The 115,343-nt window shown below is 44.0% G+C and carries 95 protein-coding genes, 1 pseudogene and 1 riboswitch (2 of these 97 only partly in view); of the genes and pseudogenes, 75 read left to right on the top strand and 21 right to left on the bottom strand.

Annotated elements, in window-relative coordinates; genetic code table 11:
* Both KIK04_RS23270 and KIK04_RS23265 read right to left on the bottom strand, forming a co-directional pair.
* Positions 1–989 carry the 5' portion of an MORN repeat-containing protein gene (locus KIK04_RS23270; RefSeq protein WP_232276158.1) on the bottom strand. 853 nt of this gene lie to the left of the window's left edge, so only the first 989 of its 1,842 coding nucleotides appear in the window; it begins with the start codon at positions 987–989; its stop codon lies beyond the left edge, outside the window.
* A gap of 23 nt (positions 990–1,012) precedes the next feature.
* Positions 1,013–1,399: a DUF4280 domain-containing protein gene (locus KIK04_RS23265; protein WP_232276157.1), complete on the bottom strand. Its 387-nt coding sequence runs from the start codon at positions 1,397–1,399 to the stop codon at positions 1,013–1,015.
* A gap of 203 nt (positions 1,400–1,602) precedes the next feature.
* Here KIK04_RS23265 and KIK04_RS23260 point away from each other — a divergent pair, with 203 nt between their 5' ends.
* The 7 genes from KIK04_RS23260 (at position 1,603) to KIK04_RS23230 (ending at position 17,586) form a co-directional block, all read left to right on the top strand.
* Positions 1,603–4,332, top strand: coding sequence for an eCIS core domain-containing protein (locus KIK04_RS23260; RefSeq protein ID WP_232276156.1), 2,730 nt, complete (start codon positions 1,603–1,605; stop codon positions 4,330–4,332).
* Positions 4,333–4,488: 156 nt separating this feature from the next.
* Entirely contained in the window at positions 4,489–6,045 is a 1,557-nt protein-coding gene (locus tag KIK04_RS23255; protein ID WP_232276155.1) for an ABC-F family ATP-binding cassette domain-containing protein, read from the top strand.
* 196 nt (positions 6,046–6,241) lie between these two features.
* Positions 6,242–8,476: an ATP-binding protein gene (locus KIK04_RS23250; RefSeq protein WP_232276154.1), complete on the top strand. Its 2,235-nt coding sequence runs from the start codon at positions 6,242–6,244 to the stop codon at positions 8,474–8,476.
* A gap of 82 nt (positions 8,477–8,558) precedes the next feature.
* Positions 8,559–14,840, top strand: a complete 6,282-nt coding sequence (locus KIK04_RS23245; protein WP_232276153.1) for a hypothetical protein — start codon at positions 8,559–8,561, stop codon at positions 14,838–14,840.
* Between the two features lie 165 nt (positions 14,841–15,005).
* Positions 15,006–16,790 carry an eCIS core domain-containing protein gene (locus KIK04_RS23240; RefSeq protein ID WP_232276152.1) on the top strand — a complete coding sequence of 595 codons (1,785 nt, stop codon included), beginning with the start codon at positions 15,006–15,008 and terminating at the stop codon, positions 16,788–16,790.
* Positions 16,791–16,855: 65 nt separating this feature from the next.
* Complete coding sequence (locus KIK04_RS23235) at positions 16,856–17,044, top strand: hypothetical protein (protein WP_232276151.1); 189 nt, start codon at positions 16,856–16,858, stop codon at positions 17,042–17,044.
* A gap of 185 nt (positions 17,045–17,229) precedes the next feature.
* Positions 17,230–17,586, top strand: coding sequence for a glyoxalase superfamily protein (locus KIK04_RS23230; RefSeq protein WP_232276150.1), 357 nt, complete (start codon positions 17,230–17,232; stop codon positions 17,584–17,586).
* 293 nt (positions 17,587–17,879) lie between these two features.
* Here the strand turns inward: KIK04_RS23230 and KIK04_RS23225 are convergent, their stop codons facing one another.
* Positions 17,880–19,853 (bottom strand): S9 family peptidase, encoded by a 1,974-nt coding sequence (locus tag KIK04_RS23225; RefSeq protein ID WP_232276149.1) that lies wholly within the window; start codon positions 19,851–19,853, stop codon positions 17,880–17,882.
* A 466-nt stretch (positions 19,854–20,319) separates the two neighbouring features.
* Between KIK04_RS23225 and KIK04_RS23220 the strand changes: the two genes are divergently transcribed.
* The 4 genes from KIK04_RS23220 to KIK04_RS23205 all read left to right on the top strand — a co-directional run bounded on the left by KIK04_RS23220 (position 20,320) and on the right by KIK04_RS23205 (position 26,124).
* Positions 20,320–22,191 carry an assimilatory sulfite reductase (NADPH) flavoprotein subunit gene (locus tag KIK04_RS23220; RefSeq protein ID WP_232278872.1) on the top strand — a complete coding sequence of 624 codons (1,872 nt, stop codon included), beginning with the start codon at positions 20,320–20,322 and terminating at the stop codon, positions 22,189–22,191.
* 79 nt (positions 22,192–22,270) lie between these two features.
* On the top strand, positions 22,271–24,004 hold the full coding sequence (cysI, locus tag KIK04_RS23215; RefSeq protein ID WP_232276148.1) for an assimilatory sulfite reductase (NADPH) hemoprotein subunit: 1,734 nt from the start codon (positions 22,271–22,273) through the stop codon (positions 24,002–24,004).
* A 403-nt stretch (positions 24,005–24,407) separates the two neighbouring features.
* Positions 24,408–25,625 (top strand): RES domain-containing protein, encoded by a 1,218-nt coding sequence (locus tag KIK04_RS23210; RefSeq protein WP_232276147.1) that lies wholly within the window; start codon positions 24,408–24,410, stop codon positions 25,623–25,625.
* A 133-nt stretch (positions 25,626–25,758) separates the two neighbouring features.
* Positions 25,759–26,124, top strand: a complete 366-nt coding sequence (locus tag KIK04_RS23205; RefSeq protein ID WP_232276146.1) for a MerR family transcriptional regulator — start codon at positions 25,759–25,761, stop codon at positions 26,122–26,124.
* An 88-nt stretch (positions 26,125–26,212) separates the two neighbouring features.
* On the opposite strand, the gene KIK04_RS23200 is transcribed toward KIK04_RS23205, so the two are convergent.
* On the bottom strand, positions 26,213–26,971 hold the full coding sequence (locus KIK04_RS23200) for an SDR family oxidoreductase (protein ID WP_232276145.1): 759 nt from the start codon (positions 26,969–26,971) through the stop codon (positions 26,213–26,215).
* A 128-nt stretch (positions 26,972–27,099) separates the two neighbouring features.
* Entirely contained in the window at positions 27,100–27,756 is a 657-nt protein-coding gene (locus KIK04_RS23195; protein WP_232276144.1) for a DJ-1/PfpI family protein, read from the bottom strand.
* A gap of 340 nt (positions 27,757–28,096) precedes the next feature.
* On the opposite strand from KIK04_RS23195, the gene KIK04_RS23190 reads away from it, so the two are divergent.
* The 5 genes from KIK04_RS23190 (at position 28,097) to KIK04_RS23170 (ending at position 31,864) form a co-directional block, all read left to right on the top strand.
* The gene (locus KIK04_RS23190) at positions 28,097–28,471 is read left to right on the top strand and encodes a DUF4871 domain-containing protein (protein ID WP_232276143.1); all 375 of its coding nucleotides are present in this window, start codon (positions 28,097–28,099) and stop codon (positions 28,469–28,471) included.
* Between the two features lie 87 nt (positions 28,472–28,558).
* A complete protein-coding gene (locus KIK04_RS23185) occupies positions 28,559–29,155 on the top strand; it encodes a TetR/AcrR family transcriptional regulator (RefSeq protein ID WP_232276142.1) in 597 nt (198 codons plus the stop codon).
* Positions 29,156–29,230: 75 nt separating this feature from the next.
* On the top strand, positions 29,231–30,367 hold the full coding sequence (locus KIK04_RS23180) for an MFS transporter (protein ID WP_232276141.1): 1,137 nt from the start codon (positions 29,231–29,233) through the stop codon (positions 30,365–30,367).
* A 54-nt stretch (positions 30,368–30,421) separates the two neighbouring features.
* Positions 30,422–31,135, top strand: a complete 714-nt coding sequence (locus tag KIK04_RS23175) for a YjjG family noncanonical pyrimidine nucleotidase (protein ID WP_232278871.1) — start codon at positions 30,422–30,424, stop codon at positions 31,133–31,135.
* A gap of 105 nt (positions 31,136–31,240) precedes the next feature.
* Positions 31,241–31,864, top strand: a complete 624-nt coding sequence (locus KIK04_RS23170; RefSeq protein ID WP_232276140.1) for a hypothetical protein — start codon at positions 31,241–31,243, stop codon at positions 31,862–31,864.
* 119 nt (positions 31,865–31,983) lie between these two features.
* On the opposite strand, the gene KIK04_RS23165 is transcribed toward KIK04_RS23170, so the two are convergent.
* The gene (locus KIK04_RS23165; RefSeq protein ID WP_232276139.1) at positions 31,984–32,556 is read right to left on the bottom strand and encodes a cupin domain-containing protein; all 573 of its coding nucleotides are present in this window, start codon (positions 32,554–32,556) and stop codon (positions 31,984–31,986) included.
* A gap of 272 nt (positions 32,557–32,828) precedes the next feature.
* On the opposite strand from KIK04_RS23165, the gene KIK04_RS23160 reads away from it, so the two are divergent.
* From KIK04_RS23160 to KIK04_RS23135, 6 genes are all read left to right on the top strand, one after another.
* Positions 32,829–34,496: a DUF6138 family protein gene (locus KIK04_RS23160; protein WP_232276138.1), complete on the top strand. Its 1,668-nt coding sequence runs from the start codon at positions 32,829–32,831 to the stop codon at positions 34,494–34,496.
* Between the two features lie 143 nt (positions 34,497–34,639).
* A complete protein-coding gene (locus KIK04_RS23155; protein WP_232276137.1) occupies positions 34,640–35,056 on the top strand; it encodes a ubiquitin family protein in 417 nt (138 codons plus the stop codon).
* Positions 35,057–35,076: 20 nt separating this feature from the next.
* Complete coding sequence (locus KIK04_RS23150) at positions 35,077–40,068, top strand: DUF4132 domain-containing protein (protein ID WP_232276136.1); 4,992 nt, start codon at positions 35,077–35,079, stop codon at positions 40,066–40,068.
* Between the two features lie 100 nt (positions 40,069–40,168).
* Positions 40,169–40,639 carry an SMI1/KNR4 family protein gene (locus KIK04_RS23145; RefSeq protein ID WP_232276135.1) on the top strand — a complete coding sequence of 157 codons (471 nt, stop codon included), beginning with the start codon at positions 40,169–40,171 and terminating at the stop codon, positions 40,637–40,639.
* 303 nt (positions 40,640–40,942) lie between these two features.
* Positions 40,943–41,605 carry a GNAT family N-acetyltransferase gene (locus KIK04_RS23140; protein WP_232276134.1) on the top strand — a complete coding sequence of 221 codons (663 nt, stop codon included), beginning with the start codon at positions 40,943–40,945 and terminating at the stop codon, positions 41,603–41,605.
* 145 nt (positions 41,606–41,750) lie between these two features.
* Positions 41,751–42,536, top strand: a complete 786-nt coding sequence (locus KIK04_RS23135) for a hypothetical protein (protein ID WP_232276133.1) — start codon at positions 41,751–41,753, stop codon at positions 42,534–42,536.
* Positions 42,537–42,645: 109 nt separating this feature from the next.
* On the opposite strand, the gene KIK04_RS23130 is transcribed toward KIK04_RS23135, so the two are convergent.
* A complete protein-coding gene (locus KIK04_RS23130) occupies positions 42,646–43,698 on the bottom strand; it encodes a bifunctional transcriptional activator/DNA repair enzyme AdaA (protein ID WP_232276132.1) in 1,053 nt (350 codons plus the stop codon).
* Between the two features lie 369 nt (positions 43,699–44,067).
* Here KIK04_RS23130 and KIK04_RS23125 point away from each other — a divergent pair, with 369 nt between their 5' ends.
* From KIK04_RS23125 to KIK04_RS23100, 6 genes are all read left to right on the top strand, one after another.
* Complete coding sequence (locus tag KIK04_RS23125) at positions 44,068–44,745, top strand: protein kinase family protein (protein ID WP_232276131.1); 678 nt, start codon at positions 44,068–44,070, stop codon at positions 44,743–44,745.
* Positions 44,746–45,197: 452 nt separating this feature from the next.
* Entirely contained in the window at positions 45,198–45,968 is a 771-nt protein-coding gene (locus KIK04_RS23120) for a polysaccharide lyase family 7 protein (RefSeq protein ID WP_232276130.1), read from the top strand.
* A 309-nt stretch (positions 45,969–46,277) separates the two neighbouring features.
* Positions 46,278–47,237, top strand: coding sequence for an AAA family ATPase (locus KIK04_RS23115; RefSeq protein WP_232276129.1), 960 nt, complete (start codon positions 46,278–46,280; stop codon positions 47,235–47,237).
* 13 nt (positions 47,238–47,250) lie between these two features.
* On the top strand, positions 47,251–47,886 hold the full coding sequence (locus tag KIK04_RS23110; protein WP_232276128.1) for an RNA ligase family protein: 636 nt from the start codon (positions 47,251–47,253) through the stop codon (positions 47,884–47,886).
* A 446-nt stretch (positions 47,887–48,332) separates the two neighbouring features.
* Positions 48,333–49,640, top strand: a complete 1,308-nt coding sequence (locus KIK04_RS23105) for an SMI1/KNR4 family protein (protein WP_232276127.1) — start codon at positions 48,333–48,335, stop codon at positions 49,638–49,640.
* A 114-nt stretch (positions 49,641–49,754) separates the two neighbouring features.
* Positions 49,755–50,705, top strand: a complete 951-nt coding sequence (locus KIK04_RS23100) for an aminoglycoside phosphotransferase family protein (protein WP_232276126.1) — start codon at positions 49,755–49,757, stop codon at positions 50,703–50,705.
* Between the two features lie 70 nt (positions 50,706–50,775).
* Here the strand turns inward: KIK04_RS23100 and KIK04_RS23095 are convergent, their stop codons facing one another.
* A complete protein-coding gene (locus KIK04_RS23095; RefSeq protein ID WP_232276125.1) occupies positions 50,776–51,465 on the bottom strand; it encodes a Crp/Fnr family transcriptional regulator in 690 nt (229 codons plus the stop codon).
* Positions 51,466–51,549: 84 nt separating this feature from the next.
* Between KIK04_RS23095 and KIK04_RS23090 the strand changes: the two genes are divergently transcribed.
* Positions 51,550–52,320, top strand: a complete 771-nt coding sequence (locus KIK04_RS23090; RefSeq protein WP_232276124.1) for an HAD-IIB family hydrolase — start codon at positions 51,550–51,552, stop codon at positions 52,318–52,320.
* Between the two features lie 141 nt (positions 52,321–52,461).
* On the opposite strand, the gene pdxR is transcribed toward KIK04_RS23090, so the two are convergent.
* Positions 52,462–53,880, bottom strand: coding sequence for a MocR-like pyridoxine biosynthesis transcription factor PdxR (pdxR, locus tag KIK04_RS23085; protein ID WP_232276123.1), 1,419 nt, complete (start codon positions 53,878–53,880; stop codon positions 52,462–52,464).
* A 219-nt stretch (positions 53,881–54,099) separates the two neighbouring features.
* On the opposite strand from pdxR, the gene KIK04_RS23080 reads away from it, so the two are divergent.
* From KIK04_RS23080 to cntE, 7 genes are all read left to right on the top strand, one after another.
* Complete coding sequence (locus tag KIK04_RS23080) at positions 54,100–55,059, top strand: LLM class oxidoreductase (RefSeq protein WP_232278870.1); 960 nt, start codon at positions 54,100–54,102, stop codon at positions 55,057–55,059.
* Positions 55,060–55,542: 483 nt separating this feature from the next.
* Entirely contained in the window at positions 55,543–57,147 is a 1,605-nt protein-coding gene (gene nikA, locus KIK04_RS23075; RefSeq protein WP_442951196.1) for a nickel ABC transporter substrate-binding protein, read from the top strand.
* A gap of 23 nt (positions 57,148–57,170) precedes the next feature.
* Positions 57,171–58,115 carry a nickel ABC transporter permease subunit NikB gene (gene nikB / locus KIK04_RS23070; RefSeq protein ID WP_232276121.1) on the top strand — a complete coding sequence of 315 codons (945 nt, stop codon included), beginning with the start codon at positions 57,171–57,173 and terminating at the stop codon, positions 58,113–58,115.
* Entirely contained in the window at positions 58,115–58,945 is an 831-nt protein-coding gene (gene nikC, locus KIK04_RS23065) for a nickel ABC transporter permease subunit NikC (RefSeq protein ID WP_442951195.1), read from the top strand. Before nikB ends, nikC begins: the two co-directional genes overlap by 1 nt.
* Positions 58,946–58,960: 15 nt before the next feature.
* A complete protein-coding gene (locus tag KIK04_RS23060) occupies positions 58,961–59,782 on the top strand; it encodes an ABC transporter ATP-binding protein (RefSeq protein ID WP_232276119.1) in 822 nt (273 codons plus the stop codon).
* Between the two features lie 33 nt (positions 59,783–59,815).
* Entirely contained in the window at positions 59,816–60,634 is an 819-nt protein-coding gene (nikE, locus tag KIK04_RS23055; RefSeq protein ID WP_232276118.1) for a nickel import ATP-binding protein NikE, read from the top strand.
* Between the two features lie 92 nt (positions 60,635–60,726).
* Entirely contained in the window at positions 60,727–61,935 is a 1,209-nt protein-coding gene (cntE, locus tag KIK04_RS23050; RefSeq protein ID WP_232276117.1) for a staphylopine family metallophore export MFS transporter CntE, read from the top strand.
* 403 nt (positions 61,936–62,338) lie between these two features.
* Here the strand turns inward: cntE and KIK04_RS23045 are convergent, their stop codons facing one another.
* Complete coding sequence (locus tag KIK04_RS23045; protein WP_232276116.1) at positions 62,339–63,544, bottom strand: hypothetical protein; 1,206 nt, start codon at positions 63,542–63,544, stop codon at positions 62,339–62,341.
* A 287-nt stretch (positions 63,545–63,831) separates the two neighbouring features.
* Positions 63,832–64,416 (bottom strand): ATP-dependent Clp endopeptidase proteolytic subunit ClpP, encoded by a 585-nt coding sequence (gene clpP / locus KIK04_RS23040; protein WP_232276114.1) that lies wholly within the window; start codon positions 64,414–64,416, stop codon positions 63,832–63,834.
* A gap of 171 nt (positions 64,417–64,587) precedes the next feature.
* Between clpP and KIK04_RS23035 the strand changes: the two genes are divergently transcribed.
* On the top strand, positions 64,588–65,316 hold the full coding sequence (locus tag KIK04_RS23035; RefSeq protein WP_232276113.1) for an RNA polymerase sigma factor: 729 nt from the start codon (positions 64,588–64,590) through the stop codon (positions 65,314–65,316).
* Between the two features lie 150 nt (positions 65,317–65,466).
* On the opposite strand, the gene trhO is transcribed toward KIK04_RS23035, so the two are convergent.
* The 3 genes from trhO to KIK04_RS23020 all read right to left on the bottom strand — a co-directional run bounded on the left by trhO (position 65,467) and on the right by KIK04_RS23020 (position 69,629).
* Positions 65,467–66,357, bottom strand: a complete 891-nt coding sequence (gene trhO / locus KIK04_RS23030) for an oxygen-dependent tRNA uridine(34) hydroxylase TrhO (RefSeq protein WP_232276111.1) — start codon at positions 66,355–66,357, stop codon at positions 65,467–65,469.
* Positions 66,358–66,741: 384 nt separating this feature from the next.
* Positions 66,742–67,983, bottom strand: coding sequence for a glycoside hydrolase family 19 protein (locus KIK04_RS23025; protein WP_232276109.1), 1,242 nt, complete (start codon positions 67,981–67,983; stop codon positions 66,742–66,744).
* Between the two features lie 446 nt (positions 67,984–68,429).
* Positions 68,430–69,629 (bottom strand): MFS transporter, encoded by a 1,200-nt coding sequence (locus KIK04_RS23020; RefSeq protein WP_232276108.1) that lies wholly within the window; start codon positions 69,627–69,629, stop codon positions 68,430–68,432.
* A 102-nt stretch (positions 69,630–69,731) separates the two neighbouring features.
* Here KIK04_RS23020 and KIK04_RS23015 point away from each other — a divergent pair, with 102 nt between their 5' ends.
* The 11 genes from KIK04_RS23015 to KIK04_RS22965 all read left to right on the top strand — a co-directional run bounded on the left by KIK04_RS23015 (position 69,732) and on the right by KIK04_RS22965 (position 84,257).
* On the top strand, positions 69,732–71,453 hold the full coding sequence (locus tag KIK04_RS23015) for an ABC transporter substrate-binding protein (RefSeq protein WP_232276106.1): 1,722 nt from the start codon (positions 69,732–69,734) through the stop codon (positions 71,451–71,453).
* A gap of 318 nt (positions 71,454–71,771) precedes the next feature.
* On the top strand, positions 71,772–72,335 hold the full coding sequence (ahpC, locus tag KIK04_RS23010) for an alkyl hydroperoxide reductase subunit C (protein WP_232276104.1): 564 nt from the start codon (positions 71,772–71,774) through the stop codon (positions 72,333–72,335).
* 13 nt (positions 72,336–72,348) lie between these two features.
* On the top strand, positions 72,349–73,878 hold the full coding sequence (gene ahpF / locus KIK04_RS23005) for an alkyl hydroperoxide reductase subunit F (RefSeq protein WP_232276102.1): 1,530 nt from the start codon (positions 72,349–72,351) through the stop codon (positions 73,876–73,878).
* Positions 73,879–74,290: 412 nt separating this feature from the next.
* On the top strand, positions 74,291–75,751 hold the full coding sequence (locus KIK04_RS23000) for an alpha/beta hydrolase family protein (protein ID WP_232276100.1): 1,461 nt from the start codon (positions 74,291–74,293) through the stop codon (positions 75,749–75,751).
* A 304-nt stretch (positions 75,752–76,055) separates the two neighbouring features.
* Positions 76,056–77,522 carry an Msr family ABC-F type ribosomal protection protein gene (locus KIK04_RS22995; RefSeq protein ID WP_232278869.1) on the top strand — a complete coding sequence of 489 codons (1,467 nt, stop codon included), beginning with the start codon at positions 76,056–76,058 and terminating at the stop codon, positions 77,520–77,522.
* 238 nt (positions 77,523–77,760) lie between these two features.
* Complete coding sequence (locus KIK04_RS22990; protein WP_232276099.1) at positions 77,761–79,077, top strand: condensation domain-containing protein; 1,317 nt, start codon at positions 77,761–77,763, stop codon at positions 79,075–79,077.
* A 450-nt stretch (positions 79,078–79,527) separates the two neighbouring features.
* Positions 79,528–79,887 (top strand): winged helix-turn-helix transcriptional regulator, encoded by a 360-nt coding sequence (locus KIK04_RS22985; protein WP_232276097.1) that lies wholly within the window; start codon positions 79,528–79,530, stop codon positions 79,885–79,887.
* Between the two features lie 381 nt (positions 79,888–80,268).
* Complete coding sequence (locus KIK04_RS22980; RefSeq protein WP_232276096.1) at positions 80,269–81,303, top strand: ABC transporter substrate-binding protein; 1,035 nt, start codon at positions 80,269–80,271, stop codon at positions 81,301–81,303.
* 84 nt (positions 81,304–81,387) lie between these two features.
* Positions 81,388–82,401, top strand: coding sequence for a FecCD family ABC transporter permease (locus KIK04_RS22975; RefSeq protein WP_232276094.1), 1,014 nt, complete (start codon positions 81,388–81,390; stop codon positions 82,399–82,401).
* A complete protein-coding gene (locus tag KIK04_RS22970) occupies positions 82,398–83,438 on the top strand; it encodes a FecCD family ABC transporter permease (protein ID WP_232276093.1) in 1,041 nt (346 codons plus the stop codon). The genes KIK04_RS22975 and KIK04_RS22970 overlap by 4 nt, the downstream gene beginning before the upstream one ends.
* A gap of 39 nt (positions 83,439–83,477) precedes the next feature.
* Complete coding sequence (locus KIK04_RS22965) at positions 83,478–84,257, top strand: (2Fe-2S)-binding protein (RefSeq protein WP_232276091.1); 780 nt, start codon at positions 83,478–83,480, stop codon at positions 84,255–84,257.
* A gap of 94 nt (positions 84,258–84,351) precedes the next feature.
* Here the strand turns inward: KIK04_RS22965 and KIK04_RS22960 are convergent, their stop codons facing one another.
* Complete coding sequence (locus KIK04_RS22960) at positions 84,352–84,882, bottom strand: NAD(P)H-dependent oxidoreductase (protein WP_232276089.1); 531 nt, start codon at positions 84,880–84,882, stop codon at positions 84,352–84,354.
* 233 nt (positions 84,883–85,115) lie between these two features.
* Positions 85,116–85,247: riboswitch (cyclic di-AMP (ydaO/yuaA leader) on the top strand.
* 4 nt (positions 85,248–85,251) lie between these two features.
* Between KIK04_RS22960 and KIK04_RS22955 the strand changes: the two genes are divergently transcribed.
* From KIK04_RS22955 to KIK04_RS22920, 8 genes are all read left to right on the top strand, one after another.
* A complete protein-coding gene (locus tag KIK04_RS22955; RefSeq protein WP_232276087.1) occupies positions 85,252–85,728 on the top strand; it encodes a C40 family peptidase in 477 nt (158 codons plus the stop codon).
* A 190-nt stretch (positions 85,729–85,918) separates the two neighbouring features.
* Positions 85,919–86,296, top strand: a complete 378-nt coding sequence (locus KIK04_RS22950) for a VOC family protein (RefSeq protein ID WP_232276085.1) — start codon at positions 85,919–85,921, stop codon at positions 86,294–86,296.
* A gap of 185 nt (positions 86,297–86,481) precedes the next feature.
* Positions 86,482–86,922, top strand: a complete 441-nt coding sequence (locus KIK04_RS22945; RefSeq protein WP_232276084.1) for an Rrf2 family transcriptional regulator — start codon at positions 86,482–86,484, stop codon at positions 86,920–86,922.
* Between the two features lie 78 nt (positions 86,923–87,000).
* Entirely contained in the window at positions 87,001–87,699 is a 699-nt protein-coding gene (locus KIK04_RS22940; RefSeq protein ID WP_232276082.1) for a class I SAM-dependent methyltransferase, read from the top strand.
* Positions 87,700–87,866: 167 nt separating this feature from the next.
* Positions 87,867–88,994 carry an NAD(P)/FAD-dependent oxidoreductase gene (locus KIK04_RS22935; protein ID WP_232276081.1) on the top strand — a complete coding sequence of 376 codons (1,128 nt, stop codon included), beginning with the start codon at positions 87,867–87,869 and terminating at the stop codon, positions 88,992–88,994.
* Between the two features lie 311 nt (positions 88,995–89,305).
* A complete protein-coding gene (locus KIK04_RS22930) occupies positions 89,306–89,923 on the top strand; it encodes a YqaA family protein (RefSeq protein ID WP_232276080.1) in 618 nt (205 codons plus the stop codon).
* Positions 89,924–90,194: 271 nt separating this feature from the next.
* Positions 90,195–91,031 carry a MerR family transcriptional regulator gene (locus tag KIK04_RS22925; RefSeq protein ID WP_232276078.1) on the top strand — a complete coding sequence of 279 codons (837 nt, stop codon included), beginning with the start codon at positions 90,195–90,197 and terminating at the stop codon, positions 91,029–91,031.
* Positions 91,032–91,089: 58 nt separating this feature from the next.
* A complete protein-coding gene (locus KIK04_RS22920; protein WP_232276076.1) occupies positions 91,090–92,127 on the top strand; it encodes a serine hydrolase domain-containing protein in 1,038 nt (345 codons plus the stop codon).
* 293 nt (positions 92,128–92,420) lie between these two features.
* Here KIK04_RS22920 and KIK04_RS24285 read toward each other — a convergent pair whose 3' ends face one another.
* From KIK04_RS24285 to KIK04_RS22910, 3 genes are all read right to left on the bottom strand, one after another.
* The gene (locus KIK04_RS24285; protein ID WP_269670976.1) at positions 92,421–92,543 is read right to left on the bottom strand and encodes a hypothetical protein; all 123 of its coding nucleotides are present in this window, start codon (positions 92,541–92,543) and stop codon (positions 92,421–92,423) included.
* A 56-nt stretch (positions 92,544–92,599) separates the two neighbouring features.
* Positions 92,600–93,940, bottom strand: coding sequence for a lytic polysaccharide monooxygenase (locus KIK04_RS22915; protein ID WP_232278868.1), 1,341 nt, complete (start codon positions 93,938–93,940; stop codon positions 92,600–92,602).
* 593 nt (positions 93,941–94,533) lie between these two features.
* A complete protein-coding gene (locus KIK04_RS22910; protein ID WP_232276074.1) occupies positions 94,534–96,150 on the bottom strand; it encodes an S-layer homology domain-containing protein in 1,617 nt (538 codons plus the stop codon).
* Between the two features lie 362 nt (positions 96,151–96,512).
* Between KIK04_RS22910 and KIK04_RS22905 the strand changes: the two genes are divergently transcribed.
* The 4 genes from KIK04_RS22905 to KIK04_RS22890 all read left to right on the top strand — a co-directional run bounded on the left by KIK04_RS22905 (position 96,513) and on the right by KIK04_RS22890 (position 99,318).
* Positions 96,513–96,887 (top strand): GntR family transcriptional regulator, encoded by a 375-nt coding sequence (locus KIK04_RS22905; protein ID WP_232276072.1) that lies wholly within the window; start codon positions 96,513–96,515, stop codon positions 96,885–96,887.
* 5 nt (positions 96,888–96,892) lie between these two features.
* Positions 96,893–97,759 carry an ABC transporter ATP-binding protein gene (locus KIK04_RS22900; RefSeq protein WP_232276071.1) on the top strand — a complete coding sequence of 289 codons (867 nt, stop codon included), beginning with the start codon at positions 96,893–96,895 and terminating at the stop codon, positions 97,757–97,759.
* Entirely contained in the window at positions 97,752–98,375 is a 624-nt protein-coding gene (locus KIK04_RS22895) for an ABC-2 transporter permease (protein WP_232276069.1), read from the top strand. The genes KIK04_RS22900 and KIK04_RS22895 overlap by 8 nt, the downstream gene beginning before the upstream one ends.
* A gap of 61 nt (positions 98,376–98,436) precedes the next feature.
* Complete coding sequence (locus tag KIK04_RS22890; protein ID WP_232276068.1) at positions 98,437–99,318, top strand: CPBP family intramembrane glutamic endopeptidase; 882 nt, start codon at positions 98,437–98,439, stop codon at positions 99,316–99,318.
* A gap of 169 nt (positions 99,319–99,487) precedes the next feature.
* Here KIK04_RS22890 and KIK04_RS22885 read toward each other — a convergent pair whose 3' ends face one another.
* Positions 99,488–100,048, bottom strand: a complete 561-nt coding sequence (locus KIK04_RS22885; RefSeq protein ID WP_232276067.1) for a hypothetical protein — start codon at positions 100,046–100,048, stop codon at positions 99,488–99,490.
* Between the two features lie 235 nt (positions 100,049–100,283).
* On the opposite strand from KIK04_RS22885, the gene KIK04_RS22880 reads away from it, so the two are divergent.
* Both KIK04_RS22880 and KIK04_RS22875 read left to right on the top strand, forming a co-directional pair.
* The gene (locus KIK04_RS22880) at positions 100,284–101,033 is read left to right on the top strand and encodes an alpha/beta fold hydrolase (protein ID WP_232276066.1); all 750 of its coding nucleotides are present in this window, start codon (positions 100,284–100,286) and stop codon (positions 101,031–101,033) included.
* Between the two features lie 77 nt (positions 101,034–101,110).
* Positions 101,111–101,515: a TetR/AcrR family transcriptional regulator gene (locus tag KIK04_RS22875; protein ID WP_442951120.1), complete on the top strand. Its 405-nt coding sequence runs from the start codon at positions 101,111–101,113 to the stop codon at positions 101,513–101,515.
* A gap of 138 nt (positions 101,516–101,653) precedes the next feature.
* On the opposite strand, the pseudogene KIK04_RS22870 reads toward KIK04_RS22875, so the two are convergent.
* Positions 101,654–102,075, bottom strand: a pseudogene (locus KIK04_RS22870) (transposase); the annotation flags it as partial.
* A gap of 653 nt (positions 102,076–102,728) precedes the next feature.
* On the opposite strand from KIK04_RS22870, the gene KIK04_RS22865 reads away from it, so the two are divergent.
* The 3 genes from KIK04_RS22865 to KIK04_RS22855 all read left to right on the top strand — a co-directional run bounded on the left by KIK04_RS22865 (position 102,729) and on the right by KIK04_RS22855 (position 106,005).
* On the top strand, positions 102,729–103,925 hold the full coding sequence (locus tag KIK04_RS22865) for a serine hydrolase domain-containing protein (protein WP_232276064.1): 1,197 nt from the start codon (positions 102,729–102,731) through the stop codon (positions 103,923–103,925).
* A gap of 237 nt (positions 103,926–104,162) precedes the next feature.
* On the top strand, positions 104,163–104,708 hold the full coding sequence (locus KIK04_RS22860) for a GNAT family N-acetyltransferase (protein WP_232276062.1): 546 nt from the start codon (positions 104,163–104,165) through the stop codon (positions 104,706–104,708).
* 295 nt (positions 104,709–105,003) lie between these two features.
* Entirely contained in the window at positions 105,004–106,005 is a 1,002-nt protein-coding gene (locus KIK04_RS22855; protein ID WP_232276061.1) for a hypothetical protein, read from the top strand.
* On the opposite strand, the gene KIK04_RS24505 is transcribed toward KIK04_RS22855, so the two are convergent.
* On the bottom strand, positions 105,986–106,093 hold the full coding sequence (locus KIK04_RS24505) for a PGF-CTERM sorting domain-containing protein (protein WP_442951119.1): 108 nt from the start codon (positions 106,091–106,093) through the stop codon (positions 105,986–105,988). The genes KIK04_RS22855 and KIK04_RS24505 overlap by 20 nt on opposite strands.
* 320 nt (positions 106,094–106,413) lie before the next feature.
* On the opposite strand from KIK04_RS24505, the gene KIK04_RS22850 reads away from it, so the two are divergent.
* The 10 genes from KIK04_RS22850 to KIK04_RS22805 form a co-directional block, all read left to right on the top strand.
* Positions 106,414–107,301 (top strand): TIGR01777 family oxidoreductase, encoded by an 888-nt coding sequence (locus tag KIK04_RS22850; protein ID WP_232276059.1) that lies wholly within the window; start codon positions 106,414–106,416, stop codon positions 107,299–107,301.
* A 243-nt stretch (positions 107,302–107,544) separates the two neighbouring features.
* Positions 107,545–107,694 carry a hypothetical protein gene (locus tag KIK04_RS22845; RefSeq protein ID WP_232276057.1) on the top strand — a complete coding sequence of 50 codons (150 nt, stop codon included), beginning with the start codon at positions 107,545–107,547 and terminating at the stop codon, positions 107,692–107,694.
* 148 nt (positions 107,695–107,842) lie between these two features.
* Complete coding sequence (locus KIK04_RS22840; RefSeq protein WP_232276056.1) at positions 107,843–108,601, top strand: glycosyltransferase family 2 protein; 759 nt, start codon at positions 107,843–107,845, stop codon at positions 108,599–108,601.
* 282 nt (positions 108,602–108,883) lie between these two features.
* The gene (locus tag KIK04_RS22835) at positions 108,884–109,447 is read left to right on the top strand and encodes a sigma-70 family RNA polymerase sigma factor (RefSeq protein ID WP_232276054.1); all 564 of its coding nucleotides are present in this window, start codon (positions 108,884–108,886) and stop codon (positions 109,445–109,447) included.
* The gene (locus tag KIK04_RS22830) at positions 109,413–110,723 is read left to right on the top strand and encodes a DUF4179 domain-containing protein (protein ID WP_232276053.1); all 1,311 of its coding nucleotides are present in this window, start codon (positions 109,413–109,415) and stop codon (positions 110,721–110,723) included. The genes KIK04_RS22835 and KIK04_RS22830 overlap by 35 nt, the downstream gene beginning before the upstream one ends.
* 97 nt (positions 110,724–110,820) lie before the next feature.
* Complete coding sequence (locus tag KIK04_RS22825; protein ID WP_232276051.1) at positions 110,821–111,135, top strand: CHY zinc finger protein; 315 nt, start codon at positions 110,821–110,823, stop codon at positions 111,133–111,135.
* 419 nt (positions 111,136–111,554) lie between these two features.
* A complete protein-coding gene (locus KIK04_RS22820; protein WP_232276049.1) occupies positions 111,555–113,243 on the top strand; it encodes a glycoside hydrolase family 19 protein in 1,689 nt (562 codons plus the stop codon).
* A 69-nt stretch (positions 113,244–113,312) separates the two neighbouring features.
* The gene (locus tag KIK04_RS22815) at positions 113,313–113,459 is read left to right on the top strand and encodes a hypothetical protein (protein WP_232276048.1); all 147 of its coding nucleotides are present in this window, start codon (positions 113,313–113,315) and stop codon (positions 113,457–113,459) included.
* A 44-nt stretch (positions 113,460–113,503) separates the two neighbouring features.
* Positions 113,504–114,208: an ABC transporter ATP-binding protein gene (locus tag KIK04_RS22810; RefSeq protein ID WP_232276046.1), complete on the top strand. Its 705-nt coding sequence runs from the start codon at positions 113,504–113,506 to the stop codon at positions 114,206–114,208.
* A 2-nt stretch (positions 114,209–114,210) separates the two neighbouring features.
* Positions 114,211–115,343, top strand: partial view of an ABC transporter permease gene (locus KIK04_RS22805; protein WP_232278866.1) — the 5' portion only. Its footprint extends 1,198 nt past the window's final position; the window shows 1,133 of its 2,331 coding nt (coding positions 1–1,133); it begins with the start codon at positions 114,211–114,213; the stop codon falls past the right edge of the window.

Below are 115,343 nucleotides of genomic sequence, written 5' to 3'. Positions count from 1 at the left end.
GCGAACTGTCCTTTATAATTGACAGCGCCATTCGTGTGAAACTCTGCCCCTTCACCTGACAAGACACCAGCTTGAAATGCACCTTCATACTGAGTGGAACCGTCTGGTCGCAGCAGCTTGCCGCTCCCACTATATTTTCCATTTAAAAACGGCCCTTTATATTTGATCGATCCGGTTGCATAATAGGCAGTGCCAGCACCAGAAAAAGAACCGCCACTAAAGCCACCTTCGTACAATTTCACGCCATGCCCGTCGTATAATACACCGGCACCGTCGTAGCTGCCGCTCGCAAACGCACCTTCGTACCGCTTACTGCCATTCTTATCGTTCTCCGTTCCTTGAATGATGGAACCATTCTTGAACTCGCCTTGATATTGAATGGGGCCTGAAGCATGGTATAAGATACCCGAACCAGCGTAAACGCCTTCAGCAAATTGTCCGCGGTAAAGCACACGACCCTGATCATCGTAACGGATGCCGTAACCATTCATTTTTCCTTTGGCAAACCCGCCATCATAAATCACTTTTCCTTCGGAATTATATAGCTTACCGCTACCATCATATACACCTTCGACAAGATCACCACGGTAAATCAATGAGCGCGAGCGGTCATACACTTTAGCAAGCCCAGTAAAGACAAGCGGTTTCTCTATTTTTTCATAGATGGAGGTAGGTAAATGAAGCCACTTATTCAAAAAGACTGGACGCTGAATGAAGCCAAAATAAATAACGAGAATGAGAGCAATTGCAAGTAGGAGCAGAAGTCTTTTAGCAAAGTAATAGCGACCGACGCGTACGTAATCCTTGACGGTTACGTTTTGAGGTAGCAGCCATTGCACAGGCTTTTTAAGGATAGCAGTGACCTTTTTCATAAATCCCTGCCACCATTCGAGCGTTTTTTTGAGCGGAACGACTTGTTGTCCTTGTAAAGGAGCGGGAGCTGGCGGCTTCGTATCTTGCCGTAGTTTCGGAATTGCATTATTATCCATAAGCTGCCTCCTTGGCATCGTTGTTATGGAACTTGAATGGTCATTTGACCGGGCATTGTAATTTGAATGACGCCTGCCCAAGCACACATTAATTTGGAGTTGTTATTGAGAGCGGGCATGTTTCCAATCAGGACGGTAGGTGAACCTGGCACCCATGGAGCAGGGAGCACGGGCATGCAGGGAGCAGGTGTCAATACGCCCAAGGCAGCCGCAGTAGCGGCAGCTACCGCTGGGTTGGCAATCGAATTGCACATGACAAAAGGAGGGACGTTAACGACCGGATTATGGTCCATAATCGTCGCAATTGGAGCAGCAGCTGTCACTCGCTTGGTAGGCAATACGTTTAACGTGCTCGGGGCTGATCCGAAGCTGCATTGCAGCATGGCACCTCCGCATACGAGTTGGCTCATAATCGATCGAATCTCCTTCAATAGGAATGATTTTCTTTTCTATTTTACTACAAATTCCGCCACAAATCGCGTTAAAAAATGGTAGACTTTAAGGAGTAGAAGTTGTTGAGTTAGATGAAGTGCTGACGCTTTCTTCGCTGACCATAATGAACGGATTAGGGATTGGTATAGAGGATGGCGATCTAGCCTAAGGGGGCAGGCGCATGTCACGAGGCAAGATGGAACATTCAAATAAACGCGAACCAAATTCGGCCCAATTTACAACACAACGACAATTTGATACGGAAAAAGCGAATTCAGCCCCAAGCGATGTTGTACGTTCATTTAGCTCTGATTCATTAACTTCGTCGTCGATTTTGCAGCTGCAACGGACGATAGGTAATCAAGCGGTGCAGCGTATGTTAGCGGAAAATCAATCTATAGAGTCGTCCGCAGAAAGAACGGAAGCAGACATGGGAACGGGAGGAATGCCTGCTGCGCTGCAGCTTAAGATGGAGCAAGCCTTTAATACGGATTTTTCGCAGGTCCGCATTCATCCGAGTTCGTCAAAGGCATCCACAATCGGCGCGCTCGCCTACACACAGGGCAACGATGTCCATTTCGCGCCTGGTCAGTTTCAGCCTGACAGTATCGGTGGGCAGGAACTTTTGGGCCATGAGCTGACGCATGTCGTGCAGCAGAGACAGGGAAGGGTTCAGGCGACAACACAGGCTAAAGGCGTTCCGGTAAATGACGACCCCGGGTTGGAGAAAGAGGCTGATGATAATGGGAAATTAGCCGCCAGAGGGGATCGAACCTTACTAGGGACGGGGGGAGCCTCATCCTTGGGAATGATGAGCGTTATTCAAGGTTTATTTCCTGCAGATGAAGTCCAAGAGATTGTATCCGGACAAACGGTCTACGGTGAAGTCGTCACCTTCGATCAATTCGGAAGGATTACATATACGAATAACAATGCTCCTATTAATGGCGTATTTAAGCTCAGAAGTAAACATGTTTTTAGCCACCCCAAATATGGGAACGGGTACATCCTTATGAGCTATGCTGACAAAAATGATTATTTTGTAGACCTGTCACAAATTTCAGATCCAACCCGATGGCAGAACCTATTTTCCGCAGATCATGTGCAGGAAGTCGTTTCGGGTCAAGCGGTCTACGGTGAGGAAATGACGGTTGATTCCAACGGTAACTATATATTTTCCGGTAATGTGATAACGATCAGTGGTGTACATAAATTAACAAATACGAAAATGGTCAGACATCCGCAATATGGGGATGGATACCTTTTTATGAACTATGACGATGGAAAAATGTACTATGTGAACATGCCGCAAATTCTTAATAAATCCCTATGGAAAAACGTTGATAGAAGTCGTGGTTCGGACTATTACGTTCCTACATTAAGTGTGCCGCAGGTGGACGATGGAATATGGAATGCGAAAGGAATTGGTAAAAAAGAGCCTGTAGGCAAGACGACGTCGGCCAAACGAACCAAAGATAAGAAATCGTTAGATCGGCCTGATTTTCATTCTGTCAACAGAGTGGATATTCCGACTAGTCAACATGCATACATGACGCTTGGAACCAAAAGTACGGGAGCAGAACGAATCATACAACAAGAAGAACGTAGAAGATTAGGACATGAAGCTTCACAAAGCTTTATCATTGGCTCTTTGCAGAAAGGAACACCCGACACCGAGCAGGCCATCACGTACTGCACGTATTGCCTACAGTGGTTTACACCGCCGGAACTCGATTCCGACCACGCCATCACTTGGAGTGCAATTGGTAAGTGGCTGCTGCAAATCGTTGCTAAGTTAAATAAGCAGCCTGGCTTCTTAGCCGAGTTAACGGAGCAATTCAAATCGATCGGGCTTCGATTTAATGATTTTTTCAGAAAATTAAACGGACAATGGGATGTGACGGCAAACGGGGCAAAAATTTTGTTTAACAACGTTAAAAATTTAGCTCTTTCTTGCAAAACGTGCAACCAATTGATTCGCAATGATGAGGAATTCCGTGATTTTATGGGAGGGAATTTACATTTTGGAGAGCCATTTTTAAAATGGATGGATGGTCAACAGGCAAGTTTTAAGTCCGGTGAAATTACTTCCGATGACGGGAAATACGCTGGCGAATTCGTGAAAATATGGATTGCAATTACCTCTTACATTCAGCAAGCGATTCGAGAAAACCGTAAAATTAAAGTACAATCCTTGCAGCAGTCGGAACGTGTTAAACGAATGACGCGTGCAATCATTAGCGGAGATACCGCTAAGGCTAAAGGGCTACAGCAAAAGCAGTTAATGCATGCTACGATGTCTGAAATGGTTGAAACGGAGATTGATAGTGAGGGAGAAGAAGAGTTTGAAGTGCTGCAAAAACAGATTCCTATCGTGATCAAACAGTCGAAACAGCTTATCCAGCAAGGGGTTACCTTTAATCTCGAAGCGGACTATCAGCTGCTCCAGCATACAATACAAGAGCGAGACGAAGCTTGGGAAGAAACGGAACAGATGGTTGAGGATTTGGATGAGCTTCAAGATGAACTGTCCGATACGCAACACGATTTGCAGCAATTGAAGGCACAGCTGTATCATAAAACGGTTGAAAACCAAGAACTGAAAGATCAGATTCACAAACAGGGAGAGGATAATCGGGAGTTATTTAACGCGGCAGTGTCTCATGCACGGCGAGCAGACGATGCTGAGCAGGAGGTTGGTAGACTCCAAAGCGAGAATGAAAGCTTGCAGGAGCAGATGCAAAGGATGCAGCAGCAAATGATGCAGATGCAACAAATGCTGGCCATGCAAAATTATCAGCAGACACAGCAGCAGACACAGCAGCAGACACAGCAACAGGCACAGCAACAGCGCGGAATGCAGCCCCCGCCATCGTATGGCCGCTTCGGCTTTCGGCCATTCGGTCAATAGTTAACTTATCTCGCACATTTTCATTGGATTCAACCATGCATATACAATCTGATCGCAATACCGAATTTGTCCGAAAGCTGTTTCAAATATTGAGTTATATACCCAATAACGTTTATAATAGTTCAAGTAAAAAGTATAAAAGAAAAGGTGTCATTGATGAGCATATTAAATGTAGAAAAATTAAGCCACGGCTTTGGTGATCGTGCGATCTTCAAGGACGTTTCCTTCCGCCTGCTTAAAGGCGAGCACATTGGACTGATCGGTGCCAACGGCGAAGGTAAGTCCACGTTTATGAACATTATTACAGGCAAGCTTCAACCGGATGAAGGCAAGGTCGAATGGTCCAAGCGCATGCGTGTTGGATATTTGGATCAGCATGCCGTACTTACGAAGGGATCATCGATCCGCGACGTCTTGCGTGGAGCCTTCCAATATCTATTTGATATGGAACAAGAAATGAATGATATGTACGGCAAGATGGGGGATGTAACCCCAGAAGAGCTGGAAAAGCTACTTGAGGATGTTGGAACGATTCAAGACACGTTAACGAATCAAGATTTCTATTTGATTGATTCTAAGGTTGAAGAGACGGCACGTGGTCTTGGACTTAACGATATCGGCTTGGATAAAGACGTTCATGATCTCAGTGGTGGACAGCGGACGAAGGTGCTATTGGCCAAGCTATTGCTTGAGAAGCCAGACATCCTGCTCTTGGATGAGCCGACGAACTATCTCGATGAGCAGCATATCGAATGGTTGAAACGTTACTTGTTAGCGTACGAGAATGCATTCATTCTTATTTCGCATGATATTCCGTTCCTTAACGGCGTTATTAACTTGATTTACCATATGGAAAATCAAGAATTAAACCGCTATGTAGGCGATTACGACAAATTCCAGCAAGTTTATGAAATGAAGAAGCAACAGCTGGAATCTGCGTATAAGCGTCAACAACAAGAAATTGCTGACTTGAAAGACTTCGTTGCGCGTAACAAAGCGAGTGTAGCAACTCGTAACATGGCGATGTCCCGCCAAAAGAAGCTTGATAAGATGGAAGTCATCGAACTTGCGCAGGAAAAACCGAAGCCGCAGTTCAACTTCAAGGATGCTAGAACGTCTAGCAAGCTGATTTTTGAAACGACGGATCTCGTCATTGGTTACGATGAACCATTATCTCGCCCGCTTAGCCTTCGCATGGAGCGTGGGCAAAAGGTCGCGCTTGTCGGTGCCAACGGGATTGGTAAGACAACGTTGCTTCGCAGCATTTTAGGGGAGATCCAAGCGGTATCTGGCTCTGTTCAGCTCGGAGATAACTTGGAAATCGGCTATTTCCAACAGGAAATGAAGGATGCAAATTACAATACTTGTATCGAAGAGATTTGGAAAGAGTTCCCTTCCTTTACGCAATTCGAAGTGCGTGCAGCACTTGCGAAATGTGGACTCACAACTAAGCATATCGAAAGTAAAATTACTGTGCTTAGCGGTGGTGAGAAGGCTAAGGTACGCCTATGTAAGTTGATTAACAATGAAACGAATCTACTCGTGCTCGATGAGCCGACGAACCACTTGGATGTAGATGCGAAGGATGAGCTTAAGCGTGCCCTCAAAGCATACAAAGGCAGCATTTTGCTCATTTCCCACGAACCTGAATTTTATCGGGATGTCGTTACAGAAACGTGGAACTGTGAGTCTTGGACGACGAAAGTATTTTAATACATGCTCAAAGAGCCGACTCTATCGTAATTTACGCGATAGAGTCGGCTTATTTTTTTGTCATATCGTTTAAAGACAGGTAGGAAAATGTTGGTTTTCGTCGAATTCTCCCATTACATCGATATGGACGATATCAACTCGAGACTAAACTATATTATGTGTTTGGATTGTTATTCGGGTTGTCGGAGTAGTTTCCATGTCAACTTATACGTTGGGAGGTGAAGTGTTGGTGAACCGTACCGTCAATGAGAAATCGCGCACCGCATATTCTAGAGTTTGGGAGCACTTGCATGACGAGCTGCTGCTGTTGGATTTAAAGCTTCACGCCATTTGGCACAAACGCAACGCAGCAGGTGCGGACAATCCATTCGATCATTTGAAAGGACTAGTCATGTCTGAGCAAGAAATCCTGTATTGGCTGAATGAACCAACTGTCGATCATGACGAAGATATTGACTTCCGAATTAGGGCGTTGGAAGAGGAGATAGAAGCGCGTTTGCAGTTGTGTACCAAATTGCAAGCGGTTACGCCTCTGCAATATGTGTCAATCGTATTCGGGTTGTCGGCCTATGAGGCCCGCTGCATAATGATTTGCCTCGCACCTGAAGTCCATCGGAAATATGAAAAGATTTATGCTTATTTGCAAGATGACGTTACGCGTAAAAGTGCCTCTGTGGATCTGATCTTGCAGTTAACTGAAGGGGAATGGGAGGAGAAGTTTCAAGCGAGAAGCTACTTGTCCGCAGGCAGTACGCTGCAACGGTTCTTTTTTACATCGCATACGCAAGTGTCGGGCCATACGCTGTTAAGCAAGTCACTCCAACTCGACGAGAAAATAGTCGCATTTATGCTGGGGGCAAATAAGCTGGATGATCGACTTTCTCCTTTCTGCGAAATGATTTATCCGTCGGGTCAACTGAGTGAGTTGCTCGTTGATAAACAGCTTCAGGATAAGCTAAAGGCATTTGCGGGGCGGATGTACGAGTCGGATTCGCATTCGGATTCCAAAGGGCAGCAGGGATTGCTGATTTGTATATCGGGCGCTGCCGGATCAGGAAAGCTGTTCCACGTCAAGCATTTTTGCCAGCACTTTTTGCATCCTTTGCTTGTGGTAGATGTAAGACGAATGTTGCAGGAAGATAAACCGTTTGACGAGTTAATAACACACTTGATTCGCGAGGCGGTGCTGCAACAAGCGGTAATCTGCTTCCGGCATATCGAGGCGAGCTTGCAACAGGATCCGGCTATAAGCAAGAAGCTAGACCTTATCATATCCTCGATGAAGTATTTCCCGCGGGCCGTGTTTTTTTTATCAGAACGTGCGTGGAAACCGAATATAGCGGTGCAGAGGCGCTGCATGGATGCAGAAATCGACATTCCGGATGAAGGACAGCGGGAAAAGCTGTGGTCGAAGATGTCGCAGCCTTATGTATGTGATCAAGCAGGAATCTCATGGGGAACTTTGGCCGGGGCGTTTCGGTTCACCCCAGGGCGTATCGAACAGGCGTTGGAACAAGCGCATACGATTAGTTTGTGGGACGTAGCTGAAGGCGGTCGGATTCGTTATGAGCATGTAGTGGCGGCTTGTTATCGTGGAGCTCAGCATCAATTGGAGACGAAGTCGACGAGAATAAAGCCGAAATATGGCTGGGCCGATGTCATCTTACCGTTGGAGCAAATGGAACAACTTCGCAATGCATGCAACCAAATTAAGTATCGACATATCGTATTTGGTGAATGGGGCTTTTCGCAAAAGCTTTCGTATGGCAAAGGGGTTAGCATGCTATTTTCGGGGCCTCCTGGAACAGGCAAGACGATGGCGGCAGAAGTCATTGCTGGCGAGCTGGCGTTGCAAATGTATAAAATCGATTTGGCTCAAGTTGTGAGTAAATATATTGGAGAAACGGAAAAGAATTTGCACGATATTTTTAGAGAAGCGCAGTTGAGTCATGCGATATTGTTCTTTGACGAGTGCGACGCGTTGTTCGGCAAGCGGTCAGAGGTTAAAGATTCTCACGATAAATATGCAAACATGGAAACGTCCTTCCTGCTGCAAAAAATGGAGGAGTACGAGGGAATTACCATTATGGCGACCAACTATGCGCAAAATATTGATGAAGCATTTTTGCGGCGTATTAGCTACGTTGTTAAGTTTCCGTTTCCGGATGCTACCTATCGTGAGGGGATTTGGCGTTCTTTGTATCCCAAGGAAGCGCCAGTATCGGATGAAGTTGATTACGCTTATCTTGGACGCAAACTGGAACTATCGGGAGGGCATATCAAAAATATCGTCGTTTCTTCGGCATTTCTGGCAGCCGAAGCTGGTGAATCGATTGGAATGCGGCATATTTTGCAAGCGGCTCGCTACGAGTTGCTCAAAAACGGAAAGATCATGTCAAATCGCGATTGGGACGAATATGCAGAGGATTAATTAAGCTGTATTAATCAAGCTGTATTAGCCCTTGCAATTTAGACTCCAAAATCATTTGTCGTAGGTGGGGGAATGAGTGTCAATGATGACGCATCAAACAGCATCTAAAACCGGTCAAGGCAATGAATCTCACGCGACTCAAACGCCGCTCGGCACGAACGATAGTGCTCTGCACGAGCCAACACTCGGAGCAAGTCAAAACCGTGTATCGTTGACTCATCAGGGACTCCTTCATATGCAGCACGTTTCTGGAAATGATTCTGTTTTACAGATGGTTTCCCTATTGCAAGATGTTCGGCAAGGCCCGGGCTCAACGGCTTCTCCTTCCACCAATCAGGTCATTCAGCGTTGGAAAGCTGGCGATTCAGAGGGGGATATTATTGATGAAATTTTGAGTAAATTGGAAGACCCGTCTACTACCGTCGATCGTACACATAAAAGATTGCTTATCGACTCCATATATAATAGGCATTCAAGGATAGCGGTAGACATTCAGCTGCTTTCTGAGGCAGAACACGGGCAGCCCGTCTTTATTAGTCGCGGTCCGGTAAATGACGGCAAAGGCGTGAAATCATACATCCTATATATTGCGGAAACGATCAATCAAGAGGCGCTTCTTCCCTTGTTGCGTTCGGCGCTGCGGCAAATTCAAGATTGGGCAAGCGAAACCCCCGGTTGGTTCGATCCTTCCGAAGCAGGCAGCAAACGAAAGACAGGCAGCGAATCGGGCATACCCCAAGTAAGATCAGGTGTACGGACGTTGGAAGATCGGGTTGTTCAATCCATACAAACTGATATTCCCGAATCAGCTTTGTGGAGCACACTAGTAGACTGGCTACCTCATTTGGAAGAACATCCAAATGCCCAAGCATTAAGTGTCCAGTTTGCGAGTCTAACAGAATTTACAGCTTCGGAATTGAAGCTGACTCTGGCTTCGTCGACACGTTTCCTTGCTCAATTGAGCGAATTTTATCTTAGATTTCACAAATCAACTTCGGAGCGGGAACATCCGGATATGCCGACAGGGCTGATCAATCACCTCAACATGGTAACCGAGAAAACAAAACAGTCCAGAGAGCGATATATGGCGAGTTTGAAGGAAAAAGCTACGAATACGGATACCGATTTTGAGAAAGCAAAGAAAAAACGAAGAAATGAAACGCCTCCCGTACCCGTACCTTTGCTGGTCAAAAAAGACGATCCGATTGTGGAGACACCGCTCATCGACAAACCAACAACAGCAAGCGATGAATCATCGAGTACTCCAATACATGAGGATACTAACGATGCTTTTTTGGAGATGTTAATGGAATATTCCGATTATAGTGATGAAGTAGTGGTGGAGAAGAAACCAGAAGAGGAATTCCCCTTTTTATTTGAACACATCGACAAGAAGCATCACACGGATTTGGAAAAAGAAATAAAAGAACAAAAGCCTCGTATGGGAAATGTGCTGCGTCAGCTCAATTTATACATCAATGGAGAGTTGCTTCTAGGGACTTTCTTGGCGAACTTCAAAAAATCAGACGACAAAAAATATCTCATCGCTTTTAAAGAAAAGTTTGACGTGAGCATCGATATTCCGGATACATTTTTGGAAAAACCCGTGAAGAAGCTGGAGCTTAGAGATACCCTGCCCACGAAGAAAACGATAGATAACGCGGTCGATGCTTTTTTCATCACGAAGCTAGAAGCCGGATTTCTCGTGCGCACACTAGGTTTCCATACAGCAGCCCGCTTAATCTCCTACTATCGTAAAAATAATGCGATGGCCGCGATTCGCGGCTTGATTGATCAATTGCGCGACACGTTGGCAAACGTGAATACTGCCGCTAATGATGATGAGCAGAACAGCCCGTTGTCTTCAGAATCACTTATTTTGGACACGAACATTGCTAAAGCGCTCCTCCTAGCGGATGCCGATATGAATCCGGAGGAGCTACAAGTCAAACGCAAAACGATGGAACTGCTGAATGGTCGTACGGTGAAGGACATTCGGCTTCCGAACATGGTCATTGGTGAATTGGTGCAATTCGGAACCCGCGTCTTCGAAGCTGGCTCCAAAAAAACACCGAGCATTCCATGGAAGCCAATGCCGATCACTGGCAAGCGAGACGGTTCGAACCACCAAGGACAGTATGCCGCCGATTTGCTTATGTTGGAGCAGCGGCAGGTCGGTGGATCCAAGGGCGCGCCTGATCGGCAACTTGTCGTCGATTCGCTACATGCGTTGACGCAATCGGAAGCAACTGAAGTACGCTTAATTACCGCGGATAAAGGAATAACGAAGCATTTGTATGAAATGTACTTGGAGCAGGAAGTGAAAAAGAAAGAGAAAGAGAAAGAGATAGGGAAGGGGAGTACGGGCCTACCTGATGGCTCTGCACCATCTCTTGGTTCTTCAACGGCAATCGGTGAGGCCGTTCCTGATGTCGAGGTGCCGGATGTGAAGAAGTATGTTTCCGATAAACCTTTCATATTGGAGCTAGGCGGTCGCAAGCTGACGATCATTCCGGTTGACGCGACGGTGAAGGAAGAAGACAAGACCTATGAATTTTACAAGCCGGACGGAGCTAAGGCCGATCCGATCGTACACGGCAGTGACAGCTACAACGAGATAGTCGTGCCGAACAAAGGTCCCGCTGCCACACTATTCGGAAAGCCGATCGGCAAAAAAGATTCAACGGTTACCGTGAAAGATTTAATTGAGCTCGTATCCGCCAATCAATATGATATCGCTTTCGTTGGCGGTTCCGTGCGGGATTCCTTGCGTGGTGAATCACCTAAAGACATCGATGTCACGACGAACATGGATATCGATTCGCTGGTCGCGATGCTGATTGCGGACGAACGTTTTTCCAATATCCCTCGCAATGTCGTCAAAACGGATAAGCTGCATCTGGTCCAACTTGCCATTCAAACCGAATTTTCCATCGATATTACGTGCGTACCCAGAGAAAGGGCAACTGAGGTCCGATCCTTCGCAGACTCCGGATTTTACGAAAAAGATGCCAAAAAACGAGATTTTTCGATGAATTCGCTTTATATCGATAAGACAGGCAAGCTTCATGATCCTACAGGACGCGGAGTAGCCGATACCTTGTCTAAAAACTTGTATTCGCTGGAAAGAAGCTTTGTTGAAGAGCTATTTGAATTGATGTCATTTAATCGACTCGGGCGGTTGCTTAAATTTTCTGCCAGAAACTATCATATTGCTGACGAGCAACTGCAATTGATCCGTAAACGGATAGTTGAGTTAATAAGCAATGCCCACAATGACAAGGATACTCGGGCCGTTAAAATGGCGCAGATTCTGGATCAAGCAAGAGAACGTACCCCTGCGGAGCTTATTCAGGTCATGAGGGATTTAGGTTTTTCGGACAAGCTGATCCGTCAATTGTTTCCGGATAGTCCTTCCGGGTTTTTTGAGGACGGTACACCGAGTTATAGACATAGTATTATTCCTGGGAGATTGGATAATCCACAAACGTCTAAGCTGCCAGATGACGGTTTGCCTGATGTAAAATACGACACGGAGAGCGGGCGACTGTATCAGTACCGCATGTTCGTGAAGGATCAGGACGAGGAAAATTTGATGGTGGATATGGACTTAACCGAGCACGGCATGGCGGGTCATACATCGCCGCATTATCACTTGTACCGATGGATCGATAAAGAGTCAGGAGAAGGGGAGTGGGACAAGCATAGTCAGGGGATGTCGGCTACCGGCGAACCTGGTAGGCCTGCGATTGAGAACAGCAAGTATGTCGGACCACGCCCATGGCGTTGGACAGAGAATCTTAAGGATGAGCAGCCGGTGGAAGTGTGGATTAAGGACATTCAAACCCAGATGCAGAAAGATGGCATTGCGATAGAGATAACGAATGCAGGCGGTGATATGCTCAGCTTCGCTGGCGAAATACGTATCCATGTTAATAAGATCCGCGAATTAAAAGCTAAAAACAAGCTAGATGAGCTGCTGATGTTCGTCTACAAAATCTCGGAGAAAGGAAAGCTGCCTTATACGGAGGACATGTCTAGCATATCGCTCATTAGCTCAGGTGGGGAAAGGCTTAGGTTCCGTAAGCACCAGTTCGAAATTTCCGAAATGTTAACCCATTTTGACATAGAGGAGCGGCCTGTTCAGGATGCCCATTGGATTCGGCTGTTCGATTTGCTGCATTACATGAAATCCGATATCGATGCAGTTATGCTGAAGAGCGCGGCCAAGTGGGCGAGGAGCAAAGCTGGATTTCCTGTTCTTAATTGGACTCATTTTGTAGAGTTTTTTGAGTTTTACTTGGCTTCGTCTGAACAGGCTCCAACTGCTGTGAAAGCTACTGCGGATTCGGCTGTGGACTCTAACGAGGACTCTACTAAGGACTCTATTATAGAGGCTGAAAGGGAAAAGGAAGTGAATGTAGCGTACACGTCTACAACCGTATCCGTATCCGTAGGTGAACAATTAAGCCATCATGCCAACCTCAAGCAATCGCTTAAAGAACATGGGCGGGAGATTAAGGCCCTCGCAGCCAATGGTAAGATCGGCTTTATTTCAGAACCATCAGCAAAATACCATTATATAAAGCACAGTAAAGGAATCCAGCAGAAAACCGGATCAACGGGGTACGGCTTCGAACAGTATTTGAACTCCGCATTGGAAACGATCGAATCTGGGGATATGATCAGCGACAATTATGAGCAGCTAGGAACCCAACAGTTCGTCTTCATCAAAAATGGGAATAAAGCGATCGTTCGTGTCGAACTGGACGACACCGCTCATTTGGCGACCTTCTATGATATATCCAAAAAGGATACAGATATGGAGGATGCCAAGGAATATGCCGAGTTGGTAGAAACTTCTGCAACGGGTCGTATGGAACGTGACGGAGTATCGGGGTCAAAAGAGGCCAGTGAAATAAACCAGCTGTTCGGTTCGCTTGAGTATTTTATCCAATCGGCGCAAGCGCATGTATACGAAGGTTCACAGGAGTTGGCCGACAGACAGGCGAAGGCCGCTGGGCAAATCTTGAGTGATATCATTATCCCGATGTTTTATGCGAAGCTGGACAGGCTGGAGCCTAATTATGTGGTGAATACAATTAAACGAATCATTTCTTTTCGCAATCAAGTTGATTTTCTCGAAAATCTGGGAGGGAAATGGAAAGAACAGCAAGCGATCGAAGCATTGATCGAGAAGATAGAGCGAGAGAGTGATCTGCTGTCCAATGAAATTCTAGAAGTTACTGAAACCTTGAAAAAGGCAGCGCTTCCTGAGTCAACGAAAGAAAGCTTGGACGTTCAGTCCGACCCTCGGGTGAGGGTCACCATTTTGGGCGAAAAGCTGCATAAAATGGAGTCAGAGCTTCTAAACAACCGGGAGGAATTGAAAAAGCTCAAGCTATTCGCCAACACAGTGCCGATGGTCGTCTCCAGCTCGTCTGTGAGCGCCATGCCACAGGGACTGCTCAATGTAGGCAACTCCTGTTATATCGGTTCTATTATGCAAATGATGGCGTCCAATTCCACATTCACCAATCTGTTTATGGAGTCGCCTTCAGTTTCTAGCACGTCTGTGGCTGCCAACACGTCGTCTGATGTCATCCCGCCTTCTGTAGTCATGTCTGCGGCGGTGCGAGAACTGCAACTGTCAGGACGAGCGATCATGCAGAAATTGTTGACGAACGGACTAGTGCTCGAAGCGGAAATCCTAGCATTCCGCAAAGCGTTACTGCGCAATGGTTGGATTAACGGAAACGTTAGCCGAATCGCGTCCCAACAGGATGCGGCTGAATTGCTCCTCTTCTTAACCGATAAGTTGAATTTCAACGATCAAGTGAAAGTGAGAACGACCTATGCTTTAAACGACGGGGAAGAGCAGGTCGATTCTAAGGAAGCAGCGCTCGTATTAAACCAAATAGAAGAAGGGATGGACTTGAATCAATTGGTTGAGCTAAATACGTCCAGTATGATCGAGAGGTTCAGGGACGAGAGCAACGTTCAGTCTAACCGTAAATTTACTAGCCTTCCGAATGTGCTCACAATCCAACTGGCCCGGTTTACATACAGCCGTGAGCTGCAGAGGGTGGTCAAGATCGATACGACGGTACCTGTACCCGATCGGGAGCTGACGATCAACCCCGCATGTATTGAAAATGGAACGGAAGCGGTTAAGTATGAACTGAATAGCTTCATTTTGCATCTCGGTGCCAGTCCGGATTCAGGACATTACGTCGGATACTTCCGTAAAAATAATCAATGGTACGGATTTAATGACTCTTTAATGCGGGTTGTATCACCTGCAGAGGTAGACATAGTGAGCCGACACGCCTATTTATTAAGCTTCACCAAAAGGACAGGTTGATAAAAAGGTACCGGCAGGCGGTCATAGAAAGGCTCAGACACACTGATTTCAAAATAATAGAAACATGTTAAGATATGTGCAAGCGCAGACGCTTTCATGTTGCGAGCAGCATGAACAGGCTAGTCTGCACAGAGGACGGCGATTATAACCGAAGGGGGTAAGCAAATGTCACGAGGTAGGATGGAGCATCCGGATAAACACGATCAGCATGCCGTGCAGCAACAGTCTAGCGAGCGTAAAGCCAGTTCGGCCAAAAACGATGGAGGACAATCGTTTGGTTCCGAATCGTTGTCTTCTGCGTCGATTTTACAGCTTCAACGCACGATAGGTAATCAAGCGGTACAGCGTATGCTGAGTGGAAAAGGAAGCGGCGTGCTATCTAGTGAAACCACAGGAGAGGCCGTAGGAAAGGGCGTAGACAAGGGCGGCATGCCCGCCGCACTGCAGCTTCAGATGGAGCAGACCTTTAATACGGATTTTTCACAGGTGCGGATTCATCCAAATTCGCCAAAGGCTCCCGAAATCGACGCGCTCGCTTATACACAGGGCAACGACATTCATTTTGCTCCAGGTCAGTTTCAGCCCAATAGTACTGGCGGGCAAGCGCTGTTAGGTCACGAGCTGACGCATGTCGTGCAGCAGAGACAGGGGCGGGTTCAGGCGACAACACAGGCCAACGGTGTTCCCGTTAACGATGACCCTGCGTTGGAAAAAGAGGCTGATCATATGGGAAAATTAGCCGCGCAAAGAAAACAAATCTCCCGCACTCAGGAGGCGTCTCCCTTTCTCGGGAGCGGGGTAGAGCAGACGAGCAGCCGGATTGCACAGCGAATGCAAGCCGATGTGCGGCACATGGAGGCAAATGGAAACGTTTCGTTGCCTACGAATGAAGCGCCGGTGCAGATGACGAAGAGCGGAGCCGCGGGAGGCGGGCTGTTCGGAATGGGCCTAGGGCTCGGGCTTGGCTATCTGGCCTCGCTTAGCAATCCGGTCACCGCGCTCGCCATGCTGGCGCTTGGAGCCGGAGGCGCTCTGGTCGGCAACAAGCTGACCGAGCCAGCAGAGACAACAGCCCCTCCGACACCAATAGTCCCCTCGCTCATGCATTTTGTATGGCTGGGCGGACGCCTTCCCGCGGAACGAGAACAAAATATCATCACATGGTCCTATCAGGCTTCTCATGTCACTGTAAATCTATGGCTTGATGAGCATTCGGAGCGGGTAACGAATGTAAGCGAACTTCAGAGGCATGGTATTGAGATTCGGAATACTTCGGAGCTATACGACAGCGCAGAGGAGTTGGAGGCGACGGCAAATAAGCTGCCCACTTACCATGGGGGCAGAGTCAATCCAGCTGCAGCAGGGGCGCTGTCTGATGTCGTGCGCTTGGAGATCCTGTACAAAGAGGGTGGGACGTATATGGATTCCGACAATACTCCTGGCGCGGAGGCGACTTCCTTCGCTGGAATGGATGCACCGCTTGGCGTTCGCCTTGGTTGGGCGCAGTTGGAGCATAGCAAAGCGTTTTCCAACGATGCGATTTCAGCGGTTCCGGGTAACAAGTATATAGACGACTACAGGAAACATGTCTACGGAAAATTGGCTGATGATGATCAAGTGGCCAACATTCTCAGCGGGAATCGAGAGCTGGTGAAAGCAGCCGTGATGAACACGACAGGCCCCGAGGCAATGGCGGAAGTGGCGCTTCCTTTTTCCGATCAGCAGAGAAGTGAAGTGGACAAGGAGCTGTCAGACAACCGCTATTTAAAGGATCTATTGGGGGAAACCTACGGTCCGATCAATATCAGCTCCTTTGGGAAAAATCTAACAGCGAATGAGGATAGTTTCACCCCGGCCATGCAGTTACTGTTCGATCAGTTAGCATACCCTGAAGGAGCCTTCGTCCGTGCTTCCGATAATGCCTGGCTGAATGTAGAAGGTAGGCAGTAGATGGCTCTTGGCGGAGAAATAATGGATTGTGGTCCTACAAAAACCAAAAATAGGTGAGGTGCGTAGTGAAATACTTTACATACGATCTGTTTGTAGCGCAAAATACAGAGACCATAAGTGATGAGCAATTAAATCAAGTGGATCAACAATGGGAACAGAACGGCACTCAGTACAGAGCAATATATCGTGCCTTATCTGAAAGGCTGCCTCAGGATGTGTTTAATCACTTTAATTCATGGGGATTTCACGATTAGCGACTCGTAAAAATGAATATTGAGCATACAAGTCTCCTTCATTCGCATGTACATTTTACTGACCAGAATGTAAGCATTCGACGACTGAAATAAATCTAGCATTGCTTTTAGCAGAAAACTGCTGCGAGACTACATCATAGTGCTGTTCATAGACAAACTAATAAAGAAAGGGGACATAAATGAACATGAGTAACGTCACTCCAATCTTTAGAATATTTGATGAGCATAAAGCGAAACAATTCTATCTTGAATACTTAGGTTTTCATGTAGATTGGGAACACCGATTTGAAATGGACTTGCCCCTCTATATGCAAATCTCCAATAATTATCTTACTTTACATTTGACTGAACATTACGGGGATTGCTCTCCTGGCTCCGCGATTCGAATTAGCATTACAGGAATCGAACATTTTCATCAAGCATTACGGAGTCAAAACCATGCCTATTCGCGACCTGAAATTGAAACAACAGAATGGAATACGAAGGAAGTCCGTTTGATCGATCCTTTTGGGAATAAGCTCACTTTTTTTGAAGAGATGTAACATTCAAAATTAGACAGGAGTGCGTTTGGTTGGCAGCGAGAAGGTCGGGGGCTCATTCGCACGGGTCGAGTAGACGAGTAGATTGAAGGATTCAGTTCATTCGTTTTATGAACTTTTGCTTATTACGAAAGGGGTAAGAGCATAGCAACGTTTGTATCGATACAAAAATCGCCTGCCCTTATTCCATGGGGCAGGCGATTATTTCCCTATTAGTTCACCCAGTCGTCTTCGCCAACACGCAAAAGATGGACTGTTTCAACCTTATGTATCCTGTGACGATACCTATTGATTAATCATAAAACCCTAAAATCTTTCATGCTTTCGCCAAGCAAATAGTGTGAAAACCACATCAAATTCTGCTTCATAAGAGCCACATTAACTGTTGGCTGGTCAGAACTATGTCCCATTCCTTTAAATATAATTAATTCTGTATCAACTTCCATATCCCTTAATCCTTGATATAGCTCATATGCATTTGGAGTTCGAACTCTTGCATCCTGTTCGCCATGTTGGATTAAGGTAGGAGTACAGGCTGATTTAATATATGTCATTGGTGATGTTTTAGCATATATCTCTGGATCATTCCATGGATCATTTCCTAAATACATCCTAATAAAATAAGGTATATCTGTATTTACATAATGGGTAATCCAATTCGTAATTCCACCTCCAACGGAAATAGCTTTAAATCTACTACTAAATGTAGAACAGAAAGCTGATATATATCCACCGTTGCTCCATCCCATAACGCCTACTCTGTCATTATCTGCAATCCCTTCGTCAACTAGTTTATCCACTCCAGAACTAACATCATCGTAGTCGGCAATCCCCATTTTTCTATAGTTTGCTTTTAAAAATTCATTACCATAACCAGAACTTCCTCTGTAGTTTGGCTCTAAAACGATAAAGCCTTTTTCGATAAACTGTTCAATAGGATATTTCTCATTAAAACAGTCCGAAAATATGGGGAAGGATGCCCAAGCGGGGCCACCATGGATGACCACTAATAAGGGATACTTTTTATTTGGATCAAAATCGACTGGGGTTGATAACACGCCCTCTATTTCAAGACCATCGCTGCTTTGCCATGAGATGATTTCCTTGTTACTTTTAAGCTTTCCTTTGAAAAAGCTATTTTCATTCGTTATTTTGTTATCGTCTAAATAAATTTCAAAGATTTCACTGGTTATAGCTTTAGTATAGGATATATGATTTCCATCGCTTGTTATAGAAGCATCCATTATAAAGCTATCTACTTGTTTGCTTAACATTTTCACAGTGCCATCCTCAGACAGCAGCCCAATAACAACATTCGTTTTATTCTGCCATCTCATTAAAATCCCTTTAGCTGTCCACCGTAATGGAATAACCGTACTATCAAAATCTGTTAAAGGTTGAATAAGCTCTCCATTATTAATATCATATATTTCTAATGTACTGTCTTTGATATGGTTCTTATAGTAATCCTTCTCCCTTAAGCTTGCGGAGTAACATATTTTGTTGCCTTCAGGAGAAAAGCAAACGCCCCCTCCCAACAACTTATCTATATTCATCTTTTGTAGCTCTTCAGCTTTAATATCTAGTAGGTATAGATCTTTATTTATATTATCTTCCATATTTGAGCTTGGTGTAGCCATAAATACAAGCTTTTTCCCATCATTTGAAATATCAAATTCATGGATATGAAAATCCTTTCCATCCGTTAGCTGATAAACAACACTATTTTCGTGTTCATATTTATCATTTTGTATCCCTTTTTCTATTTCAATGTAAAATAAACAATTATTCTGATATTCCTTACCTACATGATGGAAATTTCCATATCGATCTTTACTTTTCTTTATCATCTCAGATTGTTTTGACTGTGCAACATAATAAAAACCCTTGCCAGTAGGCTCCCATTTGAAATTACTGACGCCTTCTTTCTCATCAGTAATTTGAACCCCGCTATAACCATCTATTGACTTAACAAAGATCTGATTTTTCTTGTTATCCCCGTCACTAACTGGGCTAAGGTATGCGATATTGTTAGAGTCTGGAGACCATAGTGGGTATGTACTATTTATATCCCTAGTTGTTATGGGGTAACTCTGTCCCTTATCTTTTTCATATATCCACACATGATTATTATATGTATTGTCTTTCCAGTTAGCCGTCTTCTTTACAAATGCTACGTTTTTGCCATCATCACTTATGTTTGTACTTGATAAGATGGGTAATGAAATAATCTCTTCTATACTTAGATATGTATTTTCATTCGTTTTCATAAATAAACCCCCTCGTGATGTCTAGTAATCTATATATGTTCCATAAAATCTCTGCCCTATGCTGAACCATGAATGGTCACCTCATTTAAGGACAGTTTTGAAAACAGTCACGCTATTCTTAAGTAGCAGGGAGATGAATTCTGAATTCATCAGGAGTCATTCCCTGTGTATTCTCGCTAATATGATTAAAGCACAAAAACCCGTGAAATGTCACTTTTTTCAAGATTCCAGCTTACGGGCTACAGTTCATCATCCACCGCTAACTCCAAAATGTACAGCTTCGATTTCCAGCTCTCTTTTTCCAACACAGCTTTATAATCAAAAGTTATAAATATTTCAAAAATCCTTATAGACAAATATCGGTAAATACATTGAACCTTGCATGAGACTGCGTTACTATAAATACAGATTAAAACAAAGTAACTAGGTCGGATTTATAGAGATTGATGTGAGGTGGAGGATGTTGTTGCAACTACAAGTGACGAATAGCCCGTTTACAGCCGAGCAAGCAGAATTAATTAATAAGCTGCTCCCAACTTTGACAGAAGCGCAATTGAATTGGCTCGGAGGATACTTAGCTTTTTATCGTGCGGGGAATGTTAGCGCCGCAGCATCGGAATTGGCGGCAAGCACGGTACTGGAAGCGCATGCGCCTGCGGCTGAAGCAGTAGTCGCGCCACAAGGCCCGCGCGAAGCGACGATTTTGTTCGGTTCACAGACTGGTAACTCGCAAAGATTGGCAGGACGGCTTGCAGACAAGCTAAAAGGTCAAGGCATCGAGGTTACGCTGTCCGCCATGAACAAGTACAAAACGAACAATCTAAAAAAAGCTGGTTATTTATTTGTTCTCGTCAGTACGCACGGTGAGGGCGATCCGCCGGATAATGCGTTAACTTTTTATGAATTATTGAATAGCAAACGTGCGCCGAAGCTAGATGGATTGAAGTTCTCCGTTCTTGCACTGGGCGATACGTCGTACGAATTTTTTTGCAAAACAGGAATCGATTTTGACACTAGGCTCGCTGAACTCGGTGCAGAGCGGATCGTGGATCGTGTAGATTGCGATGTGGATTTTGAGGAGTCCGCCGCTGGCTGGATAGCAGCCGTAAATGCTGTAGTGAACAACGCTGCGACATCGGTATCAGCATCCTTGCATGGAGTAGAGGGCGTTGCGTCTACATCTGCATTGGCATCTGTCGCAAGCGATTCGACATATTCGCGAGCTAATCCGTTTATGGCGGAAGTGCTTGATAATTTGAACTTGAACGGCCAAGGTTCGGACCGTGAAACGCGCCATTTGGAGCTGTCTCTTGAAGGTTCAGGTCTGACGTATGCACCTGGGGATGCGGTTGGCGTTTACCCGCAGAATGACCCATCATTAGTAGATGAACTTATCTCGTTCCTGAAATGGAATCCGGAAGAAGCAGTCGTAACGGGCAAAGCAGGCGAAACTTCTTCGCTTCGTGAAGCCCTGCTTCATCATTTTGAAATCACAGTCTTGACCAAGCCTTTGCTGGAAAAAGCGGTTGCCTTTACTGGAAACGACAAGCTGGCTGAACTGCTAAAGCCAGAACATAAAGAAGACTTGAAAGCCTATATGAACGGACGCGATTTGCTTGATCTGCTGCGTGATTACACGCCATGGACGCTGGCTGTTAGTGACGTTGCAACTTTGCTGCGCAAGCTGCCGCCACGGCTATATTCCATTGCGAGCAGCTTAAACTCTCATCCGGAGGAAGTGCATCTGACGATCCGGAAAGTGGAATACAAAGCTCATGGCCGTGACCGCAAAGGCGTGTGCTCCGTGTACACTTCTGAACGACTGGTGACAGGTGATAAGCTTCCAATTTTCATCCAACAAAATCCAAACTTTAAGTTGCCGGACAATTCCGATACGCCGGTCATCATGGTCGGCCCAGGCACGGGCGTTGCACCGTTCCGAGCGTTCCTTGAGGAGCGTGAGGAGTTGGGCGCAACGGGGAAAACGTGGCTTTTCTACGGGGATAGACATTTCGTGACAGACTTCCTGTATCAGACTGACTGGCAGCGCATGTTGAATGACGGTGTATTGACGAAGCTGGACGTAGCTTTTTCCCGAGATACGGACGAGAAGGTATATGTACAGCAGCGGATGCTGGAAAATGGCGCAGAGCTGTACGAGTGGCTGCAAAAAGGCGCACATGTGTACGTCTGTGGAGACGAGAAGCATATGGCGCACGACGTGCAAGCTGCATTGCTCACTATTATCGGGCAGTACGGCGGCCAATCTCCTGAAGCGGCAGCTGCGTACTTGTCTGAGCTGCAAGCAGAGGGACGTTACCAACGCGACGTATACTAAGCGTGGGAGCTAGAGCGGACTTTTTTATAGATAAATATAAAAGAATGAACCGATCATGGGGGCAAAGGAGCTAACAGCAATGTCAAACAACCTTAAGGTAGAGCCAATCGGCGGGCCGCCGAGTGACGTGGAGGATTTGAAAAAAGAGAGTAACTATTTGCGTGGATCGTTGACGAATTCGCTAGCTAACCGAATTACAGGCGGATTGCCCGAGTTAGATAACCGACTGCTTAAATTCCACGGCAGCTATATGCAGGACGACCGCGATTACCGCAATGAGCGGCAAAAGCAAAAGCTGGAGCCATACTTCCAGTTTATGCTACGTGTCGTTACACCGGGTGGCGTGTCAACGCCGGCGCAATGGCTCGTTATGGATGAGTTGGCTGACAAATACGGCACTGGAAGCTTGCGTTTGACGACACGGCAGGCATTCCAGCTGCATGGCGTCTTGAAGTGGAATTTGAAAAAAACAATTCAAGAAATTAATGAAGCGATGCTGACGACGTTGGCTGCTTGCGGTGATGTTAGCCGCAACGTCATGTGTAATCCGAATCCGTACCAATCGGACATTCATAGCGAGGTGTTCTACTGGTCGCAGCAGTTGACGACACATTTGGCACCTAAAACGCCTGCATATCATGAAATTTGGCTCGATGGCGAGAAGGTTGTAGACAGTCTTGAGCAAGCAGATACGGCTGTAGAGGTAGAGCCCATTTATGGTCCTGTATATTTGCCGCGAAAATTTAAAATCGGCATTGCGGTACCGCCATCGAATGACGTTGACGTGTATTCGCAAGATCTTGGCTATATCGCTATCGTAGAAGACGGCAAGCTCGTCGGCTTTAACGTCTGCGTCGGTGGCGGCATGGGCATGACGCACGGTGATAACGCTACTTATCCGCAGCTTGCGCGCGTCATCGGCTTCATAACGCCAGACCGCGTTCTGGACGTAGCGGAGAAGACAGTTACGATCCAGCGCGATTACGGCAACCGCTCTGTACGGAAATACGCTCGTTTCAAGTATACGATCGACCGCCACGGCTTGGAATGGTTTGTAGACGAGCTGCATGAGCGCTTGGGCTGGACGCTTGAGCCTGCACGCGAGTTCAAGTTCGATCATACCGGCGACCGTTATGGCTGGATTAAAGGTAAAGACGGCAAATGGAATTTGACGCTGTATGTTCAAAGTGGACGCATCGCGGACGTTGAAGGCTATAAGCTGAGAACGGCGCTGCGTGAGATCGCGAAGATTCATACGGGAGATTTCCGTCTTACGGCTAATCAGAACTTAATGATTGCCAACGTGAACAGCCAGAAGAAAGCGAAAATCGTTGCTTTGTTGAAAGACTACGGCATCGCGGAAGGCACGCAGTATTCGGCTCTTCGTCGCAGCGCATTGTCATGTGTAGCATTGCCGACATGTGGGCTTGCGATGGCGGAAGCTGAACGTTACTTGCCGACATTGGTCGATAAGTTGGAGCCGGTTCTCGAGGAAGCGGGTCTGCGCGATGAAGAAATCATTATTCGCATGACAGGCTGCCCGAACGGCTGCGCGCGTCCGGCGTTGGGCGAGATTTCGTTCATCGGCAAATCGCCTGGCAAGTACAACATGTACATGGGCGCCGGTTTCTCCGGCGACCGCCTGAGCAAGTTGTACCGTGAGAACATCGGGGAAGAGGAAATCATCGATACGCTTAAACCTATCATTAACCGCTATGCGACCGAGCGTGTTAGTGGCGAGCATTTTGGCGATTTTGTGATCCGTACGGGCTATGTGCAGCCTGTGACAAACGGTATGAACTTCCACGATTAATAGATTGTTTCTTCAAAAGTGGCGGTGCAGCGAATATTCCTGCATCGCCTTTTTGATTTCCTCCGTGTATGCTATATGTGGATGATGAGGAACATCATTCACATATTGTCTAGGCTGGATTGTGTTCGCGGGAAAATCGAAAAAGATATAGGCTTCTTCATTTTAAATTCATTCCTGATAACATCCTTAGCATATAGAATTTTTTATAGGTTAAACCAAGATTGCTAACCTTACCTAATATTGTATTCCATTCATCTAATCATCCTTGTTTCAATTTGAACGAAATAAGTAGGTAGGTTCGGAGCTGCAGTGGGCAGAAGCGAGGAAGCATACTCAGCTTGATAAGATCTATATTTTACTAAAATATTACGAAAAGGTGAGATATTTGAATAATATAAAATGTATGAACTGTTTTGAACTTTCTTCTACATTTGTTAAGCTCGATATTAACCCATTAGAAAGCATAATTTCTTATGTGGATGAATTACAAAGTTACGTAGAAACATACAATGAGCATTTAATAGATCTAGATTTAAAATGTTCAATATGTTGCGAAGACCTTCAATATGATGATTATTTCGTAGTTGAAGAAAAAGAGGAGCAATTAGTAAAAGCAATTAGTGAAATGCTTGGTAATGAAATATCCACATATATACATTATTGTTCTCGATGCGATATAGTTAATGAATTATTTGAAGCAAATAAAATGAGTGTTATAGAAATAGGGGAGAAAAAATATGATGAAGGTCTATCAATTACAAAGTTTTTAGAAGAACACTTTATACCTTCCCAATATGTTAAACACATTATTCCGTATTTAAGCTGCGGATGTTGTGGGTTTGGATATCACAAAGAATCAAAGACTTATCATAAAGGTAATTTTATCCAATCATTTAGGGTTCTTAGTAATGATCACATTAGTGCTTTTTTAGATATTGATTTGAGTGATTGGATCAATTATGCCGAAAAGTATCATATTTATTTAAGAGATTTCGAAGTCCAAAGTTTTTTATCTTTCTTAAAAAAGAACCCACTCTTGGCGTACAAACATCCTGTAGGAGCACGGTTTTATGAATTGTTCGATGCGATGCTTAAAGAAGGTGATTATTTTACATTAGATATTGGTACTCAATTATTTCGAGGGAGAACAAGACCAATTGGAAGTAAGAAATTTGAACGAACTGAAATATGGGAGCCACCTTTCGGTGTCTCTTCTCATGGTAGATACAATATCGTTGGTACTTCAGTACTCTATCTATCGAATCATAAAGAATACATACCTTATGAGGTGAATTATAACAACGATCAAGAATTAGATGTTGCGTTATTTGAAGTGAAGAAACCTCTGAAAATACTTGATTTAAGTAATTTACTCGGTGATTTTGGTAGATTTTTGTCCCAATCCTCGAAAGACAGAAATATTTTGAAATTTGAATATTTATTAACTAATTATATTTCAGCTTGTTGCTTGGATGTGGGATTCAATGGTGTGAAATACAAAGGGGTCAAGGAAGGGAATTACGAGAACTATGCTCTTCTGAATTATCAACATGGAATTGATTTGGAAATAATATCACTGGATACAGCAAAGATTCAAATTCAATATAAATTTAATAATTAGAGAAATGGTTTGAAACTATAAATTTGAAACTATAAAGAGGCATGAAGATTTTTCCGTTTTTACAAATTAAATTATCATTACTGTCCATACATATCATTTTGTTAGCTTACTCCCACAAGGAGGTCTTTGAAAAATGAAAATAAGCGAATTATCGCAGTTGACCAAAGTCAGCGCACGCTCGATTCGACATTATGAAGAGAAAGGCTTGCTGCAAGCGGAAAGATTGGACAATGATTACCGCAAGTTTAACGAAGCTGATATCGATCGTGTAAAAGCTATACAATTATACTTGAAGCTGGGTTTAACGGCGGATGAAATCGGAAGTCTTTTTAAGTGTGAATTCGCTACGCCTGACGAGTACGAATATTGCGAGGAAATGCTGAACATCTATGAAGACAAACTAAGTAACGTCACTGACCAAATCAAAGCGCTTCATCAATTGAAAAAATTGCTGGAGAGACAAATCTCCCTTACACGTAGTAAACAGATACATAACTAACATACGAGCACGCAGGCAAGGCCCCGAAGCAGTAAATCATCCCGCTTCTGGGGCCTTACGCGATTTGCTTAATTGACCTTAATCGACCTTAATTGACGGAAAGGTGTTGCCCGAGTCCGCCGTCCACAGTTAACTTCGCGCCTGTGGTGAAGGTAGCATCGAAGGCGAGGAATAAGACCGCCTTAGCTACTTCTTCTGATGAGCCATGACGCTTCATCGGTGTAATCTGATTGCCAAGCTCCTCGAAGGAAGCGCGTTCCGCTTCGGATAGATCGGCGGCGCCCATCGTCGGGGTCTTGATAAATCCCGGACTGACGACATTGACGCGAATACTTCTAGGCAGCAGTTCCACCGCAAAGCCAGAGGCTAATGAGCGCAGCGCAGCTTTGGAGGCGCTATATACGCTCATCCCGCTAAAGCCGCCTTCATCTGCAACAGAAGAGGTGAACACGATCGAGCCTCCTTCACGAATAAGCGGTGCTAACCGCTGGACAGTGAAAAATGCGCCCTTCGTATTCACAGCAAACGTTCGATCATAGGAACTTTCCGTCACTTCATGAAAAGGCTCAAGCTTGGAGATTCCTGCGTTCACATGCAAGAAATCGATCTCCCTAAAATGCTTCGCCACGTATTCACCTAATGCCTGGATATCTTCCATGCGTGATACATCGGACAACACAACATGTGCCCGTTCACCCAACTCACGTCGGGCCTCATCTATGTTCTGCGGGTTGCGGCCTGTGACGATAACTTCCGCCCCGCCCGCCAGCAGCGCTTTAGCTGTGGCAAGACCCATTCCGTGCGTTCCTCCGGTAATAACCGCTTTTTTTCCTGTATAATCGTTCATTTGATTTCCCCTTGATTGAAGTGGTTTGGCTTTCTGTTTACAGTCTAAAGCTTCACACTAGTGTCAAAGTCAAGGGCTTTTGCAATGAAAAATATAAGGGTAACATGTTGCGGATGCTTATTGGTAGTTTACGAATTGGGCTCTTGGTTAGAAAAATCTTGTAGGGCTCTCCTTATCCGTTTTACCAATGCTGCTGGCGCTTTCTTCGGTGAGCCCGCATCAAACGGAGGTTGAGGATCGTACTCCAAAATTAACTGGGCGCTTTTGCTTGCATTTTCCCCCAATTCCCATGCGACTAATTGGAGGGCCATATCGATACCGGAGGAGACACCAGCTGCGGTTACGATTTTGCCTTGGCGTACGACGCGCTCATCTGTTGGAATGGCTCCAAGCGAACGCAGGATGTCGAAGGAACACCAATGACTCGTTGCTACGACTCCGTTCAACAAGCCTGCGGCACTTAAAATAAGCGAACCATTACACACCGACGTCGTCCATTTCGTCGTCTTATGTAATTGGCGAATCCAATCCAACGTTGCTTCGTCATTCATCGGAGTTTTATAATGAGGCGGGCTGCAACCAGGAACGACAAGAATATCTGCCGAAGTTACTTCAGAAAAGGTGTAATCAGCATGCAAGTACCCCATTTTTGAATCCAGTTGGATGAGCCCTTTTTTCTTGGCTACAAACTTCACGTTGCATTTCATTGTTGCGGCAAGTACTTCATACGGACCTATTGCATCTAATGCTGTAACTCCATCGTAAAGCAGGATTGCGATTTCCATAGTAATCTCTCCTTTAAGCATGATGATGAATGTACTTCATATGTATTTTACTATACCCCAGTAGGGTATATGGGTGTCTATATTGTGAAATATTTCATTGTTAAATATTGTTATGAAATGATTTCTTTTCGAGAAGAAGATTCATTTTTGTAACATGATACGATATGGTGTTACAAAATAAAGGACACTATTCTTCTAAAAACAGCTGCGATGTAAAAACGCAGTTGTTTTATTCTTTTTACAAAATGTTACTATAAAGTAGGGGTGTGAAAATAAGGTTAACGCTGATTTGAACTAAGCTCGCTCGAAGTACCATACTTATTCCATTTGAGGTGATCAGGTGAACAATGCGAAGCATGTGAAGTCAGGATCAGTCATGATACTTTTTTTATGTAGTGTGTTCATTTTCATGGTTGGTTGTACAACGAACGAAGCCAAACTAATTTTTCCTAAAGGTATACCACAGTTTGTGAAAGAAAGTGACTTTGCTGCGATTGATTGGGAAAAAAGGGCGGTGCCGTTTGGCGATCAAGGCATAATAGGTAATGAACGCAAAGCGGGCGTGATCGGTGCGAATATGCCCAGTCTTAGCGAGCAAAAGTGGATGTGGCATTTGTGGGGCGTTTCCAAACCCGAATCAACGATTGTGGGATACCACAAAGAAACAACAACCGTACATCAAATTCTAGCTCTGGGTGATAACTGGACATCGTAGCATCATTATTTTCCAATTTACTTATTGACTGATCGGTACAGAAATAGTATGATTTCCATAATATCTTAAAAAGAAAGGGAGATACCTTTGAGTAAACGCGGCAGACCCCGTGATTTTGATCACGCCTCCATCGTAGATGTTGCCATGAAGACATTTTGGACGAAAGGATACGAGGGGTGTTCAACGCAAGACTTATGCAAGGATACAGGACTTGGCAAAGGCAGTCTGTATAACACATTTGGCAGTAAACACGAGCTTTATACACAAGTGGTGGAACGCTACCATGAAACAGGGATTGAACAACAAAGAGCCTTATTAGAAAGTTCAGGTTCTGTTCAAGAACGGCTACGAAATTTTTTAACATGGGCAGTGGAAGAAGATTTTGAAGCTACGAGCCCAAAGGGTTGTTTGCTCATAAATGCTGGTTTGGAGCGGGCTAAAGACGATCCGATGATCGAAGAAATTGTATCCCGACATGTTGAACTTCTTAAACAAGCTATGGAGAAAGTGATGGAGGAAGGCTTGCGAACTGGCGAAATCTCAAGCAAACGATCTGCTGTGGACTTGGCGAGCTTATTTTTAAGCAGTTACTACGGATTCCGTGTGCTGAATACATCCACCCAAAATCGGACATTGGCTGAACAAATTATGAATGGAACGATGGAAGCTATTTTTGGCGCTTAAGGCGCTCTTTTTTCGCACTATTTTTGTACCGATCGCTACAAAAATAAATACAAACAGGATTAGGGAGTGAGTGTTATGCCATCTATTATTTATTTGTTAGCTTTAGCGATTTTTGCAATGACCACATCTGAGTTTATGGTTGCAGGTATGATGAATGAGCTCGCCCATGCATTTGACGCTTCGATATCATCGATCGGATATTTAATTACGGCTTATGCAGGTGCAATGGTAATAGGCGGCCCAATGTTAACGGCAGTTCTCCTACACATTCGCCGCAAGCAAGCACTTTTGGCTTTGATTGTTGTCTTTTTTATGGGCCAATCGTTAGGGGCTATGGCTTGGAGCTATGATTCGATGATGATCGCGCGTGTCATAACCGGTATCGCTTCATCCGCAGCTTTTGGCGTTACCGTCGCCATTTCAGCAACCTTAGTTTCCCCGAACTCGAGGGGGAAAGCAGCTTCGATCGTGCTCGCAGGTTTGATGATCGCAACGGTAGTAGGATTACCTTTGACAACAATCATTTCACAACATTTCGGCTGGCGCATCAGCTTTTGGGCCGTTGCAGGCCTTGTCTTCCTCTCAGGAATCATGATTCAATGGTTGCTACCTTCCTCATCAACAAAAGATCAGACAAACTTGAAAGAAGAGCTTACTAGTTTTAAAAATCCCCATCTTTGGGCGGCGTATCTAACGAGTATGTTAATTATTGGCAGTACGTTTGCCGCATTCAGCTATTTCACTCCCATTTTTACACATGTCGCTGGATTTTCGGATGCAAGTATTCCTTATTTGCTTGCCCTATATGGCATATTCACAGTGATTGGAAACATCGTGGTCGGTAAATGGGCTGATCGTTATACGATGCGAATACTCGTCACGGGATTAACCTTATTGCTAGTGGCGTTAGTTCTGTTTGCTACAGGTGGCGAACATAAAGCGATTGCTGTTCTATCTATCATATTGATAGGCGTGACAGGTGTAGCCATGAACCCAGCCATGATCACGCGTGTCATGAAGACGGCGGGGAGCGGGACGATGGTAAATACGGTTCATACTTCCTGCATTACATTTGGCGTTGTCATCGGTTCATCATTTGGCGGAATAGGGATCAGTGCTGGATATGGTTTTGCTTCTCCTTTGTGGGTGGGGGCTTGTTTAGCTGCATTAGGTTTACTATCATTAGTTCCATACTTACGTAAGCGTGACTAATTGTTGGCTGGAGATTTAGCGGTGATTATGATGTCAAGAAAAGGGGAGAACATGTTGAAAAAATACCAGACTTTATTATTCGATGTAGATGATACACTATTGGATTTTGGTGCAGCAGAACAGGCAGCGCTACGCATGCTGTTCGAGGATCATCACATGCCCTTAACGACAGAACTCGAAGCCGATTATAAAAAAATCAATCAAGGTCTTTGGCAGTCGTTTGAAGAAGGAAAATTGGATCGTGATGAGGTTGTGAACACGCGTTTTGCGACATTATTTAAGGCGTATGGTCGAGAGGTTGATGGGGTCTTATTGGAAAAAAGCTATCGCAGCTACTTGGAGGAGGGGCATCAGCTTGTTCATGGGGCTTTCGAATTAATAAAAAGCTTACATCAGAAATATGACTTGTACATTGTAACGAATGGGGTTTCCAAGACTCAGTATAAACGCTTGCACGACTCTGCATTATTACCGTTATTTAAACACGTCTTTGTGTCCGAAGATACGGGCTTCCAAAAGCCGATGAAAGCGTATTTTGATTATGTGTTTGCACGAATTCCTCATTTCAATGTGGAGCAAGCATTAATTATTGGCGATTCATTAAGCGCAGATATAGTAGGCGGACAGCTAGCAGGTCTAGATACGTGTTGGTTCAACCCTGAGCTGAAACCGAATGACCTAGATATTGCTCCTACTTATCATATACAAAGACTTGATGAGCTGTATCGGATTTTACACGTTGAAAAAGAGCCATTAGCCACTGTTTAAGCTCGTGTACTTGCTCTAGCTTGAACCGCTCTCTTTTAGAATGTAAGACGGCCTAGTGGTTTATCCGGATGACTCGTGGTAAGGTGTTCCAATTGGAGGGGTGTTATGCGATTAGTAGCATGCGTGTTGATAGTATGGCTAACTTTAACGGGATGTGCAGTAGAATCAGAGAAGCTCGTCACTGAAAGCAAGGATAAGCCCACTGAAATAACGCTGACGCCCGTTGACCTGTTCAAGGGCGACGGCGCAAAGTTTAAATCTTTTTTAGGCGCCATGTCCGGTGCCATTAAATTACGCTATGAAGGAAAAAAACCACATGTAAACTTGGATATTGATATGTGGCAAAATGGCAAGAAAGTAGCTTCAATCGGCTCCGTCGCCGATTTGTTCTTCAGTTCAGACGATCGGGCGAGTCGCGAAGTCGAAGTCATCCTATCCATTGATACCGTCCCCATAGCGGGTCAGGACGATCTTAACAAGATTAAAGTCGCGATCATACGAGACTCTGGATCGAGCCTCTCTTCCTTTACCACACCATGGAATAACAAGTTGACCACACGAGGATTGATCGTTCACCATGAACCGCGTACTTTCACAGCTAAAAATACGGCTTATGTATGGGGAATGCAAGCAACGAGCACGAATATCATGCACGCCGCGGATTTCTCGCCAGAATCGTTAAGCAAGCTCGAACGGGCGATCATTTTCAGCTTGCGTGATGAAGATTAATCGCGGCGATACTAAAACCTATTGTCTACGGTTTGGTCCATTGTCACACAAAAAAAACCTGTCATTTCGACAGGTTTTTTTTGTGTAAAAATCTGCGGCGCCAAAACACGAAGCCCTTTTTACTCGATACATTTGTAATAATGGTTTTCTCTAGCAGACATGGCAGCTGCTTTTGTTTCTTGAACCGTACCATATGGATGCTCAGGCGGAGCATAGATAACATATATTTTAAGGGGAGTATTACCCGTATTGGTTACATTGTGCCATTTTCCAGCAGGTATCATAATGGCGTAGTCCTCAAAGGCCATTTGTTGAAAATCCAATTTGTCTTTACTGTCACCCATTTGAACAAGTCCCTGACCTTCTTCAATCTGTATGAATTGATCAGTTGTGGGATGAACTTCTAAACCAATGTCATCTCCAGCATTAATACGCATTAGGGTCACTTGAAGGTGTTTCCCTGTCCATAAAGCGGTACGGTAAGTATTGTTGTGCTCAGTAGCTTGGTCCATATTCACTACAAATGGTCTTGGTCCATAGTCAGTTAATCTGGCGTTACCATAATGAGGGGGGGGTTGCGTGTTGTTCCAATTATAAGAGTGAGGATTCCAATTATTGCTCCAATTGCTGTGATTACAGTAGACATGCATAGGATAATGCCATTGATATTGATAGTATGAATGACGGTACATATTCGTTCTCCTCTCATGATTTCCTTGCTTGCCTTTTATCCTATGCAGTTGCCTACTTAAAGGATTGGAAAATGGGCGAAAGCCTGTGACCATACACGACGAAAGTACTAAATTTATAGGTGGATTGGGTAAAGGAACACCAGTTATGGCCTTATTGCGTTATATTAGGAGTAGATATTTTTTACAGAAGAATAGAAGGAGGAAATTAGCAGCATGAACAGAGGTTAATCAACTCATTCGATTGACTGTGATAGGGAATGGAGGACGACATATTGAACCAAGCTGCAGAAGCATTTTTGAACGATATATGGTGTCAAATCACTGCTATTTACGAAAAAGAAAGTCAGCGAATTAATGAGTTACAAGACCGAAGCCGGCTTCAGGCTGGTGTGAAAGATTACTTGAAAGTGGCTTGGAAAAAAGGGAAGTTCAACTGGGCACAGGGAAAAATTCATATCGATGTTTATGAACCGTTCTCTTGGAGTGATAGTTCCTATACATACGAAGCGGGTACTTACATCGTAGAATTGACAGAGGAAATTTTAATGCATGAGTTTTTCCCAGCTCTATGTGACCGGATGAATAAACTATTCCGCTCGGACGATTATGGTTCCCACTTTTTTGATTACCAGTTTGAACTCGTATTTGAGTTTGAATGGGAGCAATCTAAACTCCGTCACGCTCAATCTTTATTAAATGAAGAAAAACTTCAGGGTCTTAAACAGACGTTGGATATCTTTATTGACACAAAAATTTTGTCGGATCTTCCAGTACTACCACATAAAAATGATGAATTTTTTTTCGCACATCATCTTATGAATCCTGAACTTATGGAGCAGAAGCGGGAAGTAATCGAACCACTGATCCAGCGTCTTAGCGACAAGCTGCGCACCAATAAAGAACGAAGTGATACGTGGGCTTACTACTATACTTCAGCTTTCAAAAAGTGGGCAGAGGAGCGTTTTTTAAATCAATATTTTGAACGGACTGGACTGTTCGGCTCGGGCATGGTGCTGAAAAATGAGGCGGAGCGTAATGAACGTTATGTTCAGGAGTTGGACTTTTTTATTTATGCCGCCTTGCAGGTCGGTTCGAAGGAGCCAGATACGCGGGAGAAGTATTTGAAACTCGCTGCTCAGCTTGGATCGGAGCAAGCAACACGCTATTTGAACGAAGGCAGCGGACGATTTGAAAATACATGTAAGAGCAGCCTGATTCAAGCAAGCGCCAATGATATTATGCAAACGATGGAGATTCATATAGTGTCCGAAGAAGAAGCCGCTTACGGTGAAGCGTTAGACTTTATCAACCAGCTGCTGCAACAAGGTTTTCCTAAAGCGTATAAGCTTAAATTTAAGCTGAAAAGTAAAGACAAGCATTACTTACCCTTAAAAAAGCTTGCCAAGTCGAGTCTACATCAGTTTTTTGCGCATGCAATCCGTTATCCCGCGTTATTCCCGCAGCTTGCAGCATATGCGGAGCTTGCGATGGAGGAATTCGCATGGTATCCGGATGTAGAGCCGGGTGAGAAATCCGTCATGCCTGGAACGTATGCGGTATTCGGTCTCGGCATATTTAGCGACGCTTATTTTCCATTAGTTCAACGCTATATGGAACTGGTCGATACGGAGCATCAGTCCGCGCAGGACGGCTATGCACAAGCTTTTATCGAAGCTCACGGTCTAACGGCTGCGCATATGCCTGTATTCGTCTCTATTCTGCTTGGTGGGGGCCAATCGGCCAAACCTATTAAGAACATCGCGATAGATACGCCAGAACTTGCTGATGCACTTCTACGAGAGCTTGCAACAAAGGAAGATTATGAGCGAGAAGCTGTGCTTTATCGCATCTTCGGCAGTAACAAGAAACTGGCGCAGGCTGCAAAAAAGGAGTTACCACCTTTAAAAGAGCGACTTGAGCAATTGTTGAAGCTGTATTGAGTATTTGTTGACGCTGTAAGGATACACAAATTTCAAATGCTTATGGCAAGATTTTTGTATTCACCTCTGTGAGGAATGAAGCTTAACAGATTTCCTTAAATCGCGGATGGTTCCTTACACTTTAATTAAAGAGGTGTATTTTGATGAAGCTGTATATCATGGTGAAAAATCCAGGTAAGCGCAAAGAACTTATGACACAGGAGCTGTGGCTGAACGAAGTGCCCAATACGCTGCGTGAAATGATTACTGGAATCGTGCACCATAGTGTAAACGCCTTTAAAGACAAGCAGGCTGAGCAAAGCCTGATTCCTTATTTGACCGAAGAGGATATTAAGGCAAGTGCCAATAACGGAAAGGTTGGCTTTGGAACGATTCATGATGACCGGCAGCCGGATGAACATCAGGCGGTGGAGTCTGCTCTGTTGGCCTTTTCCGATGGGCTATATCGGGTATTTGTCAATGAAGAGGAAATAGTGCAACTAGATACGCCGCTTGTGCTCACGGATGGTGATAAGGTCGTATTTATGCGCTTTACGATGCTGGCCGGAGGATTGTGGTAAACAAATAGGGGGGTAAGGATATGTCATACATCGATCAGTCAGAACAAGCTTTTTGGGAAAGGGTTGAAATGAAAGTAAAGGAATTGGAGGCAAGCGGGAATCAACAAATTCGCATGATTTACGATCTATGCCGCCAACCACACAATTACCTCGATAGCCGTGTATATCAAGTACTATACGAGGATCTGAAGATGTTGTCTGCCGCGCAACCGGATTCATTTTACAGCCCCCTCGTAGATGTCGTAGCGGCAATTGCGGGAGAAAAGACGGGCAGTATTTTCCGATATATGACAGAGCATATCGCGGAGTATCCCTATGCAATAGGTTATTTCCGCAGACCGTTTCGAACGCAAAACTACCTAATTAATCTCGGCCCTTTGCTATCAAAATTAAGAATGCTATTACTTGCGCAAGCTTCTAACTTCTCATTGCACGATTACTTGAGCAAGGCGGATTACACTGTTCAGCAGCTCCATTGGTTCGAGCAGATAGTACCTGATCTGATGGCGTATGAACTGGATTGTGGTGATAGTTGGGCTGAAACGGCGCTTAAAGAAATCGTTTACGGTGAGAATCAGACGGCGCTGCTCAACCGCAAGATGATTAAGGGAATACTGATGAGTCACCGTCCCGAGCTGTACGAGATGATAGGTGAACTGCTGATTGCTGCTAGACTGCAGGAGGGGCTGCGTCAGTCAATCACCGAGGAGATCGATTCCGGTACCTTACAGGCTAATTTACATCTGCTGAAAATGATTTTGGATCACGATCTAATTCGGTACAGTTCCATTGTCCGAGCCCTCGGTACTTGGACAGGAATGGGTCTTGAAGCGGTCAATCAACGTACAGCCAGTCAGCTTGTGGAACAAGCATATACAGCACTTACGGATGAACAACAGCGTACAGCATGGCTATCTTCTGAGAATGCGAACCAAGTTTACCTGAGCCTGTGGGCTACCGCTGTTTATGAGGAAAATGATTTGCCAGAACGGATTCAGTTCTTAATGGAGAACGGGGAGCGTTATCAGAAGATCGCTGCCCATTATGTACTGTCCAATAGTCAGAATGATACCGTCAGATTTGAAATCGCGCGGCACTGTCTGAATGAAAGTGATCCGGAGCTGCTGTACTGGATTATGAGCAATTATACATACGATTATGAATATGATTGGCAAGTCGGTGGGATACAAAATCGACTCTTAAAAATCAAACGTACACCGACTTTGGAAAATAAAAATGTGCGAAAAGAGGAATTCGAGAAACTCAAAGCTATTCTCACACGAGTCCCAGTTAAAGAAAAGTCAGGCCAGTCCGGAGTGCTTCATTTTTTACAATTCCATTATCGAGCAGATCTTGTGCTGCGCAAAATGATGTATCTGACCGCATATGACATGGATGATATCTGGATCGCTGATCTAATTGGTTTCGCGGGTCAAATGAGTTCAGACGTGAGGGGAGACCTGATTAGCTACTACACGGATAATTCTAAGTCAGAAGTACAGCGTTCTTTCATCTTTGCATCTTTATCTGACAAAAGTATACCGAACCGTGAACGTGCGTTTCGCCAAGTGAAAAGACTGAGCCTAAATGACGATGAACGGAAACAGGTTGAGGACATGCTTAAACTGAAGACGGGCTCTTTGCGTCAAAGTGCAATCGACATTCTTCTGGAACAGCCAGATGAAGAGCTCGCACGAAGTCTTAAACGACTTCTGGAGGCAAAAGGTGAGCTACAGCGCCTTGCTGGACTTGAGCTTATAACCGAGTTGAAACAGGATAAGAACCGGGAGGCGCTTTACGAGGTCCTTCGTCCCTTGGCAAACCATATGACTAGCCCGACACCAAAGGAGAAGCAACTGCTGGATAAGCTGGAACAGCACAGCGGATATACCGCGGAAAACGGGTTTGGTTTGTATAACCCACAGGAGACGGAAGAGTGGCTGATTGCAAGGTCTGACACGTCCAAAGTTAGCTTTGAGCAAATGTTCTCACTAACTGAACAACGGGCCTTGGTGTTTCTAAGTGGCCTAGACGACCTTGTTCATGAATGGCGTGATACCGAGTATGAGGCCGAATATTATAGCGGCGTGAAAGAAACACAACTTGTGGGAGTAACATTAAGAGCCTTGTCGTATCAGAGATCTGAAGATCCAATTGATAACGATAACTTTGAAACGCGGAACGTTCTGAGCAACTATCCGCTGACTGAACAATGGCAGAATTACCTCTTGAACAGCGGCTTGGAATCAAGTGAGTTGATGCAGCTCTATTACTGTACATTGATAGGAGATTTAAGCGGAACGCTATATGAGCACTATCATAGTTTCTCATCTACTATGGATTATAATGTCATGAGACGGACCAAACTGCTTGAAAACGAACGGAAATGTTATGTGGAGCGGATGATTCCACTGGAACGCATTGTGAAGATACAGACATTGTATGCCAATTTGCGCTATACCGAACAGGTTAAGACATTGGTTGGGGCCTTCTTCAAGGACAGCGAGCGAAGTGATACCTTTGAAGTCGCAAATGGAGCCCTCGCCAAGATGATAGTTAGTGATCTTAATGAATTGCCAGACCAAGATAAACCGACTTTATTCGTCGTGGCATCGCCTTGGTATTCTATTTTACGATCCCGTGTATATAACAAGGAATCATACCGTTCTCTCTTCCAAACGGTTTATCAGTATGATGTGTTAATACAAGAAATCAAAAAATCAAATTGTTCAGTCATGCATGGGGATCAGTATTTTAAAGCATACACACTTGGTATTATCGGGGAAAATGAACTTTGTAAAGAACTGTTGGGCAGAGATGTTCGCAGTCACATGCGGGCCTTGACTACTCCCCATGATTCTCAAGTAAATAGAAGCGAGAAGCTGCTAGCTTTACGGGAGCGGATCGTTTCCCGCCTGCTTGATATCGAACTCGTGCGTGGAGATCTGACCACAGCAGCAAGTACTTATACCATGTCATTCGAACGTATTCAGGGGATGGAATCCTTCATCTACATTCTGACCAGTTTAGGCGGCGAAACGTTTGTACGCGGTTATTATTATGGCTATGGCGACCAGATTACGAAGAAAGAATCGCTGAGCCATCTTTTGAAGATTTGCTATCCGCGAGAAGGTGACGATGAACAGAAGCTTGGACAGATGCTCCTTGGTACGGGAATTACGGAAAAACGCTTGCTCGAAGCTGCCATGTATGCGCCGCAATGGATGGAGATTATTGCAAAGCATTTAGGGTGGGAAGGGCTGCGCAGTGCCGCTTGGTATTTCCATGCTCATATTAACGAAACTTTTTCGGCGGAAAAGGAAACGATTGTGGCTCATTATTCGCCGATTGCACCACAGGAGTTCAATGATGGCGCATTTGATGTGAAATGGTTTGAAGAAGCATATCATTCACTCGGCGAGGAGCGCTTTAAGCTGCTCTACGATTGTGCCAAATATATTTCTGCCGGCGCGAACCACCGACGCTCACAGATGTTCGCTGACGCGGTGCTCGGCCAATTGCAGCTCGAAGACATGAAGCAGTCCGTAACGGGGAAGCGAAATAAAGATCATTTGCTAGCTTATAGCCTTATTCCACTTGGATCAGATCCAAAGCAAGATTTGCGTGAGCGCTTTGATTTCATTCAGTTGTTTATCAAGCAAAGTCGTGAATATGGAGCCCAGCGCCGAGCCAGCGAGGGAATCGTTGCAGGGATTGCATTTGGCAATCTGGCAAGAAGTGCAGGGTATGCCGATGTGACTCGGCTGACCTGGGATATGGAAGCTCGAAAGCTGGAAAAGCTGGAAAGTCTGTTCGAGTCCCGTCCTCTGGACGAGGATACACATATTCGTCTTAAGATTGATGAAGAAGGAAATACCGAACTTGAAGTGACAAGTAAAGGAAAGACCTTGAAATCTGTGCCTGCACGGTTCAAAAAAGACGAATATGTTGCTGAATTAAAGGACGTGAAATCCGATCTTACCGAACAGTATCGCCGTGCCAAGCGGGAGTTAGAGCGTTCAATGGAAGAGGAGAACTGCTTTACCGTCAGTGAGTTAGCAGCTCTGCTGAGCAATCCGATTATCCAGCCACTACTGCGCACGCTTGTATTTAAAGCTGGGAATCAGCTCGGTTATTTCATGAAAACAGCAGACGGCTTGTATCAACTGGAGGATACGTCTGGTGCAGCCCACCTCGTTGCGGATAAGGATGAGATTATGATCGCCCACCCGCTGCATCTGTATGAAAGCGGCGATTGGAGCGAATACCAGCGGGATGTGTTTGAACGGGGCATCCGTCAGCCGTTTAAGCAGGTGTTCCGTGAGTTGTATCTTGTGAATGCCGATGAACGAGCAGGAAAAATGAAATCGCGGCGTTATTCCGGTCATCAGGTCCAGCCGAGTAAAACGGTGGCGCTATTGCGCGGTCGCGGTTGGACGGTCAGTTATGAGGAAGGCCTACAGAAGGTGAGCCATCAAAAAAATATAATTGCCACCGTGTATGCTATGGCAGACTGGTTCTCACCTGCCGACATAGAGGCACCGACACTAGAGACGGTGGAATTCTTGGATCGTAAATCTTATAAGTCGATTCCGATGGATCAGATTTCGCCAGTTTTGTTCTCAGAAACGATGCGTGACATTGACCTCGTTGTAAGTGTGGCACATGTGGGTGGTGTCGATCCAGAGGCAAGCCTGACGACAATCGAACTGCGGAGCGCTATCGTGCGCGAATCTCTGCGCCTACTGAAGCTGGATAATGTGAAGCTTGAAGGTAATTATGCTCGTATTGAAGGCAAGCTTGGAGAATATGCTGTGCATCTGGGCAGTGGAGTTGCCTATAAACAAGGAGCAGGTGCGCTGAACATCATTCCGGTGCATTCGCAGCAGCGAGGTCGGTTGTTCCTTCCATTTCTTGATGAAGATCCGAGAACGGCTGAGATTTTGTCTAAAGTTGTACTTCTGGCTGAAGACAACAAGATCAAAGACCCGCAGATTTTGATGCAGCTCTAGAAGAAATGGATGGGCAATAAGAAAACATTTGAATTGACAAATAAAGATAACTCTTTTTCTGGTTTGAGATTTGCAGATGTGTAGTGAAGGAGGGATAACGATGAAAAGTAATTCTATTCAAGAAATCGAACAGCACTATGGAGTCGTTTTTCCGCCGGAGTATTTGAGCTTTCTGGAATTATCATCTGGGAAGAGCTTTAATTTTACAGAAACCGAAGATTTCACAGATTGGGAAGTTCGTTTTTCTGATCTAGATGGGAAATTCATTGCAACAACCCGGAGTTTGGTGGACGATGTAAATCCCGATCCGATGAAACTGATTCCCATCGCCTGGAGTGTTAGCAGCGGCAATAACTACCTGCTTGATTACCGAACGAACCCTACTTCTCCATCTGTAGTACTGATGGACCATGAGGAAGCGATCGTGCGCGAAGACGCGGAGAGTGAAAGTGATACGCCGGAAGAGGCACAGCAGCTTATGGAGGAGAACGTTAGAGAAGTAGCTATCGATTTTGCTGAATTTGCTGCAAGACTGGTTGATGAGGAAGAAGCCGAACAACATTCATTTTGAATAAAGTCAGACTACGATAAGTTGAAGAGGTATGTCCTTTTCAAAGCATCAGCACTCAGATGTTCGTTCGTATGCCGGAGGTAGTTTACCAGCTTATTGGGATAATTCAATCTATAGTAAAGCTTGTATAACTGTTACCTAGGATACAGTCAACTACTGCTGGAGAAGTACGTGCAATTACGAATGAAAATGGAAATGGGTATATGAAGCATGAGTTATCATTGCAGACCTTGCCCGCTGCTGAGATTTTTCTCAAAAGGCTTATACTATCAAAACGGGTAACTTGTTAAGGAGGAATAGAAGATGGCTGAGCAAAGCGAATTGACAATCACGAATGTTCTGACGAGTGAGCAGACGGAGGAAGCAGCAGGCATTTACTACGAGGCTTTCAAGGTTAAGTTGAACAATTTGTGGCTGTTTACCGATAAGCCGCAGCTAGCCATCGCCTTCCTAAGTAGAACTATGACGATTGAGAAAGGTTTTTATGCCATCAAAGAGGGTCGAGTTATCGGAATGGTTGGACTGCAAAAGGATGCAGAGCCCTACATCCGTGTTACGTTAGACTCATTTGTGAAAACATTCGGTTGGTTCGGTGCCGTGTGGCGGTATGCTTCTTACAAAATCTACGACTACTTTAATAGTAGCCCTAAGGAGAACGAACTGCGGATCGATTCCATCTCGGTTGCGAGTGAGGCAAGAGGGTTGGGAGTCGGAAGCAAGCTGTTGAACAAAGTCATGCAAGTCGCGTCGGAAACGGGCAAAAAAAATGTTGTGCTAGAGGTGATCGACACGAATCCACAGGCTCGCAAGTTGTACGAACGAATCGGATTTGTATGTACGGGTACGAAAACATTTGGTGCTACTACAGCGAGGGCAGGCTTTAGGGCCGTTCACTATATGAGCAAGCCAGTTGTGCCGGAGAGCACCAGCAGGGCAGTTACAGTCGACTTGTTTGAGAAAAGTTGACATTTTAGGAGATCGAATATATACTATTGTCAAATCAAACTGAAGTGCGGGCGAAGCACCTCGCAGGATAGGCTAATAGGCCTTTCTTGTGAGGTGCTTTTTTGCGCTTCTTTTGAGATTCACATTGGATAAGGGAGATGATTAGTTGTTAGAACGAAGAGCAGTTTATAACGGCTTTATGCAAGGAGTAACGGTTGTTACGATATGTTTCCTACTACTTGTGGCCACCCCCGCTTACGCGGCAGCTTCAAATACCGAGTGGGATGCAGCGCTAACGACCATTGAACAATTGCATGACAGCTTTAGCGCGTTGGAGTTAGCTAACACACAAGAGAAACAGAAAGTGCAAACATTGCGCGAGCAAAATAGCAAAAAACATAAAGAAATCAGTATGAACATACAGCTCATCGACAAGGCCAAGCTTGACAAGTTGAAGCTGGAGGCAGATCACGTTCAGACAAAATACGCGCCTCTGCTGGCGAAATATACGGAGCTGGGTAAGAAGGCCACAGAGGCCAAGAAACGCAAAGATAATAAGTCTGCTCTCGTATTAGATCTTCAGCGGAATCGGATAAAGGCTTCCGCTCAAACGGCGCGCAAGGAGATCAAGTTGCGCAAAGATGCATTAACAGCTGCGAGAAAGCAGGCTTCCGCGAAAGCCAAAATGGTTAGACATACGTTAGTGCCGATGCAAACGCTAAAGAAACAAATAACAGCCGAGCACAAAAAAATAACAGAGCTGAACAAGCATAAAGTTGCAGCCAACAAACGCTATGCAGCAGCCATTAAACAAGGAGATGCTTTGACGGCTGCTGGACAATTGAAACAGATCGTTGGCAAGCTTCATTTCATTCTTGCGTCGCAGAAGAAGGTGTATGAATGGGAGGGGAATATTCGAGGCATCATTCATGCTGCACAGTCCAAGCTTTGAAATCGGATTAGAGTGAAGAACATTAACGCTTGAACGACGACTTAGCTGTGACTCCGCTTAAAACCTTCGCATGATCGAAGTGGAGTCACAGCATGAATAAGTGAGTCTTTTATTTGTTGCCAATTTGTTTTTCATGGTTAATGAGCCACTGTTTACGTGCTATGCCACCGCCGTAGCCTGCAAGATCTCCATTCGAGTTGATGACACGATGACACGGAACCATGATGGCGAGTTGATTCGCCCCGTTTGCCTGCGCAACGGCACGAAAAGCAGTAGGTCTACCGATCGTAGTTGCTAACTCTAAGTATGATCGGGTTTCACCGATAGGGATTTGTCTCAATTGTTCCCATACTTTCTGTTGAAATGGCGATCCCAGATAACAAACGGGTGTCAGGAAATGTGTTAATTTCCCATCAAAATATTGATTCAATTCATGCTCTATCGAATGAATTGGCTGTGTGTAACCGGGAATAATCGCAGATTTAGTTCTCTGCCTAAGCCGTTCCACCTCTCGCTCCAATCCCCGGCGATCCACAAATTCTAACAAATAGAGGGCTTCGTCATCCGCAATGGCGACCATTGGACCTAGCGGCGTATCCAACCATGATGCTTTCAGAATATTACTACTCCCCATCAGACTCGGAGCTGAGCCCATAATACGCGAAAATGCATCCCTGAAACCGCTGCTTGATTCGTATCCGGCTGTAAGTTGTGCCTCGATCACATTTTCCCCCGCCCTTATTTGTTTCATGGCTATACCCATGCGTCGTGCGCGTGCGTATTCAACGAATGTCATCCCAAATCGTTTTTTAAATTGACGACGTGCTGTCGAAGCATCTATAGACAACTGCCGAAAGTCCATGTCTTTCCATCGTTTTTCGGGCTGCTCTTCAATAGCCTCTACAAGCATTTGAACGACTTCGGAGACTTGGTTAGGATGGGAAAGGGGACGACATCGCTTACAAGGGCGAAATGAAGCCAACAGTGCCTGTTTGGCCGTTTCGTAAAACTCACAGTTCTCGAACTTTGGTTTTCGTGCTGGACATGTCGGGCGGCAAAATACACCAGTTGTCTTGACTCCAACATAAAATAAACCTTCGTAGTCCGTATTTTTGTCAATCAATGCTTGATAGTACTCTTGTTTATGCTCTGTTTTTATCATTCCAACCATCCTAACTTGAAGATCTCTGTTTCCATTTATGATTATAACTTTCTGGTTGAGGACTGTCCGCCGAAAATCAGGCATTCATTTTTTTGCGGATACGCTATAATCATCTTTGAAAATCGTTTTGCTAAAAAGAATTAACACCCATATAATAGAATATTGAGGGAACAATGTAAATGTATGGCCCATACTCGAAAGCTAGTTTCCGATTGCAAGGGAAATCCAGCACTGCTACGATACTTGTAAGCATAGGGAACAGATTTGCTAATTTTTTGTCTAGTAAAAGGGGTCATAAATATCTTTTATGACGAGAGTGTGGTACGATCGTACTGATTCAAGTCCAGTAAAAGCCAATTGAGGTGACTCATGTATAATGAACAATGGAAGCAAGCTGAAACCGCACTCGCTCGTATGGAGGTTATTAAGAACGGGGTAAATGATCCGGTAACAATTGTAGGGGAAGCGGATGATTTGCGTTGCATTGGAATTGGAACCGATGCCGCTGTGTTTGTTTACGAACATATGCCTAATTATGCATATAAATTATATGCAACAGAAGCGTTACCTAAGAAGGAAGCGGAGATGGAAGTCTACTCTGCCTTAGTAGGCAACCCCTATTTTCCCGAGTTCTATGGTTCGGGAGATAAATATGTAGCGATTAGCCACGAGAGTGGGTTAACGTTGTACGACTGTCTACTTTTAGGTGTGCCTATTCCTAGACAAGTTATAGATGACGTTGAGGTAGCACGAACGTTTGTCCGGGAGAAAGGCCTTAACCCGCGAGATATTCACTTAAAAAATGTGTTGTTGCAGAACGGACGAGGTAAAGTACTCGACGTGTCTGAATATATTCAGCCTGGAAACGACAAGCGATGGGAGCATCTCGTGTGGGCGTACGACAACGTGTATCCGTTAATAGAGGGTAAAAAGATGCCGATCTGGGTATTGGATGCGGTGAAAAACGGATATTATCATCTCGATCCTTCTAACATAAATTTGCAGGAGTTTGCGGATCGAATTAGCAGGCTATTTTTCAGAAAATAGTTTGAAGTTGGAGCGCTTAAAGCGCTTTAAGCGTAGTATGACGCAGTTGGTGGAGTCCAGGACTCTACCAATTTGCGGGTTGTAAGCTTCATTTTCCTCTGATGCTAATAAGGAAGCCACCCCAACTACACGATAAAGCCAATACCTTCCGGTTACGATCATCATATGCTTGTTCATACGATCATTCATCATGCGCTACGCCTGAATGGGGCGAAAGTGCTTTTTTTAATGCTTGATTTTGCTTACAGAAGCGGAACGCTATAACTTTAGCCAATCTTAAATTGAGCGAAATTAACTGTAGTGGTATATTATACTTGTTTTAAAGGGTTTCAAATAGAAGTGTTGTAAGAGGTGGCTTAAAGTCTAAATAGCACTTGATACGAAGACTCGAGACACTTACACCTAGAATATCATCATGTTAATAACATTTGTTAACTAGGAGATGATTTTCGATGTTAGTTAAAGGCCAATCCCGATTTACCGCAAAAAAAGGTATTAGCACGCTCATTATGTTGTCTCTTGTAAGTTGTCTTTTTCAATTTGAGTCGCAAGCAAACGGCGCTCCAGTCACGACTAGTAATAAGATAGAGAGCAGTGTTGTGAACGGCAAAGCTGGTACAATTGACATCAATAAGCAAGATCCACCGACTGTCGGTTGGAATCAAGTGGAGCCTATTAAATATCACATCCAAAAACCATGGAATCTGGCATTGGATCAACGTTACAAATATGATGCAAAAAGTAATACGCATACCATGTGGGTTAAATCGACTGACGAACCTTTCCAAAAAGGGAATACAACAGAGCCTCGAACCGAGATGCGTTGGCATCATGAGTATGCGACTGGCGAGCATATGTGGGAGGCCGATGTCAATATCGCTTCCGGCTCGGCTGGATCGTCAGTTGTGCAAATTTTACGTGTAGATCGACCAGCAGGCACGCATGCAAGCGATATTATGCTGGTCGTTCACGAGGATAACACAGTCAAACGTTATCGTTCGCCAAATGGTGCGCTTATCAAATCAAACGTTTATGATAAATGGTGGAACCTTAAAGTTGCACACAATGCGAATACGGGAGTCATCAAGGTTTATGCTGATGATAAACTGGTACTCACAGAGAAGGACCGGGGACCGGCAACACGTCACTTTAAGAACGGTGTTTACGGTGTCAAGGGAACTTCACAAATTAAGTTCCGTGATATTAAATACTGGGTCAAATAAAATCACGCTATTTCCACTAGATTAGAAACGATAACGAGCGAGGCTGCTGGCATGAAGCGGAAGCCTCGTTACACGTACGGGCTGTGTACTCGTTAAGCTTCTCGTCCAGGCGGACATAAATAGCTAGCAAACGAATGCGAGTAAAGCCCACAGCGGGCTTTTTTTGCTTTATTCTAGCAATCTGAGTGCCTTCGGCAGGACTGGATTGGGGGACATGTATGCACGGATTGAGCAGTTTTTAGTTGACAATATTAGGTGTGAGGCATACGCTGGAATTGTTTCATATCTAACGAACGGAGGTGATAACAAATGAATACGATACACATGCTTGTCGGTATTCCAGGCAGCGGTAAAAGCCACTATGCCAAACAATTGTGCAAACAGCAAAGAGCCGTCCTTGTTGCAACGGACTCCATTCGGGAAAGATTATTTGGAAGCGAGTCCAAGCAAAAAAACACGTATTTGGTCTTCGATGCAGCTTTTACGGAGATTGAGCATGCGCTTGAGTCGGGACGAAATGTCGTATTTGACGCGACGAATGTCAGCCGTGACCGTAGGCTGAAGTTCTTGAAGAGATTTAAGAACGTTCCGGTTGAATGCTATGTATGCAACACCCCTTATGAAGTGGCGAGGGAACGAATACAGGCGAGAAAGCGTAGAATCGATGACACGATTATGACCAAGTATGCGAAAAATTTCGAGTTCCCTGTGCTTGGCGAAGGATTTCGTGACTTGCATATCGTTCACACTCCCGCAAATACGATGCTCAAGCGATCCGAATTGGAGCAACTGCTTGCGAGTAAGCCTAGTCATGATGCGCTGTTTAGCTATTTGTCCAAGTCTCCCGTATTTCGTGTCATGCTGGGATATGATCAGGAGAACCCTCATCATTCGAAAACGTTGTCCGAGCATACTCATGCGGTTCTGGAGTATATCCATGTCTTTTATGAAGGTGATCATCTGCTGGCTATGCAGTTAACAGCGCTGTTTCACGATGCGGGTAAACCATTTTGCAAAGTATGGAAACAGGCGCGCGGGTATTATTCTTATTATGGCCACGAACATGTATCTGCCAGCATCGCCTGTCATGTTCTGAAAGAGCTAGGGTATGCGGATGATTTTATTGTACATGTCGTCAATATGGTCAGCTTTCATATGGAAATTTTGCACGGTGGGGACGCTGGGGCGTCCAATATTTTTCATTATTTAGGTGAAGACCTGCTAGCTCAATTGTATTTTTTTGCTGAAGCAGACACATTTGCCAAGTAAAGAGGTGTTTTTTATGAAAATAAAATATCCGAAAACGATGCATTTGCCATGGTCGAGGAGTTACACCGACGATGACAAAGTATTGCGGAATACTGCTCATTTTGCAGGGCGGGAAGTCATCATTACAGAAAAGATGGACGGGGAGAACACGACGATGTACCCTGACTGTATTCACGCAAGATCGTTAGACAGCAAGGATCACCCCTCCCGACATATTGTCAAAACGCTGCACGGCGGGTTCAAGTATAGGATTCCAGAAGGGTACCGGTTATGCGGGGAAAATGTGTACGCGAAGCACTCGTTGTCCTATTCTTCCTTGCCGAGCTATTTTATGTTGTTCTCGGTATGGAATGAACAGAACGTCTGTCTTTCATGGGATGAAATGCTGGAATGGGCCGAGCAGCTTCAGCTTGCTGTCGTTCCTGTGTTGTACCGCGGGATATGGGACGAAGCAGCCGCCAAGAAATGCTATACGAAGCAATCTGAGTGCGGTGGGGAGCAGGAAGGTTACGTCGTGAGGCTGGCATCTGCTTTTGCTTATGAGGAATTTAAACAAAGTGTTGCGAAGTTTGTTCGTACAAATCATGTCCAAACGGATGAACACTGGTTAAGTAAACCGATTGAGCCTAACGCATTAGCTAGCTCTTAAATCAATATCATTTAGAAAGGTGTGATTACCATGTAATTCTAACAGAATGGCCGCATTTACGATCCAACTGCCAAATACATAGGATTTCACATTCGACCACCGTGTTGGTCATTTAAGCTACGATATGCTACTTGAACTCCTCGCTACGCGAATTTCCTTTCCTGCATTCAATCCATTCAATCTATTCGGTCATGCTTTTCATCGTGTAAAATTATAAAATAACTATAAGGAAGATCATTTTCTGTGAGTGGGGTTGCGAAGTAATGTGGTGTGGGCGACTTCATTTTACGAGAAAAGAGGTCTTTTTTTGCTCATTCGTCTATTTGCCTATGTTGTGATATATCATGCATGAGGCTTTTTTAACGTGGGTTCGCGAGCTAAAATAAATAAGGTATCCGATTAGTTGGACAAGGGGGAACATAATGGAGCAAATTATACACTCATGGATGACGCGATGGAAAATGTTAATGAAGCGGCTTGAACAGCAAGGTGCGAGGGTGCATCCGCTCGAAGTTCAACCCGCAGCCACGGAGGCGGAACTTGTGGAAGTGGAAGAACGACTCGGCACTCCAATTCCGTTCGTGTTTCGTGCATTGCTGAAGCAGGGGACGCAAGAAGTAAGAATGTACTGGTCGCTTCCAGATGAGGTGATACTACCTGATGAAATTGAGGACAAGCCCGCAGGCGACTTTGGGTGGAGCTTAAGCGAGCTAGATTGGCCTTATTTCGGGGATGACGGAGACGAGACGGATGCACCCCGCTATTTGCAATTCCATACGGCTGGCAACGGGGATGCGCTACTCATCCGGCTTGATGAAGGCGTGGCAGATCCTTCTGTATGGTATTGGAGCCATGAGGAGGACGAGTTCGACTTGATGGCACCGAGTTTCATTGAGTACGTGGAACGGGTAACGACTCTTGGCTGCATTGGCGCGGATTGCGGACAGCATCGGCAATTTTGTGGCGAAGACGGATTGGATACGGGAAGTACTACCGCACAAATATGGTCGAACTGGCTTGAACGTTACTTGACGCTTACGCTTGAGCAGTCGTCTGCGAGTCTGGAAGCGCTGCTTATATATGCCTCGATGCATGGAGCTGAGGACCAAGCCATTCAAGATGCGTTCGCGCAGTACGACCGGTTTGAAGTGTACGGTCTTATACGATCAAGGGTGATACATGCTCGGCAGTCGGATCACAAGCAAGCTTGGAGTGAAGTGATGGTGCATGTATCCGCTACAGAGGCTGCGGATTGGGTAAGATCGCTGTGGCAGGAAAATGAGGAATATGAGGCTATTCCCGTGGGGGTTCGGGACTATTTGACAGCATATTGTCTACCTGAAGCGGAAGGTTTACCGCTCGTTATTCACGAAGTAGAGAACGGAGAGAACAACGGCGCGGTTCATCCCTATGACGCCTTGCATCGGTTGCGTCATTTCCGCAGCAGCGCGGTCATAAACTGGATGAAGTCACATGTTGCTTTCCCAATCAACGGTTGGGATTCCCTCTTGGCCATTTCGCAACCAAGTGCAGAGGAATTGTTAGCTTGGCTGAATGGAAGCGACGCCGAGCGTCAGACGGCGCTACATGCCGTCTGCCATATGATGCAACAGCAGATCGTTCCTGTAACTCCGGTAGATGTGGCGCAGTGGAAGCAGGTGCTCTCCGAATGGAGGGACAAGGAAATATTGCGGAACAACAAGCGGATATTCGAGCAAGCTATCTCAGGGCTAAGCGGCTGGTACGCTTCCTGATCAACTCCATGTATGGGGGAGTAGACACATGCAGTAAGCAAATGCAGTAAGCACATGCAGTAAGCACATGCAGTAACAATCGGCATAGTGGCCACTTGTAGAAAGGAGTGCTTCATGAACCCCTATCAATTAATGCTAAAACAACATTATGTTATAGAAGCTACTGAAGTTACACCTCAACAAGGTGGTTGGTCTGCGCTTGCTTATAAAGTTCTCTGCGACGACCAACATCGCTATTTTTTAAAAGTGTATGAAAAAAGCAGGGCGTCCACTCCAAAGTGGACAGCCTTAATCGACAACTATGTACCCATTATCCAGTGGCTCTCTCAACAAACCAGCCTACAAGGTAAAATTCCCGTTCCGCTACTGACAAGGAACTCAAAGTATACATGCGAAGATAAGAGGGGCATCTATCAGCTCTTTGAATACATAGATGGAACAACAATAGGTAATCAACCATTAACGAATATCCAAATTCGTCAATTGGCAGAAATCATAGCGGAACTGCATCGATACGGGGCAGATATCTCAATGAGCACAACTGCTATACAGGAAGATTTCCGTCTTTCATTTGCCGAACAATTAAGAGAGATGCTGAATAAAGACTTGCATAGCCTTCCACGCGAGGTGAGTGAACTAGTAGCCCCTTATTTAGACATTTTACATAAACTCATCTCTAACTTAGAGTCGATCTCTAAGGAATTACAAAACAGTGAGTTAAGCATGAGATTATGCCATACCGATCTACATAGCTGGAATATGATGCAAACCGATCAGCAGCTCGTGCTCATAGATTGGGAAGGATTGAAATTGGCTCCGGTAGAAGCTGATCTTATGTTTTTGGTGGATAAGCCTTATTTTGAATCATTTATGGAGATCTATCTACAGACGCATCACAATTTTGTGATCAATGAAAACGCATTGAGGTTCTATCAAATTCGCCGTAAACTCGAAGATGTTTATGAATTTATGGAGCAGATTGTATATGACAACCAAGAGAAACAAGAGAGAGTGGATACGATAAGGAGCCTCAAGCAAGAGCTTGCAGGAATCGAAAAAGGTTAACCCCATTAAAGACAGCCTAGAACTTCATTGTTCTGGGCTGCCTTTTTGAGCTTTGGTGCTGAACATTCCATTATTCATAGCGCAATCCATTTGAAATGATGTCCACGTGTTCCCAATCTAACACACATATCTTTTTCTTTTCTTTGCTCAGCACATTCATCTTGTTCAGCTTCTGAATAACACGGTTGAGATGCCGTGGAGTCGTTCCGATTAACGATGCAATCTCCGGAATGTGCGGAGTCAGAATCTCTTTTCCAAACTCATTTTGCAGCCGCGTCGTTAATAAATAACTTGCAAAGCGCTCCTCGACGGATGCTAGTAAATTGATTCTGGAAGCAGTCGTGCAAGTTTGAAGCTTGTAAGAAAGTTGCTTTAGCAGCGCATACAAAAATTTGTGATCCTGCATGAGAGTTGTTTCTACGAACCGCTTGTTAATGAATACGAACGTCGTTTGTTGAATGGCTTCAACTTGAGACTGAATGGACACTTTTTGAATGAGTTCAATATCACCAAACACAGATAAAGGATGGCAAAATCGCAACAGTAATGCCTTGCCTGTTTCCACGCTGGACGACACTTTTGTTCTCCCTTCAACTTGAAAATAAAGCCCGTCCAACTCGTCACCTTCTGTTAAAACGAGTTCATTTGGCTCATACACACGAAGTTGGATGGGAAGGGAATCGGGATTCAAAAATAGGTTACCAAGATCATATTTTGCGAAATAGTGCTGAATCGTAGTTTGATCATAGTTGGTTTTCATCGTTTTCCTTCCTTTTTGGACATATGTCCTTTTTATTATACAAGCAATTGCTATGATAAAGAAAAAACGAATGGGGTTTTAACGATGAAATTTGTATTTGATTTGGATGGGACAATTTGTTTTTCAGGAAAGCCTTTAAGTACGAAGATGGTACAAGCTCTGGATTTCATTGTGCAAAATGGGCATGAAGTGGTTTTTGCTTCAGCTCGACCAATACGTGACTTGTTGCCCGTGCTGCCGACTTCTATGCACCAGTGTTCGATGGTGGGAGGGAATGGTGCATTTGTCGCAAAAGAGGGGAGTATTCTCTCAACTATCCATTTTGACAAAGAGATAGCAGAAAGTTTAATGGGGTTAATCAACAAATTTGAGGCTGATTATTTGATTGATAGCCAATGGGATTACGCTTATTCAGGTGATGATGACCATCCGATTCGGCGAAATTTAGACCCCGAGCAGAGAGCGCAAAATAGACGCATAGAAGAGTTGAATGAGAATGTGAAAGTGGTCATTTTACGCAGCCTTGAACCACAGCACATGCTGAACGAATTGCAGAAATTGCCGATTGTTACGTATATGCATGGCTCGGAAAACATTATTGATGTGAGCCCGCACGGCGTTGATAAATGGGCAGGACTGCAAGCCTTGGGTGTGCAGCCACAGGAATATATCGCATTTGGGAACGATGCGAATGACGTTTCCATGTTCAGACATGCTAAGCGCTCCATTTGTGTCGGAGATCATGTGGAGCTAGTACAGATGGCAACAGAAAAAGTCCTTAATGATGAGCAAGAAGTTATTAAAAAAATTATCGCCTTAGCGGTTGAGTTAGGTGTGTATAAGTTAGATTATTAAGGTTTTTATTGAGGCTTTTATTTCATCTTTTACAATAAAGCTATCCATTTTGAAAATGCTAAATAAACGAAGTCACGCGTAGATGGCTTCGTTTATTTTGTTGTCTGTAACCTCCGCGTTCGCACCAATCACACACAACACCTAGCTTGCAAACCAAGCCCTATGCAAAGCATGTACTCCCTTAACGATATCCTCATTGCTCAAGCCGCCAAAACCGATTTGAACCATTGATGTTGCAGCATGATTCCTATGCACCCAAAAGGGAGATGTAGGGTAGACTTTGACTCTAGCTTTCTCGGCAGCCTGAATGAGCTCTTGTTCATTCATTCCGTTATGTACACGCAATAAGATATGCAGTCCTGCATCTGCTCCGATCACCGTCACCTGTTCACCCATTAATATTTCAATTGTTGAAATCAGTTTATGTTGCTTGTGACGGTAAACTTTTCTCATCCTCCGAATGTGAGCCTCCCAATGGCCATTGCTCATGAACAATTCCAGCGTCTTCTGGTGAATCCAAGATACGGTCTGATCATAAAGGGGATAGCCCTGCTTCTTATGACGTTCTAATAAGGCAGGAGGTAGTACCATATAGGCGATGCGTAACGATGGAAGAAGGCACTTAGAGAAGGTGCCTAAGTACACGGTACGATGATTCGTATCTAATCCTTGTAAGGAAGGAATTGGCTTGCCGACATACCTGAACTCGCTATCGTAATCATCTTCGATAATCACCCCATCTTGGTCTGCTGCCCATTTTAATAATTGCCTTCTCTTGGCATATGGCATGACCATTCCGTTTGGGAACTGATGCGAAGGGGTAATGTAGACGATTCTGGAATGACTTTCATATAAATGATGTACATTAAGCCCGTCCTTATTCAGTGGAATAGGGTGTATCTGATATCCGTTATGCTTGAAAATCGTCCGAACTCCATCATACCCGGGGTCTTCCATCGCGATGTTATTGTTATAGGCTCTCATCAAACCCGATAGGACGATGAGTAGATACTGAATGCCTGCTCCAATCATAATTTGCTCAGGCCTGCAATTTACCCCTCTTGAATGATAAAGATACTTAGCTATTTCTACTCGAAGCCCAAGTTCTCCGTGAGGATCACCATAAGAGAACAGCTTTAGCTGTTCGTCTTGCAAGCATTGATTGGAAAGCTTGCGCCAGATTGTAATCGGAAAGTGTGCAGCATCCACATCACCATATCGAAAATCATATTGAATGGCGGTACTGTGCGGGATACTCGCTTCAAACGGCTGATTCATCTGAATGCTCGGTTCTGACAGCTTCTCTACTTGCTCCAATTCGATAACATAGAAGCCACTCCTATGCTGGCTCTGAATATAGCCTTCGGCCATTAATTGGTGATAGGCCAATTCCACCGTATTGCGGCTAAGACGGAGGTGAGTCGCAAGTGCACGCATAGAAGGCAAGCGTGTATTCGCAGGTAGCTTGTTACTCATAATATCTGTTTTGATATGCTGATACAGTTGAATGTATAACGGCCCTCCGGACTTTTCTTCTAGTAGTAGGGTTATATCAATCATGTATGTCCTCCTGAAATGAAAATCTGACCCTATAATATTGTCTACTTTTGACCCTATTACTAGGGTCAATTATTAACTACAATTATATCACTTCCAGTCTAATTAGTGGCTATATATAACACAATAGCGCAATGACAAAGGATTGGATCAATTAGCGTTTAGGAGGCGTATGAATTGGCTATAAACACAACTTTCACTGAACATCCTGGCTTCCGCCGTATGTTTGCCCCTGACAAACTGACTATCGGTGTTTTCCTACCGCTTAGATTCTACTCAGGAAATATGGAGAATCTGCAGAATCAGGCAGATCTTGTGGAGGAGATCGATCGGCAAAACTTTGCCTCAGTCTGGGTGCGTGATGTGCCGTTATTTGATCCTAACTTTGGCGATGCAGGTCAAGTCTTTGACCCATTTGTCTATCTCGCGTATCTCGCAGCAAGAACAAAAAATGTATCATTAGCAACCGGAAGCGCCATTTTTACACTCCGCCATCCGATTGATTTAGCTAAAATGGCTTCATCCATTGATGTCATGTCTGGCGGACGACTTGTACTCGGGATAGCCTCAGGCGACCGACCCGTAGAGTTCCCGGCTTACGGAATTGATGACGTGCAGCGTGATGTACGGTTCCGGGAAGCGGTTGAGTTTTTCCGTAACCTTACTCAATATCCACTGTCTTCAATTCAATCGTCCCTTGGGCAACTGGCAGGGGTGGAGTTACTTCCCAAACCTGCAACCGGAAGCATTCCGCTTGTTGTGACAGGATCGAGCCGCCAAACACTCGACTGGATTGCGGAGCACAGCGATGGCTGGCTTACGTATCCTGACGCTACAGCAGATATTTCTGGTACTCAAAGGCTTGCGAAAAAAATCAGCGCGTGGCGTGAAAAAATACCAGGTGGGCTGTTCAAACCACATATGACCAACGAATGGATCGACCTTGTAGAAGATCCAAATTATCCGAGAACGCCGCTACGCGGCGGGTTCGTGTTGCGCACGGGTCGCAAAGGGTTGATTCAACTGCTTGAAGAATGGCAGAAAATTGGCGTTAACCATGCTGCGCTCGGCATTCAATTTGCAAGTCGACCTCCTGCCGAAGTGATTCAAGAGTTGGCAGAGGAAGTGTTGCCACTCTTTCCATCACATGCTGGTCCAAATCCGTTACATACCGGATGGTAAACCATATCCATCTTATAGAACTAACGATGTCGTTAGTTCTATAAGAACCAATCAATCCCTATCTTCCGACGAAGTACAGCAATTAATCACAAAGACTGAAATATCTCTCATGGTTTATCGTTTCCTAAGCTACCATTTTGACCTCGCTCCATCCTCTCTAAATCATATACTAATCCGTAATTCTTCAGAGGACATATTCATATATCGATTGATTACTGCCAGTACGGTAAAGATATTCTTCTACTTGGCCAGTGATCCGCACAAAGCATTTGATAAATGCAGCTGTGCCAGTAACCGTGAAGCACCCCGAAATCGAGGTGCTTTTTTCATGATATGAAGAACAAAGCGTATATTTCAGCTAGAATATCGCTTTGACGGCGATTGACAAAATACGACACACTGCTATTATGAATATGATTATCATTATCAATATAATTGCAGAGGAGTACATACTTCATGGTCAAAAGAGAAAAAAATGTCGGAATGCCCGGGGCTGCTGTAATGATTTTGCTTCTACTTATGGTTTTTGTCCTAGGTTGTACAAAACAAGAAAGTGCTTCGACTAGCCACACGGGAACGTCTCAAGAAGAAAAATCAGTGACGGTATCTTGGGTAAGAGATATTGGCCCGATGAATCCACATGTTTACTATCCCTCTCAATTATTTACCCAATCGATGGTATACGAGCCATTGATCAAATATCAGGAGGGAGGCAAGCTTGAGCCGTACTTAGCCGAATCATGGGCCATATCAAAAGACGGTAAAAGTTATACCTTCAAGCTCCGCCCAAATGTCAAATTTTCTGACGGAACTCCATTTGACTCAGCCATTGTAAAAAAGAATTTCGATGCAGTCATCAAACATAAAAAAACACACAGCTGGCTCGGAGTCGCAAAAGTTATTGAGAAAACGGAGGCGGTGGACAAGTATACGTTTAAAATGACGCTGACAAAACCTTATTATCCAGCCTTGCAAGACTTGGCCTCGGTACGTCCTTTCCGTTTTCTTGGCGAAGCTGGTTTCCCAGATGGTGGAGATACCGCTGTTGGTGTGAAGAAACCGGTAGGAACCGGGCCATGGCTACTATCTGACTACAAGCAAGACCAGTATGCAGAGTTCACTAAAAACCCGCATTATTGGGGTGAGAGTCCGAAGATCGACAAGATTAAAGTGAAGATTATTCCTGATGGCGAGACGCGTGTGCTTGCATTTGAAAAAGGGGAACTGGATTTAATTTTTGGCGAAGGAGCCATCAGTTTGGATGCCTTCAAGCAACTGAAAAGTTCAGGTAAATACGAAACTAACCTATCTGAGCCAGTAGGCACAAGAAGCTTGGTATTTAACGCGCTAAATGATAAACTCGCGGACCATCGTGTGCGGTTAGCCCTTCAGCACGGATTTAACAAAAAGGCCATGGTAGAAGGGATAACGGCGGGATTAGAGGATAAGGCTGACAACATATTGTCTAAAAACTATCCTTACGCCAATCTCGATGTTGAACCGATAGACTATCATGTTGAAAAGGCGAATAATTACTTGGAAGAAGCGGGCTGGAAGCTGGAAGCTGGTAAAACCGTGCGGGAGAAAAATGGTCAACCACTAGAGCTGGAATTGATCTACGATAAAAGCGATCCGATTCAAAAAGCAATGGCGGAAACCGTTCAGGCCGAATGGGGAATGATTGGCGTCAAGCTGAACATTACAGGTCTTGAATTGATGCTTCAAGCGAAACGTTTAAGAGAGGGTCAGTTTGAAGTGTACTTCTGGTTCAATTACGGGGTACCGTACGATCCGCATTCCCTTATCAACGCTGTACAGGAGAAAGGAACGGGTATTTCAGAAGCCCATTCCCGCTTACCGATCAAACAAGAGCTGGATCAGCAAATACATGCAGCGCTTTCCTCTACAGATGAGGCAGAACGCCAGAAGCTGTATACCTCGATTCTGAAGACATTGCATGAGCAATCGGTCATCATGCCCGTATCTTATATTAAGCAAACCATGGTGTACCAGAAGCACTTGAAAAATGTTACGATTCCGGCAAGTCGGTGGGATCATCCATTCACTGGCATTGAAATCAGCAAGTAATCGGTGGGAGGATATTCCTTTTTATGGGCGCTTATATCGGAAAAAGAATGCTTGCTATCATTCCTATGATTCTCTTTGCTACACTAGTTAGTTTTGTACTCATTCAGATGTCGCCTGTGGATCCAGCTGAAGCTTATTTGTCTGCTGCTCATATTCATCCGACAGAGGAGCTTCTAGCTGAGAAAAGACATGAATTTGGCCTTGATCAGCCATTGCCCGTTCAATATTTTCAAATGGTAATGAAAATAGCCCAACTTGATTTTGGCACATCTTATTTAACGAACAAACCTGTATGGCAGGAAGTTGCACTCCGATTGTCTGCGACACTTCAGTTGGCCATAAGCAGTATTTGTTTAACGATCACTGTTAGTGTGCTGCTCGGTTTTTTGTCCGCTATTTATAAAAATAGCTGGATAGATGTAGTTAGCAGAATACTTTCTTATTTCGGCGCTTCTATTCCTCAGTTTTGGCTGGGGTATTTATTCATCTTTTTCTTCTCTGTTCGGCTTGATTGGTTGCCTGTAGATGGTAATGGTACTTGGAAGCATCTAGTACTGCCTACGTTAACGTTGTCTTTTGCGCTGATCGCCATCTATACACGTCTCTTGCGAGAAAACGTGTTGGAGCAGTTGCAGGAATCCTATGTGTTGTACGCCAGAACGCGGGGAATTAAAGAGAAAGTCATCATGCTGAAACATGTCATGAGAATTGCCATTTCCCCCGTCATTACTGGCTTAGGAATGAACTTAGGTAAATTGCTTACAGGAACTATAATCGTGGAGCAAGTGTTTTCGTGGCCGGGGATTGGACGATATTTTGTAGAGGCGATATTTAATCGGGACATTCCGGTTATTCAATGCTACGTGTTCATCGCTGCGTGTCTATTCCTTGTATGCAACCTGATCGTTGATGTGGTGCAGCTGTACTTGGACCCCCGAATTTCTTTGAAGGGAAGAACCGATCATTGATTGGATATGTACAGACCGTCCTTAGAGGCCGGAAAGCGATTGCCATATGCTCATTCATATTATTTATTTTTTTTATGATTACCATTTTGGCGCCATGGATTTCCCCGCATGATCCAGTCAAAGTGAATTTAGCACTGAAGTTGCAGCCGCCAACGACTGAGCATCTTTTGGGGACAGACCATCTAGGACGCGACAACCTGTCTCGTCTTATACACGGGGCCCGAATATCGTTAGGCTTGGTCTTCTTGGTCTTTGTCGCTTCCTTAGGAATAGGACTGATCGTCGGAATGGTGGCAGGATACGCTGGCGGCTGGGTTGATGCCATATTGATGCGATTTTGTGATGGGGTAATGGCGTTTCCGAATCTTGTGCTCGTCCTAGGGATTGTTGGGATTTTCGGTCCCGGATTAGCACAAATCGTGTTTGCTCTATTACTCGTTCAGTGGGTTCATTATGCTCGAATGTTTCGGAGCTTAGTTGTCAGTTTAAAGGAACGCCATTTTATTACGGCGGCCCGCATAAGCGGCTCCTCGCGCTGGAAAATTATGAGGCAGCATATCATCCCCAATGTGCTGCCGCCCATCGTTGTGATTGGAACTTTGGAAATGGGCTGGGCTATCATGGATATTTCTGCTCTGTCATTTTTAGGTTTGGGCATACAGCCACCAACGCCTGAATGGGGGGCTATGATTCATGAAGGAAAAGCTTTTATTCGAAGTTCTCCGGAGCTAATGCTGTACCCGGGATTATTAATCTTGATCGTTGTGATTAATTTTAATTTACTTGGCGAAGCTTTATCGAATCGATTAGGGGTAAAAAAACGTTTTTGAATAGGAATGAGAATAATGGCTGAACAACATCAGATAGTATTGCAGGTACGTGGTCTGAGCGTTAAAGTAAAAGCCGAACAGGGCATGCTTACTTTGATTCAAGATATTCATTTTGATTTAAAAAAGGGCCAAGTACTCGGTCTTGTGGGAGAGAGCGGTAGCGGTAAAACCGTTACCTGCAACTCCCTGCTACAGCTGCTAGATCGAGAATCAATCGTGGAAGGTAGTATTCAATTAAATGGTCGTGAGCTGATTGGATTGCATCAGGAAGAGATGCGGCGAATTCGCGGCAAAGAACTTGCGTTCATTATGCAAAATCCGATGAGCGCCTTTACTCCCGTACATACGATAGGAAGTCAATTTATAGAGACCATTCGCGCGCATACTTTGCTCACGAAGAAACAAGCATTCGAACTAGGGGTATCTTCACTAGAGCGAATGAATTTGCCCGATCCGTCCGGCCTGATGAAACGCTACCCTTTTCAACTGAGCGGAGGGATGCTACAGCGGGTCATGATTGCGATATCCATGTGCCTGCGACCCGCTGTTGTCATTGCCGATGAGCCAACGACCGCATTGGATGTAGTCAATCAGTTGCAAGTGTTAAGAGAATTGCATCGTCTACGGGAGGAATGCGGTACAACGATTCTATTAATATCACATGATCTGAGTGTCATTTCCGAAATGGCTGATGAGGTTGTTGTTATGCATCAAGGAAAGATTGTTGAACAGGCGGATGTGTTCCAATTGTTTGATTACCCACAGCATGAGTATACAAAAAAATTGCTAAATGCCAGACTGAAATTGCCGAAAAAACATGTTATGGAGAAGGCTTAGTAGATTGCATTTTTACAAATGGGGTCGGGGTATATGAGTTTGCTGGAAGTGAAAGATGTAACCCATACTTATGGAAAACATACACTCTTTGGAGCGCCACGTCGGAGAACAACGGTCCTTTCCAACGTTTCTATCACGATTGATGAAGGGTTTTGTCTAGGTCTGTTGGGAACTAGCGGTGCGGGGAAAAGCACATTGGGGAAAGTAATTCTTGGATTAGAAAAACCGCAGCAGGGTCAGGTTATTTTTCGTGGACAAGATTTTTATCACTTGAATGCACGCGCCCGTAAATCGCTTCGAAGAGATCTTCAAGTCGTGTTTCAGGATTGCTACTCAGCGGTAAATCCAAGAATGTCAGCAGAACAGATAATTGGGGAACCACTGGATAACTACGAGTCGATGTCATCGCGTGAATTAAAGCGAACAATCGGTGAATTGTTGGAGATGGTTGGCCTTCAAGCAGGGGATATGCCGAAATTTCCACATCAGTTTAGCGGAGGACAACTGCAACGAATTAATATTGCAAGAGCCATTGCGTTGAAACCAAAGCTGATTGTACTAGATGAGTCCGTAAGTAGCTTGGATATGGTAAATCAGGCTCACATATTAAAATTGTTAAATGATTTGAAGTTGTCATTCGGCCTTTCTTATCTGTTTATTACCCATGATATTAAAGCGGCTTACTCGATTTCGGATGGATTGGCGGTCATGGATCAAGGAATGTTGGTGGGACGATTCGATCAAAAAGATCACATTTTTGCTTCATCTCATCCCACGGTGAGAAATTTGTTGCAATCCGTTCTTGCTGAGCATCCAAGAGATCGACAAATTAAGCCAGTTACGTTTTCATGACACGGCGTGTGGAAGATTACGTTAACCCTTCTTCCAAGTTTTTATGATGTGCGACGCAGATGTTCTACACTTGAAGGGAGTCGTGTGCGGAAATGAACAGAAGTCTCTCAACGTACACATCCGCATCCATTATTCGGCTCTGCGTAATTACATTTCTATTCTTTAGTGCAAATTCAATTTTAAATATCATTGTACCTTTGCGCAGCGAGACCGAAGGCGCAAGTAACGCTGAAATTGGCATTATGATGGGTTCTTATATGATGACCAGCATGCTCTGTCGTCCATGGGCAGGGAGCATCGTTCATCGCTTCGGCCCGTTGCTCGTTCTGCGCACGCTTCTAATCGCGAACGTCGTTATTTTAGCGTTGTACCCGATATCCGGACTCGAATGGTATTTTGCGATTAGAGCGATGCAAGGCGTAACGACAGCCTTCTTTTCCTTGGCGTTGCAAATGGGTATCGTTGATACGCTTCCTGAAAAAGAGCGCTCACAGGGCATATCGCTGTATTTGTTAGCGGGTATGTTACCGACGTTAATCGGGCCTTTAGCAGCCTTATCGATATGGAATTGGGGCGGGATGAGTGCATTTACGGCCGCCATGATCATCATCGGGTTTGCTACAATCATCGTGGGATACAATGCACCACTATCCTCTGCTTCGAACAAGCCGGAGGGCGAGAAGGTGCAGGAGCCTATGTTGACGCAAATAAGACAGTTGCGAACCAATCGTGCATTTCTTGTTTGCGGCACAGCGATGCTCGTTGCCTCTATCAGCTTTGGCGCGGTCATATCGTTCATTACGCTCTATAGCAAGGAAAGTGGAGTTGGTGATGCGGGTATTTACTTGACGCTGCAGGCAGGAGTAATCGTATTGTCCAGGTATACACTACGTAAAAAAATACCTTCAGACGGGAACTGGCATGCTCGCTTAGTAGCGGGTCTACTGTTGTGTACAGGGGTAGGTGTGCAGCTTTTGGCGCTGGCTGCTTTTAATGGAGCACTGTTTATGTATGCAGGAGCTGTTATGCTAGGTTTGGGGATGGCGTTGCTCTATCCGATACTAGTAACGTATTTAACTTTTGTGCTGCCGGTAGCATCTCGAAATATGGCAATCGGGTTGTTTATTGCAACGTCTGATTTTGGCGTCGTACTAGGTAGCGTGGTGATGGGACCTGTCGCAGACCTATTGTCTTATTCCGCTATGTACACCGTATGCGCGTGTATTTCATTGGTCGCTGTAGTGACTGTGCTCGCTAGCGGCCGTCGTCTGAGCTACCTTAATGCTAGACGACGAGAGTAGTTAAGACGGTGAAAAACATGAGAATAACACGTGCTACTAAGTGGTTTTAACTTGATCGATACCAAACAGTGATCTAACGTTCTCACTGTTTGGTATTTTTTTGGCGTTATTCACGTATATAAAGGATACTTTACAACAACGTTTCACAAATTTGTGAAATTGTTGTACGAGTGAATTTATGTATCTTTAAAATGGAAATCTTCACGGAGTAGCTGGCGATGCTGCTGTACTGGATGATTTAATTAATCATGCAAGTAAAGGGGGGAGGCTAGTTTGTTTAAGATAGACAAAGTCTTTTTAGCATGAGCTATTACGTAAGATTACGATGTACACTAGCAACATAATTAATTGGTGGGTTTCAAATTTCACTTCGGACCATTTGAGGAACACGATCGTGTTGACATTAACATGCGTTTTTTTCCTTCAGCCGAAGCGCGACTAATTTGGCACCAGCATTTTGCCAATTGTAGTATGTTCGTTCAGGTACATACGTTCGAAACCACTCGAATGCTTCCAAAGAGGAGGCATCCAATTTATCCGCCGAATATCGCAAGCTGTAAGGCTTTATCCCAACGATATAAGGATAATATAGCGCATTATAATACCGCCATTCATCTGCGGTACCGAAAGCTTCATCTTGTCTCGGCTTTAAATGCCCGATGCTTTCAAGGAGGACGGTTTTTAGCTCGATTGCCCGTTCCACCACATCATCATCTGCACCGCGGTCGCGCAGTCTTTTTTCAATTAGCTTTAGTTGGGTAAGTGGACTAGTCGCTAACCGTTGCAGATCGCCAAATTGGCTTAATGCACGTCGTGTGTGTCGGTAAAGCTCTTCTTCATCCATTTCTTCTGGCTCCGCTTGCTCGTCCACACGAACTTGAACATCTTCGACCATACGCAAGTGGGCACGTTCTTCACGTAGCTTCGGGAATGTGGCGAAGGCGATGCTATCCAATAAGGCGCGGATCGGATACACGAACACTTGAAAAGCGACCGAGATACAGATGCTGAGTAGTAACAACATCACCGTTGTACTACTCCAGTCCGCACTGAGCTGAATGACGACGACGACTTGACCAGAAAATATTGCGGTAAATATGACCGAATAATCTAAGGATCGAAGAAGGTCAGGTAGCCATGCTTCACCTTGTGCTTTCAATTCTTTTATCAATAGACGAATAGTAAATAAGCTTAAAGTTAACCCCAGCAGGATCAAGAGCCATTCAACAGCGAAGTTCCACGACCCCATCCACCCATTTACCGCAATAATGGCATATAGGAGCAGAGTAAGCGCCGCAATGATCGAATCACTCGGACTAAGCTTCTTCCATAGTAAGATGTTCTTCTGAGATTCTTCCTCTTTAGCTGCACAAGCACCTAACGCAGCGATCAACCAAGCGATAAAGGATAAATGCAGACACAGTAGGGGGAACAAGAATGAAGAAACGAGTAAATCACTAGCAGAGAGCACTAAAGTTGATCCGATACTTACAGCTGCTAACATCAAGCAGAATCCGCAAATCAGAAACAGCTTGTTATGTTTATCGCGGTTACTGATGTATAAACCAAGCCAGACAAGACTACCAAACATCATAAAGGATAATGCCATAGGTACGTACCCCCTCATTTGAAAATCGTTTAACCCAGTCGAGGGTTGATATCATGACGAATGCATGCACTCACCAAATTATACCACCTCACTTCTTAGGTGCCAATTCGAATCCTTTTATAACGATTGCGTATCTCATCATAAAAGTGCTATCTATGTGGTTGTATGAATGGTTCGGAAAAAAATGACTCCGGTGCAGGTTAATGCAAATCGCTTCGCTCGAAACAAGTAGTTTATAAGGGAAGGAACACAAAAAGCCACCTCTCGGTGGCTTCGTCAAAATAAGCTTAGATCGATGTGAGCACCTTATCGATGATGCCGTACTCTACAGCTTCCTCTGCAGACATGAAGTAATCTCGATCCATATCGCTTTCTATTTTTTCAATTGGCTGACCCGTCTGCTCTGCTGTGATTTGCACAATTTTCGCGCGCGTTCTGAGAATACGTTTCGCACTGATCGCAATATCGCTTGCTTGACCTTGAGCGCCCCCATGCGGCTGATGAATCATAATTTCACTGTTGGGGAGCGCAAACCGTTTACCTTTGGCCCCAGCGAGCAGCAACATGGAACCGAACGAAGCGGCGAAGCCCGTGCAGATGGTATGAATTTGTGGCTTAATGTACTGCATCGTATCATATATACCAAAACCAGCACTTACCGAGCCTCCCGGGCTATTAATATACATGAAAATGTCTTTATCCGCGTCTTCGGCCGCCAATAAAAGGAGTTGTGCAATAATGCTGTTAGCCAATGGATCATTAATTTCAGAACCTACAAACACAATCCGATCCTTCAGTAGTCTAGAATAAATATCGTAGGATCTTTCACCGCGGCTCGATTGTTCGACAACATATGGGATATAACTGGACATGATACGCCTCCTGTAGTTGAGTCATTTAACAACTTGTAAACGAATCCATCATGTCAAAAGATACGGAGTCGGTGTCATAAAAAAATGATGAGTTTAGCGTAACTTAATGAATGCTTCGTTCGTTTACATATCAAGATCATTTACAGAATGGAAAGGAGTTGACTGTGAAAGATGGCTAATCCTTTATATACATCGCATGGGCCGGAAGATCATAATCTGGAGCAGTTGAACGCTCTTCTCAATCGCTACTGTCTTTCTCTCACACAATCTGTATGGGATTCCGACGATTTGGTGCAAGATACATGGGTGAAACTTCTCGAAAAAATGAATGGGCAGCAGCACAACAACCCTGAAGCGTTACTATTGCGGACAGCTAAGAATGCGTGGATTGATCAGGTACGTCGGAAAAAAGTATTCGACCGAATTCTGAACAAGGAACGGGAGCAGGCCAAGGGGGAAGGGGATAACGTGTTGGATAGCGGTACTCTAAATATAGAGACGGCCTTTCATTATCTGATGAAACATTTGTCTCCCCTACAAAGAACGGTCATGCTGATGCGAAGTGTATTAGGGTATTCCGTGGCAGACGCAGCTGAAAAGCTTCAGATGACAGAAGGTGCTGTAAAGGCTGCCTATCATCGTGCGCGTAAAGCACTTCAAGCTGTGGAGTATGACGTTGAACATGAATCTCCTGTACTTGAGGAAGAAGCTCAATCTAGGCTGAGTGCACTTGCAGCGGCATATGTGAATGGGGAAGTAGACGAGGTTATCAGTCTTGTTCAAGGAGAGCCAGAAGTTCTGCATGTAGTGAGTGCTTATTCGACAGCGACACAGGCGCGGTTTGAATATAGATCCTTTCATTTTACGGTACATCGCTTTGAAGCAAGAATGGTCGCTTAGTTGTTTACTCTTTTTGTGCGAAGGGGTGTGAACGATAAGCTAGTGCCTTGAGGTACTCGGGATTAACAGGATAATAAACAAAAAACCAGTCTAACACTTGTTGTGTTATGACTGGTTTATGTTTATCTCATTGATTAGATGCGGTGCGAATTAGCTAGAGGCAGCCATATCGTGTTCATGGCAATCCGTCGAACAATATCCTTGGAATTCAGCATCACATTTATCACAGCAAAGGTGCTGTAGATGGCATGTGTCATCTTCGCAATTGATATATCGGTCAGTTGGCTCGCTGCAATGATGGCACTTACCGACAATAATATTTTCTTCGGTTTGATTAATGCGTACCGAGATACGTTCGTCGAATACATAACAGTTCCCATCAAAGCCTCTGCCTTGCGTTTGTGGGTCTTTACCATACGTGACGATACCGCCATCCAATTGGTACACATCTTTAAAGCCTTCATTTAAGAGCACGGCAGTCAACGTTTCACATCGAACTCCACCCGTACAGTAAGTAAGAACATGTTTATCTTTATGATCAGCTAAATTTTCTCTAATCCATTCTGGGAATTCGCGGAACGAATCCACATCGGATCTAATGGCGTTCTGGAAATGACCAAGATCGTATTCATATCCATTTCTTCCATCCAAAATAATGACGTCGTCTCTTTGCATATATTCATAGAACTCAACTGGACTCAACCTTTGGCCGCCATCCGTGTGCGGATTGAGCTCTTTATTGTAACGAAGCGTGACCAACTCTTTTTTATAACGAACAAATAGCTTCTTAAAAGCATGGCCTTCACTTTCATCGATTTTATAGACCATGTCGGCAAATAGGGGGTTGTTGCGCATATCCGCCATATATTGCTCTGTCTGTTCCACGGTGCCGGAAAGCGTTCCGTTGATTCCTTCGTCAGCAATCAAAATCCGACCTTTTATTCCAAGCTCTTTGCAATACTGCAAATGTTCTGCAGCAAAGGCCTCAGCCTCGGGAATCGGAATATATTTATAAAAGAGTAAAATTCGATATTCATTCATTACTAGTACACGCCTTTCCAATTATGTTAGAACAAGAATAGCGGAAGAAAAGGAATTCCTTTTCTTCCGCCGCTCCTTCAAGTTAAAACTCTTTATTCAGAATAGCTGACTACACGCACATAGTCAACATATAGCTTTACAATGTATTCATTATATAGTACTGTATCATATCGAAATTACGCGTTCATCTCTTCATTAATAAGTAAATAAGCAAATTTGCCATCCGAGTGCGACTAGGGACTAAGAGTGTGATCGGGTTTCCAAATCCGCACACAAAAAGAACAGGCTAGCGGAGGGCACCATAGAAGCACCTAACCGAGCCTGTTCAGACAACATTGACTACTAATAAAGTTATTATGACGTTCTCTATACTAGATATCTGAACTAGCAGCCCAGCTTGTCGCCTGTAGAGACGCCAAGCAAATTGGCGAAGTTCGTGAAATATTTAATGCGATTATTCACTTTGTCAGGTTCTTTGCCGTTACATTCTACCGTGCCGTTGATAGACCGGATCGTCTCACCAAATCCCGCATTGTTAACGATTGCGTGATGCGGAGTCATTCTTCCAGCGCCACTCTGTGTGTTCCAGAACCACAAGGCCGTTTTCCAAGCAACAGAGGAATCCGTTGCGACCAAATCTGGATTGGTAAGAAGCGGGAGGCCTAAAGCTGCACCAGCCGCGCCATAATTATAGTTCCAGCTCAATTGGATCGGTCCGCGACCGTAGTACTGCTTGCCCGGAGCGCATGGGTACTGCGTATTCGAAATTAGGCAATATTTCGGGTGGTTTCTTACATCTAATTCAGTGATGTATCGTAAATGTCCGGATTCCTGGGCAACGTTTCCTAGAAAAGCGGCTGCCTCACGTTTTTTGATCGTATCGCTTCCCGTATTTGTAAATGCAGGATAAGCGGATAGGGCGGCTACTAAACCGGAGTACGTATAAAATGAGTTGCGGTTAGGGAACATCTGGTTGAATTGTGCTTCAGAAACGACAAATCCACCGCCACCGTTTCCGGCAGATGGCTTGCACGATTTACTGGCGCTATGTGGGGAAGTTGTGACCGGCTTTGTTGTTGCATTTTGTGCAGCAACGGTGTACGTATACGTCGTTCCGTTCGTTAATCCTGAATCGTTATAAGATAAAGAGGATGTCCATTGATACCAGCTACCATTGCGGTAGATATCATATCCCGTGGCGCCGTGAACCGAATTCCAACTTAAGGTGCAAAATCCATTGGATGTGCTTACATTTAATGTTGGAGCCGTTAATGAGATGCCGCCTGCTGCTGGGGTGCAAGTTTTGACAGCGCTTTGTGGAGAAGTCGTGATCGGTGTAGTCGTTGCATTTTGCGCGGCAACGGTGTACGTATACGTCGTTCCGTTCGTTAATCCTGAATCAGTATAAGATAAAGAGGATGTCCATTGATACCAAGTGCCGTTGCGAAACACATCATACCCCGTGGCACCACTGATCCCATTCCAATTTAACGTACAGGTTGCTTGAGAGGCACTAACTTGTAAAGTGGGGGTAGATAGAGCTCCAAAAGCGGTAATAGGTAATAACAGTAAAGCTCCAATCACCATTGCCATTGTGACGACTAGCTTGTTAACCGTTTTTTTCATTTCAAATTCCTCCTTTTGAACTAAGGCAGTTCATGCGTATTCCCTACTAGATAGCTTTTGTGTACGATGAAGTCTACTCTTAAGTTGGCGGATACTTACTTCAATCAATCGAACCTATCATCTATCACCCCTAACCGTATTTAGTAACTTGTGTTTCAAAAAGAAACCCAGCTCAAAAAAATAAAATTCCCCTAAGCTACAGACTTCATTTCGTTTTCTGTGCAAAAAACATAGAAGAGGGGGAACTTTGAGGTAAATATTAACACATCTAATCTTCTTTGCACAATACAGCTTTGATAGGAGGAATGCAATCTTTATGGTAACTTTAAAATCTTTATCTCAGATTGGCTTAATCATCGAATTTGTACAAAGGCGCATCCAGACATGGAGCGCCTTTTATTTGCTCGTTATTTCATATCTTCAATGAGAATGCAGTTGTGATTCACTTATGGAGTCGTTCGAAATGAGCTCTTGGATAGACCGATGGCAAGAAATGCGATAATAGTACTTGATATTAGAAATATATACGGAATTGGTAAATACTCAGCCCATAGGCCTGAAACGAGTAAGCCAAGCGGCAGCATCAGCTTCATCAACATGGAAGAGGTGCCCGCGACACGTCCAAGTAAATGATTAGGCGTAGACTCCTGACGAATCGCCAAATAAATAATATTAACGTTGACGGTAGTGAATGCCCGGAATGCGAGGAGAATGGCGAGCTGCCACCAGTTTACTGCAAAGAAAAATAAACCGAGTATGATTGTATCTACACAGAGCATGGCGTAAAAAATAGCGCCTCTTGTCCATTTTTTACGCAGCAGCTTGATTCCTTTAGCTCCGGCAATGCCTCCGATCGCAGAGATGGAGAACATCCAGCCGACTTCCTTAGAAGTTGCTCCTAGTTGATCCACTACATAAAAAATAAGTACTCCGATGACCAAGCTTGTCGCAAAATTAATAAATAAAATGGCCAAAGTGGGTGTAAGCAATGTCTTATTGCCAAACAGCTCGCTGACCCCTTCTTTCATATCCTGCCAAATATTTTGCGTGGACTCGCTTTCAGGCGATGGCACGGGATCTAGCAGAAATACGATTCCCCATACGAGACAAAGGCATAGCGCATAAATGATGAACAGCCACTCGTAAGCGAGCCAAATAATAAGAAATCCGGCAATCGAGGGGCCAATAACCGAGAAGACAGTTCCTAGCATGGAAAATTGGGCCTGTATGTCCGTTAGCCTCTCGCGTGGAAACAGCTGTGGCACAATTGCATTTTTTGCATTGAAAAAAGTGTAGCTTACCGTCGACAACATAAACCCGAACAAATATAACTGCCACAAATGCAGAGTATTGAGCCAAATGAGCACAACTAAGATCGTAGCCAGTACCGCTTGTATACCACTAGCCCACATCATCATTTTCCGGCGGTTCATCCGATCGACTACCGCGCCCGCAAGCATGCCTAGCAATACGTTAGGCGCAAAATCCATCACTCGCATCGTGCTCATCGCTAACGCAGATTGGGACCATTCATAAATAAATAGCGGCAGGACAAAGCTGTAAATCTGGCTGGCCATCGTCATGATCAGCATGCCTGCATAGAGCACATTGAAATTCCGGTACTGGTGCAATGATTGATTTGTCATACATGTTTTTCCTCCCTTGATGTTACGATTAGTGTAAAATAAATAAATAGGAACAAAAAGTGATGACTTTTGAGTGTTAGTTCACCTTTTAGGAGGATAAGCATGTATCTTTATTTGCTTGAGCTTGCCAGACATTTTCCTCATGAGGTCGAAGTCGAGACTGGGGTTGAAGAGCTGGCAGCGTTATTTCACTGCTCCACCCGCTATACGAAGACCATACTTAAGCAACTTCATCAGCAGGGCGACGTTCACTGGACGTCTTTTCAGGGGAGGGGAAAGAAACCACGTCTTCTACTTAAGAAGAGCCAAGCTGAAATCATTCACCGCTATTTTCACTCTTTATTGAAGAAAGGAGATTTCCCTAAAGCGTTTCAACTGATCTCCGAACATGGATTGTTCCAAGATGAAGAAATCAAATGCCTTATCGAAGATGCTTATGGTCTGCAACACATCGTACAGGATAAAAAACCGCTGGATGTGTTTCGTTACCCGCATCCCGATACGCGCCTCGTGCTCGATCCGGTCTATACGATTTCAAGGCATGATGCTCATTTTGTCGAACAACTATTTGAGACACTATTCAAATTCGATATCCATTCTCAACAGCCCGCACCTAACCTTGCCCGCGCTATCGATTCTGAAGATGGGATCACGTGGCGAATCTTGCTGCGAAAGGGGGTCCGCTTCCATGATGGTTCGCGTGTCACAAGCAAAGATGTGATGGCAACACTCAAGCGGGCCGAAAAAGTATACAACACGTTCATTCCGTTCGAACGCATGTTAATTGAAGATGACTTTACGTTAGTCGTACAGCTTAAAAAATGCAGTTATGTATTTCCACGATTATTGTGCAGCCCGAAGCTGTCCATTGTACCGTACCAGTGGATCGAAAAGGGAGAAAAGGGTATACCGCCAGGGACAGGGGCATTTCGCTTGGCGAGCATATCGGATACCTTCGTGAAGCTGGAGGCTTTCGAGCAATATTTCGGCTACAGGCCTTGGCTTGATCAGGTGGAAGTGATTCATACGCCAAGCCTGCTCACATTTGGCCTGACGACGAGCGTATCAGCAGCACCGAATGATGCTGCCACAAAAATAGAACAGATCGAGCAGGGGGCAGATTATATACTGCTTAACGGCAATGAATCTAGCGTGTTCCACGATGTTAACGCTAGACAATGGCTCTACGATGCGATTTCAAGCGAAGCGTTTTGCTTGTGGGAAAAAGGGGAATTCGTAGCAACAAGCTTCGTACCAAACCGCGAGGAACGCCCATTGTCCAAGCGATCCGTACGCCCGAAGCCTGACATCCCTTGGTCAACGATTCGCATTCTCGTGCAGCAGATTCGGCCGGGAGTCAATCATTTGCGAGAAGCTGAAGTGTTGGAGCGGCTTTTGCTTTCGCACGGACTACAATGTTCTATCCAACTCGTATCTTATGAAGATAGACATAGGGAAATAGGGGATTCATACGATTCATTTGATTGTTTTGTAGGAGGAATTGCTTTACGTAATGATGTTATTGTATCGGCACTTATGATGCTGCAAGCTAAAGAAAATTACTTCATGCTGTCCTTGCCTGAGCAGGATCAGGAGTATGTAAGCAGCCTCCTTAACAAGCTTCATCGTGAACCATTTGATGAGAAAAAAGTACAATTGTTATTTGAGGAAGTCGAATCGTTCTTTACCGGACGAGCCATCCTCAAATTTTTAACTCACCGTCGCCATGCGCTCTATGTATCAGAACATAGCCCATTTTACAATATCCAGATCGATGCCCACGGTAAAATAGACTATCGTTCCATCGTGAAGCGATACGACTAACAGGCGAGGCTTAACGCTACACTATGCTGGTGCACAGACTAAACACGTGTTTACGGATCTAGCAATTTGCTGTGTGTCTACGATATGATGCGCTTTCGGGCAATGAATATAGGGGTTCAATTAGCAACATAATAAATAAAGAATGACATGACTGAAAAAAGTTCTCAATTTATAATCATTATAAAATAGCTTGACAGATTGCATCGTTTAGTAAATAATAATGATTATAAAGTGAGTTCAGTATTCAACATGTAACGACAGCAAGTTCTGAATTTACTCTATACACTAAAAAATATAAAACAAGAGGAGATATAAATCATGTCACTTATCGGAACAGAAGTACTACCATTCAAAGCATCTGCATTTCAAAAAGGTCAATTCATCAACGTTACAGAAGAAAACTTCAAAGGTAAATGGAGCGTAGTTTGCTTCTATCCAGCTGACTTTACATTCGTTTGCCCTACAGAACTTGAAGATTTGCAAAACCAATACGAAACGTTGAAACAACTTGGCGTTGAAGTATATTCCGTATCTACAGATACTCATTTCACACATAAAGCTTGGCACGCAAGCTCTCCTGCAATTGGTAAAGTTGAATACATCATGATCGGCGATCCTTCCCATGTGATTTCCCGCAACTTCGATGTATTGATCGAAGCTGAAGGTCTGGCAGATCGCGGTACATTCATCATTGACCCAGATGGTGTTATCCAAACAGTTGAAGTTACTGCTGGCGGCATCGGCCGTGATGCAAGCGCGCTTGTGAACAAAATCAAAGCTGCACAATACGTTCGCAACAATCCAGGTGAAGTTTGCCCAGCAAAATGGCAAGAAGGTTCTGAAACATTGAAGCCAAGTCTTGATCTCGTAGGCAAAATTTAAGGTGTGATTAAAAATGAAACTAGATAATGAGATAAAAACACAACTAGCACAGTACCTTCAACTATTGGAAGGCGACGTGGTGCTAAAAGTCAGTCTTGGTACAGATGAAGCTTCTCAAGAGATGTCAGCATTGGTTGAAGAAATTGCAAGTATGTCTGCTAGAATAACAGTGGAAAAAACGCAATTATCTAGAACACCTAGCTTTAGCGTAAATCGTGTTGGTGAAGATACAGGTGTTACGTTTGCTGGAAATCCGTTGGGACACGAGTTCACTTCATTAGTGTTGGCGCTATTGCAAGTTAGTGGAAGAGCTCCAAAGGTTGAACAAAGTGTCATCGATCAGATTAAGAGCATTCGTGGCGAGTACACGTTTGAATCTTTCATTAGCTTGAGCTGTCATAACTGTCCTGATGTTGTACAAGCTCTTAACTTGATGAGTATTTTCAATCCAGGTATTTCGCATACGATGATTGATGGTGCTGTCTTCAAGGAAGAAGTAGAAAGTAAGAACATTATGGCTGTGCCAAGCGTGCACCTCAATGGCGAATTTTTCGGAAGCGGTCGTATGACGATTGAAGAAATTCTTGCTAAGTTGGGTAATGCTCCGGACGCATCCGAGTTTGACGATAAAGATCCTTTTGATGTCCTTGTTATTGGTGGTGGCCCATCAGGAGCAAGTGCAGCTATTTACGCGGCGCGTAAAGGGATTCGGACAGGCATCGTTGCTGATCGCTTTGGCGGTCAAGTCAATGATACGGTCGGCATTGAGAACTTTATTAGTGTGAAGTACACGGAAGGTCCTCAGCTCGTTGCAAACATTGAACAGCAAGTGAAAGAATACAACATTGATGTTATGAAATTGCAGCGTGCTAAGCGTCTAGAGAAGAGAGATCTAATCGAAATCGAACTCGAAAACGGTGCTGTGCTAAAAAGTAAGACGGTAATCGTATCGACAGGCGCTCGTTGGCGCAATATGGGCGTCCCTGGTGAAGCAGAGTTCAAGAACAAGGGTGTAGCTTATTGCCCGCACTGTGATGGTCCTTTGTTCATCGGTAAAGATGTCGCGGTTGTTGGTGGCGGTAATTCCGGTATCGAAGCGGCGATTGATCTTGCAGGTATCGTGAAGCATGTAACGGTGCTTGAGTTCGCGCCAGAACTTAAAGCTGATGCTGTACTACAAGATCGTCTGTATAGCTTGCCGAATGTTACGGTTCTCAAGAACGTGCAGACAAAAGAATTAACCGGAACGGACAAGCTTAACGGTATCACTTACATCGAACGTGATACTGGAGCAGAGAAGCATATCGAATTGCAAGGTGTATTTGTACAAATCGGTCTTGTGCCGAACACAGATTGGTTAGCTGACACGGTTGAACGTACTCGCATGGGTGAAATCGTGGTTGACAGCCATGGTGCTACAAACGTACCTGGCGTATTTGCTGCCGGTGATTGTACGAATAGTCCATACAAGCAGATTATCATTTCTATGGGATCTGGTGCGACTGCAGCTTTAGGCGCTTTCGATTATCTTATTCGCAATTAATTGATATTGTAATTAAACAGCAAGTGCTTCCTATTTCTTGATAGGTAAGCGAAGAGCAGCCCTCATTTTTATAAAATGGGGGCTGCTCTTTTGCATTGTTTTGCTAAACGAAGGGTGATGAACTGATTTGACAGTCTAACCTATAGGTGTGACATCTATTTTGTCTGACTTCCTAAGTAGTCCCTCCATTTTCCCGTTTTAAAGACACAATAATCTTCTTTATCCAAACCTACATCATGACAAACATCGGTACAATCGTCTTTACATCACGCATCCCTTACTTTGTAATACACGACATGACTTACGTAATGAACAATAACGGGCTCACCACGACTGGCGGCCATAGACGGACTCGTCTGAAAGTGTATTTTATATATTTTTTGTCTTTGACTAAAGAAAGGGGAACGAATTTATGCATACCTATGCAAATGTTGTCCGCAAAGCAATCTATTTTTTTATAGCGGTAACCTTAACTTTCGTGCTGTTTCCGTATGGTTGGGCACATGCAACACCTACTAATTCAGCACCATTCCGAGAGGAAAAAGTTACTTTTGTGAGCGGCACAGGTCCATTTGAAGAAGTCATTAACGGCACGATGTTGATTCCAAATGGACAAGCTGCCATGCATCCTGGCATTGTGCTGGCACATGGTTCCGGTACGACAGAGCGCGGTGGCGGGAGTCAAACAGCGGTTCGCAAAGAAGCTGAGGTGTTCGCTAACGCGGGAATCGCGACATTGCTGTATAACAAGCGCAGTAAAGGTTACTCCAAAACGAATCGTTCCTATGAACTGTTGGCGCAAGATTTAATTGCTGGCGTACAAGCTTTACAAAAACGGCCGGACGTTATAAAAAGCAAGGTCGGCGTGTGGGGAATCAGTGAAGGTGGATGGGTGGCCCCTATAGCAGCGGCACAATCCAAAGAAATTGCTTTTGTAATTACAAGTGGAGGGCCGGGGATTTCTCCGGTACAGCAGCAGTCTTGGAATTTAGAAAACCGCCTGCGGCATCAAGGAGTGAGCGCTCACTCCGCGATTCAATCGCTGGTCCGCAATGGAGCTGGTGTCATGCTCTCGCTGTCTCCGTCAGAAACAGATATGTACGACCCTGTTCCGACCTTGAAAAAAGTCCAACAGCCTTTTTTAGCGATATGGGGCAGCATCGATCGCCAAGTGCCGCCTGCGGAAAGTGCGCAAATTTTTAAAGATGCATTTGAGAGTTCAGGCAACCGATTGTACACCTTACAATTTATCGAAGGAGCCGATCATCCTATTTACAATAGTTCTGATAATGGGTTTCGCACCCTAAAAACGTTATATCCGGGCTACGCGGAAGCTATGACATCTTGGATCAAGCAAGTCGTTGCAGGAAACCCTCCAGTAGCTCAAACGTTAGGAAAGACTCCTATACAGATGAGTTTAAGCTCCACAGAGGTGAAGAAGATAGATTGGTACGACTTATATTGGCTTCATTTAGGCGTATCGGCAATTGTACTAATCAGTGGCATATCTGTATGGATCGCATTGCTAGTCAATAAGATCAGAAAGCGCAAGACGCTGATTGTAAATGGGTATACACGTTGGGCCAGCCTGACGGCCATCGTCTCGATTATTAGTTTCTGGACGTACCTCGTCTCATTCTGGATGAATGGCGGGAGGAATATTGGGTTCGTGTTATTCGGAAGCCCGCTAATATGGTTAATCATTCAGCTTATATCTACAGTGACTGTTATTCTCACGTTAATTGCATTAATAGTCGCCATTCGTAGAAGGGGCGGGCAACAACGACATGGGATTGAAACGCTGGCGCTTGGGGCCGGATTGATGTTTATTCCTTGGGCGTTCTATTGGCATCTATGTTTCTTTATATCATAAAATCCCAAATTTTGTTGACGAAGCTGCGATATTATTATAGTTTTATATATTATTACATATTGTATAACCGACACTCGGTATTTTCGACGAGTACGTCTTGCACGTATAATCATGATTGAATTGACCGTTGGATTAATAGTGGGTGTCTTCTTTTTTCGAAATGAAGTTCTGGCTATGAATGAAGGCGTAGTAGGAGGGGTAACCGTGCAGACCTTATTATTTTTTTAATACGAGCTTGAAGTAGAAGCTCGTATCGATCCTATAGCTATCGATACGAAATTACAACATTTCGGAGGTAGCGATGATGGAACAAATAAGTTTCGAAATTAATAATGTGGAATTGACTTATTTAGATAAAGTGGTATTAAAAATGGATAGATTAGCTGTACATCAATGGGATCGCATCGGTATTGTCGGAAGAAATGGTGCAGGGAAAAGTAGCTTAATAAAGTTGCTTGCTGGTCTTGTTCAACCATCTAGTGGGAAAGTGCATCGTCACGTAGAGTATGGTTATTTTGAGCAAATTGATGCTCCTACAGCCGAAGAAGCCGACCCAGCGTTACTCGGAAGATTGGCTGTTCCACAACATGCTGATCAGTTAAGTGGCGGAGAGCAAACAAAGCTGAAGCTGGCACAAATGTTCACTCATTATTACGAAGCATTACTCATGGATGAGCCGACAACACACTTGGATCAAGGTGGTATTTCATTTTCACTTGATGAATTATGGTATTACTATGGAGCTCTTATCTTAATTAGTCATGACCGTGCTGTACTAGACGAACTCGTCACAACGATTTGGGAAGTACATGATGGTAAGGTACACGTCTATTCAGGAAATTACAGCGCATACTTAGCACAGAAACAGTTGGAACGTGAACAACAGAGTCAAGCTCATGAGCAATTCATCAAAGAAAAGAGTCGACTTGAAAAAGCAGCGCAAGAGAAGATGAAAAGGGCTGAAAAAATCGCGCAAGCAGGGAGCATGTCGAAGCGAGAATCAAAGGCCAAACCGAACAGTATGGTGGAAACCAAATCTAAAGGTACGAGTCAAAAAGCAGTGCATCGTGCCGCAAAAGCGATTGAACAGCGAATGGAAAAACTGCAGGAAGTTGAAGCTGTGCATGCGGAAAAGCAAATGGTGTTCCGCCAATCAAAAGCTTTGGCGCTGCATAATAAGTTTCCAATTATGGCTGACAGGCTTACTCTCCAGGTAGAGGATAACGTATTACTGAATGAAGTAAGTTTCCAGCTTCCGCTTGGAAAGAAAATAGCCATTACTGGTGCAAATGGTAGTGGTAAAAGTACATTGCTACAGCATATTGCGAATAGTGGTGCAGGTGTAACCCTTTCTCCAAAAGCGAAAATAGGTTACTTCCGTCAAATGAGCTATCAATTTACAAGTGATGAAACGGTACTAGAATTTGTAAAAAATCGCTCGGAATATGAGGAAGGATTTTTACGAGGCGTGTTACATTCGATGCAATTCGTCGGCTCGGATATACGAAAAAGTGTGAGATCATTAAGTGGTGGGGAAGCGATTCGCCTCCAACTTTGTCAGTTGTTCTTAGGGGAATATAACATATTATTGTTAGACGAACCGACCAATTTTTTAGATATTCATGCGATTGAAGCCTTAGAACGGTTTATTGCTGCATATGAAGGAACTATCATATTTGTATCACATGATAAGAAGTTCGTCACACATGTAGCGGATTTGCAGTTTAATATTATGGATAAAAAAATGGTATCAACAGTAATTTCAAGTTAGTTTACGATAAGCCGCCAAGATCATCTTGGGGGCTTATTTTTTATGCCTTCTGTTTTGATTGGAGCATTTTATTCACCTAAATGTGAAATTTGAACCTCCATTTTCCATAAAGTGTATTGACTAATTTTATAGATAATATTATTATTCGTTTATTAATAAATAAACAAATTTAGTTTTTGTTTATAAAATTAAAAATTGAGGATGCTGCGTGCATGAATCGATAGGAGGTTGATTTTTTATGAAGGAAGAACAAAAAGGAACTATATTTCCAGCCGAACCGCAGGACCGGATGAACTATTTATTGGGGCTGTTTTTTGCTGCCCAACACATTGGAGCCACACTACATTTTTCTAAGCAGCTCGATACCAGCTTATTAAAGCAAGCCCTCCAACTTATAGCAGCCAAAAACCCTATTTTAAACAGTAGATTTGTAGAGGCTGAAACGCCTTATTGGGAAAAATGTATAGATTGTTCAGTCGAGTCCATTTTGTCGGTTCAGAGCTGTGAAGATAATGAAAGGGAAGCCGTAATAGAAGCGTATCTTGCGCAGCCGATTGAATGGATTAACGGTCCTGTGTTGGAAATGCAGTTGTTTAGATCCAATCATGATTCCCTCTGCTTAAAAGTTTCGCATCTTTGCATGGATGGGGCAGGGGTAAAAGAGTTTATACAGCTGTTGGCTACGCTATACACGCGGCTATATAAGGGAGAGGTTTACGATTCAATCCAGCAAGAAATGATAGAGAGCGAACAAGGTTTTCGGGATCAAGCTCCTCTGTTTGCAGCATTAGGAATTACGGATATTTCGTCAGCCCTCCAACAGCACGCAGGGGCCGCTTCCCTCTGGTCTTTTCCAGCTCATTCACAAGAGAACCTAACTCCTGTGATCGCGATGAGAAGCTTGGATCAACAGCAAATGGAAAAGCTCACTGCACGAACCAAAGCCGTCGGAGCTACGATCAATGATGGCTTGCTTGCGGCCTATTTCCGCTCCATTGCGAAGCAGGCAGTCTATATGGAGCCTCGTACCAAAGAAAAAGCCATTGGGATGACGGTCGATTTGCGCCGATATTTGCCGAATCGCACAACAGGGGCGCTGTGTAATTTGTCCGGCATGGAGATGCCGGAGATTGAAATGAATGAAGGCGAGCGGTTTGAGACAACGCTGGAAAAAGTGAAGCGCGCCATGGATGCGATTAAGGAGAATAAACCCGGCTTGTCTTCTGCAGCAGGGGTGGAGAAGATGGCGGCAATGCCTCTGTCCGCTGCCAGAGCGGTGATGGCGAAGCAGTATGAAATGGGGAGCCAGCTGAACATGGCGTTGCCGCTGATGACCAATTTCGGTGTCCTATCGAAACATGTTATCCAATTTGGAGCTTGTGATGCGATAACGGGTCACATGACTTCGCCGATTATGTATGCCCCGTGTTTCAGTGTGGGGGTAAGCTCCTATCGCAATAAGCTCACGTTGTGTGTGGGCTATCATACGCCTGCTGTTTCCGAACAAGAGGTGAGCAGGCTTCTGGACAATATGGTGTTAGAGCTAACGGAGTAGTCGTATGCTATGCCATAGTTATCCGAAGCTCCTCTTGGAAGCTGAAGAAAACAGGGAGATTAGGTGGTCATCCATCGTACGAATATGTGCTAAGAAAACATGAATCACCATTCGCGCCTCATACCGGAGGAGCAAGAATTGACACTCTAGAACGCGTTACCATAAAGGAACGCGTTCTTCATTTTACAAAAAAGAAAAATGAAGTAGTATCGATATATGTTCTTGTCATCCAAATACGATATAATAGTAATTAATAAGTGTTGTTGACGCTCTTATGAATCTACTGTATTTTCATATGGTGTTACACATCATATATGGACATCCGTTTTCTATAGACGGACATGTCCATTTTTTTGTGTAGGGTAGCTAACAAGACCAGAAATAGTTGAATTTATTATTTAAATGGAACAATATATATCTCACCAACTAATCAGAAGGAGAGTGTAATTTGTGAGCGAAACATGCGTTCCGACTGGCGTGGGACTAAAAGACACTGGCTTTGGATACACCTTATCCATAATAGGCGGTAAATATAAAATGATCATTATGTATTGGCTGGCTGAAAATAAGGTTATGCGGCATAATGAGCTGAAGCGATGTATCGGTACCATTTCCTTTAAAACGCTAAGCGTTATGTTAAAAGAGTTAGAGGCAGATGACCTTATTATACGTAAGGAATTTCCCCAAATACCTCCAAAGGTTGAATATTCATTATCGGAACGTGGTCTTTCTCTCATCCCAGTGTTAAATATGATGTGTGAGTGGGGAGAGCAAAACAGTACATCAGCTCTGGAGGAAGTACAGCGGTAGGCATAGCTATTTCAATTGATAGTAAGAGTAGGCTATAGCTTGATTTATTTACTTGCAGGCAAATGAGTTTTTCCTCGAACATAAGCAATCACAATGAAATCATTACATTTCTGAAATTGAACATCAGCGACACTTCGAACGTTTTTTCGTTCTGAAGTGTCGCTTTATTCATATTCGTGCATTGCAGAAGTTAAAAAGAATCACTTGTTAAGCATTAAAAGCCAGCTATACCAGTCCTAGGTTACGTATGAACATATGTGTTGACAGGCCTATTTTGTTATGGTTTACTAATGTACAATTGCCATTGAGAATCAGTCTCAATGTTATTATCAAGACTGACAAGATTCAAATTACAGCTGGATAGGAAAGGGAGAGAGCACATTGTTCAGGTCAAACCGAATATTACTTACACTCGTTGCGCTTGTCGTATTTACACTCCTTATCGTTGGTTGCGGGGGGAATAAATCCGCAGAGACAACGTCTTCACCTAAGCAAGAAACCTCAGCAACGAAGCAGGATCAAGCGTCTGACCCCAAGAACGAAATTCGCGTTATTAATCATGCCATGGGCACGACTGAAATAAAAGGTACGCCGCAACGTATTGTGACCTTGTATCAAGGCGCAACGGATGCTGCCGTCGCTTTAGGAATTAAACCGGTAGGAGCTGTCGAATCTTGGTGGGAGCAGCCTTACTATGAATATATCAGGAAAGATCTCAAAGATGTTCCTGTCGTCGGTCAAGAGACACAACCCAATTTAGAAGAGATATCAAAGCTGAACCCCGATTTAATTATTGCATCTAAAGTACGTCATGAAGCCATCTACGAACAGCTAACTCAAATTGCACCTACTGTCACTCATGAAACACTATTCAAGTTTAAAGAAACGGTTGAGCTTGTTGGAAATGCGGCGAATAAGCAAAATGAGGCGCAAACCCTTCTATCCCAATGGGAGAATAGGATAGCCGATTTCAAACAACAAATTACTGCAAAGCTCGGAAGCAAGTGGCCGATGAAAGCATCTGTACTTAACTTTAGAGCTGGTCAAGCGCGAATTTATGCGGGTAGCTTCGCTGGCGATATTTTAAGTGAGCTCGGTTTTGCACGTACTGAATTTTTACAGAAAGAAGTTGATAAAGGTTCGACAGTAATCCGTTTGACGGATAAAGAGAGTATTCCGAATATGAACGCAGATGTCAGCTTCGTATTTTTGACAGACCCTGAAGGTGAGCCAGCTGTTCAGCAAACATACGATGAATGGAAAGCACATCCTTTATGGAAAAAGCTCGATTCGGTTAAGCTGAACCAAGTATATGAAGTTGGCGAAGTGGTATGGAACATGGGGGGCGGTATTATTGCTGCCAACATGATGCTGGATGAACTTTATGATCGATTCGAATTAAAAAATAATAAGTAATAAATAAACTTATCACAAGAATAGAGGTGTATTCATGACCTCTATTCTTGTTGTTCGATACAAACAGGAGTGGAAACGAGAAGAATGATACATTTATTTTCGAGTCTAACAGCAAAAATGATAGGTTTAATTTTTGGTTTATGCCTTCTTATGGCTTCATTTATGCTCAGTATTGTTTATGGGCAAATTCCGATCTCATTTCGTACGGCCATCGAAGCCTTTACTCATTTTGACGGACAGTCCGAAGAACATGTTATTGTCACAACGTCAAGAATTTCACGAGCAGTAATTGCAACCGTTATTGGGGCGAGCTTGGCGATTGCTGGAGCACTCATGCAAGCATTGACGAAAAATCCACTAGCGTCTCCTAGTACGTTCGGCATCAACGCGGGCGCTATTTTTTTTATTGTACTCGCCCTCACTTTCTTTTCACTCTCTTCCTTAACCCACTATATGTGGGCTGCCTTTTTTGGCGCTGGAGTCGCAGCAGCAATGGTCTATTTTCTTGGATCGATAGGAAGAGACGGACTATCACCAATTAAAATAGTTTTGGCCGGATCGGCTATGACGGCCTTATTCGTAAGCTTAACTCAAGGGATGCTAGTCATAAGTGAACAAAATTTAGAACAAGTGCTATTCTGGCTAGCTGGTTCTGTAGCAGGGAAATCAGTCGAAATGCTAGTTCCTGTATTGCCGTTTATCGTTGGAGGCTGGCTGTTGGCATGTTTACTAGGAAATTCGATCAACATTCTTACCTCTGGAGATGATATAGCAACAAGTTTGGGTCAACGAACCACTTTAGTGAAAGTATTAATGGCAACTGCTATCGTATGCCTTGCCGGAGGCTCCGTTGCAGTAGGGGGATCTATTGGCTTTGTAGGTTTAATTGTCCCACATCTTGTTCGTGGTCTTGTAGGAATCGATTATCGCTGGATTATACCTTATTGTGCGATATTTGGAGCCAGTTTATTGCTGCTGGCAGATGTGTCTGCAAGATTTATTATTATGCCCCAGGAAGTTCCGATTGGCGTCATGACCGCTATAATTGGAACACCCTTCTTTATTTATATTGCGCGCAGGGGGCTTAAAAAAACGTGAGTAAATACATTTCGTTACGAAATCGGTCTGCAACAGCGTCTATTTTTCTGGACAAGAAAACGATCGTTGTCCTTTTTGGATTAGGATGTCTACTTCTCATGCTATTTTTGGTGGGGTTATCCATCGGTAGTACGATGATTCCCCCTGTAGAGGTAATCAAACAAGTATTGGGCATCGGGAATGGGAAATTTACGTTTATTATTGATTCCATCAGACTTCCGCGCATGTTACTTGCCTTGCTCGTGGGAGCTGCGCTTGGCGTTTCGGGCCTTATTTTGCAAAGTATGATTAGAAATCCGCTTGGCTCTCCAGATATAGTTGGGATTACAGGTGGAGCTTCCTTCGCGGCTGTTATTTTTATCACTTATTTTGCTGGCTCCATAAGCATGAAATGGCTGCCTGCTGCCGCTATAGCAGGTGCCGGAATCATGTCTATGCTTGTTTATACATTAGCATGGAAAAAAGGGGTCACCCCGATTCGACTTGTTCTTGTCGGAATTGGGATGGCGGCAGCGATGGGGGCGATGACCACGTTGCTGCTCGTACTCGGTAGTACGGTCACTACGAGCCATGCTTATCTCTGGCTAACTGGAAGTGTATACGGTGCGAGTTGGGCGAAGGTTTATGCTATGCTACCCTGGGTGCTTATTTTTGTCCCATTAACCTTATTATTTTCCAGAACCGCGAATGCACAGGAGATGGGGGACCAAGTCGCCACTAGTCTAGGTGTTCGGGTGCAAATGCACCGATTCGGTTTGCTATTTGTTAGTGTTGCCTTAGCAGGATCGGCTGTAGCGTTCGCTGGAGGCATAGGATTTGTAGGTTTAATTGCACCGCATATCGCCAGACAACTGGTTGGACGAGCAATGGGAGGATTGGTTCTCGTGTCGGCCCTCATCGGTGGGATGATCGTGTGTGCAGCAGATATCGTGGCCAGAACCGCCTTTATTCCGCTTGATATTCCAGCCGGTGTATTTGTATCTGGAATTGGGGCGCCATTTTTTATTTACTTACTGTATCGTAATCGTCATCAATAACTGATGGGAAACAGCCTACATGGAAGAGGTAGAGAGAGAATGAATAAGAGTAACTTGCAGCTGTCCTTGTTTGAGCCAGAGGAAGTAAACATTCTAACAGAACATTTTCGTTTGACCTTACATGCGTCGCGAGACAGCCGTTTATCCATTCCAGCGGTAGATTTGTTGGATACAGCAAAGTGTCAGGAATACTTAGAAGCGGCAAAGACGATCTTTCAATGCTCAAATGCAGCTGCTAGCTTGTCTCAATTGTCCAAGAGATATGCTTATCTCACAATGGCTTCTGGCCTTTATGCCATGACGATGTTTAATAAGGGATTGGATTACTCGATTGAAAACTGTCATATTGAGTCCGTGGATGAAGACAAGTCTTGGCTGCCTGAGGTATGTTTAAGCGATTGGCGAGTAACCGAGCCTACAGGCGGAGATCGGTATATTTGGCGTGAACAAATGATTCAACGTATTTTTGCGGGGAATATGGCGGAAGTGTGGAATTCTGTCTCCAAAGTGGCAAAGGTGCCGACCTCTATTTTATGGGAAAATGCAGCTATTTCCGTATATTGGCTGTATGAAAGGCGCATGTTAGAGGGGGCTAGTGATCAACAAAAAGCTCGTATTCAAGAAGATTTTCAATATTTAGTTCAAGAAGCGCCAGCACATCTCTTTGGAGAAAGAGAGAATCCGATGAAAAAGTATAACAGTCCTAAATGTACAACGTCTTATTCGGACACGCCGATCCGTGTTCGAAAGACATGCTGCTTTTTATACAAAATTTCGGATGATCATGATTACTGCTTAACTTGTCCAAAATTAAAATGAGGTAATGCGGCATAATGAGCTCATGTAAATCAAAAGAAGTATCTCCTGAACACGGAAATACTTCTTTTTTATTTAGCTTTAATCAAGTAATTGATTACAGATTGTTAATAAACTTCAAATAATTTTGTGCACTTGTGTCCACTTCGCTTGCAGACGGCTCATATTCTGTGCCATAAAACGCAAAGAACGAACGATAATCGGCATGGCAGTATAGGAAGGAAGTTTCAAAAGGAGCTAACAAATGTTCCAGTGTGTACTTATATCTTCCCTCTGCACTATAATCTGCTTGTTTAATTCCGGCCGATACAGCTAAAGCAATTTTGCGATCTTTTAATTTATCGCCTCCGTTTGAACCATAAGCCCAACCATATGCAAACACGTCATCAAGCCATTTTTTAAGCAGCGGCGGGCAATTAAACCAATACACTGGGAACTGTAGAACCAGATTACCATGTGATTCAATGAGTTGTTGCTCTTTTTCCACATCGATGTTTCCGTCAGGGTAAACCTTATGCAATTCATGTACCGTATATTTTTCCGGATATTTATGGAGTTCCTCGACCCACCGTTTATTGATGACGGATGTTTCTATGCTTGGGTGTGTTACGATTACAAGAGTTTTCAAAGTTTTGTCCTCCTTTAAGGGTGGTTTGTGATTTATGTTTTGAGTATAAAGAGATCACTACAAAAATGTAAGTATGCACTTTTAGTACAGGTACTTACATAAAGGTTAGTGTCAAATCAGTTATGGGCTAGTGGATCAATTTTAGAAAAATCGACACATAAGTTAGATTTTTCTAATGGTTATAAAGCAGGAATTGGTTAGTAAAAAAAGAAAGGGTATAAACGTACCAAAAAAATTGTATTTTGCCGAATTCCTGTTCAGGAAACGGGGGATCCACTTGGGTGAATTAATCTATTGCAAAAAGATTATAGGGAAACCTTCTTCCGAACCCTTAGCTAACCTCGTAGGCATCGAAGGGGGAAACTAGTTTTGAAAAAAGTTGTAGCATCATTATTAGTGAGTGTGATGTGTTTTAGCTTTGCGGGGAGTGCCTTCGCTGATGAAATGAAGATCGAACATGCAGTTGATGAAGTGGTCGGGACGCCTTATAAATGGGGAGGTACGACCGTAGATGGATTTGATTGCTCGGGATTCATTTTGCACATATTTAATCAGTATGATGTAGATCTTCCAAGAACCTCAAAGTTACAAGCCGAAGAAGGAGAACATGTGGAACAAGAAGATTTACAACCTGGCGATCTTGTCTTCTTTAATACGGACGGTAAAGGTATTTCTCATGCCGGTATATTCATAGGAGACGGACAATTTGCTCATTCTTCAAGCAATAAAGGTGTTCGAATTAGTAAACTATCTGAGAACTATTACGAAAAACGATACGTTACAGCTCGTCGTGTAATATCTGAGGATGTATATTCCGTAATGACTAGTATGGAGCATGAGGCTTAAGAAAGAACGAACCTGCATGGTTTGAAGTTTCTTCGTAAAGTAGACAAGACGAACTAGGGGGAAGCTAAGAACATTTTGTTGCATTAATCGCCCGTATCGGATGTCGTGGGGTATCAGAAACCTGCTCGATGGAAAGGAATAAGAGCATCGGGTTTGGGATGTACTTACTATGAAGGGAGTGTCGCTGGTTATGATTAGTAAAGTCGGTCAAATTATGTTGTATGTAAATAACCAAGATGAGGCAGTGAATTTTTGGACAGAAAAAGTAGGGTTTCGTGTCATTTCTGAAGAAAATAACGGCCAAGGAATGAGATGGATTGAAATTGCTCCAACAACAGGAGCCGAGACAAGCATCATTCTGCACAATAAAGAACTCGTTGCTAAAATGTCACCTGGAATGAATCTGGGGACACCTTCTTTGATGTTTTTTGCAGAGAATTTTAATGAATTACATAGCGAATTAGTCAATAAAAATGTTAAAGTCGGAGAAATTGTAAATATGGGTTCCAGCAGAGTGTTTAACTTTGCCGATTATGAAGATAATTACTTTGCTGTAATGGAAAAATAACAAGTTTCTAGTATATAGGCTCTATAAACATTAAAAGACGGCAGCCAGAAATATGTGGCTGTCTTTTCTTTTTTGAAGCGTATTTACGATGAAGACAAGCGGCCGATGAGGTGTGCTAACTTGACTTATCTAAGTCATTGGAGATATTATAGACTCATTGAGTCTTTAATTAAGAGGTGAGAAGAGTGAAGTATTCGAAGGCAACGAATTATGCCCTGCATACGATCGTTTATTTGGCCCTGTTACCAGCGGGCAAGACAATAGGTGTAAAGCCATTGGCTGAAGTACAGAAAGTGTCGCCTACGTATCTTTCTAAAGTATTAACGACTTTAGTTAAGTCCGGCTTTATTGAATCGGGCACAGGGGTAAACGGTGGATACAAATTAATTAAAGATGTAAAAACGATTACATTTTTAGATATCATACATGCTATTGAGGGGACAACTTCGTTATTTAATTGTAGCTTAGACAATAAGATACATGATAGACAAAATTGTTTCATCGAAAAAGTAATGAATGAAGCTGAGCAAAAAATGGAAAATCATTTACAAACTCAAACGATAGAACATGTCTTACAGAAGGTAGACAGAAATGTTGTGAATTTCATACATTATGTAGCGAATTAATTTTTAATCTAATTATCGATTACAACTATCTTTAATATCCTTAAAATATCAATCATGAACACGAAATGGAGTTAAGCAATGACTAAAGATCCTACATTCAATTCTGCAATGGCAGCAACGTACGAAAAAAACTCTCGTATCTCGGTTCCGACGTATGACGCGTTATTTGCAATGGTTCAATCGTATTACCGCTTACAATTAGGCGAGCAAGCGGCCTCCTTGCTCGTGATCGGAGCAGGCACCGGCAATGAACTTTCCGCGTGGGGACCATCTAACCCGACATGGACATTTACTGGAGTCGACCCTTCAGAAGAGATGCTTAAGATAGCTAAGTATAAAGTAGTTGAACTAGGCTTTGAAAGTCGCGTTAGCCTCATCCATGGGACGATAGATGACCTTCCTCAGTCCGATTCGAAGTTCGATGCGGCAAGCTGTATTTTGGTTCTTCACTTCATTAACGATATTCAAGAAAAGTTGAACCTACTCGTGTCCATAAAAAATAAACTGAAGTCAGGTGCTCCTTTCGTTCTCGTAAGTGCGTATGGAGACCGTGACAATTCCGAACTGCAGGACAGGATGCAAATATGGAAAAGCTTCTGGGTAGAAGGTGGTCGCGAATTATCCGAAACAGACGAGATGATAAGCCACGCCTTGGCGAAACTTTCTTTCCTTCCTGAAACACAAATCGAAGGGTTATTGGCGGAAGCTGGTTTTACGAAAATAACTCGATTTTACTCGACGGGCATTATGGCGGGATGGATGTGCCATGCAGAGTAATTCGTGATTGGAAAAAAATGATGCATAAGTAGAGCCTGTACGACTAACGAACCAGTCAAACATAAATAAAGAGAAAGAGCAACTTTTGCTCTTTCTCTTTTCTATTTGTTATACTTTTTACTGTGTTCGCTATAATGGATATAGTGATTGAGGAAAGGGATGTACCTATGAAGAAAGTCATTGTTATTGGATCAGGAATTCTTGGAGCATCGACAGCATACCAATTAGCAAAGATGGGTGCAGATGTCATTATTGTAGATCGCAAAGATAAAGGCCAAGCTACAGATGCGGCTGCTGGTATTATTTGTCCTTGGCTCTCACAGCGACGGAATCAGGCTTGGTATCGGCTGGCAAAGGCTGGCGCCCATTTTTACTCCGGTTTGATTGAAGAGCTCAACAGCGAGGGTGAAACAGAAACTGGCTATGCTCAAGTTGGGGCTCTGTGTCTACATGATGATTTAGACAAAATCAAAAAGATGGAGGAGCGCGCGCATGTACGCAAAGCGGATGCACCGGAGATCGGCGAAATTACCCAGCTTGATGAAAAAGAAACCCATTCGCGGCTTCCGCTGTTAGCAGAAACATATCATTCTGTTCATATTAGCGGAGCTGCTCGGGTAGATGGTCGTGCGCTGCGTGATGCGTTGATCCGATCCGCACAAAGAAACGGGGCTATCTTGATTGATGGGGACGCCACGCTTCAATATGAGTCTAACAGTGTAACAGGAGTAACGGTCGGGTCACAAAGCTTCTCGTCTGACGTCGTTATTGCCTGTGCAGGGGCTTGGGCCAATGCGCTTCTACAGCCATTAGGCATTCACTTTAAGGTTAGCTATCAAAAAGCACAAATTATGCATTTACAAGTTCCTGACCAACAAGACACAGGCAAGTGGCCTCTAGTGATGCCACCTGCTGATCAATATATGCTCGCTTTTGAACACCAAAAGATCGTTATCGGCGCAACTCATGAAGATGATATAGCAGGCTACGATACGAGGGTAACGGCAGGTGGAATGCAGGAAATCCTGAATAAGGGGCTAACAATAGCACCTGGCTTAGCTAACAGCACCGTTCAAGAGGTAAGAGTTGGTTTCCGTCCCTTTACACCCGGTTTTCTGCCGGTAATCGGTGCTGTTCCGGGGTGGAATGGTTTAATGGCGGCAAACGGACTTGGAGCGTCCGGATTGACGATGGGCCCGTACCTTGGAAGCCAGCTAGCGAAAATGGCGCTAGGCATGGATCTAGATATCGATATAAATGATTATGATATTCGAACAGCAATGGATGAAAAATGATCCTTGTGCTACGGATAAGCTGAGATGGTTAGAAAAGCTCATTCTCCTTCATAAGTAGGGAAATGAGCTTTTTTTATCAAGAGTACATAAATAATATCATAATAAATCTTACAAGGAGACGATATAGGCTTTGCATTAAATCTGTACTAAAGGTAAGATTAATTCTATCTGTATCGTTTTATTTTGCAATATTTTCAGTCGAATGGGTATACGAACGTAAATTGGATCAATTATCCGCTACTTTATGAAGAAAAATTAACAAACCGCGATGTTGATTCTGATATAAATAAATAAGTAGGAGTGATTATAAAATGATTGATTCCATTTTAAGCTTTTTAAAAGAATTCGGAACATTAGGAATGTTTTTACATGGTTTTATTGATGCTATTATTTTCCCTATTCCCGCTTTTTTTACGCAGGTGTCCTTAAGCATGATCGATCCATCCAATGCGTTATGGCTGGCTACGGTTGGGTTTATTGGTTGTTTATTAGGTACGCCAGTTGGCTACTGGATTGGAAAAGTAGCGGGACGATCTTTTTTGAACAAAATACTCAAGAAAAAATGGGTCGATTCCGCTACAGCCATGTTTCACCGTCATGGGGAAACAGCTATTGTACTGGGAGCTTTCACACCTATTCCCTTTAAGATCTTCACGATATTGTCAGGCAGTACGAACTATCCTTTGTGGAAATTAATGGGTTACGCAGCGATCGGACGAGCGGCTAAGTTTTATATTGTTGGTATATTGTTTTATATTTATGGCACATTAGCTGAGAATGTAATTAATCAATACTTTACTTTAATATGTTTAGGGCTCCTTCTTATATTTTCCACAGGCTGGTTCCTAATTCGTAAGTTTCGTAGTAAAAAGGAAGCACAAGTCAAAGTAAGCAGTGAAGAGTATGAGAAATCAACCGAGAAACAATAAATGTTGCTTGGCTGTTAACGAATATAATGATAGTCATCTCATAATAGATGACGATGACATAACTTAGTTACACTAAAAACCGCGTAAATAGCGGTTTTTTTTATGCCATTACTTGTTGAATGCGAACTATCGTTGCGGTGAAAGCTTTCCAAGCAATGATGTAATGGCGTTGACTTTGCCCTTAGGGAAAGGCATATAGTGAACTTACACACCTTATCGATACGCAAAACGTGTAGGCCGTATGCAAATTTGGAAAAATGGAGGTGACCTCATGCTATCGATTGGTGAATTCTCAAAGATTTGCGAAGTATCAACAAAAACACTTCGATACTACGATGAAGTGGGGTTAATTAAGCCTGATGAGATCAATCCTGACAACGGCTATAGATATTATTCTATTAAACAATTAAAAAAGATGCTCTTCATTAATCGTTTGAAATCTTATCATTTTTCATTGGAAGAAATAAAAGCCATTCTGGAGTGGGATGCAGATCTATCTGACGAGCAGCTTTGTTCTGCCCTTAATCGTAAGAGAAGCGAATTACAAGTCAAGCTAAGTGCATTGGAATACACCCTACATCAAATGAATCAGGACATTTTAGCTTTGGGGCAGGGTATACCCATTATGACGTACCTTGATCATATACAGGTCGAACTTGTTGAAACCGAGCCCATCAACATCCTCTATACGCGTCAGAAGCTGAGTAGGGATGACTATGTTGCAGGATACGGAACGTATTTTAGCAGGTTATATGAAAAGGTTGCTACGCAACAACTCACCTTACGTGGTACGCCAATGACGATTTATCACAGCACAGAATACAATCCTGCTGGCAATGATACAGAGTTTGCTATCCCGATAGAAGAAGCTGTGAAGGGCACGCGAGATTTGTCTGGAGGCCTGTGTGCGAAGTCTGTGTTAAAGGGGGCATATTCAGAGTTGACATCGGTGTATGCCAAGCTGAGGGAATGGGTAGAGCATGAAGGATACGATATCGTGAAATCACCATATGAAGTATATATAACGGACCCCAATCAAGCCGTCGCTGCTGAGGAAATGGTTACCGAAGTGTATTTTCCGGTAAAGAAAAAAAGAAGCAAGACCTGATAAATCGTTTAACGCTCGCTAATCAAAGCCATAACTGACTTCTAGGGAGGAATCTATCATGCCAAGAAACGACTCGCCAACTACAGGATGGCAAACCGTAGATCCGGCAACTTTGCGAATGAACGCCGAAAAGCTGTCAGAGCTTGATCCTACGATACAATCCGCGTACAGCAATATAAACGGGATTGTTGTTGTGAGAAATGGTTCTATTGCTTATGAAAAATATTATAATGGCTACGGCCCGAACGATGCGCATCATGTGGCATCTGTAACGAAAAGTGTCATTTCTGCCCTCATTGGTATTGCTATAGATGCAGGATACATTAAACATGTAGATCAAAAGGTGCTTGATTTTTTCCCCGAATATGTCGTCGATGCTGCTGATAAGCAGAAGCGAGAAATTACGATACGCCATCTGCTCACGATGACGGCTCCGTATCCATTTGCGGACTGGCACGAACCGCTGGACAAAATGTGTATGCAACCTGACTGGGTCACATATACGCTGGATATGCTCGGGCAAAACGGAGAGCTTGGAGCATTTAAGTACTCTACGGCAGGGACGCACCTGTTGTCAGCCATCATCACTCGTAGCACAGGAACAAGTGCCCGCGCGTTTGCCAATGAACGCTTATTTAAACCGACCGGCATGAAAGAAATCCCGGATGTCGACATGAAATCATTTGGATTTGATGATTTATTCGGGAAAGATGTGAGAGGGTGGGTGAAAGACCCGAGCAACAACTCCACCGGAGGGTGGGGACTTACGCTAATTCCTCGTGACATGGCACGTATGGGTGTCCTGTATCTAAGCCGAGGCAATTGGGATAATAAGCAGATTATTTCCGAGAAATGGATTAACGAATCGACAGCGATGAACCCTTCTCATTACGGTTATTTATGGTGGTTGCGCGAAGAGGACGGAATTGTTGCTTACTTAGCACTTGGGGATGGGGGAAATGTGATATGTTGCATTCCAGACAAAGACTTGGTCGTAGCTATTGCCTCAGAATTCATCATGAATCCTCGTGATAGGTGGACACTGATTAAGGAATGTATTATCCCCGCAGTAATGGACGAAAGAGAGGATAGCTAAGTATTGCACGGGCAATGATGGGCCGTGTATTCACCCAATTTCTTGCTACAAATAAGCAATGGCATGAATAGGTGAAGGAAGCATTCCAGAACTTCATGTAGTTAAAGCGCTTAGAACATCTATAACACCTCTAGATAACGTTGTAGACGTGCTTAAAATAGGGTTGCGGAGATGAAGTCTAGCACGTGTTAGAAGACGGTATGTGTCGCTCACAAAGTCATATGTCGATTGACAAGTGCAAGTACAACAAAAAGATCGACTGGAAATACTAGAACGACTGGAACATAGCGCCTTTACGATAAAAAACATACAACTGCTCGTTCACTCAAGTGACCCATTTTGTTGAACGTATAATCCACGTTCTCGAACAACGTGAAAATGACCGCCAGCATCTCGAATAGGATGCTGGCGGTCATTTGTACAAGCTATTGCTGGCTTGCTGTTCCTAAGGTTATCAAGGTTATCAAGGTTCCTAAGAGATTACCTTCCACACACCAGCGTTTGGAGAGCCTGGCGTCTCCCCTTGTGTCCACCATTTTGCTTCATAATTCACGCCGTTATGCGTTACTTTATTTCCAGCTAAATACACTGCCGTTGCGCTCCAAGCTGGATATGTAGTCGAAGCGGACGGTGTAGTGACGTTCAACACATTGCTCGCTGCCGATACGTTGCCAGCAGCATCAAAAGCTTTCACGGTGAACGTATAAGCCGTGTTTGCCGTTAAACCCGTAACGAGGTATTCCACTGCTGATCCAGAGACAGTCGCGATCAGCGTAGTGCCGCGAAAGATTTGGTATCCTGTCACGCTGACATTATCCGTTGAAGCGTTCCACATTAAAGGTACTGTCGTGGATGTTGATCTGCCCATAACATGAAGACTGTTTGGCGCAGTAGGTGCTACTGTATCCGGTCCGCTGACAGGAAGCGTCGTAAAGGTTACGGCATTGCCAGCTGCGGAACTATTGCCAGCTGCATCAATCGCTTTTACCGTAATCGTATAAGACGTGTTGGACGTCAGGCCCGTCAAGTTAGCAACTAACGCTCCGTTTGTTGTTCCGATTTGGTTGGAGCCGTTAAAGATCCGATAGCCAGTTACGCCAATGTTGTCCGTGGAAGCGTTCCAAGCGATAGTTGCGCCTGTCGCTCCAACATTGGATACCGTTGCGCCAGTTGGAGCAGTCGGAGCTACATTATCAACGTTTCCGCCAAAATTAACATCAATGACATTATAGAAGGCATTCAAGGTATTGGAAACTTCCCAGACTGCAAGAATGACTTGATATCCGGTCCGGCTAGGAACGTTGCAAGTGTCGGAGTATGTGTTGCCAGGCATTTGACCGTTATAAGGTACACTGCAAAAAGGAGTTAAATCAAAGGAGTCACGAGTAAGCGCTGCATTAGGATTCCAGTTCTGCTTGGTGATGTAATACTTCCAGCTTGCCGTTGCGTGAGGTACTTTAATTTTCCAGTTGAAAGTGTTGGGACCTGGGCTAATATTAACCTTCGACCAACGAGTCGCAGACTGCTCGTCAAGCGGGGCGAACGCGCCGTTAGCACTTGCAATCTTGCCATCGGCTGGGCCTCCTGCTGGGAATCCCTTGTGTGCTTCCAAACTATAAGGCTCATAAATAATCAGCCCACAGTTCGTATTAACACGGTCTGCGCAAAGGCCTGCACGGCTGTTGGTCACGTTACCGTGAGCGGAAGCCTTATCCGCCAGTAAGAGGGACATTGAAAAAAGAAGCGCGAGCACGGTACCACCAGTAATGAGAAGTTTCAACTTTTTAGTACCGGATAAACATACATTAGACATCATAAATTCCTCCATTTCATTCATTTAATTGGCAAACCATAACTTGTGTAATGTTCGGATGTCGCCTCCTTAAAAAACCGAATATATATAAACTCACAAAGGAGTATATATCAAAATTCTCATATGACAAAAAGATATCGTTAGACCAGGATGATAGAGAAGAACGGTATGTTGATAGGGATACGACGTATTATTAAGTAAATGAAAGCGATATCATTAAGGATTGGAGTCTTGTCATTAGGTGTTAGATTGAGAGATGTTGTAACTAAGATGCGCTTATAGCGAACGCGACCAGTTAGCTCAGTAGATGACGGTAACGTAGGTTCCATATCATACGAAATGGGTCGCCTGCATTCAATAAGAAGTAGGTCGTGGGTGTGAAGGTATAGTTGAATAACTTAAACAATAACTATGCAATAAAATATATCACTATACGTTTTCAGTGGCAATTAGTTTTGTTATTATTGCTTATTAATTTTATAAAATCTAGTACGGATTGAATGACGGTTGTTTAGTTAATGTCGTCAAGTTCTTATCATTTTCATGTGACAAGAACTTGATGACATTTCTGTTTAGACAAGATGCTCAGAACATTACTGCGAAGACGTTGATACCGAGTATGCGTATAGCATCGCTGCCATCTCAGCACGAGTCACCTTGTTCAGAGGTCTGAATGTGTTATCCTTATATCCCTGAATGATGCCTCTATTCGTCAACTCCATAATGGCTGCTGTAGACCAGCGGTAGGGCGACACATCCTTGAATGCCTTGAAGGCCGGAGATGTTGCTTGCGGAAGGTCTGGAAGCAATCTTGCTATCATCATTGCTAGCTCTTCACGAGTGACTGCACGGTTCGGCACAAAGCTTCCGTCGGAGAAGCCTGATATCAGACCTGCTTGCTGTGCAATCCGAATGTCAGCAGCAGCCCAGTGATGGGAAGGGACGTCCCAATAAGGAGACAGTGTGCTATATCGCTGCTGCCCATGATTCGTATTTTTGACTCTAACAAGTATCGACGCCGCCTGCGCACGAGTCAAAGCTTTATTGGGCTCGAACATTTTCGGTGACGTCCCGGACATCCATCCTTTTTGTTGTGCCGAGGAAATATAGGCGGCTGCCCAATGCCCAGGTGTATCGATGAACTCGGTACCATTGAGCCAAGCTGAATAGTGGTTCCATATTTCCCTAGAGTCTTCATTCAGACTCCAATTTCCTGCACCTTTGAGATTATATTTGTTGACGAGGCTTAACTTAGCCTTAATCGACTCTTTATTATCGTACCAGACTGTATACGTTCCCGGATTGAGCTTCTTATTATGCACGGATACTAGCGGATCACCTACATCAATTGTGAATGTAGCTTTGGGAGATTGAGCCCGTTCATCATATGTGATCATGCCCCCATACTGCTTCACTAATGGTTCGACCCTGTTATGCTGGATCGCATAGCCTTTCATCGTTCCGTCAGACTTCCAATATCGGCCGAAAAATGGAATCCCCATCACGATTTTATGACTCGGGACATCCTTAAGCATGACTTGAATGGACTTCTCAACGAATGGCAGGCTAGCAATTGGCCCCGCTGGCCCGCCTTGATAGCTCTCATCATACGTCATCACCATAAGATAGTCGCTCACCTTCGCGAGCCCTGCGTAGTCATATGAACCATGCCAGCCTGTTTTCCACTCATTTGGATTGGCCGCGACAGCAACGGACACTTCCTTGTGAGCAGGTATCGCTTGCCTCAGCATTCTCACTAATGCTGTCTGCTCATCCCGCTCTTTGGGCGTAAGATTTTCAATATTGACATTGACCCCGTCCAGATCGTACTTTTCCACTGCATCCGCAACTTGCTTAACCAACGCATGCTTGTTGTGCAAGGCGCTTATTCCAACTTGACGATCCCAGTGGTTGCTAAGAAAAGGAACGACCTTCATCTTGCGTCGATGCATCTCCTTAATAAACGCAGGGTCAAGCGCAGGCGTTAATAATAGAGAACCATCCTTATTCAAGTCAAAATAACTTGGCGAGATCATATCCAAGCTTCCCTGTGTCTGATCTACTGCCTGCACAAACTTGCTAGAATCACCAAAATAAATGTATGACATCGCAAACTTGTCGGCATACACGGATAATGGAACACTCGTTAACGATAATGCGAGTACAATAAACATAACGATGCTATGTTTTATGTAGTTCTTCACTTTCATAAATCTACTACCTCCTAATCAAGTACAAAGAAGATCATGCCTCTGAAAAGGATTGGAAACAAGTTGTATTTATTGGAAGTAGATTCATATATTCACTAATTACGGAGAAGCACTACACGGCGAACCTTTCGCTCAATCCCCAATTGGCGGTTTTGTCAGCCGAATATCCTGAATCAACCGCTCCCATTTCGCTTTTCCCTCGTACAAAGCGACTTCTTTTTCCCTGACGACCAACAAAGCAGCATACGGCTTATCTCGTATGAAACGCGCTCCAATCAATTATGTATTGCTACATCAGTAAATAGTGTGTATAGTGTATATATACGGTATACGTTACATGAACAGAAGTGAGGTGAGGGAACATGAACATTATCATATCTAACGCATCGAGCGATCCGATTTACATACAGATTATGAATCAGATTAGAACGAGCATTTTGAGCGGTGAATTGCGTGCAGGTGACAGCCTTCCTTCCATAAGGCAGCTGGCCAAAGATTTGCAAGTTAGTGTGATTACAACGAAGCGTGTCTATGAAGAGTTAGAGAAAGAGAAGCTAATCGACTCTATCGTAGGTAAGGGTTGTTTCGTATCAGGAGCCAATAAAGATTTTATTCGGGAGCAGCGTATGAAACGACTTGAGGAGAAAATGATAGAAGTCATTCAAGAAAGCAAGGAATTAAGCATGAGTCAGCAAAATGTAATCGATCATCTGAATTTATTGTTCGAGGAGGAGTAGACACCATGAATGCAATAGAATTACGTAATCTAACGAAAACATACGCTCAATTTACAGTTGATAACGTATCTTTGGATGTGAAAAAAGGCTACATTACCGGGCTTATTGGCCCGAATGGCGCTGGTAAAAGCACCTTGATCAAGATGATGCTCGGCATGATCCGTCCTGACTCCGGGAGTGTAAAAATACTAGGCTACGATATGCCTAGACATGAAGTTGACATGAAGCAGCGCATCGGTATTGTGTCAGATGATTGCTTTTATTATGAACATCTAACGATTCGTGATATGAAGAAGATGATCGCGCCTTTTTATAAAAAGTGGAACGAACAGAAGTTTAACAACTATTTGGAGCAATTCGAATTGTCACCCAAGAAGAAGATTGAAGACTTATCTAAGGGGATGAAAGTCAAGTTTTCCTTGGCCGTTGCCTTATCGCATGAGGCTGAACTTCTCATCATGGATGAGCCGACTTCTGGTCTTGATCCTGTGTTTCGAAGGGAACTGCTCGATCTATTAGCAGAGATGATGCAGGACGAACGAAATACGATTGTTTTTTCGACCCATATTACAACAGATTTAGACCGAATTGCTGATTACATCACTTTTATTAATCGTGGACAACTCATATTCAATGAAGCAAAAGATGATGTACTTGATAGATACACGCTCGTAAAAGGTGACGCACAATTGCTCGATTCAGATATTCGAAATCAATTTGTCGGGATTCGCGAAACAGCTGTTGGTTTTGAGGGCTTACTAAATAATAGGGATGAGGCTGCACAATTGTTTGGCAATTATGCTGTTTTGGACAGGCCATCTTTAGAAGACATCATGTATTTCACCGCCAAAGGAGGACGCATTCATGCTTAACTTGCTTCGTAAAGACTTCATCGCATTAAAAAGCTCACTTTGGATAGTTGTTTTTTATCTCGTGGTATTCAGTGTCGCTTTTATGCCAAAAGAATTGTCGATGCACTTTGTGGGTATCTACACCGCATTTGCCTCAGTTAGTCTGGCTACGATGATAGATAGCAAAAACCATAACCATCATTTTCTGATCACGCTTCCAATTAGCCGTAAACATATTGTTCAAGCCAAATACATAATAGCCATCATATGTACATTTTTTGGTATTTTTTCTTCATACGGGATCCACTCGCTCGTTAAACTAGCAGTTCCAGAGCTTAACATGCAAGACTATTCGATCGTAGATCTACTTATACCAACTGGCATAGTGCTCGTGATAGTTTCCATTTATTTACCGCTGTTTTACACACTAAGTAAAAAAGGAACCCATATTATTAATGTTGTGTTCCTGATCATTCTAATTGTTCTGGCGCATCCAGCAGCGTATGTTATGAATAAGATAAGCGAACAAGGCTCTACTAGTGACACATTGTTATTTTTTATCCCGATCGGTATTTTACTGTTATTTATTGCTTCCTATTACTTAACTGTACATCTCTTTACTCGGAAAGATCTATAGAAGGCCATAGGGTTGTATGGTCAAAGTGAACAATAAACAATAAATTAGGAGAGCTGGTCACATGAAAGGTATGAAATGGCTGCTTTTGCTGCTTGCTGGATGGTCAACATTAGTTGGGGGTCTGTTCCTAGCTACTCTTACCGGGAATGTTGCTGAACAGTGGTTCGGCTTAGCAAGAAATTCTCGACTTTGGGTTCAAGCTGTTGTGATGAGTGGGCTGGTTGTTCCTATCATGTTGTACTTGTATCAGCATGTGTATCGGATGACTGGCCTTAAACCTAAGACACCAGAATATTCGTGGAAAAAGCTAACTCACTTTATTACTGGGGTGCTCTTGGCCCTTGCGCTGGTGTCATTTGGTTTCATAATAGCCAGGACACAAGGGTGGATAGTCATTGAGGAATGGCATGCTCCCGATCAGTGGTTGGCTGCACTGTTCGTAAATATAGTCATTGCCTTTTTATATGAAGCTTTCCCAGAGGAATTAGGATTGAGAGGAATGCTGTATGACGTCTTGCGTCATCGATTCTCCACTTGGTTATCGTTAATTCTTCAAACCTTGTTGTTTGTAGCAGTCACGACAGCAGTTGCGCTGCTTCAAGCGCTCGTTGGACTTACTCCCGGAGTCAGCATTGCCGTGCCTTATATTCTCTTCATTTTATGCTTTGGATTATGTTTGCAGTTGCTCCGGCTATGGACCAGGAATCTTTGGACAACGATTGGTTTTCACCTCGCATACTTAGAAATCACGAGGTTTGTCATCGTGCCCCATCAATATGGCGCACCGCCAATAATAACCTACCATGAATCAGAGCCCGGACTTGCTTGGTTAATCTCTGCGGGTATGATCATTGTTGGGGGCGTTATTGTATCTCTCATCATACTAGGTGCGAAGCGTTTTATGCGGAGAAGGGAAGTCATGCGAAGCGATTCGCTTTCGTAATGAATGGCACCGAGCTAAAAAATGGGCTCGATTACGGACTCACAGTCCGTAATGGTTGTTCGCCACATTTGAAGAAGGGGATGTTTCGCTGTCATTTCGCAATGACTGTTGAAATATCCCCTTTTCAAATGGATCTACAAAGTACGGAGAAGTATGGAGGCTCTAGGTATCAACCTTTTTTTGAATATTTCGACTTTTTCTTACGTTTACTAATCCATTTGTTCTCTGCAGTTCCGCCTCCGCCTACAGCATGCTGCTGTTTGGTTCCTGCACTTTCAATAGCAGAGTTCGTTCCGCTAGTACTGTATTTCCCGGCTCCGCTTGCCACCTGTGTTGCCGAAGCGTTAGCTGCACGTCTGGGAAGCTTCACGATCTGATCGTTAAGGACTACCACGATTTCTTTGAAATGACGCCGCTTTTTAGCCCATTTTTTTCCTTGTAGTAATTTGTGGTCGGCACGCTTCGACCCTTTTTTGTTCAACCACTTATTTTTGGCAGTTCCTCCGGCACCAACACTTTGCTGCTGTTTAGTATGAGGCGACTTAATAGCAGCGTTGTTACCAGCCGCACTACTGCGGCCTGAACCACTTGCGATTTGCGTTGTATTGGGGGCGTTCGTAAACTGATGGTTTACGACGAATACGAATCTTTTGATTCCATGAATCGGGGCTCTAGCGGTTAAACGCTTTTTTCCTTTTTCAATAATAATGGTAATTCGGCCTGATTTCATAACAACATGTATCCTCCCCATCGTTTTTCCTTAAGTATATGATCGGATGAAGAATCGGTAAGAGATATGTGCCAAGTAGGTTAAGGTATATTTTTTAAAATGGGCACAGGATATTCGACATGAAATCAAGCGGGGGAGATCCGTTTACGCTGCGCTTGATTTTATATTGACTAAACGTTCATTCAATAATAAACGGTGATCATCTTCTCATTACCAATTCATGGAGGGATGTTCGATGGATTTGTATTATGAAGGATTAGGGGAAGGCAAGCCGCTTGTCCTCGTGCACAGCGGTGCAGCTGATGTAAGAGATTGGGCGTATGTCGCTCCCATTTTGGCACAGCAATATCAAGTCATTGCCTTTGACGGTCGCGGATGCGGGCAATCGCCATCTCCAATAGCGCCTCCCAACTATGTTGAGGATTTGCTAAGTGTATTGGACCATCTTCAGCTTGAGCAAGCCACTATTGTTGGCCATTCGATAGGTGGGCGAATCGCAACAGAGTTTGCATTGGCCTATCCGCAACGAGTTACGAAGCTTGTACTTGTCGCTCCCGGCTTGTCCGGTTATAACCATAGTGAGGGATTTATGAGCATGATAACGGAGACACAGGCGGTCGCCCCGGATATCGATAAAATGACGGAGATATCTTTGCAAGCCTGTTTGTATCGTCTTGTTATGGCCAGCCCACAGCGGGATTTCTTCGTGCAAATGCACAAGCATAACATGGCTAAAATGTTCGAATGGGGGACTTCGGAAGCCGTATGGCCGCAGCCGCCGGCAATTGAACGGCTTGACCAGCTTACTGTTCCGACATGCTTTATTGTCGGTCAAGAAGATTCATTGGATTTGCACCAAATCGCTGAACACTTTCAAGTCGTTACAGACATCCAATTTGTCGTGATGGATGGAGTTGATCATAAGCCGACGCTGACACATCCAGAAGAGCTTAGTCGTCATATTATTGAATTTGTGGAGGGTTGAATATAACTTTGCCTCGTACCTCTAAACAAAATGAACGTATACGCTAAGCAGCTAAAGACAAGATTCATACTGCAGCGATGGTCCAGATTCGGATCGGTGAAATTGCGGAAGTTATGGGAGCGGCAACTGTGCAGAAGACGCCAGTTGAGCAGCTGCGATATATTGTGGAGGGTGCGCTTCGTAACGTATATCAGCGCCCCGAAGTCTATCGTTTTTATTTGAATTTGCAAACGCATCCGGAAGACGATGAAGTGCTTGCTGCTTATAGTAAGCTACTGAATGAGGAATCACGGAAGCAATTCGAAGTGCAGTGCCGTATTTTCGAGCAGTTAGGTGTGAACGAACCAAGAATGAGATCGCTTTCTTTCTCTTCTGCGCTCCAAGGCGCAATGTTAATGATGATGACCTTTAAGGAAGGATTCCCCGTTGAAAAAGTGCAAGAACAAATGATTCGAGATTATGGTAGTTGTGAGGTTGACTAAATAAGAGTTAGAGTCGTGTAAACCTATTAGCACTCTGAACCCCGTTATACGCGGTTCAGAGTGTCGAGAAACCCTGTCCTTTTTCAAAGGTCACAAGGTTTCTCTTTTTTTATCTACAATGTAAGTAAAAAAGAGGGATTACCCCCGTTTTTCTAAGCGATCTAGGTAGATCGCCATCTTCTTCATGTTCTGCACGGCTGCTGTCATCAGGGCTTGTTCCCTGCCGTTCTGCATCCCACGCGAACGGCAATAGCGAAACCCATGGAGCTCTTTAGTATCCGCGAAGCTTCGCTCAATCGTTCCTTTCGTTCTCAGTATAAATATTTGCCGGATCGACTTAGACGGTTTGTACATACCCACTCCTTGCTGCCTTCCCAGACATGACGAGTCACCACCTTCTGGTGGTTACGAGATCGAGTGCATTCCGCTAACAACGGGCATTTCCTACAGTATTGAGGATCAGATGCATACTGACGATATCCCTCGCAATTTGTTGTGCGGTAATAAAGCTCATATTTTGCAGAGCAAAGGTAAAGATTTCGCTCCGCATCGTAGGTAAACTACCACTTTACGAAGCAGATGATCTTGAGGAACCAATTCTTCAAATAAAACAAATTTAAAGGACTGTTGCTTCACACGATTGGAACGCAGCATATGTGAACACCTTCCTAAACTGACTTATTTCTTTATATTACATAATATTAACGCGGTGTCGTATGAAAATAAAAGAATGTAAAAATAGCTGTCGAGAAAGTAAAGTTAGTTCTTAACGGTTGCCATAGTGGCTATATCGCCAGATTTACCTCGGTTTGATTTCTAACGGTTATAGATGGGCTTATTTCTCCAATTTCATTCAAAACCTAGCTGTTTTCATCGTAATAAGCGCCATCATAACCGTTACATTTGGAATGGGTTCATATTCGCTGAAATAACAACTGTGGCGACCGTTAGGAAAGGAGGCACAGCGAATCAGCTGATCACCAATGGTTAGGGCACACGGGATCAACCGACTACCAACCGGCTACCAACCGATAAGTGTGAAGCTGCCTGCCGTTATCTCAATGAAGAGAGACCGTCCTCTTAACAAACAGAGATTTCTCGACAAGCTGAACCGCGTATAACGCGGTTACTTGTTGCGTACATACAAACCAAACGAAAAAATGATAATCTGGTGCTAAGATGAAAGGTAGAATACAGGTGGAGGTGCTGCAAAATGTTGAAACAAGCATGGTCGCAAGAGAGACTTGCGCGATTGCGGACTGCAATTGCTTCTCACGTGGAACGTGGGGCATTGCCAGGCGTCGTCTATGCGGTAAGCCGAAGAGGGGAAACTTACGTTGAAGCAATCGGAACGATGGATGTAGCGTCTGATCGTCCGATCACACGAGACGCGATATTTCGCATGGCTTCACTTACGAAGCCAGTTACGGCGGTCGCGGCGCTGATTCTCGCTGAACAGGGTCGATTGACGCTGGATGAGCCTATAGACCGCTGGCTGCCCGAGCTCTCGGAACGCAAGGTACTGCGACACCCCGACGGGCCGCTCGATGATACCGTGCCTGCCCAACGGCCGATCACAACGCGTGATTTGTTGACGCTTAAGACAGGTATCGGGCTTGTCTTGAAGCCTCCAGGCAGTACACCTATCCAACGCGCAATGGAAGAGGCAGGCATTGCACCGGGTCCTAACCTTCCCTTGCTGCCGCCTGATGAATGGATGAAGCGACTTGGCAGCTTGCCCTTAATTCATCATCCCGGCGAGGAATGGATGTATGACACGGGCATTGATATCCTTGGCATTTTGATCGCGCGAGCGTCCGCACAATCGCTTGCAACATTTATGCACGAACATATTTTCGAGCCGCTTCGTATGAAGGATACGGCGTTCGCAGTGTCAGCTGAGCAGTTGCATCGTTTGCCGGCCAGCTATGAGACGGATTGGGCAACGGGAGGTTTGGCCATTCACGACGAACCAACGAGCAGCCGTTGGCTAGCTCCGTCTGTATTCTCGTCTGGTTCTTCTGGACTCGTATCAACAGTGGACGATTATTTGGCTTTCTACAACATGCTACTTAACAAAGGGACGTTCGAGGGTGGACGTATCCTATCCCGTTCTGCGGTGGAGATGCTGGGATCAAGCCATTTGACTCCGAGTCAGAGACTAAACAATCGGCTGCTTCTGGACGACGGAGGTAGTTGGGGGATGGGAGTGGGCGTTACCGTTGAGCGTACCCGTTGGTTTGAGGCAGGTATCTTTGGCTGGAGCGGCGGTACAGGCACGAGTGCGTATATCGACCCTAAAAATGAATGGATTGGCATTTTGTTAACGCAACGTATGATGGATTCTGCCGAACCGTCTCCCATTTTTCAGGAATTCTGGACAGCGGTCAATCAGGCCATTAACGACTAAACCATGAACCGTCTCTTAGGGACGGTTTTTTCGCTTGCACATTTCTTTTTTACTTGCTTCGAGTCCGATAATAATTACAGTTGACGGCTTCTTTCCATGGTTATACAATTTCGAAAATACTCTTTATTCAACAGGGAGATTCTTTTTATTAGAAAAAAATGTAAAATAATAGAGGTGCTTATAGTGTATTAGCATGTGTATTGTCCAGCGAAAGTTCTAATTAGAGGAGGTAACACGATGTATAATCATGAAAAAAGAACAATTACTACCGACAGGTTGATGCTAAGACCATTTGAATGTTCTGATGCACAGCGTGTGTATGAGTTCTGCAATAATTATAATATTTACAAAAGTACATTGACTCTACCTTATCCTTACCCCCTTGAATGTGCATTATCATGGATTCAAACACATGAGGATCATTTTAACGATAATAAATTATATGAGTTTGCCATTTCGGATAAACGAACAAATGAGCTTTATGGAGCGATAGCACTGTCAAATAACCAAATACACAAAAATGGCGAACTTGCCTATTGGATAGGTGAGGAATATTGGGGTAAAGGATATGCCACTGAAGGAGCTAAAGCTATCATTGAGTTTGCTTTTGTCGAGAAGCATTACCACAAAGTATATGCAAGATACTTTGCTTCAAACCCTGGCTCGGGACGAGTTATGCAGAAAGTTGGCATGGTGAGAGAAGGTGTGTTATTACAGCATGTTTATAAAGAAGATAAATTTGAAGACCTTATTTATTATGGGATTGTAAACACTGGTGTATAGGCATTTTATCAACCATTTTTTATTACGTTCTAATGAAACCAAAGACCCCCAATTTTCTTCCAGAAATTACTGGACTTCTAATAGGATTGGGGGTATATTTGTGTCAAGAAATGAGAGAGAGCGTTTACTTACCAATCCTCATAAAGTGCAGTACTTGATAGGGTCATCAATGTGGGAACTTCCAGTAACACCGCTCAAAAAAAGCAGTACTGTGTTGTTTATGCTGGCAGCTAGGTAGGAGGATTATTCCATTCATATAAACAACATAAATCATATTTTTATGGAGGTATGTTGTATGAAGAGCATGTTAACAGGAAGAATGAGATCGAAGAACAAGACTTTAAGTTCCAGAAAACCATTTCTCCTATTTGTAGCCTCTCTCCTTTGCACGGCGATGATGTTACCCAGCATAGCCAGTGCAGCGTATTACAACACGTACACCACCGTCGCACCGATTGATAATGTAGGTGATATTACTTCCGCACAGGGATTTGATGTGGGATCTGTCTATGCCTATTCTATAAAAGTCAACAAAAACGATACGAAGGCAGTCATTTACCGGACCAATATGAGCACCGGAGCCACTACGCTCATGAAAAACGGGGACGGGACAAACTACACTACCCAACTCGGACACGCCAACGATATCGTGCTCAGCACAATCGACGGAACTCATTATATGTTCGTCGTTACCACGAAAGTCGGCAGTATGAGCCTCGTGAAACTGAAATATGTAGGTGACACCTATACCAAAGTGGGTAACTACACGATCAAACTCAATGGCCAAGACAAGTTAATGACGGGTGTGAAAATCACCAGCAAAGACACGAATAACATACATTTTCTTTTTAAAACGGGCATGAAACCGGAGCCCGGACAAATTTATTTCAGGGGTACACTCCCACTAAACGCAAACAGCGGAATCATTCATGTAACCGAGGCATTTAGACTAAATATTGCAGGTGCAAAAGTTAACGGCAATACCATAGCTAACATCGATTTGTATGCAAATCAGGGATTCGGTTATCATAACAACTCCATATATGTTCCGCTGACATTTGAAAATATCAGCATTGTACTCGTTTATCGTCATATATCTACTGCCTCCGGTACGATTAATGCAGATGATAATCTGTCATTCCGCATAACGTCCGAGGCATTCCCACTTTTTGAGATCGAGAGCGTTGGGATCGCCCACGGGAATAAACTTTGGTTCAACACGAATCGCAGAACAGACCCGAATACTGGTCACGACGGCGTGCACTATTTTAACGGTTTCAGCGCCTCTCAAATGTAGTTGATCGAGTTAAAAGGGCTGATCCCAACAACGCGAAAATGGCCGCCAGCACCTCAAATGAGAGGCTGGCGGCTTTTGGATTGCGCACTTATTATGAGGGGTTAATTTCTACATATTGGCGCTTGAAGAGTCGGGAGGAGTGAGGTCACCTTGTATCCACCAGTTTTTTTATTATTCACGTCGTTATGCAGTGCTTTATATCCGGCTACATACACTTTCGTTGCGCTTCGCAATGGATATGTAGCCGACTCATATGGCCAACGAAACGACTAAGAAGATAATAAGTCTTGCAACGATGTTGATCATCTGCCTAAAATAAGGAAGGAGATTCCTATTGTTGAAGCAATCGCAATTGTTTTTTACTTTCGAGACCGATTAGTCTTATTATACAGGGAATGAGTGATGGAGATGAAGAAGAAAATCGTTATAGCCGGCGGAACAGGGTTCATCGGGAAATATATCGAGAAGCAATTCCACAGGATGGGATACGACGTCATTATCATCTCTAGACAACCAAATCATTTGGCATGGGAAAATGAACAAGGAATTACAGAGGCGTTGAATAACGCCGATATGCTTATCAATTTAGCCGGCAAGTCTGTAAATTGCCGATATAATGAGCAGAATAAACAAGAGATTATTCGTTCTCGCACAAGCACGACCAATCTACTCGGTAAGATTCTCCAAACATGTCCCAATCCACCGTCCCTATGGATCAATTCTAGTACGGCGACGATTTATCGGCATGCGGAAGATCGCCCGATGACGGAAGAGGGCGGGGACATTGGAACGGGCTTTTCTGTCGATGTAGCACAGCAGTGGGAAGCAGCGTTATTTTCCTTTCAACTACCTGCTACTCGGCAAATTGCTTTGCGAATTGCGATCGTATTAGGCAAAGATGGCGGAGTAATGACGCCTTTTAAGAACTTAGCGCGCTTCGGGCTTGGCGGTGTGCAGGGATCAGGTACGCAGCGATTCAGTTGGATTCATATTGAGGATTTGTTTCAAATCATCATGTTCCTCCGAGATAATGAAGAGCTGAGTGGCGTGTTCAACTGCTCTTCACCTGATCCGGTTACGAATCGTGAATTGATGGATCAATTGCGCAAGACGATGAATGTGAAAGTGGGATTGCCCTCACCGAAGTGGCTGCTTGAGATCGGTGCGGTGTTCATTAAGACGGAGACAGAGTTAGTATTGAAAAGTCGTTGGGTAGTTCCGGAGCGGCTAGAGCGGGCAGGTTATAAGTTCAAGTACGATAAGTTGGATAAGACCCTTCATGACCTGTTGAGTTGATTTCGTATAACCCACATATACCCAATCTTATGTAAATTCCATTGTCAGATGGTAAATTATATATTATTAACATATATAGGATTCATTCCCTCATACTGCTCGCTCATGTGAAAGAACATCAGCACAGGCAATATGAAATGAAATAAGATATCGTTAATTAATAGGGGAATATCCCAAAAATGTAAAATAAAAAATGTTCTGAAAGCAGCGACCCCTCATGTAAAGTCTATATTCGGATTAGATTTGAAGGGATACAAAAGTAAACCGCATCCAATGTTTCCGTATACGTTCACGTTAACGAAGAAAGGGGCTCCGACGGTAGAAGTTGGATTGACACAGAAGAAGCAAGTGTTCTCGATCAAGCTAATTCCCGCTAAAGGCGGTCGGAAATAATTGTCTCATCGGAGCATATAGGGAGGTCTGCAAGCTAACAGGCTGGCAGGCCTTCTTTTTTATGAAAAAAAACACTTCAACAGGATACATAGCAAGTGCCACACGAAGTGCTGTAGACATAATCTAAGCAAGAAAGGAGGCTAGTAGGTTGAGTACGATTATTTCGCATTTTTATAATGAGCAATACTTACTTCCATGGTGGCTGAAGCATCATGTCCCGTTGTTTGAACATGGTATTTTAATTAATCGCGGTTCTACCGATCGATCTGTGGAAATATGTAAAGAACTTGCTCCCCACTGGGAAGTTCGAGACTCTAAAGTGGCAGAGTTCGACGCCCTGCTCGTCGATCGTGAAGTGATGGAAATAGAAGCAGAATGTACCGGTTGGAAAATGGTACTGAATACGACTGAGTTTCTCTGCTTCCGCAATACTCAGCCATTTTTCACTAAACTTGATGAGTTAGGCAGTAGCATGTATCATCTGCGAACGATATTTCTCGTCGACGATCCCCATTATGGATATACAGCACCTGATCCCGCTGTTCCACTAGTTAAACAGCGTCATCATGGCTTTATACTCCCGCATGCAGGGAGATTGATTCATCGTCATACACATGGAAGCTATACCGTCGGCAGGCATTCGACGAATAAACCTATGGTCCATTTTCCGTTCATTGATGTTCCTGATCCTGCATTTATTATTAAGTTCTACTTCAGTCCATGGACGGAAGAAATGAAGCTCCGTAAGCTGCAAATTGGGCCGACGATGTCGGCTAGCAGTATTCGCAGCAGATTAGGGTTCCAGCATCTTGTTACTCGTGCAGAGCTTGAACAGGCATATGAGCATTATGTACAGCAAGCAAGCGATCTGCGACTCCAACCCGCGTATATACGTTTATGGGAGTAAGCATAGCGGAGTAGTGGTATAACGGCTAGCGATTATTGAGAGTCATATGTAAATAGACAATTTCCTAGTATGTAGTGGGAAATTGTCTATTTTTGTTATAGAGGCGGCTGCCACATCATGGAATGGACGATAGTTAAGCCATTAGAAATGATCGTGCAATTTAACCGATATATCATATATATGTGCAATATTAGGTGCTGCTGGGTAAAGTATAAAGTTTTTTTGTATATAATGAACTTTTATCACCTCTGCGATCTCTTATCTATGAAAAGGGGAGAGAACATGAAAGTAAGCCATCTTGTCAGACAAGCCCAAAAAGGCAATAAGGAAGCTTTATTGCAACTAATCATGGCCGATCAGAACGCTTATTATCGCCTTGCCTATACATATATGGGAAACGAGCATGATGCGATGGATGCTATGGAAGACATGATTGTTACACTTTATGAAAAGATTGATCAATTGCAAAATGATGAAGCATTCTACAGCTGGAGCAAAACGATTCTCGTCAATCGATGCAAAACATTGCTCCGCAAACAGGAGCGCCTTCTTCCGCTGGAAGAAGAGCGAGAATCGTCGCTTGCTGCATTAACGGACGATAATCCATATCGCGATACAGAGTCCGAACTGGATATGCAGGTGCTGCTATCTCATCTGAATGCACAACAGCGGGAAGCGATTGAACTTCGTTACGTTCATGATCTTCCGTATCAGACGATTGCGGACATGACTGGTGCGCCGCTAGGAACGATCAAGTCAAGAATTTCACAAGGCATACACAAATTGAAAGTGATGATCGGAGGTGATCGTTATGAACACGATCGAGGAGAAGCTACAGGAGTATAAACAGACTTGGGATGCGATACACGCTCCGTCAGAACTTGAGGACAGACTTCGAAATGCACTTCAACGTGTTCCTGCTAAAAAAAGAAATAGGAATAAAGTGAAAGCCTGGGTAACATCAGCTGCTGCAGCGCTCATTCTGATTGTTGGTGCCTATGAATATCCTGCTTTAGCTTATTACGGAAGTAAGTTGTTTAATAATGACGAGTTAAGCTCTCACGGTTTTTCTGAAGTGGCGGAGCAAGGATACGGCCAAAAGATAAACAAGAGCACAACGCTTAAAGACGGTACGGTCTTTACGATTAACGGTGTTATTGCAGACGATAATGCATTTCTCATGTATTACACGATCGATAGGCCGGCAGGCACCCAATTGCCTGAACATATCTACAATCATTACGGTTTTGATAGTTTGCAAGGGTTCTGGACGGATTCTAAATCGCGAGGTGGAAGCGGTGGTGACGGTAACAGCAAGTCCCAGTTCGTCGGCGTGCATGAATTTGAGCCAGTTAGTCCATTTTCCAGAACATTAACCGTAACCTTTTTTGAATGGCTAGAAAATGGGGAGAAGGTATCCTATCCGCTCTCCTTCAAGTTTGAAGCGAATAAAGCGATGAAGAGTATCGTTAAACAGGATCTTTCAGCATCCATTGCTATCGATCAAGGGGTTATTCACTATGATTCTATTACGGCTTCACCAACTTCCACATTCGTGAAGGGTCATTATGAATTAGAGCAAGAGGGACGTTCTATACGTTCGGGAAAAACAAAGCTTTATGTAAATGGAACCGAAGTGGAATCAAGGGGAATGAGCGTGAGTGGTACACAATTTGAACTTGAATTTGCTGTGTTTCCAACAGATAAGATTGAGTCAATAGAGCTGAAACTCGTCAATTTCGGAGCATACCACAAAGTAAAAGAACCTATCTCGCTTGCTTCACCATCCGACCGCTCGATCAAAGTAGGTGATGAAAAGCTATGGATTCGCAGCGTAACCCAAACGACCTCAGGCTACGATATCGTGATCGCCAGAGATCAATTTTTATGTTTTGTATGCTTTGAACATTACTCTTTATCCATCCAAGCTGACGGAAACGTCGTTCCCGTATCATCGATTTCCAAAGCACGTCCTTGGGATTTGAAAAATGGAAACGTTTTGTGGGAGAATACGTATTCTTTTAAGACCACGGTCAAACCGGAATTCTTGCTGATGGACGGGTTCCAATATATTAAAACGTACAATAAGAAAGTTGCGATTCCTGTACATATCGAAAGATAAAGAGCTAGATTCAAAATTGCTGGAACCGGCAATAAAAGCAGTAGAGGGATGATGATTAGACCTTGTCTTAATGTGCGTTTATATAAGGGGGATAGGGATGAAAGTTTATGGTTCAGTCGTAGATAATGAAACGCGTTGTACACATTACCACACCAAGAAAGACATTGTTGCGATAAAATTTAATTGCTGCAATCGCTATTATCCGTGTTACAAATGTCATGAGGAGCATGCGGGTCATACCATACAGCGCTGGTCGCAGCAGCAGTTCGATGAAAGGGCTATCCTTTGCGGAAGCTGCCGTCAGGAATTGACGATTCGGGAGTATATGAATACCATTAGCTGCCCTTGCTGTCAGGCGTCGTTCAACGAAAGATGCGCTTTACATTATTCGATTTATTTTGAACCCGTCTAGTGTTCACCTAACCCGACATATTTTTTAACTGAAAGTGCCAGTACCTCTGTAGAGTTGCTGGTGCTTTTTTATTTGAAAAAGAGTACGAGTATGCTTTAATCTTATATCCAAAACCAGACGAAATGGTTAGAGATCTATTCGAGTATTCCAGTTATACGTTTGCCATTTGGCCTTTATTGTAAAATAAGTAGTGACAATTAGGCCTATATCAAATTATAATACAGGCGTTAACTAATATGTGGGAATGGGGGGATATGACGAACTCCTTATCGTGTTTTTAAAATATTTTTGTAAGCGCTCTATTAATCAGGGTTCAGAATCATTTCATTCGACGTCGACATAAAAGCACCACAGGCTTTGACTGTACGAAACCATCCAGAATGTACTGAATGAAACCGAAAATGTAGAGGAGACTGACTATGAAAACGAATAAACAATCGTCACAACGAAAAAATATGGTGCGTAATATTAGCGCAGTACTAGGCGCAGCTATGCTTGCAACCACTCCAGTTGCAGGTGCAGCGGAATTGGTGGCACCGAGCGAACCCTTTGCTGTGACTCAAGCTACGGCGCCTGCATGGGATCAGAATAAAGCGTATTCAACAGGGGATAAGGTGACTTATAACGGTAAGGTGTATGAAGCGAAATGGTGGACGCAAGGTGAAAATCCGGAAAGCTCTTTAACGAATCCGAATAGTGGGTGGAAACAGGTGGGTGCCGAACCCAATCCAAATCCAGGTGGCGGAACGGATACAGTAGCACCAAGCGTACCAACAGGACTTGTCTCATCGAATCCAACCGCATCAACCGTTACTTTATCTTGGAGTGCATCGACCGATAATGTGGGTGTCACTAAATACGATATTTATAGAAATGCAGTTAAAATAGGTTCTGCCACGACAACCTCGTATGCAGATACAGGTTTGACTGCAAATACGGCTTATAGTTATACAGTTATTGCACTAGATGCCGCAGGTAATGCATCGGCTGCAAGCACAGCGCTGTCGGCTACGACGGCTGCGACCGGCAATGAAGGCCCGGGATCACTCCTTCCTGTTGGTGGAAGCCGTGTCATTACGGATCAACAAATCCAACAAACATGGGGTGGCATCGACGCGCAGTATTCACCGGATCAAGCTATTCAAGCCGTAACATCGGCGCTTCCTCGAACCGAATATGAAGCGTTGTTCCCATTACGCACAGGTACACCAGGCTGGCATGAGAAAGCGGCAGGTAAAGCTTACTACAAACCTGGACAAACCGACTACTACTCCTACGATAATTTGATTGCCGCCGTACGTGATGTAGCGAATATTAAATACAAAGAATTATACCGTGGACCTAGCAACTGGACGAAGCAAATTTGGCGTTTGGACAAGACAACGAAGACAGAAACGCTCTTGTTTGAGGAAAAAGAGTTTAACGCGGAATGGAATATCGGCAAGCCAACTCGTTCCAGAATCGTTGATTTTGGTACCTTCTTGAAAGAGGGGACAGAAGTCAACCGTAAGCGTGAACTTGCTGCTTTCTTGGCAAATATCTCGCACGAAACAGGTGGTGGCTGGAAAGGTGCTCCAGGTGGAGAATTAAGTTGGGCACTATTCTTTAACGAAGAAGTTAAGTATGTGAACGGCCAAGGCGGTATCGGATATGTGCAAAGTCACAGTGATTATCCAGCAGTAGCGGGTAAGTCCTATCATGGTCGCGGGCCGATTCAGTTGAGCTGGAACTACAACTATGGCTTGATTGGTTCCATTATTTTCGGTGATAAGAACGTACTGCTGAATAACCCGGAGAAAATCACAGACGATGGCAGACTTGGATTTATGACAGCGATGCTGTTCTGGATGACTCCACAAGATCCGAAGCCATCTTGCCACGACATTATGGTTGGTAATTATGTTCCGACCGCAGCACAACTTGCTAAAGGTCTTGTACCTGGTTTTGGTGCCACGATTATGGTCATTAATGGGGCGCAAGAGGGCAACCGCGATGAATCGGATGTGCGCATAGGTCGTCGTGTGGCTCACTATATCGACATCACGAGCCGTGCCGGAGTCAACATTCAAGGCGAGAAGTTGAATACACTAGGTATGCAGGCATTTTAACATCATATCCATTCCATGATGAGCGACGGGGCAACCCGTCGTTTTTATTTTGACGATAGATGGAAATAGATGAATGGTCTGCAAATTAGCGGATATTTGGAGCTTGGAGAAGGAGTTGTTGAAGGGTATATGGTTGCCTATACGGTCAAAGAAGGAGTACATGTGGTGCCTTATATCGAGCAGATAAGAAAGCCAGCTCCCCGGGAAACTGGCTAAAGTCAAACCATATTCAAAAAATACCCTGCGAGGAGATGTAAGAAGTGAATAAACTGATCGAATTCAAAAACGTAACAAAAGAATACAAAATAGGAGAAGTGACAATCAAGGCGCTTGCTGGTGTTGATTTTTCCATATCAGAGGGGGAATTCGTCGTTGTTCTGGGTGCTAGTGGTGCCGGTAAAAGTACAATCTTGAATATCCTTGGCGGTATGGACACGGCTACTACAGGTCAAGTGCTTGTTGGCAATCAAGAGATCACAACGTTTAATGAAAAAAAATTAACCGAATATCGCGGTGAGAAGGTTGGTTTTGTATTTCAATTTTATAATCTAATTCCGAATTTAAATGCGCTAGAAAATGTTGAGTTTGCGACGGAAGTATGTAAAAACCATCTGGATGCCAAAGAAATTTTGTATAAGGTTGGGTTACAGGACCGTATCAGGAACTTCCCTTCCCAACTTTCTGGAGGAGAACAACAACGTGTTGCAATCGCGCGAGCTGTTGCCAAAAATCCGCTACTATTGCTCTGCGATGAACCTACCGGAGCTTTAGATTATGTTACAGGCAAGTCCGTCCTAAAGCTCCTTCAAGATTTGAACAAAGAAACGAAGAAGTGCGTTGTGTTAGTCACACATAACTCCGCGATTGCTCCTATGGCGGATAAAATTATTAAGGTAAAGAGCGGAATGATCGAAAGCGTTACGGTGAATCATGACAAACAGAATGTTGAAGGGATCGAGTGGTAATGATGAAGCTATTTTTAAAATTGTTAAGGGATATCAAACAGTCGAGCGGGCAATTCATCGCGTTTGTGTTGGTGATCGCAGTAGGCGCTTTTTTCTATGCGGGGCTAGTCACGTTAAGCGATAATCTGAGTACATATACGAAGGTTTACTTTAAAGAGCATAATGTAAGCGATTTGAATGTCTATTACAGCCAAATTTCCAAGCAGGACGTGGCGGGGTTAAGTCAAATCCAAGGTATAAGCAAAATGGAAGGACGGTACACCTTGGATGCAACGCAAGCGTTTGAAGATATGAAAACCACCTTAAAGATACATACCATTCCTGTAAATAATGAAATCAATACGCCTAAGATGATTGAGGGTAGAATTCCGTCACAACATGATGAAATCTTGCTTGATTCCCATTATGCCAAGGAGCATCAGTACCAAATCGGTGATCAGATTCAGATAAGTGTGAATGACAAAAATATGACGTTCACCATTAGCGGCTTGGGTGAGAATGTGGAATATGCCAAAAAGAACGAAATCCAAGACCATAAATCGTTCGGCGTAGCGTATGTGACTGAACTAGCCATACCTCAATTCACAGGTAGCTTTTCCTATAATGAAATCTTGATTGATGCCCAAGAAGGTTATGATATTGACCAATTAGGCCAAACCGTTGAAGCACAATCAAAAGAACTTTCCTATGTAAGCCAAATGAGTAAAGAGCGAATGTACAGTTATGCTCAACTCCAACAAACGATCCATAATAATAAATTGATGAGTACGGTTATCCCGTTAGTTCTTTTTATCATTGAAGCGATTATCTTATTCCTTACCATGTCGCGGATTATCGATTCGCAAAGAAATCAAGTAGGTATCATGAAGGCGTTGGGTGTAAAAAACAGAAACATCATGCTTCATTATATGGGATACCCCGTGCTGGTAGGGATCATAGGCTCGATTCTAGGTTGTGTCCTTGCTGCTAGTGTTTTTATTCCATTAGTACAGGCGTCGATTGCAAAAGCCTACTCATTGCCTGACATTGTTTTTTCCCTGTCCTTAACCTCTGTGCTACCACCCATCCTTTTCTCGAGCGCGTTTGGAATCCTGTCCTGTTACTTGAGTGGTAGAGCTATCCTACAAGAACGTGC

This window comes from Paenibacillus sp. 481 (assembly GCF_021223605.1).
Classification (GTDB): Bacteria; Bacillota; Bacilli; order Paenibacillales; family Paenibacillaceae; genus Paenibacillus_B.
This window is presented reverse-complemented; position numbering and strand designations above follow the sequence as displayed.

What these genes read in the sequence shown, in the direction of transcription:
- KIK04_RS23265 (WP_232276157.1), bottom strand. Translation starts at nt 1,399, where the DNA reads ATGAGCCAACTCGTATGCGGAGGTGCCATGCTGCAATGCAGCTTCGGA.
- KIK04_RS23260 (WP_232276156.1), top strand. Translation starts at nt 1,603, where the DNA reads ATGTCACGAGGCAAGATGGAACATTCAAATAAACGCGAACCAAATTCG.
- KIK04_RS23255 (WP_232276155.1), top strand. Translation starts at nt 4,489, where the DNA reads ATGAGCATATTAAATGTAGAAAAATTAAGCCACGGCTTTGGTGATCGT.
- KIK04_RS23250 (WP_232276154.1), top strand. Translation starts at nt 6,242, where the DNA reads ATGTCAACTTATACGTTGGGAGGTGAAGTGTTGGTGAACCGTACCGTC.
- KIK04_RS23245 (WP_232276153.1), top strand. Translation starts at nt 8,559, where the DNA reads ATGATGACGCATCAAACAGCATCTAAAACCGGTCAAGGCAATGAATCT.
- KIK04_RS23240 (WP_232276152.1), top strand. Translation starts at nt 15,006, where the DNA reads ATGTCACGAGGTAGGATGGAGCATCCGGATAAACACGATCAGCATGCC.
- KIK04_RS23230 (WP_232276150.1), top strand. Translation starts at nt 17,230, where the DNA reads ATGAGTAACGTCACTCCAATCTTTAGAATATTTGATGAGCATAAAGCG.
- KIK04_RS23225 (WP_232276149.1), bottom strand. Translation starts at nt 19,853, where the DNA reads ATGAAAACGAATGAAAATACATATCTAAGTATAGAAGAGATTATTTCA.
- cysI (WP_232276148.1), top strand. Translation starts at nt 22,271, where the DNA reads ATGTCAAACAACCTTAAGGTAGAGCCAATCGGCGGGCCGCCGAGTGAC.
- KIK04_RS23210 (WP_232276147.1), top strand. Translation starts at nt 24,408, where the DNA reads ATGAACTGTTTTGAACTTTCTTCTACATTTGTTAAGCTCGATATTAAC.
- KIK04_RS23205 (WP_232276146.1), top strand. Translation starts at nt 25,759, where the DNA reads ATGAAAATAAGCGAATTATCGCAGTTGACCAAAGTCAGCGCACGCTCG.
- KIK04_RS23200 (WP_232276145.1), bottom strand. Translation starts at nt 26,971, where the DNA reads ATGAACGATTATACAGGAAAAAAAGCGGTTATTACCGGAGGAACGCAC.
- KIK04_RS23195 (WP_232276144.1), bottom strand. Translation starts at nt 27,756, where the DNA reads ATGGAAATCGCAATCCTGCTTTACGATGGAGTTACAGCATTAGATGCA.
- KIK04_RS23180 (WP_232276141.1), top strand. Translation starts at nt 29,231, where the DNA reads ATGCCATCTATTATTTATTTGTTAGCTTTAGCGATTTTTGCAATGACC.
- KIK04_RS23170 (WP_232276140.1), top strand. Translation starts at nt 31,241, where the DNA reads ATGCGATTAGTAGCATGCGTGTTGATAGTATGGCTAACTTTAACGGGA.
- KIK04_RS23165 (WP_232276139.1), bottom strand. Translation starts at nt 32,556, where the DNA reads ATGTACCGTCATTCATACTATCAATATCAATGGCATTATCCTATGCAT.
- KIK04_RS23155 (WP_232276137.1), top strand. Translation starts at nt 34,640, where the DNA reads ATGAAGCTGTATATCATGGTGAAAAATCCAGGTAAGCGCAAAGAACTT.
- KIK04_RS23150 (WP_232276136.1), top strand. Translation starts at nt 35,077, where the DNA reads ATGTCATACATCGATCAGTCAGAACAAGCTTTTTGGGAAAGGGTTGAA.
- KIK04_RS23145 (WP_232276135.1), top strand. Translation starts at nt 40,169, where the DNA reads ATGAAAAGTAATTCTATTCAAGAAATCGAACAGCACTATGGAGTCGTT.
- KIK04_RS23140 (WP_232276134.1), top strand. Translation starts at nt 40,943, where the DNA reads ATGGCTGAGCAAAGCGAATTGACAATCACGAATGTTCTGACGAGTGAG.
- KIK04_RS23130 (WP_232276132.1), bottom strand. Translation starts at nt 43,698, where the DNA reads ATGATAAAAACAGAGCATAAACAAGAGTACTATCAAGCATTGATTGAC.
- KIK04_RS23125 (WP_232276131.1), top strand. Translation starts at nt 44,068, where the DNA reads ATGTATAATGAACAATGGAAGCAAGCTGAAACCGCACTCGCTCGTATG.
- KIK04_RS23120 (WP_232276130.1), top strand. Translation starts at nt 45,198, where the DNA reads ATGTTAGTTAAAGGCCAATCCCGATTTACCGCAAAAAAAGGTATTAGC.
- KIK04_RS23115 (WP_232276129.1), top strand. Translation starts at nt 46,278, where the DNA reads ATGAATACGATACACATGCTTGTCGGTATTCCAGGCAGCGGTAAAAGC.
- KIK04_RS23110 (WP_232276128.1), top strand. Translation starts at nt 47,251, where the DNA reads ATGAAAATAAAATATCCGAAAACGATGCATTTGCCATGGTCGAGGAGT.
- KIK04_RS23105 (WP_232276127.1), top strand. Translation starts at nt 48,333, where the DNA reads ATGACGCGATGGAAAATGTTAATGAAGCGGCTTGAACAGCAAGGTGCG.
- KIK04_RS23100 (WP_232276126.1), top strand. Translation starts at nt 49,755, where the DNA reads ATGAACCCCTATCAATTAATGCTAAAACAACATTATGTTATAGAAGCT.
- KIK04_RS23095 (WP_232276125.1), bottom strand. Translation starts at nt 51,465, where the DNA reads ATGAAAACCAACTATGATCAAACTACGATTCAGCACTATTTCGCAAAA.
- KIK04_RS23090 (WP_232276124.1), top strand. Translation starts at nt 51,550, where the DNA reads ATGAAATTTGTATTTGATTTGGATGGGACAATTTGTTTTTCAGGAAAG.
- pdxR (WP_232276123.1), bottom strand. Translation starts at nt 53,880, where the DNA reads ATGATTGATATAACCCTACTACTAGAAGAAAAGTCCGGAGGGCCGTTA.
- KIK04_RS23080 (WP_232278870.1), top strand. Translation starts at nt 54,100, where the DNA reads ATGTTTGCCCCTGACAAACTGACTATCGGTGTTTTCCTACCGCTTAGA.
- nikA (WP_442951196.1), top strand. Translation starts at nt 55,543, where the DNA reads ATGCCCGGGGCTGCTGTAATGATTTTGCTTCTACTTATGGTTTTTGTC.
- nikB (WP_232276121.1), top strand. Translation starts at nt 57,171, where the DNA reads ATGGGCGCTTATATCGGAAAAAGAATGCTTGCTATCATTCCTATGATT.
- KIK04_RS23060 (WP_232276119.1), top strand. Translation starts at nt 58,961, where the DNA reads ATGGCTGAACAACATCAGATAGTATTGCAGGTACGTGGTCTGAGCGTT.
- nikE (WP_232276118.1), top strand. Translation starts at nt 59,816, where the DNA reads ATGAGTTTGCTGGAAGTGAAAGATGTAACCCATACTTATGGAAAACAT.
- cntE (WP_232276117.1), top strand. Translation starts at nt 60,727, where the DNA reads ATGAACAGAAGTCTCTCAACGTACACATCCGCATCCATTATTCGGCTC.
- KIK04_RS23045 (WP_232276116.1), bottom strand. Translation starts at nt 63,544, where the DNA reads ATGGCATTATCCTTTATGATGTTTGGTAGTCTTGTCTGGCTTGGTTTA.
- clpP (WP_232276114.1), bottom strand. Translation starts at nt 64,416, where the DNA reads ATGTCCAGTTATATCCCATATGTTGTCGAACAATCGAGCCGCGGTGAA.
- KIK04_RS23035 (WP_232276113.1), top strand. Translation starts at nt 64,588, where the DNA reads ATGGCTAATCCTTTATATACATCGCATGGGCCGGAAGATCATAATCTG.
- trhO (WP_232276111.1), bottom strand. Translation starts at nt 66,357, where the DNA reads ATGAATGAATATCGAATTTTACTCTTTTATAAATATATTCCGATTCCC.
- KIK04_RS23025 (WP_232276109.1), bottom strand. Translation starts at nt 67,983, where the DNA reads ATGAAAAAAACGGTTAACAAGCTAGTCGTCACAATGGCAATGGTGATT.
- KIK04_RS23020 (WP_232276108.1), bottom strand. Translation starts at nt 69,629, where the DNA reads ATGACAAATCAATCATTGCACCAGTACCGGAATTTCAATGTGCTCTAT.
- KIK04_RS23015 (WP_232276106.1), top strand. Translation starts at nt 69,732, where the DNA reads ATGTATCTTTATTTGCTTGAGCTTGCCAGACATTTTCCTCATGAGGTC.
- ahpC (WP_232276104.1), top strand. Translation starts at nt 71,772, where the DNA reads ATGTCACTTATCGGAACAGAAGTACTACCATTCAAAGCATCTGCATTT.
- ahpF (WP_232276102.1), top strand. Translation starts at nt 72,349, where the DNA reads ATGAAACTAGATAATGAGATAAAAACACAACTAGCACAGTACCTTCAA.
- KIK04_RS23000 (WP_232276100.1), top strand. Translation starts at nt 74,291, where the DNA reads ATGCATACCTATGCAAATGTTGTCCGCAAAGCAATCTATTTTTTTATA.
- KIK04_RS22995 (WP_232278869.1), top strand. Translation starts at nt 76,056, where the DNA reads ATGGAACAAATAAGTTTCGAAATTAATAATGTGGAATTGACTTATTTA.
- KIK04_RS22990 (WP_232276099.1), top strand. Translation starts at nt 77,761, where the DNA reads ATGAAGGAAGAACAAAAAGGAACTATATTTCCAGCCGAACCGCAGGAC.
- KIK04_RS22975 (WP_232276094.1), top strand. Translation starts at nt 81,388, where the DNA reads ATGATACATTTATTTTCGAGTCTAACAGCAAAAATGATAGGTTTAATT.
- KIK04_RS22965 (WP_232276091.1), top strand. Translation starts at nt 83,478, where the DNA reads ATGAATAAGAGTAACTTGCAGCTGTCCTTGTTTGAGCCAGAGGAAGTA.
- KIK04_RS22950 (WP_232276085.1), top strand. Translation starts at nt 85,919, where the DNA reads ATGATTAGTAAAGTCGGTCAAATTATGTTGTATGTAAATAACCAAGAT.
- KIK04_RS22940 (WP_232276082.1), top strand. Translation starts at nt 87,001, where the DNA reads ATGACTAAAGATCCTACATTCAATTCTGCAATGGCAGCAACGTACGAA.
- KIK04_RS22935 (WP_232276081.1), top strand. Translation starts at nt 87,867, where the DNA reads ATGAAGAAAGTCATTGTTATTGGATCAGGAATTCTTGGAGCATCGACA.
- KIK04_RS22930 (WP_232276080.1), top strand. Translation starts at nt 89,306, where the DNA reads ATGATTGATTCCATTTTAAGCTTTTTAAAAGAATTCGGAACATTAGGA.
- KIK04_RS22925 (WP_232276078.1), top strand. Translation starts at nt 90,195, where the DNA reads ATGCTATCGATTGGTGAATTCTCAAAGATTTGCGAAGTATCAACAAAA.
- KIK04_RS22920 (WP_232276076.1), top strand. Translation starts at nt 91,090, where the DNA reads ATGCCAAGAAACGACTCGCCAACTACAGGATGGCAAACCGTAGATCCG.
- KIK04_RS24285 (WP_269670976.1), bottom strand. Translation starts at nt 92,543, where the DNA reads ATGACCGCCAGCATCCTATTCGAGATGCTGGCGGTCATTTTCACGTTG.
- KIK04_RS22915 (WP_232278868.1), bottom strand. Translation starts at nt 93,940, where the DNA reads ATGTCTAATGTATGTTTATCCGGTACTAAAAAGTTGAAACTTCTCATT.
- KIK04_RS22910 (WP_232276074.1), bottom strand. Translation starts at nt 96,150, where the DNA reads ATGAAAGTGAAGAACTACATAAAACATAGCATCGTTATGTTTATTGTA.
- KIK04_RS22905 (WP_232276072.1), top strand. Translation starts at nt 96,513, where the DNA reads ATGAACATTATCATATCTAACGCATCGAGCGATCCGATTTACATACAG.
- KIK04_RS22900 (WP_232276071.1), top strand. Translation starts at nt 96,893, where the DNA reads ATGAATGCAATAGAATTACGTAATCTAACGAAAACATACGCTCAATTT.
- KIK04_RS22895 (WP_232276069.1), top strand. Translation starts at nt 97,752, where the DNA reads ATGCTTAACTTGCTTCGTAAAGACTTCATCGCATTAAAAAGCTCACTT.
- KIK04_RS22890 (WP_232276068.1), top strand. Translation starts at nt 98,437, where the DNA reads ATGAAAGGTATGAAATGGCTGCTTTTGCTGCTTGCTGGATGGTCAACA.
- KIK04_RS22885 (WP_232276067.1), bottom strand. Translation starts at nt 100,048, where the DNA reads ATGAAATCAGGCCGAATTACCATTATTATTGAAAAAGGAAAAAAGCGT.
- KIK04_RS22880 (WP_232276066.1), top strand. Translation starts at nt 100,284, where the DNA reads ATGGATTTGTATTATGAAGGATTAGGGGAAGGCAAGCCGCTTGTCCTC.
- KIK04_RS22875 (WP_442951120.1), top strand. Translation starts at nt 101,111, where the DNA reads ATGGTCCAGATTCGGATCGGTGAAATTGCGGAAGTTATGGGAGCGGCA.
- KIK04_RS22865 (WP_232276064.1), top strand. Translation starts at nt 102,729, where the DNA reads ATGTTGAAACAAGCATGGTCGCAAGAGAGACTTGCGCGATTGCGGACT.
- KIK04_RS22860 (WP_232276062.1), top strand. Translation starts at nt 104,163, where the DNA reads ATGTATAATCATGAAAAAAGAACAATTACTACCGACAGGTTGATGCTA.
- KIK04_RS22855 (WP_232276061.1), top strand. Translation starts at nt 105,004, where the DNA reads ATGAAGAGCATGTTAACAGGAAGAATGAGATCGAAGAACAAGACTTTA.
- KIK04_RS22850 (WP_232276059.1), top strand. Translation starts at nt 106,414, where the DNA reads ATGAAGAAGAAAATCGTTATAGCCGGCGGAACAGGGTTCATCGGGAAA.
- KIK04_RS22835 (WP_232276054.1), top strand. Translation starts at nt 108,884, where the DNA reads ATGAAAGTAAGCCATCTTGTCAGACAAGCCCAAAAAGGCAATAAGGAA.
- KIK04_RS22830 (WP_232276053.1), top strand. Translation starts at nt 109,413, where the DNA reads ATGAACACGATCGAGGAGAAGCTACAGGAGTATAAACAGACTTGGGAT.
- KIK04_RS22825 (WP_232276051.1), top strand. Translation starts at nt 110,821, where the DNA reads ATGAAAGTTTATGGTTCAGTCGTAGATAATGAAACGCGTTGTACACAT.
- KIK04_RS22820 (WP_232276049.1), top strand. Translation starts at nt 111,555, where the DNA reads ATGAAAACGAATAAACAATCGTCACAACGAAAAAATATGGTGCGTAAT.
- KIK04_RS22815 (WP_232276048.1), top strand. Translation starts at nt 113,313, where the DNA reads ATGAATGGTCTGCAAATTAGCGGATATTTGGAGCTTGGAGAAGGAGTT.